The organism is Roseburia sp. CLA-AA-H209, from assembly GCF_020687575.1.
In the GTDB taxonomy this organism is placed as follows: Bacteria; Bacillota; Clostridia; order Lachnospirales; family Lachnospiraceae; genus Roseburia_C; species Roseburia_C amylophila.
On the sequence record NZ_JAJEQU010000006.1, the window covers coordinates 1 to 115,343 of the forward strand.

Consider the following 115,343-nt stretch of genomic DNA (forward strand, 5'->3'; position numbering starts at 1 on the left):
CCAAAATCATCATCTACCTGATAATCCATTGCACCGTGCTTTGCAGAACGAACCCAGCGAGGCGCATCTGAACATGGATGTGAATTTGCGCCGGTTGCCAGAACGAACGAAATGTAAATCGAAATTCCCAGTGCCCCTTGCAGGCTTTATGTTACATCCGCATCCGGCGGACAGTGCAGTACTTCCGTCAAAGCAGGCGGAAAGACAGTTTACAATCAAGAAAAACATGCACTAAGAACTGCTGGCATTTCATATCAAAGAAAAAGAATTCCCTTCGGATAATCAAAATTCACCTGCAGACTTATGTCTCCTTTTTGCAATCACTTAAAATATAATTAGTTGAAAGGATTGTTGTTATGCCAGGATTTACCACCCACTATTTATTTGGACTGAATTCTTTTCGTGAATTAGAGGAACCGGATCTTGTTTCCTGCATCCGTAAATTTCCGCATGCATTCTGTATGGGCTTACAGGGACCGGATATTTTCTTTTATTACCTACCGTCCTACCTTCGCTCTTCCGGAAATATCGGGCAGTTGGCACACCACAAAAATACCGGTGTTTTTCTTATCCAGCTTTTAAAAAGTAAGGACATGTTCTTGGAAGAGACGGAGCAGCAGATTGCCATTTCCTATATCTGCGGCTTTCTTGGACATTATGTCTTAGATACTACCTGTCATCCATATATCTTTGCCAAGTCACACTATGGCACTTATGATAAGGGTTATTTTGGTCATCATGTATATCTGGAAACAGATATTGATGCAGAGCTTCTTACCTATTATAAGAACTGTGCGCCATCTGAATTCAACCAGAGTGCCACCCTGCACATCAGCCGGAAGGAACGGCACATCATTGCTTCTTTATTATTAAAGACTTACAGCTCCACATATAAAGAGTACCGCTTTACTTACCGCTCCATGCAGGCTGCCTTAGAAGCTGTGCAGCTTAATACCGCATGGATTCGTGACCCGCAGGGCAAGAAAAAAGTCCTTGCCCGTAAAATCGAGGCAAAGACTTTAGGTTATGCATGTATTTCTCCGTTGATTCCAAGTGACTACTTTACTTTTACGGTAGACCCGCTGAATCTTCGTCATTTCCGTTGGCGGAATCCATGGAACAAAGAAGATGTCTCCCATGAGTCCTTCTTTGACCTTTTGGATACTGCAGGAACCCGGTATCAGTCCATCTTAAATAAAACTGCAAGACTGTTTACGCTTCCAATCGGAACGCCGGTTTACCGGGAACAGTTAGATGCACTTTCCTTAGAGCTAGGAAACAACTCTTATGATTCCGGACTTCCATTATAGAAAAATTCCTGAATCTGACCACAGATAATCTCCATGAGGCGGGTGCGGGCTTCCACACTCGCCCATGCAATATGCGGCGTAATCAGTAATTTCTCACTGTCTTTGATTCTGCGCAGCGGATTTTCCGGACTCATCGGTTCTACCCGGAGGACATCCAGTCCTGCTGCCGCAATCTCGCCCTGTTCCAAGGCTTCTGCCAAATCCTCTTCTACCACAATCGGTCCTCTTCCAAGGTTTAAGAAAATAGCCGTTTTCTTCATCTGATGAAAAGCTTCTTTATTCATCAAATCCAACGTGTTTTCATCCAACGGTGCATGAACGGATACAATATCCGATTCCTTTAACAGTTCTTCGAAGCTGACACGCTCATAGCCCGGCTGGCTGTTTCGTCCGGAAGTGGAATAGTAAATGACACGACAGCCAAAGGCTTTTGCAATATCTGCAACTCTTCTTCCGATATTTCCAAGTCCGATAATGCCCCAGGTCATTTTTGCCAGCTCTCCGAAATGTTTATCAAAGTGGGTAAACATTTTATCTCCGATATATTTTTCATCTTTTACATAGCGGTCATAATAAGGCAGTTTTTCCAGTAAATAAAACAGCATGGCAAAGGTATGCTGTGCCACCGATTCCGTGGAATATCCCGCTACGTTGCGCCATGCAATACCACGTTTTTCAAGGTATGCCTTATCGAGATTATTCGTTCCGGTTGCCGTCACACACACAAGCTTTAAGTGGCTTGCATTTCTAATGGTCTTTTCGTTAACTTCTACTTTATTTAGTACCAGCACATCTGCATCCACGCTTCGTACTGCCGCTTCCTCTGCTGTCGAGAAATCATATTTTATAACTTCTCCCAATGCATCATATGCGGATAAATCAATATCCTCTCCAATTGATTTTGCATCTAAAAAAACGATTTTCATTCTATCTCTTCCTCCTGCAATGCTGCCGCAATTTCATTCATTTTCTTCTTGTCCAGCCGGTAAAATTTCAACGCAATCAAAGAACTCACCCAGCCGATAATCGGTGTTCCGCAAAATAGGAATATGGTTGTATAACGCAATACCGGTGTCAAGACATCACCAATCTGCGGAAATGTTTTATTATATCCAATCAGTAACATTACCAGTCCTACAAATGCCGTTCCCAGTGCTGCAAAAATTTTATCTACAAAGGAAAACAGTGCTCCCATCAGTCCCGGTACAAATTTACCGCTGCGGTACTGCTCATAATCGGAGCAGTCTGCAATCATCGGCACCACCATATTATTTGTAATGGACTTACAGCCATTTAACAATACAAAGAATAACATAAACCAGAAGGAAATGGCATTAAAATGTTTGAGATTAAAAGTAACCGTATTGATATTATCCTGCATCAATACCACAATCAATAGTAACTGGAAGAAAATGCCAAGTCCCGTAAATAATACCAGTGCCTTCTTCTGTCCCATCCGTTGTGCTGCCCGGATGCCAACGGTCACTACCAAAAGCGTTGGCAATGCTGCCACCACACCAATCCATCCGGCGATTCCATAATTTTCCATCATGATGCCATAAAGCATAACGCCTACTGTTGTATGGCTGTATACCGTTGCCGCAAACCGGTTGGTGCAGGCTGCCATAATCAGCATACGGATTGGCTTGTTCTGTTTTAAAATCAAGAAAAAATCCCACACCTTAATCTTCTGTGTCTGCTGATGTTCATAGCGTCCCGGCTGGTCTTTCTTCCAGATTCCGATTACCGCCAAAAGTGTTGCCAGTGCCGACAATACCACAACCCAGAATACATACTCCACATACAGCTCTTCGTTGGTAAATCCACCGTATTTCGGCACCAGATAATTGGCTACAAACAAGGCACTGCCGCCGTATGCCGCCATGATGAAAATGGAATCGAAATAAGTGGACAGCGGGCGTTTCTTCGGATTATTGGTAATAATCGTCTGCCCCGATTTGGCAACCACAGTCTGAAAGGTATATCCGATAATAAAAATTGCATAGATAATAATAAAATACGGAATCCGTACCCACTTTGGAATCAGATGTGTTGTCGCAAACAGGAGAACAGCACTGACTGCCATCAGTATATTTCCAGCCACCATAAAAGGACGGAATTTTCCAAACCGTCCTTTACTCTTATCCAACAGAAAACCAACCACAGGGTCAGTTACACCATCAAAAATATTCATTGCTGTTACCAGTGAAGAAATCAACACAACAGAAAAGCCAGCCATGGAATTGGCATAGTATGAGATATAGCCCATCAAAGCCAGATACAGATTTGCTGCTGTATTATTCATGGAAAAAAATGCAATCTGCCAGATCTTTGCATCATTATAATGAATTGTCTTTTCCTGCTCTATCTGTTCACTCATCATTCCTGCTTCTTACTTCTTCAAATAATTCTTTAATGCTACCATCTGTTCTTTTCCCTCAAGATAACCTTCTTCGTATAATTCTTCTAACCGCTTCGGGTCACTTTCGGTTCTGCCTACCCCATGGGTCGTATCCGGTGCAATTACAAAAACGCGTCCTTCTTTTTCCAACCGGAATAATTTTTGCATGGACTCATTATATTTTGCCGGACGCTCCTTCAAATCCTTTACGATATTTGGATAACGCCGATATAATGCAGAAGAAATCTTCGTTCCTCCATCCGTATGCTTCTCATAGCCACGCTCTCTTGTCAGTACGACAATTACCTTATCGCAGCCCTGCTCTAATGCCCTCTCAAATGGAACGGAATCTGCCACGCCGCCATCCAGATAATAGCGTCTGCCTACCTGCACCGGCTTGAAAAATACCGGAAGTGCACAGCTTGCTTCGATAACTGACATGCTGGAGCTGTCTCTTGGCACTTCAAGATACTCTGCTTTACCGGAATGAATGTTGGTCACTGCTGCTTCCACCTGTCCCGGAAATGCTGCAAATGCATCATAATCAAAGGGCAGTAATTTATTTGGCACTTCATCAAAGACGTAATCCAGATTATAAAAGGTCTTGCGGTTCTTATCAAATAAGAACTTAAATCCCTGATAATTGCCATCTGACATATATTTTCTTGCAAGCTCTAAGTTTCTGCCGTGCTGCTTTGACAAATAGGATAAGCCAAAGGCTATTCCTGCCGATACGCCGATAAAATAATCAGGCATTATATTTTCTTCAAGAAATGCGTCTGCCACTCCACAGGAAAAAATTGTCCTGCTGGCTCCGCCTTCAAATACCATTCCAAGTTTCATATGCAATCGCCTGCCTTATCTTTTCTTACTCTACTGTGGTTTTACAATCAGTTTGACACCACTTATTGCCACAACTTCTGCAGTAGTATCTGCTTCTATGGTAACTGCATCGTCATTGCTTCTTGCCGTCCATTCCTGTCCGTTTAATACAGCTGTTCCTGTCTCTTCGATATTGTCAATCTTCATTGTTACACGTACGGTCTTTCCGATGGCATCCTCGTAATTCGTCCGGGTCTTATGCGGGTTTAAATATTTTACTGCCCATGGTCTTGTAAAGAATAACAATACAAAAGATACCACAAGGAATAAAATTACCTGCAGCCAGACTGGACCTCCTACTGCTGCCACAATCAGGGCTGCCATGCTTCCGCCTGCAAACCAGATGGTTGTCAGTCCTACCGTAATAATCTCTATAATCAGTAATATTACAAAAAGTGCTAACCAGAAAATAATCATCTCCTGCTCCTCCCTTTTCTTCGTTTGCATCTATTATAGCAAAAAGTCATATATATAGGAAGTAGAACCTTCTCTTTTCCTTATGTCTTTTCCTAAGCTTTACAGATTCTTCTCAAGATTATGGCGCACCCGCTTTAAAAGAGAGGATAGCTCATCTGCTTCCTCTTTTGTCATTCCATCCACCAGGAGCTTCTCCACTCCAGAAAAGAAGTTCATCATTTTCAAATGCTGCTGTTCCCCTTTTTTCGTCAGAAGAATCTGCTTTAATCGTGCGTCCTCTTTTAGTTCTTTTCTGGTAATCAGCTCCTTTTTCTCCATGGACTGTAACATTTTGCTTGCCGTTGCCCTGGAAATTAAGAATTCCTGCTCGATGTCCTTCTGGCAAATGACCTTATCTTTATTACAATATAAAAAGCCCAGTGTCCGCCCCTGCATCGGTGCCACACCATCTCGGTGATCCGCACCATACCGGTCGCAGTACATCCCTATCATATTGTGTATGACCCGGATATCGTTTCCAAGTTTTCTCTCTTTGCCCATTTCATAATCCTTCTTTTCTTTCCCGAAAAATTCATTGACATATAAAAAATATTGTTATATAACAATATCTGTTAGTATGCTAACATTTATGTTATAGCATACAATTTAGAAAAAAGGAAGTGAAATTTATGTTAAAGACTTTAGCTGCCCAGATTAAAGAATTTAAACGTGATTCCATCTTAACTCCTATCTTTATGATTCTTGAGGTTCTGATGGAAACTTTAATTCCTTTTCTGATGGCTTCCATCATTGATAATGGTGTCAACAAGGGTGACATCCATCACATCTATGTAGTCGGTGCCTGGATGGTCGTTGCTGCATGCTTCTCCCTGTTTGCCGGAATTATGGGTGGAAAATATGGTGCCCGGGCATCCACCGGATTTGCCCGTAACTTAAGGAAATCCATGTTTGAAAATATTCAGACCTTTTCCTTTGCTAACATTGATAAATACAGCACTGCAGGTCTTGTTACCCGTATGACTACCGACGTTACCAACCTGCAGAATGCTTACCAGATGATCCTCCGCATGTGTACGAGAGCACCGGCCAGTCTGATTTGTGCCATGGCAATGTCCTTCTTTATCAGTCCGAAGCTTGCCAGCGTTTATCTGATTGCCATTATCCTCTTAGGTGGTGTGCTTGCTATCATCATCCGGTTTGCTACCAAATATTTTAATGAAGCTTTTCCAAAATATGATGACTTAAACGCAAGAGTCCAGGAAAATGTTTCCGCTATCCGTGTCGTAAAAGCTTATGTCCGTGAAGACCATGAAGCTTCTACTTTTAAGAAAGCCAGCGGAAATATTTACAAGCTCCTGGTAAAGGCTGAAAATGTTGTTGTTTTCAACGCTCCTGCCATGCAGTTTACGGTATATACCTGTATTCTTTTAATCAGCTGGCTTGGTGCAAAGATGATTGTAAACAGCAGCCTCACTACCGGTGAGCTGATGAGTCTCTTAACCTACTGTATGAATATTCTGATGAGCCTGATGATGCTCTCCATGGTATTTGTCATGATTACCATGAGTGTTGCCAGTGCCCGCCGGGTTTCTGAAGTATTAAACGAAAAGAGTAACTTAAATAACCCAAAGCATCCGGTTATGGAAGTAAAAGACGGAAGTATTACCTTCGACCATGTTACCTTCAGCTATAAAGAAGATGCGGCTGAGCCGGTTCTTTCCGATATCAATCTGTCTATTCATTCCGGTGAAACCATCGGTATCTTAGGCGGAACCGGAAGTTCCAAGTCCAGTCTGGTGAACTTAATCAGCCGTCTGTATGATGTAAATGAAGGCTCTGTCTCCGTTGGCGGCATTGATGTAAGAAAGTATGACCTTGATACCCTGCGTAACCAGGTTGCCGTTGTACTGCAGAAAAACGTACTTTTCTCCGGTACAATTCTTGATAACCTGCGCTGGGGCGATAAAAATGCTACGGAAGAAGAATGTATCCGTGCCTGCAAATTAGCATGTGCCGATGATTTTATCAACACTTTTCCGGATAAATACAATACATACATCGAACAGGGGGGAACCAACGTATCCGGTGGTCAGAAGCAGCGTCTTTGTATTGCCCGTGCCCTCTTAAAGAAACCGAAGATTCTGATTCTGGATGACAGCACCAGTGCCGTAGATACCGCAACCGATGCAAAAATCCGCAAAGCCTTTGCCGAAGAGATTCCGGGTACAACCAAGCTGATTATTGCCCAGCGAATCTCCAGTGTCCAGAGTGCTGACCGCATTATTGTCTTAGATGAAGGTAAGATTAACGGCTTTGGAACCCATGAAGAATTATTAGCAAATAATGCCATCTACCGTGATGTCTATGAATCCCAGACCGGCGGCGGTGGTGACTTTGATGAGAATGGAGGTGCTCAGTAATGGCTGAAAAAAGGAAAGTAAAGAATCCGGGCAAATTATTCTGCCGTCTGATGGCTTACATTTTCCGGAAATACGGAATTGCCTGCTTCCTGGTACTTGTCTTTATTGTATTAAGTGTTCTTGCCAACACCCAGGGAACCATGTTTATGAAAACCCTGATTGACAGCTATATTATCCCGATTCTGAATTCACCGGATAAGGACTTTGCACCGCTGGCTGCTGCCATCCTTCGTGTTGCATGCTTTTACGGTGTGGGAGTTTTAAGTACCTTTGCTTATTCTAAGATTATGATTTATATTACGCAGGGTACTTTAAATGATTTGCGAATCGATTTGTTTACCCATATGGAAACACTGCCCATTAAATACTTTGACACGCATGCCCACGGCGATATCATGTCTGTATACACCAATGACATTGATACCCTTCGTCAGATGATCAGCCAGAGTATTCCGCAGTTAATCAACAGTGTCATTACCATTGTCAGTGTACTGATTTACATGATTATCCTGAATATCCCACTGACTGTTCTTACTCTTGTAATGGTTGGTGTCATGCTCCTTGTCACGAAAAATCTTGCCGGAAAAAGTGGTAAATACTTTATCGCTCAGCAGCGTGACCTTGGTGCAACCAATGGTTTTATCGAAGAAATGATGGATGGTCAGAAGGTAATTAAAGTCTTCTGCCACGAAGAAGAAAGTATCGAAGCTTTTAACAAATTAAATGACCAGCTTTTCCACAGTGCTGACAATGCCAACAAATTTGCCAATATCTTAATGCCGGCAAATGCCCAGATTGGTAACATCAGTTATGTACTCTGTGCCATGGTTGGTGGTGTCCTCGCCTTAAATGGCATCGGCGGATTTACACTGGGCGGACTGGCAAGTTTCTTAACCTTTAACAAAAGCTTTAATATGCCAATCAACCAGGTCAGCCAGCAGTTAAACAGTATTGTTATGGCTATGGCAGGTTCCGAGCGAATCTTCACCCTTTTGGATGAAACACCGGAAACAGATGAAGGTTATGTTACTCTTGTCAATGTAGAAAAAGACGGAGAAAAGCTTGTAGAGACCTCCAATACCCGAAGCGGACGCTGGGCCTGGAAACACCAGCATCAGGCAGACGGCTCCATTGACTATGTAGAGTTAAAGGGAGATGTGGTCTTCGATGATGTAGACTTTGGATATAATGATGATAAGATTGTCTTACACAATGTAAAATTATTTGCTACTCCCGGTCAGAAAATTGCTTTTGTCGGTTCTACCGGTGCTGGTAAGACCACCATTACGAACCTGATTAACCGTTTCTATGATATCCAGGATGGTAAAATCCGTTATGACGGTATCAATATCAACAAGATTAAGAAAGCTGACTTAAGACACTCTCTTGGCATCGTATTACAGGATACCCACCTCTTTACCGCCAGCGTAATGGAAAATATCCGCTACGGTAAACTGGATGCTACCGACGATGAAGTTATCGCTGCTGCAAAGCTTGCCAATGCTGATTCCTTTATCCGCCATCTTCCGGATGGTTACAATACCATGCTGACCGGTGATGGTGCCAACTTAAGCCAGGGACAGCGTCAGTTACTTGCCATCGCCCGTGCAGCTGTTGCCAATCCTCCGGTACTGATTCTTGACGAAGCAACCAGCTCCATCGATACCAGAACCGAGCGTATCGTTCAGGATGGTATGGATAAACTGATGGCAGGCAGAACAACCTTTGTCATTGCCCACCGTCTCTCCACTGTTAAGAACAGTGACTGTATCATGGTATTAGAGCAGGGTCGCATTATTGAACGGGGCAGCCACGACGAACTAATTGCCCAGAAGGGTAAATATTATCAGTTGTATACCGGACTGCACGGATAAACTTTCTACATGCAGGTTCTGTCATAGACAGTGCTTTATAGCTTTATAGCTTCTTAGCAACGTAAAAGACACGAAGTATGTTTCAACCAACTGTTGTTTGTCTGAACATACCTCGTGTCTTCTTTCGTATTCTATGCAATGTCTGCTATGCAAATGGTTTTGCTACAAATTTTCCTTTACAATATCTGGCAAGAATATTCCGGTCATTGCCATCATAGATATACTGCTTATTTTCGAATGAATTTATCATCCTGCGTGGTTTCATCGTCCGATACGTAACGTTCTACTCTCATATGAAGATCATATTTATCCCGCAATGCCGCAATGGTCTGCATCATCGGAGACGCATGGTGCACATCTAATGCCTGTTGGTTCTCCCAACTGTCTATTAAAAGCACCGTTTTCTCATCCTGCATCGGTATAAAATATTCATACCTTAAATTGCCCTCTTCCCGGCGGATTGCATCTGCCGTTCCGCTGCTTTCCATCTCCCGGGCAAACTTTAATGCATTTCCATTTTCACCGGTGTAATAAAGATTTACTGTTATACTCATATGCGTCTCCCTCCTGATAATATTTTTATTTTATAAATGTAATATTGCAGTTATCAAAATTCTAGTTATAAAGTCTCTAAGAAATGAATCATCAGTTTCTTTAATCCCTGTTGCTCTGTTGCAAGTATTACATTCATCAGATTTGCTTCTAACATTCGTTTCATTTTCTTCTTTAATTTCATATGCGTCACTCCTTTTTTAACGGAGCCCGGAATTTATTTTCCGGGCTCCAACATGCTATAAATGCAAGGGACATATGGCGATGTCTTCCTTACAGTTCAAGGATAACATGTTTTCTGTTCTCTGCAACAAGTGTGACGGATTTTGAATGATCGTTTCAAAAGAATCGGCTCTTATGAATAAAATCTTGAAATTTTGTTTCATTTTATTGCTATGATTTTTCTGTATCACACAGGTTCTTTACACCAATCTCATAATATTGCTTGCTCAGTTTTATATTTTCATCATAACCGGCAGAAAATTCCATTGCAAACATAACATCCAGAAGGTATTTTGTTGCTGCGGAAAATGCCACTGTCCACAGTCCTTCCATCCGGATACTTCCACACTCTGTCAGTGTTCTTGGTGTCAGCAGAACCTCATCCACATATGTTTTCATCCTGCTTTTGCCCTGGGATGTAATCAGAATGGTTTTTGCTTTTGCCCGATGTAAATCCCTTACCAGTTCCACCAGCTTCTTATTATTTCCGGTATGACTAATCATGATGGACAGATGATTTTCATTATTCTGCAATGCCATCATCCTTTGTATATTATCTTCCGCATAAGTATTTGCCACCTTATCGCAATGGAAAAACTGACTGCAGCCGTAGCGTGCCAGATGTATATTCATATCAAAGGCATAGAAATCAATGTACTTGGCCTCATGCACCATTTTTCCCACCCGCGCCAGCTGATCAATCGTAAGAAGACGCTTTGTCTTTTCAACGGCAAGGGTGTCAATGTCCGCAATCTTATTCATAATGGTCATGGCATTTTCCTGCTGCTGTATTACAAAATGCTCTGTGGTCGTCTCCTGTCCACCCTCCGTACTCTGCAATTCACTTAGGAAACGCAGCCGGAATTCTCCATAATCCTGACAGCCGATTTTCCGGCAAAAGCGGCTTACAGCAGCAGTACTGCTATAAGAAACTTCCCCTAACTGCTTTGCTGTCATGGAAATGACAGCCTCCGGATGTTCCATCAGATAATCACGAATATTTCTTTCCCGTTCCGTCAAGTCCTTCCGCTCCTGCATCTGTCGGATAATTTCCATTTGCCATTCTCCTTTTTACGCATTGAATTCATCTAAAATTGCATACAATTCTTCAGCACTAGCTGCCAGATGTGTTGCTCCATGCTCCTTTAAAAATGGAACATCCCGGAATCCCCAGGTCACACTGATACATGGCATACCGGAATTTGCTGCTGTTGCAATGTCCACATCAGAATCGCCTACATAGACCGCTTCTTCCCTGCTGCTTCCAAGCTCCTTTAACGCCTGCATAACAGTGTCAGGTGCGGGTTTCTTACGAATGCCATCTTTTTCTCCAATGGCAACTTCAATCTTTCCTTTAAAATAAATCTGCTGTAATTCCTTTACTGCAAAATCCGCTTTATTTGAAACAATTGCAAGGCGATAGCCCTGTCCCTTTAAGGAAGTAATTATTTCTTCCACGCCCGGATAAAGACAGGTGGTATCATTACAATGCTCACCATAATATTCTTTAAAAGCTGCAAATACATGCTCAAATTCCGGATTTTCCTCTCCGCCCTCTAACGCACGCTCAATCAGCTTGCGGATGCCATTTCCGACAAATTTCCGGACATCCTCTATACTGTGCTGTGGCTGTCCATATTTTTCCAATGCATAATTGGTTGCATCAGTCAAATCCTTTAATGTGTTTAATAAGGTTCCATCCAAGTCAAAGATAACAGTGTTATATTTTTTCATCCTTCTTCTACCTTTCTGTCACTTCCCCCGCCCCATAATTAGCAGACAGCAAATGTAAATCATGCGCTGACATTGCTCATGAGAAGCTGTCTTCTTGTAGCCATATAATTTCTGCTGCATTTTCTTTTTCAGAAGCAGTGCACACGCAGATGTGGTAATCCGGTATCCCATCATACTCTGCGAAGCTTACCGGCTGCTGGATGCCTTCCCGGTAAAATGCGATGCCATCTTTCTTCGGATAAGATGCGATGCCATTCTCCCTCCGGTGAACTGCAATGCTCTTTAAGGGAAAGGTAATTCCTTCGCCACTCCATTTTACATAGCTTTCCTTGGCTGTCCAGAGGCGTACAAATGCCATTTCTTTATCCGGCTGGCTTTGTATCCATGCCTGCTCGTCCTTTGTGAAGCACTTGTCCAAAAGCGTCTGCTTTAATGCTCTCCGGTGTTCGATATCAATTCCAACCGGTGCATCAGAAAATACCGCCACTGCATAGTTTCCTGTGTGAGACAGATTAAAATGCAGTCCCTCACAGCCTGCCACCTGCGGCTTGCCATGGGTTCCCATTATAAGCTGACAGGCATCTAAATCTATGCCATTTTCCCGTAACCCATAGGAAAGCAGGATGCCTGCAGCAATACTCCGCAGTCTGTCCTCTTCTTTTTTTATTTTATTTACCTTCTCCCAACGTGTGGGAAGCAATTTTATTTGTTCTTTATATTCCGGATGCTCTTTTAACAGCCGGATATCCATTCCATATATGCTCCACATATCCACATCATAGCACAAATACAAAAAGTTCTCCACATTCTGTTATAAAAAAGAATGTGCCTTGGCACATTCTCGCGCCTGCGGCGGTCGCTTGCGACATCTACCTTATACGCCGCAGTGCGCATCCTCGCGGAGCATTTTTTACTTTACAGGAAAGCAATTTCCTGTAAAGTAAAAAATCCCCGGGCAAAATACTTCTCTTCCCATAAGAAGCATTTTGCCCGGGATTCCACTTTTAAACTATGTAATTAGTCCTGATTGATAGTCTCATTTAAGATTCCAGTAATCTCTTTCATGGACTTTTCAAACTCTTCATCATTGTTGTTATTGAAAATCAGTAAATCATCTTTTACATTCGGATCATGCAGATCTTCCGGAATCTCAAAGTTACAGGATGCAATATATTCATCCCAGTGCTCTAACTTCCAATCATCACGGTCAGATGCTCTGGTAATCATTCTCTCATGAACGATTTCCGGATCTGTCTGTACCCAGATTGTTACTAATGTAGCATCTTTCTTTGCCAGCTGGGCTTTCAGACCTTTGATATATTCCATATCACGGATTTCTCTTGTAAATGGTGCATTGATAAGAACCAGATCTTCATACTCCAATGCCTCCAGTGCCAGATTTACGACACATTCATATTCATAATCACGAATGTTCTTCTCAAAGAAATCACTGCTTCTATTATATGGCTGTCCAGCCACTACAAAAATCTGTTTGGATAATGTAATTAAAGTATCCTTATCCAGATATACAATATGATTTAATCTCTTTGCCAGTTCTTTTGAAATATATGTTTTCCCGCAAGCCGGCGGTGATGTTACGATAATCAGTTTCTTGCTCATTTCTACTTCTTCCTCCGTATTGCCTGTTCATTTTTCTCTCTATTATAAAACAGGTTTTCCGATAGAACAAGTGGTTTTTTTTACTTTTTTTCCTATTTTTTCATAAATATGCAATATTTTTTAAGATAATAACAGCCGTTTATCTTAGAATTGCTCCGTTACTTTCGATTACTTTTTTGTACCAGTAAAAGGATTTCTTTTTGGTTCTCTTCAAGGTGCATTATATCCGATTGGTGGTCTCCCACTGTCGGTTTTCCGCTGGCACTGATGGCATCTCCTAATACGATGGTCAGTACCTTCTTATATTTATCCTTAGAAAGTGGCAGAAGATTCTGCTCATCCTTTACCAGTGTAATTGCTTTATCGGATACCTGATATGCCATGTCAATATGCTTCTTACAACGCAAAATATCAAGGGCGGACTCATCCGGAATCAGAGTATGCGATTTCTGTTTCTCATGCAGCTTCAAAGATGCTTTTGTTGCCAAAATATAAGTAACCGCCTCATTCAGACGTTCTTCTGAAATTATGCCACTCTTAACTGCCTCTAAAACAGTCTCGTAATCCTCTTTCAGATTCTTCGTAAATAAAAGCATGTCACAGCCTGCATTGATGGATTTCGGAAGCAGCTCTTTACGTCTTCCGGCACAGCCAAAGCCTACCATATTGGTGACATCTGTAGTAATCATTCCGTTGAAACCAAGCTTTCCTCTTAACAATCCCTGTAGCAGTTCTTTCGATAATGATGCTATATGCAAAAAAATGCCCTTTTTCCACACAAATTTGATTTGCACATTTATTTTATCCGGTGTATATTTTTACTGAACTGACAAAAGAAAGAAGGTCGAAAAAATGGAACACATTGCAAGAAATGATGCTTTGGCATTACTGAAAAAATATAACAAAGACCCTTTTCATATTCAGCATGCGCTTACGGTTGAAGCTGTTATGAAATGGTATGCCAATGAATTAGGCTATGGCGAGGATGCTGAATACTGGGGTATCGTGGGACTGCTTCACGATATCGACTTCGAATTATATCCTGCCGAGCATTGTCTTAAGGCTCCGGAATTGTTAAAGGATGGCGGCGTTTCGGATGACATTATTCATGCGGTCTGTTCCCACGGCTACGGCATTACCGTAGAATGTGGCACAACCATTGATGTGGAACCGCTTCACGAAATGGAAAAGGTCTTATTTGCTGCAGACGAATTAACCGGTCTTATCTGGGCAGCCGCACTGATGCGTCCGTCCAAAAGCACGAAAGATATGGAATTAAAATCCCTAAAGAAGAAATATAAAAGCAAAGGCTTTGCTGCCGGATGTTCCCGCGAGGTCATCGAGCGCGGTGCCGCTCAGCTTGGCTGGGATTTAGAGAAACTGCTTACCATGACTTTACAGGCAATGGCGGCAACCGAAGATGAAATTAAGGCGGAAATGGACGCGGAATAATTTTTCTATCTTGCTCCTGCCCTCTTCCTATGTTAAAATGTGAAAAAGCATATATTATACAATCTATATGGCACTTTCTATAGTTCAAATCCGGTTCTGCATAGAACCCAGCATTTCTGTATCTATCTATGCTTTTGATTCACTATTTAACTAAAAAGCAGGAGCGATACAGTATGGAAATAACTACCATTATTCGATAGCAGGTAATCTTTTGCCACTGGATATGATATTTATTTTCTATTGCTGCTTATCCTCCTGCCACACACAAGGAGGACTTGCTTATGACAGGAAAAGCACATGAAGCAAATGAAACAACGAAACGCACACCGGTGGCGAACCGCAAATTTAAGGACACTGTTTTCCGGATGCTGTTTTCGGATAAGGAAGCACTATTATCCCTTTACAATGCAATTAATAACAGTCATTACACGGATTCCGGTGCCCTCGAAATTGTAACCCTGGAAAATGCCATTTACATGGGAATGAAGAACGATCTGGCTTTTATTCTGGACATGAATCTTTATCTATACGAGCATCAGTCCACAATGAATCCAAATATTCCGCTTCGGGATTTATTCTACATCGCAGCGGAATACCAGAAGCTTGTGGATAAGAAATCCCTGTATTCTTCTGCACTACAAAAAATTCCAAATCCCCATTTTATTGTATTTTATAATGGAAGCACACCGATAGATGACTGCTATACCAGCCGTTTGTCAGATGCTTTTTATCATGTAACTGACAATCCATCGTTAGAACTTATTGTTACTACATTCAATGTAAACGCAGGACACAACACCGAGTTAATGTCCCATTGCCAGATATTAAAGGAATATTCCATTTATGTTGCAAAGGTTCGTTCCTTTACAGAACAGATGCCTTTGGATGATGCCGTGCAAAAGGCTGTCACCGAATGCATTCAGGAAAATATTCTGGCAGATTTTCTTAGGAAGAATCAGGCGGAGGTAATTGCTATGAGTATTTTTGAATACGATAAAGTTGAAGAAGAGAAAAAACTGAGAAAAGCCGAATTTGACGCCGGTGTTGAACAGGGATTAAAACAAGGCGTTGAACAGGGTGTTACCCTTGGGCAGAAACAGGCTTCTACCGATACTGCCCTTCGCCTTTTAAAAACAGGAAAATTTGATACGAAAGAAATAGCTGAACTTTGTAATCTTCCTTTGGAGGATGTTACTGCACTCATGAAATAACTTTGTTTCAATTTTTCACTAACATCCTATTGCCAGATATTCCATTTATGTCGCAAAGGTTCGTTCTTTTACCGAACAGATGCCTTGGGATGATGCCGTACAAAAAGGCTGTCACCGAATGCATTCAGGAAAATATTCTGGCAGATTTTCTTAGGAAGAATCAGGCGGAGGTAATTGCTATGAGTATTTTTGAATACGATAAAGTTGAAGAAGAGAAAAAACTGAGAAAAACCGAATTTGACGCCGGTGTTGAGCAGGGATTAAAACAAGGCATTAAGCAGGGACAGAAACAGGCTTCTACCGATACTGCCCTTCGTCTATTGAATACCGGAAAATTTGATGCAACGGAAATAGCAGAACTTTGTAATCTTCCTTTGGAGGATGTTACTGCACTCATGAAATAACCTTTATATTACATAAATATTTGATACCTATAGAACCTGCCACTGGCAGTTTCTTACGGATACTTGATAACTGAAATCGCCAGATAACTATACATCTGTTATCTGGCGGTATTTATATCTAAATCAGCAATATTTATTTCTTTTATTCTATCACTTGTACTACCTTATCCCATGCATACATTTTAGTTCCATCTTCTAATTTCACAACATAGAAAGTCTTATTTTCATCCTCATTTACTCGCACCCCATAAACGTCAAATTCTGTTCCATTATCCACCCATAGTAATTTTCCACATTCTTTTGCACTTGGCAGAGCAGCTAAATTTATTCCATCGCCATCCCCATAAGAAATCCGAATCCGAAACAGCACCGGCTCCTCTGTCTCTGTTGCCACTTCTGTTTCTGCTACTGCTGCTTCTTTTTCCGTTGGCATCGTGTATTCTGTTTCAGTTGCAGCTATAGCTGCAGTTTCCGTTTCGGCATCCGCCGCGCTCTTTTCTCCACATCCGCCTAAAGCAAAACTTACTGCCAAGACCAAGCCTGTTATGATGACTGATTTTATACATTTTCTCTTTGGATATTCCATTCTAAATTCCTCCCTTATTCTTTTGTGAGATACTATAAATATATTTCACTTTTGTTTTAATACTTATAGTATATGTTTTCTATTGTATTGTGTCAATAGTCTGTGGAATACGTCACTTATTGCTTATAGTATAGATTAAAAAGGATGGATGATTACTATGAGCGAAATTGCAAAATCAGTTGGACAAAGAATTCGAAATTACAGACTTTCTCTTCATTTAAGCCAGGAAAAGCTTGCAGAATTATCAGGTTGTCATCCTACCTACATTGGTCAGTTGGAACGTGGCGAAAAAAATGCCACTTTAGAAAGTATCGAAAAGATTGCAGGAGCTTTAAATGTTCCTATTTCAAAATTAGTGGAACAGATTGGAAAATCCTCTGATGCCGCCACTGATATTCCATTAGAATGCTATCATTTTCTCTGTAAGAAAACCTACAAAGAACAGGAGGCACTATACCAGTTGCTGCTTAATGCGGATGCCTATAAATCCTTATAATACCGGCAAATTTACAGACGCCGGCAAACCTACAGACATCCAGCAACACTACAGACATCCGGCAACACTACTGGCACTCGTCAAACCTATATAGAACCTGCCACCGGCAGCTCAAGAAACCCGCAGACCACCTGTTTTCAAACAGATAATCTGCGGGTTTCCTGCTATAATCTTATTTCTAGTTCTAATTCTATTTCCGGTTCTATCTATATTATATCTTCATTTATAACACTATCACAGCATACCACAACTTTCCTGTTGCTTACTGGTACTTGCTGGTTGCCTTCAGCCGAGTCAGGGCACGGGATAAGGATGCTCTGGAATGATAGTATTCCTGGATGCTCTGCTTCTGCCGCATCTGCTCCTCGGCACGTTCTTTTGCTTCTCTGGCACGGGCAACGTCAATCTCTTCCGGATGCTCTGCAGTTTCTACCAGAAGCGTCACACGGTTGTTGACGATTTCCACAAAACCCATGCCAACTACTGCATATTCCCAATTTGCAGTACCTTCCGGCTGAAAACGCATTTCACCCTCATCAATGGCAATGACCATATCTTCATGGTGTGCTAAAATCTCTTTCTGTCCGTCATATTCCGGAACAATCAGAGAACGGCATCTGCCGGCATAGAATACCCGGTTTGCTGCAATTATTTTTAAATAAAATGTATTTCCTGCCATACCTGTACCTCTATTCTAAAGATGATAGCTTCTATGCATTCTGGTGTTCCATCTCTTCTGCTTTACGAATGACATCTTCTACTGTTCCTACGTTGAAGAATGCATTTTCCGGATACTGATCCATATCACCATCAATGATTGCCTTGAATCCACGAATGGTTTCAGCTAATGGAACGTAAACACCCTTTACACCGGTAAAGTTCTCAGCTACATGGAACGGCTGTGATAAGAACTTCTGAATCTTTCTTGCTCGATATACCAGTAACTTATCCTCGTCTGCCAGCTCTTCCATACCAAGAATTGCGATGATATCCTGTAACTCTTTGTATTTCTGCAGAATCTCCTGTACTTTCCGGGCAACCTGATAATGTTCTTCTCCAACAATGTCTGCCTCTAAGATACGGGATGTAGATTCCAGCGGGTCTACTGCCGGATAAATACCCTGCTCTACAATCTTTCTGGAAAGTACGGTGGTCGCATCCAGATGTGCGAAAGTAGTAGCCGGTGCCGGGTCAGTTAAATCGTCTGCCGGTACATAGACTGCCTGAACGGATGTAACAGAACCGTTCTTTGTAGATGCAATACGCTCCTGCAATTCACCCATTTCAGTTGCCAGTGTCGGCTGATATCCTACTGCGGAAGGCATACGTCCTAACAATGCAGATACCTCAGAACCTGCCTGGGTGAAACGGAAAATATTGTCGATGAAAAGAAGCACATTCTGGTGTTTCTCATCACGGAAATATTCTGCCATGGTAAGTCCGGTCTCAGCCACACGCATACGTGCTCCAGGCGGCTCGTTCATCTGACCGAACACTAAGGCCGTCTTCTCTAATACACCGGATTCCTTCATTTCTGTCCAGAGGTCATTACCCTCACGGGAACGTTCTCCAACACCGGTGAAAATAGAATATCCACCATGCTCTGTTGCAATATTACTGATTAACTCCTGAATCAATACGGTTTTACCTACTCCGGCTCCACCGAACAATCCAATCTTACCACCTTTTGCATATGGTGCCAAAAGGTCGATAACTTTAATACCGGTCTCTAAGATTTCTTCTGCCGGATTCTGGTCTTCAAATGCCGGTGGTTCACGATGAATGACCCATTCCGGTGCATCCTTCAATGGTTCGCCACCATCGATTGCTTCTCCTAATACGTTGAACAGTCTTCCCAGTGTCTGCTCACCGACCGGAGTTTTAATTCCGCTTCCTGTAGCGGTTACTTCCATATCACGGCAAAGTCCCTCACTGGAAGCTAACATAATACAACGTACCGTATGATTTCCGATATGCTGTGCCACTTCCATGATGCACTTCTTATCGCCGTTTTTCACTTCAAGGGCGTCTTTGATTGCCGGCAATTCTTCGTCTTCAAATGAGACATCCACTACCGGGCCTAACACCTGTATGATTTTTCCTGTCTTCATGAAAAAGCCTCCTTATCACTGCCTCTTTTTCCGTTTCTGAGCTTTCGCTCCTGCAATGACCTCGGTTATTTCCTGGGTAATTGCTGCCTGTCTTGCACGATTATATAAGATATCCAGCTCATGGAGCATGTCTTTGGCACTTTTGGTTGCTGCCTCCATTGCCATCATTCTTGCGTTCTGCTCGCAGGAATAAGACTCAACTAACGCTCCATAGATGAAACCAACTACATAATCCGGTACAATTCGATCCATCACCGCCTCCGGAGATGGTTTCAATGCCAGTTCCTCCATCGGAATATCTGCAGGCAGTTTCACGTTAAAACTTGCTTTCTTCAGTGGGAGCAGCTGTCTGATCTGTGTCTCCTCCTGAATCGCATTGACCATGCTGGTATAGATGATATAGACTTCGTCTAACTCTTCTTTCCGGTACAGTTCCAGAAGTTCCTCTGCAATATTTCTTGCACGGTTCAGTGTCGGATTCTGTACGGTATAGTGGAACTGCTTATCAATCTCAATTCCACGCTGTTCAAAATAGTGACGGCCTAACTCACCTAATACAAACAGTTTGTTATTTTTATGTGCTTTCAAATGCTCCTCTGCAAGCTTTAATACATTATGGTTATAGGAGCCTGCCAGACCCTTATCTGCCGTAATAACAATATAGCCTACCATCCGTTCTTCCGGCTTTTTCTCTTCGTTGGTCTTAAAATAAATGTCCTCAATATCCGGAAGATGTCTTAAGATTCTGCTCATTTCCGACTGCAGGGTAAAGAAATAAGGTTCCGTGTCAGAAAGCATTTTCTTTGATTTCTTCAGCTTCGAAGAAGAAATCATATACATTGCATTGGTAATCTTCAATGTATCATTGATACTCTTCATCCGATCCTGAATTTCCTTTGCATTTGCCATAACAACACCTGCTCATTCCTATTGATTTCTACTGTCTTCGAATTCTTTTGCAGCCGCAACAATCTTATCGGTCAGTTCATCGGAAAGCACTTTGGTTTCTTCGATTTCCCTGCCGATTTCCGGATGCTTCAAATCCATATATTCAAGAATCTCATTCTGATACTGTTTTACATTCTTTGTTTCTACTTTATCAAATACACCATGGTTTGCCATACACAGTGTCTCTACCTGCTCATGCAGGGAAAGCGGATGGCAGAGTGGCTGTTTTAAAAGCTCCATCAATGCTTTTCCATGCTGTAACTGTGCCTTGGTCATATCATCAAGGTCCGATGCAAACTGGGTAAATACTTCCATCTCACGATACTGTGCCAGGTCGATACGGATACTTCCGGATGCCTTCTTCATTGCCTTGGTCTGTGCAGCACCACCGACACGGGATACGGACAAACCAACGTTGACTGCCGGACGCATACCTGAGAAGAAAAGGTTACTCTCTAAGAAAATCTGTCCGTCTGTAATGGAAATGACGTTGGTCGGAATATATGCGGATACGTCTCCTGCCTGTGTCTCAATGATTGGCAGTGCGGTAATGGAGCCTCCGCCCAATTCATCACTTAAACGGCTGGAACGCTCTAACAATCTGGAATGTAAGTAGAATACGTCACCAGGATAAGCTTCACGTCCCGGAGAACGCTCTAACAGCAGAGAGATTGCACGATATGCTACCGCATGTTTGGATAAATCATCATATACGATTAACACATCTTTTCCCTGATGCATAAAGTACTCTGCCATTGCAGTTCCTGCATATGGTGCGATGTACTGCATGGATGCAGGATCACTTGCAGTTGAGGAAACCACAATGGAATAATCCATTGCATCATGCTTGGTCAGTGTAGATACGATTTTTGCTACACTGGACGCCTTCTGTCCAATGGCAACATAGATACAGATTACTCCTTTGCCTTTCTGGTTAATGATGGTATCTGTTGCAATGGAGGTCTTTCCGGTCTGACGGTCTCCGATAATTAACTCTCGCTGTCCTCTACCAATTGGGAACATGGAGTCAATGGACAAGATTCCTGTTTCCATTGGTGTATTTACTGATTTACGTTCTACAATGCCCGGTGCTTCCTCTTCGATTGGACGATAATCATCTTCCTTAATCTCGCCCTTTCCATCAATCGGCTCACCTAATGCATTGATAATTCTTCCAACAAAGCCTTCCCCTACCGGGATTCCGGCTTTTTTCCTGGTACGAACCACTTTGGTTCCTTCTTTGATTCCGGTATCACGGCCGAATAAAATAACACCGATTTCATTCTGTCTGATATCCTGTACCATTCCTTTGACACCGTTATCAAATACAACAATTTCACCATACATTGCATGGTCAATTCCGTAAATGGTTGCAATTCCATCACCAACCCAGATTACGGAACCGGTCTCACGACTGGATTCATCCCAGTCAAATTCTTCTATCTCGCTCTGGATAATCGAGATTATGTCTGCAGCACTAATTGCGCCCACAGCCTTCACCTCCCTGTTAATTTTCTTTCCAACTGACGTAAGCGGCCTTCATAGCTTCTGTCATATTCTTTATGATGAACCTTAATGATGTATCCGCCTAAGAGATTCTCATCTTCCTTTTCTGTCAGAACAATCTCACAGTCGGGATATTTCTCTGCAAGAATCTTTCTTGCCTCTGCTTCTTCTTCCGGCTGTGGTGTGCCTGCACAGGTCAGTTCTGCACGCAGGATATGATTCTGTCTGTCCCAATAGAGATAAAATGCATCCAGGATATCCTCTATTTCTCCGATATAACCCAGTCTGCACATCATCTTGGTATAGTTCACAAGCACCTTGGATAATCCGGCATCCTGATAAATTTTCTCTATCACGGCATCCTTCTTATGTATGGAAATCACCGGACTTGTGAGAACCTTAAGCAGTTCCGGTGTAAGCTCATAAAGCTCCCGGAGTTCATCTGCCTCCTGTCTTGTGGCACCCAGCCGATACAATACCTTTGCGTTATTTACTGCTTCCTGTGTCATGAGCATCACCTGTTTTCATAATTTTCCGTGCAGCGATAACTGCCAGTTTGGCAATCTCAGCCTGAGCTGCCTGCTGTGCCTTTTCCTGCTCGTTTGCAATATCTTCCTTGGCTTTTTCTAACATATGCTCAGTCTCTTCCCGGGTCTTCTCTACCGAGCGTGCATGCTCTTCTTCTGCTCTTGCTCTGGCATCAATAATAATCTGGTCTGCCTCCGTTCTTGCATCCGATAAGCGTTCTTCATAATCTGCCTTTAATTTTCTGGCATCTTCTTCGCTTTTCTTTGCATCGTCGAACTGCTTCTTTACCATTTCTTCTCTTGCCTCAATCACATTCATGACTCTCTGATAAAGAAATTTACGAAAGACTACATATAATACCAGCAGATTTACAACGGTCCATAAAATATTCCAAAAATTAATGCTAAGCATTTCCCGTACCTGCCTTTCTATAATCTTTCTTTATTATTTTAAGAAGAGGATGATTAACAATGCGATAACGAATCCGTAAATAGCAGTTGCCTCTGCCAATGCACATCCAAGAAGAAGTGATTTGCTGATTTTGCTCTCTGCTTCCGGCTGTCTTGCAATTGCATCTACTGCGGATGATGTTGCTTTTCCAATTCCAAGTCCTGCTCCAATACCTGTTAATACTGCGATACCTGCTCCGATTGCTACTAATAATGTTGATGACATAATATGCACTCCTTTTCTTTTCTACTTTTTTGTTTCTCTTTTTGTTTTTTCTTCCCTATTCGGTTGCTTCTTTGACGAACAATGCGGTCAGAAATACGAATACATATGCCTGAATCAATCCGTCAAAAATGTCAAAATAACAGCTAAATACTGCTGGCAGAATTGCCGGTACTACCATTTTCAGCAATTCCATAATGACAAATGAACCTAATACATTTCCAAAAAGTCGCATACACAGCGACAATGGTTTGATAAAGACCTCCAGAATATTGATTGGAAGTACTACCGGCATCGGCTCTGCAAAACTCTTAAGCCAGCCCTTCGTTCCTTTCCTGCGGATACCCGCCATCTCAATCAATATGATACTCATCAGGGACAATGCTGCAGTAACATTCATATCCTTGGTCGGTGGTTTAAATCCCAGCAGACCGATTAAGTTGGCAATTCCAATATAGATTGCCACCGTCATAAGATAAGGAATATACTGCTTTCCATTTTCGCCTATGGTATCCCGGAAGAAGTTATTCAACCCGTTTACAGCCGTTTCCAGAATAATCTGTCTGCGTCCCGGATGTTCCACACTTAAGTTCCTGGTCAGGAGTATGCACAGCACAATAACTACTGCCATGATAATCCAGGTTACTACTACGGATTCATAAATGGGAACGCCTCCGAAAATCGGAATTGTAAATACCGTTTCACAGTTCAATTCTTCCATCAGGCTATTTACCAGAGCATCCATCTGTCTCACTTCCTTCTGCTGCTCTAAGGCATTTTTAAATCGTTAAAATTCTAACAAGAAAAAAATGCAAACGCAACCGTTTTCTTTCTGCAAAAATAGGTCTGACCATTTGCTGTTTTTTCGTGTAAATATTCCATATTCTTCTGCAATTTTTGCCAGTTTTTTGGTTGTTTTTTTATGCAATTTGTACACTTGCGTCAATTTGTATATTTTGGTATTAAAAAAATGCAGAAATTTCCTGTTTTTTCACAAACATTTTCTGCATTTTTCTTATTCTTTATAGACTTTATACAATTTTAATCATTAAGCTTACTTCACCAGAATTCCGTGGTGTTCCTCCATATAACCGCCGAAAATGGCATTCTTATAGCCTAATTTCTTAAATGCTTTTACCGCCTTTTCGGACCGGTAGCTGTAACTTCCTATAATATAAAAAGATTTTTCCTTATCCGGGAATCTCCGCAAAATACGGTCTTCCGTTATCTTGTCCAGCGGAATATTCTTTGTTCCTGCCACATGTCCTTTCTGGTAATCTTCCTTTGCCCGGCAGTCAATTATAATTGCATTTTCCGAAGTATGCGCTGCATTGATTGCTTCATTTACAGTCAGACGTTTCTTAAAAATACCCATTCTTCTGTTCCCTTCTTCTTTTGTTATGCTTTTGCCTGCATATAAATCCGGATGTTTTCTTCCAATAAATCCAGATCCACTGGTTTGGCAATGTGTGCATCCATCCCTGCTTCCATACAGGTCCGGATATCTTCCGCAAAGGCATTGGCAGTCATGGCAAAAATCGGTATTTTCGCTGCTTCCTTCTTCTTAAGTCTCCGGATCTCTTTCGTTGCATCATAGCCATTCATAACAGGCATCTTAATGTCCATTAAAATAATATTATATCGTCCTTCCTCCGCTCTTGCAAACATTTCTACTGCTTCCTTGCCATTTACTGCCCGGTCACAGTCTGCACCTTCCATTTTTAACAGTTCTTCCAATATTTCTGCATTTAAATCATTATCATCTGCTATCAGAAAACGCATTCCTTTTAATGTCATTTTTTCTTTTTCTGTTGCTTGTCCTTTTCCCTGCAATTGCTGCTCTTTTCTTGCCTGTTCGATGCACCGTTTAAAATTTGTCACAAAAAACGGCTTGCTTAAAATACTTTGAATTCCAGCATAACCCGCTGCTTCTTCTATCTCCTTACAATCATAGGCAAAAAGCAGTAATACTGTTTTCTCTCCCAGAATCCGATGCAATTTTTCTGCTGTAGTAACACCATCCATTCCCGGCATCTTCCAGTCTATAATTACAACATCCCAACTCTTTGTTTTTCCAGTTTCTACCATCTGTTCTGCCATATGAACCGCCATTTCGCCGGAATCTGCTGTCTGCACATCAATCCCAAACGGATGCAGCGTATCCATAATATATCTTCCTGATTCACTCTCATCATCAACCACCAGTACCTGGCTTATCTTCTGCAGTTTCCACCAGTTAACCTTCTCCTGGTACTTTATTTTCCGGAAATTCAAAATCACCTCAAAAATAGTTCCTTTTCCAAGCTTACTCTTCACATGAATGCTTCCACCCATTAACTCCACCAGGCTCTTGGCAATTGGCATTCCAAGACCCGTTCCGGAAACCGGATTAACAGTGCTTTGCACTTCCCGGCTGAATGGATCAAAAAGATTCTTAAGATACTCTTCACCCATCCCCTGTCCATTATCACTGATCCGGAACTGATACTGTGCAAAGCTTCCCTTTTTCTTTGGTACTTCTGTAATATCAAATACTATCTTACCGCCCTTTGGGGTATATTTTACTGCATTGGATAAAATGTTCAGCAGTATCTGCTTCAGACGTAATTTATCTGCTTCCACTTCTTCTGTTTCTATCCGATGTACATGAATCATGAATTCCTGCCTCTTCTCTCTGGTCTGTGAACGGATGATCATATCCAGTTCTTCCACCAGTTCAGCAATATTCGTGTTCGTAATATTAAGGACCGTTTTACCGGCCTCAATCTTCGACATATCAAGGACATCATTAATGAGTCCAAGCAGATGTTCCCCTGAATAAGTCAGTTTTCTTGCATATTCCCGGACACAATCCGAATTTTCAGCATCTCTTGAAATCAGTGTAGCCAGTCCCATAACCGCATTTAAAGGAGTCCGCATATCATGGCTCATATTGGATAAAAATACACTTTTCGCTTCATTGGCACGCTCTGCCTCTGCTTTTGCCGTATTTGCAAACTGCACCGTCTCTTCCAATGCAGTATTGACTTCTTCCAGCTTCTCTGCTGCTTCTGCCTGCTGCATTGCATTTCGTCTCGCGTAAGCTACCTTATTCTTTTCATTATAAATCCATAGAATACTGATACCCAGTGCTGCTAACATTGCAATGATAATGCAGGTCACTGTCAGCCAGATATGCAGCATCATAATCTGATAATCTGCCAGTACATTCTGCACAATCGTACTGTCCACTTCACAGGCTATCATATACTGTGTTCCTTTTAATGCACGATACGAAAAATAGTCGGACTCATTTTTACGTTCCAGAGTTATACACCCGGAGCTGCGTTCTGCATAGTCCGACTTCACTTTTTCATAATCTTTCTTATTCATAATCTTTTGTTCATGGTAACTATCAAACAGATTATAATTTATGGTTACTTCACCCGGCTCATTATTAATGCTTGCGTATGCCACTTCTCCGTTTTCATCCATGACATAGATATTAGCCTGTCCGTTATAAGCAGACGTTACAAAAAGATCGTTAATAATCTGTGGTCGGAAGAGAAATGCAATTGCTTCATATTCTTCCCCATTGACCAAAAAGGAATCTACTGATTTTGCAATTATAAAGATTTCCTCTCCATCCTTCCAGGTACAGTACTGGGCAATTCCTTTATTCTCACCAAATAATTCCGACAATCCATCCTGCATCTGTATTCTGCCATTCAGTCCACGCATGCACAGATATTCACCTTCATCATTGACAAAGACAATATCCCGCACCATATTACTTTCCATAGAGTCAAAATAGTTCTGGTAATCTTTCAGTTCTGCTTCCCTTTCCCCATCGCCGAACATATATTTTTCAATAGAATCTATCTGTTCATAAGTAATCTCCAGACGGTTCCGGTAAGCACGCTCCATCTGTTCCATCAGTTCAGATAAACTCTGTTTGCTGTTCTTATCAATGTATTGGTTTGAACCCCCAAGGTCTTTTGACATCCATCCAAATATCAAAGCCATAACCACAATACATACAATTAATACCGTAAAAACCTTTTTTTCCTGCTTTTCCTTTTTCATCCCGCATAATACCTTCCAATCTGTTTCAGCTTATCAGACTGGTTCCTGCAAATTTTGTCGAAAAAACAAGATGTCTCTGCCTAATTAAATCTTTCCTGAAGTCCGTTTTTCCCTTAAGTCCTCTACCAGCGCATAAACCTCCGGTCTCCGTTCCTTCAGATGTTCGTCTAACGCATGCCGGCGTTCTTTAAAGCGCTCTGCCAGTTCCGGATGTTCCTTTGCAATACGCTCATGTACTTCCCGTCGATGTTCCTCTAACCGCATAGCCAGCGTTCTTTCATCTTTACCGGAAATATTAACAATCTCTTTCAAATGTTCCTCTAAATGCTCCAGCCACTCATCTTCGTCCAGTTCTTCCATATGGGACCAGCTTCCATGTAACAGCTTTTCCACATCTCCTGTCTTTTTCAGCTGTTCTATCTGTGCCACAATCTGCCGCTCTATAGCATCTTCAGTTTCCGAACCAAATGCCCAGACAAATTCCTGCACCCGGTTATCCGCCCGCTTTCTTGAGGCACTACGCTGTCTATTGTCTACACCGCCCTCCAGCGGATAAGGACGTTCATAACCCATATCCTTTAAAGCAATATGTATTGTTCTTCTTGCGCTGCCCTCTTCTAAGATGTGTCCCAGACCAAGCTTTCGCATCTGTTCATTCAAATCTGCAATATGTTCTGTAATATAAAAACAGATACCACGTTTCTTAAGACCCTGATACAGCATTTCCAACTGATCCGCCGCTGTAATGTCCATGGAGCCGATAGCACTGGCATCTAAAATGACTGCCTTCGTATCCTCTTTTATATTGTCTTCAATGTCCCGCTTTAACATCTGCACATTAGCAAAAAAGAGATTACTGCTGAACCGGTATATCAGAACGCCTTCTATCGCATGTATCTGATGACTTTCTTTTAAATCCCGGAAATGGCGATGTCCCGGCTGGATTCCAAGAAAACATCTTGATGGCTTGGCAGTACGGATAATCATCTCAGTAAAGGAAAGTATAATGCCAATCAAAACGCCATTGATGGTTCCAAGCATCAGCACGCCAAAGAATGCTCCTAAGAAAATGAAGAATTCTGTACGGCTGACCTTCAACAATCTTGCAGCAAGCTCAAATTCCGTTGCCCCAAGTAATGCAGAAATTACAATTGCCGTCAGCATCGGAATCGGAAGATAGCCGATAAATCCGGTTCCGCAAAGCAGCAATACCAGCATGGATAAACCGGCTATGATTCCGGTCAGCTGTGTCTTACTCTGATACTGTTCTCCCATTGCAGTTCTTGAAACAGAGCCATTAATAGGACAGCAGCCTGTAAATGCTGCCAGGAAATTTCCCATGGAGAATGCAAAAATTTCCTGATTATCATTCATTCGATATCCATTCTTCTGTGCGAAATTATTTTCTGCCAGAAGCGTTTCTGCCATAATGACCACTGCCACCGAAAGGCTGATAGTTACTACCTCTTTCATCGGAAGCATGCGGATATCCGGAATCACAAACTGTGGAAGTCCCGGTTCTACTGCAGACAGCGTCTGGATTCCCCATTCCCTCACCGGAAAAAATTTTGTCATTACTGCTCCTGCTGCCATTAAAAGCACTGCCATTGGAAATTTCGGCATTACTTTCTTTGATACAAGAAGTATCAGAAGGGAAATACCGCCTAAAATCAGTGATGGCAGATTCACCTTCGTCTGCCCGATATGCTCCACCAGCTCAATGAGTTCTCCAACGCCGGCGGTACCGCCCATTAACTTTGGTACCTGCATCAGAATAATCGTGGTGCAGATTCCGGTAATAAATCCACCCATAACCGGTGCCGAAATATAGTTCACCAGTTTTCCTGCTTTCATAAAATAAAACGCCAATAACCAGACTGCCACAAAGAAAGTAAGTACCGGCACTGCTGCAATTGCTTCACTGCTTCCACTCTCAATACCAAGTCCCACCAGTGCCGAACCGATTAAGGCTGCCGGTGCCGCATCTACGCCAAAAATAAACTGTGGTGAAGTCGAACACAGTGCAAATATCAGAATTGGGAAAATGGAACCATACAGACCATAGACTGCCGGAAGTCCTGCAATCTGTGCATAGCCCATAGCTATCGGAATGGAAACTGCCATAATAATAATACCGGCCAGAATATCCTTTGGAAGATTTTTCTTATCATATTTACGAATGGTAGCTGCAAGTTGTATGCGCATATTATCGCTTCTTTCTACTATATTATTTTTTATTATACGGCAAATAAGATGATTGTACAATTCTTTTGACAGCCGGCTTTCTGCGGGTGAGCTATAAATTCCCGGCATTATAAAAGGACAGGCTCTGATACAATGCCTGTCCTTTCTGTTCTAATTATTCTGTTCTGTTTATTCCATTCTGATTATTCTTTTTTATTTCTGATTATTCATTTTCAGTTGCTTTCTTTCTTCTGAAAACAAACATTCCTCCACAACCTGCTGCAATCAATGTCATACAAACTGCAATTGCAGAATTATCACCTGTCTTTGGTTTACCGGATGCCTTTACGGTTGGCTGGCTATTTGCTGTTGTTGATGCATTTGCTGCTGTTCCAGCCGCACCACCGGAAGCTGTACTGTCACTTCCGGAAGTTGTACCGCCATTTCCGGATGTTGTACCACCATTTCCTGTGGCAGCCGTATCTGCCAGCTTTTCTGTGGTAATAAGATAAGTAGAGCAATGATTCTGTTTTACGGTCAGATATCCTTCTGAATCTACTACTCCCGCATCAATATTTAAAATTGTTCCATTGTCAAATAACCGGCTGTAATATAATGTCTTTCCGGCATACCGGGTTTCCACAAAAATACGAATCTGTGCTTCTGCCGGAAGCTGACCGGAATAATTATATTTAATCTGTTCAATGAAAATATTCTTATTTACTGCACTTGGAAGTGTGCCCAGCTCACTGTAATCTTTTACAATCTTTACTCCAAAATCATAGCTGGAAACATGATCAACGGCTGACATGGTTCCTTTTCCAAAGGTAAAGGAAAGCTCATCATTGGATTTGATAACAATGTCCTTTGTCTGATTCTCTGCCAATATCTGCCGGAATCCATTGTCGGAAATAGCGGTATCTCCATCTGTTACATCCACTACGCCATTCACTACAACCTGCTTCGGTGTAAAGGAAATCACATCCGCCCCGGAATATACATTGTAAACATTCTCTACTTCTTTTCCTTCAAATTCATAACCAGCCGGTAAGGTATCTTCCGCAAGCGCCATGTTTTCTACAAGCTCTTTCATAACCGGATGTGCTGCGTCCATAAGATATCTGGTTTCCTGTGTATTATAATCCGTATAACTCATAAGAATCGGACAAAGAATCCGGTAAGAATTACCAGCCTCATAATAGGTTCTTCTATAAATAAAGGTGTCTCCCGTATCCTGTTTCTTTACCAGACAGGCATCACTTCCTCCACTTGCCATCGTAGTGGAATAATAAGCTGCTATCTCTCCATTTGCTGTATATGCCGAAATATCCGTAAGCTTATCTTCTACAGTTATTGCTACCTCTGCACCCAGCGTAGTGCATTCCTGCAATTTTTCAATCCGGTAGGTCTTATTTCCGGACATATCGGTTACTTCTGTTATAACAAACCGGCCTTCTTCTCCGGTTTTTGTATACACATCACTCTGGACCGGACTGATATCAGTTCCAAAATAACCACCATATACCTGAATCATTTCAAAAGGATGCTCTGCCTGAATCTTCATGTCATTAACCTGTCCCTTTGCCACAATCGGTGATGACGTATAATTCCAGGATGAACCAAACGGACATCCGTCAGTTCCACGATATACCGTTACTGTACTGTCCCCGGAAACCGTCAGCAGCGACTTGCCACCTTCTGCAAATAATTCAATACCATCCGGGTTCTTTCTGTTTTCATTGACGGTAAGGCTTCCGGAACCGCAGATTGTCAGGGAGCCTCCCCAGCCACCATGCCAGATTCCAAGATTCTGCAGCTTATTACTGCCTACCAGATTCAATTTAAAATCGTCTCCCATCATGTTGGTATAAAGTGCAACATCCGGATGGTCATAATTGGTTAAGGTCAGCGTATTGCTTGTCTGGTCATAAGACGCTCCGTCCACTGTATTTTTCTCATTGGTGGAAAATACAACCGTATCATTCAATTGAATATTGGCAAATGCAAACTCTCCTTCCATGCATGGTCCATTTGATGCCTGCACCGGAATCATGGACGGAACCATCATCAGGGATGCTGCCAGTGCCACTGCACCAATACATTTTAAAGCACGTTTCATTTTCATAAATCTATCCTTCCTTTCTTCGTATTATAAAAACACTATAAGGAAAACGATAGATTCTGTGCAGTCTACATCCGTTTCAAAATATGAGAAATTTATCTCACCCAGCTTTTTTGCAGCATTTCAAGCTACTAATCCTGCTTGCCTAATGAAGTCTTTCTTAATGCTGCCGCAATAATAAATGCATACACTCCACCAATCAGTGCGGTAACCACCTGGGTAAATGAGAACTGAAGCTGCAATACCTTTAACATTGGTGCCATTTTCTCCGGTAGCATGTTCGGTAAGATAATAAGAGAAATTACAACTCCCATAAATAATCCTTTTAAGATAGAACCGATTACAATAGAAACCGGGAATCCTGCTTTACTACCAAGCTTACCCTTAAACAACGCTACACAAAGCACCAGAATGGCATTTCCTGCCATAATGCATGGAAACATTGCCGGAATGGCTGCCATTACCGGGCTTCCGGTAATAAAGAATGCAGTAACCGGTGTAATAATACTTAAAATAATTCCGCATGCCAGTCCCGCATACAATACAGTTAAGATTAATGCTGCATTGATAACTGGTCCTGTTATGTATACACTTAAATTTTTAAAGAACTGACTTGCAATACAGATTGCAAGCATAATTGCACTAACTGTAATTTGTCTGGTTTTCATTTTCATGATGTCTTTCTCCTCCTGTGCATCTATATTCGTAGGAACTGACCTGTTCCATACCAACGCAATCATACTCCAATGAAAGCTAGAATGCAACCGGATGATTTCTCATCTGCGATTCTGTAAACCATTTTTATAATTGTTCCAACGTGCTCTTTACACTCTTTGCAGCTATTGTCCGATAGAAGTCCGCAGCTATTTCATCAGAAAATGCTCCCGCTCAGGGTATTGCTGCCGGAATGCTTCCAACGCAGCTTTCTGCAAAACTGCAAATTCCCTGTCCATCTGAAATTTATGTGGCATTGTAAATGCAATTGCACTTATCTGCTCTGCAATTTTTTTAGCAATTCCTTCCTCCGACAGCTGTCCCATTCCAAATACTAAAGAGGTGAACCCTCTCCCCTTTTTACTCACATCCATAAATGTAAGAAACGTATTCTTTAATTCTGCCTGAAGTATCTCCTGTTCCACCCGGCTTCGATTCTCTACATCCAGAAGATATAACCCATTTATGATTTCAACTGCCTGTTTCTTCCGCTGTCCCGAAAAATCTACTCCGGTACTTTCCGAAAGATATTTCATCTGCATCAGATAACCAATAAAGGTATCCTCTTTCTTTTTCTTCTTTCCATATCGTGCATATAAAAGCTGCTCCCGGAAAGTGTCTCCTTCTGTCTGTTCCGTGCACCCATGCTTCTGCCATAGTTCCATTCTTTTTCCAGCATTAACTTCCTGATAAAAATCATTCAGCCACTTTGAATCTTCCTGCATAATATTTCCTCTTCGTCACTATTTTATAAAATCTTCAACATTACTGATGTCAACTTTACGATACTGGGATACATAATATTTTTCTTCCTGCAGGCTTTGTACTTCCTGATTTTTTCCATCGTAAATGTCCACTGCAAGCCTTGCCATTTCTTCAGCCTGGTCTTCCTTGTCATTATATACGGTTCCCTGCATGGTTCCATTCTGTATTGCCTCTAATGCATCTTCCAATCCGTCAATGCCAAATATAATCGGCCACTCCTGCCGATTATAACCGGCATCTTTATAAGCTTCAATTGCCCCTAATGCCATTTCATCATTGTTGGAAATAACCATCTCCACTTCGGTCCCATACTGACTAATAATCTGATTCATTCTATTTTCCGCCTGTCCCCTGTTCCAGTCTGCAAACAGGTAGCTCAGTTTTTCCAGATTGATTCCCTGTTCTATCAGTGTCTTTACCGAACTGTCTGTACGACTGATGGCATCCTGATGTCCAGCCTCTCCCTCCAGTAAAATATACTGAATTCTCCCATCCTGATTCCTGTCAACCTCAGGATGATTCTTTATATAATCTGCTGCAATTTCTCCCTGCATCTCGCCGGACTGTTTTGCCTCACATCCCACATAGTATAGTTGATTCCACTGCGACAAATCCTCCGGAACCGGTTCTCTATTAAAGAAAATGACAGGAATATCATGCTGTCTTGCCAGTCTGATAACGGTTGTCGGATCCGTTCGGTCAACCAGATTTACACATAAAATATCACACCCGGCATCTATCATTTCTTCGACAATTTCATTCTGGGCTTTCTGATCATTATCTGCACTTCTGACAGATGTTATAATCTTCCGTTCTTCTGTTTCCCGCTTCTTTAACTCTTCCTTCAGTTCATCCACCGTGGCGTTGATAAACGGGTCATCATGCGTATAGGTAACTACACTCACCCTCAGTGTATTTTCTATCCGCTTTGTCTTCTGATTGCATCCGGGCAGCACCAGTATCAGTATTATCAGTATTATCAGTGTTACCGTAACCGCCATTGTCCTTCTTCTTGTTCTACTCATATGAATACAAAAACCTTTCCAGATCTTTTGAATACAAATCTTCTTTATTGATTATTCTGACTTCTGTTTCACAACTGTTCATTTTGTAAAAGGAATGTCTTAGCTTTTTTGCAATCTCATTCATACTCTTATACCCCGTCTCATAATCATCCGGTACGACAAGACATTCTATATTCTGATTATCTAATAACACAATTGCTTTTTCACTGCTTCCAACTCCATAAATCTTTGCACCGTGATACTTATTTTCTTCTGCAGCCTCACCCACTTCTTCTAATGCCCAATTGTCCAGAATTACCAGATAATCCACCTGTTTCTTAGATGCAATAATCTCACTGGTGTTCTGGTTTCCCCTGGCATAATTGTACTCCCAGAAAATTTCACAACCACTTCCCTCCAGTCCATCTTTTAACCCTGCAATTCTGTCCACACTTTCCTCTGTCTCTGCCTTTCCAAGAATGACACCGATTTTTTTATTCTCCAGTTGTTCTTCATCATCCTGTATTAACCGCTCCGCAAGCATCTGACCAATCTTATAATTATCCGGTTTTACCGATGCATAACCAGATGGCTCTTCTGCGTAGGTATCCTCATTAATCAGTATAAACGGTCTCTCTCCCTGCAGCCAGTTTAGCATAGTCTTTGTTTCTTTTCCCGGAGCCGGACAGATTACAAATGCATCTACATTATTCTGCAGTTGTTCATTAATCAGTTCTTCTTCATCCTCTATGCTTTCAATTAAATCTGTATTACAAATGATCAGATGCAGATTATTATTTTCCGCAGACTGTTTTAACCCATTCAGCAATGCATCCCATCTCTTATCTCCGGAATCTTCCACAATAACCGCAACTCTTTTCATAGACTCATTATCTGAAAAAATCCTGATTATAAAAAATGCAGCCAGTACAATAAGCATCAGTTCTGTGAGGATAAAGGTAATCTTATTTTTTTTCATCTTCTACCCTCTCTCTTTTTCTGTTCTGATTTTCAAGTTCTCCACGTTTTTCCTCTGAATAAGGAATTGCCGGGATATGTATTACAACCTTTGTTCCTTCATCCGGCTCACTGTAAATTTTTAATCCATATTCTTTGCCAAACATCAGTTGTATTCTGGTATGCACATTGATAAGCCCAACTCCCGAACCATGCTTTGGAACTTTTTCACTATTTGTCAGAAGATTATCAACCACTTCCTGGCTCATGCCCATTCCATTGTCCTCTACTGACAGGAAAATATCATTCCCTTTCTGCTCACCGCGGACAATAATTTTGCCGCCCTCATCTTCATCCATATTTCCTACTCCATAATAAATCGCATTTTCAAGCAATGGCTGTACTACCAGTTTTACAGTACAGCATTCCTCTACGTTTTTATCAATCAGAAATTCCACCTGAAAACGGTCTTTATAACGAATCTGCTGTATGTTCATATAACTTTTGCTATGTTGTAATTCTTCCGAAATCCTTATCACTGTTTTTCCTTTTGAAAGACTGATGCGAAGCAGTTTTGCCAGTTCCGAAATCATAAAAACAGCTTCTTCATTCTTATTTGCCTCTACCATCCAGGTGATGGATTCCAGTGTATTATAAAGAAAATGTGGATTAATCTGGCTTTGCAGTGCATCCATTTCACTTTTTCTCCGCTTATTCTGCTGCCGGATAATTTCTTCCATCAATTGTTCTATCTGCTTATATGAATTCTGGACAGAATATGCCAGATGCCTTATCTCCGAAGCCCCCCCTATATATATTTCAGTCTTTTCTCCTGTTTCATAAGACTTTACGGATTCATCCAATTTCAAAATCGGTTTTGAAATCTTTTTTGCCATAATTTTATTCACAACAAAAAGCATCATCAGAAGAATAATTGCCGTGGCAATTATATAATACCGGAACTTATTAATGCTTGCCGTCTGCACACCCTCCGGTACAACTCCTACCAGTTTCCATCCGGTATAAGATAGACTGTTCACTACTATATTACTTTTTTTCCCATTCACAGAAATCTCATATGTACCATCTGCATAACCAGCAGCTGTACTGCTATCTTCTGTAAAAAATCCCCTGTCTATTTCTGCTTTTCTTGGGTGATAAAGAATTTCTCCATCATCTGTACATAAATAATAATACGTCTCTCCCGCTGCTTCATTCAGGTTATCTAAAACCTCTTCTATCATGGAGTACTTCATATCAACCAGCAATACTCCACTGTCCGGAGTGTCACCATGATTCATATCCACCAGGCTGCTTAAAGACACCACCCAGTTATATTGATATGTCTCATTCCCAAACAAATCCTGAATATGGGGTGTTGATATATGTATATTTTCTATCTCATCTGTAGCACTTTTATACCAGTCCTGCTCTGTTACTTTCTGATTCTTTTCTCTGGTAGCCACTGGTTCTGCTGCAATAATTTTCCCATCACTGTCATAAAGGGCCATACTCTGCAGCTTATCATTATTTACTTCATACAACAGACTGAACTGCCTGCTGAATTCCTGATCAGAAATATCATATTCCTGCACGATATTATAATTAACAGCATTACAAATCTGTCTCATATTCCGCAGTTCATTATTTACCTGATCCACTGTACTCTCTATCCGGCTTTCTGCATTGGAAATTGCGGTTTCTTTTACTGACATTTTAAAACGGCTATAAATCAGTAATCCCATAACTATTGTTGTAACAATGGTCAGGGCAGAAAGAACTGTCATAAGCAGTGACTGTATATCCATCCAGGCTGAAATATTCTGCATCATATTTTGAATTATATTCCTTTTTTCGTGCTTTTTCTTTCTGTTTTTTTTCTGATTCATACCTATCCATATTCCTATTCTGGTGATTTTCTGTATTTTGACGGAGATACTCCAAATTTCTTTTTAAACACATAACTGAAGTAATTTGCGTCCAGATACCCTACTTTTTCTCCAATTTCATAACTTTTATCATTGGTTTCTACAATAAGCCTGACTGCGACATCCATCCGGTAATCCGTCAGATATGTAATAAAGGATTTCCCGGTTTCTTTTTTAAATATCGTTGAAAAATACGAATTGGATACACCAAGCACTGAGCATACCGTATCCAGGGAAAAATCAGGTTCCATATAACGCTCTGCCACAACATTCTTTGCATCTGTAATCAGCCGCCTTGAAGTATTATTTCTTGCACTTTTCAACTTTTCACTAATTGCCACTGCTGCTTTTTTCATCCACTTCATCAGAGTTGCTTTATCCAGTTCCGGCACCTTTTCATAGAGATTTTCTTTTTCTTCAAAGAAATCATTAAAGTCCATAAAATTATTGGCGCAGAACCGGTAAAAAGCACCTACCATCTCCATAACTGATAAATGATACTGATTTACTGTGGCAGCACTTTTATGAAGTTTTTCCACTTCCCTCTCTACTGCTGACTCAATGTCTTTTACATTTCCAAGATAAATCGTTTTAAACAACTCATGCATTTTTGTATCTTCTGACTGTACGGCTACCGTCTGCTCCCGTGGAACTACTTCCGCAATATTTATAGCCCTTGCAGTTCCATAAAGAACCCGGTAGGATACTGCTTTTCTTGCACCTTCATAAGAATTACTGATATTCAAAAGACTATCGCAATATCTTCCAACACCAGCCGTTACAACTGCACCAATCACACGGTTCGCCCATCTGCAGAATCTATCGCAAAAATCTGTCAGTTCTGTTGCCTTATCTTCTGAATCAAGCGATACTATCAAAACTGTATTCCCAAGATACATAAATTCCTGACAGTTGAGTTCTGATGCAATCCTTTCCTTTATTTCATGCTCGACAGACATGGATAACAACAATGGATTCATTCCTTCCGGCACATGGTGCTCTGAAGTATGAAATACCACGCTGCAATAATAGGGTCCCTCCAGTGGAATCTGATAAGCAGATAAAAATTTCTCATATTCTGTCTCATTTACCCTGCCTTCAATTAACGAAACAAAAAAATTCGTCCTTAGCACCGGAAGTGCATCCTGGAAATAATTTTGCAGTTTTTTAACATTTAATTTTTCTTCTCTTTCCCGGTTTAAAGTCTCTTTCAGTCTTTCCATGCAGTCAGATAATTCAACTGCATTTACCGGCTTTAACATATATTCTTCAATTTCCAGATGTACTGCCTCTTTGGCATATTCAAATTCATCAAATCCTGTAAAAATAATAATATGTATATTTGGATAATCATTATTTAACTTCTGCGCCAGTTCCAGGCCATTCATATAAGGCATTTTTATATCGGTTATCACAACATCCGGCTGTATATTTTCTACCAGTTCCAGGGCTTTCACTCCATTGGTTGCACTGCCTGACACCTCAAAGCCCAGTCCATCCCAGTCCATCTTATGTTCCATTGCCTGGATTGCTTCTATTTCATCATCAACTAAAATCACTTTATACTTTTCCATATGACGTTCCTCTTTCAGCATGTTCAGCTCTTTCTTCTCCTGCTCTTATTATATCAGACAAATGTCTTTTTCTGAATACCTGATATTGTTTAGGCCGTCCATTCATCTCTGACGATGAGCGGGCGGCCTATGGTGATTATATGTGAATGATTCTGATTACGAATTACTTATTTTTTCTGTACATATTTCAGACAGTCAAGTGTTACTGCTGCCAAAATGATGATTCCTTCGAAAATAAACTGAAGATTTGTATCAATACCCAGAATAGTAAGGGAATATGTAAGGGATGTAAAGATAAGTACACCAGTTACAACTCCGGAAATCTTACCAATACCACCGGTAAAGGATACACCACCAACTACGCAGGCTGCAATAGCATCCATATCCCATCCTTGTCCATATGCTGCACTACCGGAACCAACCATTCTGTTACATTCCAGCCAGGAACCAAATCCATACAGGATACCTGCCAGAATAAATGCTCCTAATGTTACTTTAAATACAGATATACCGGAAACTGCTGCTGCTTCAGGATTTCCACCAACCGCATACAGATTCTTACCAAATGTTGTTTTATTCCAGATGAACCATACTACGATAATTGCAACAACAGCCCAAAGGATAATTGTCGGGAATTTTCCAATCTGCGGAATAAACATAGCCGGGATTGCAGAATCAATAGCTCCGAAGGAAACACCTTTTGTTGCATATGTTACAAGTCCGAAAATAATCAGCATGTTTGCCATGGTTGAAATAAACGGATGCATCTTGAACTTCGCCATAAAGAAGCCTGCCAGCATAGAAAATGCTGTTGTAAGTACAATACAGACTGCCAATGCAAGAATTGCTCTTGCAGCAACCGGGATACCGGTAAAGTCAAAGATATGGCCAAATACACCACCTGTATTAATTCCATTATGCATGATGATGGTTGCTGTTACCATACCCATACCAACCATACGTCCAACAGAAAGGTCAGTACCTGTTAAAAGAATCAGTCCTGCAACACCTAATGCCAAGAACATTCTTGGTGAAGCCTGCTGCAGAATATTTAAGATGTTTGTCGTTGTCAGTAACTGTGTATTCTTTACAACCGGTGTAATAATACATAAAGCAATGAAGATTAAAATAATGACAATATACAATCCATTTTTATAAAGGAACTGTGTGGTATTAAAGGTATATTTGTAATTTTCAAATTTCTGTGCTCTCTTCTGTGCAAATGTATATCTTGACATACGGAGTAAGTCAATCAGATGATACTTATGTGCATATGCATCATGCCTTCTGTCCTTAATCTCCTGAAGTCTGGACTCATGTGCCATCTGGGCATCAAATAATTTATTCTTATAAACATACTTCTCGTCTTTTTTCTCATCTGCATCGCTGAGTCTGCTCATATTCTGCTCATGCTCTGCTTTGATGGAAGCACATATATTTTTGTATTCTGCATTTTCAGCTTCTTTCTCAGCTTTGCAGCTATCAGCAACTTTCTGATAGTAATCATTTTTATAATGTTTTGCAAGATAACCTTCTGCATCTGCGATAAGCTTTGATACTTTGTCTTTATTCGAAGACTCCACCGCTTTTGCCTTTTCTAAGGCTTCCTTGTCCTTTGCAATCATTCTGCTCTTTTCTTCTTTTGTTAAATTCTTATTTTCCTTTACGATTGCAATGTGATTTTTTAAGCTGCGCACCTTATCTGAACCATCCTTACGAAGTTCATCAATCTGTGCCTGTATTTTTCCTACATATTCATCAATCGGCTTCAAAAGCTCTGCCTCTGCAGCGGATGAAAGAATAATACTACTGTCTGCCATATCCAATGCTCCTTCCTGATTATAAATATTTCGCACTGAGTCTTAATAACTCTTCCTGATTTGTTTCCTTAGTATTAACAATTCCGGCAAGATGTCCATTTGACATAACACCAATCCGGTTTGTGATTCCAAGGATTTCCGGCATCTCAGAGGATACAACAATGATTGTTTTTCCCTGTTTTGCCATATTGATAATTAATTCATATATTTCGTATTTGGCACCTACATCAATTCCTCTTGTAGGATCGTCCATCATAAATATATTTGGTGAGCGCTCCAGCCATTTACCAAATATTGCCTTCTGCTGATTTCCTCCGGACAAACTGGAAATCATATCATCTGGTCCCATACATTTTGTATGCATGACTTTAATTTCTTCTGCCGTCGCACGAATCATATCATCATTGGAAAGTGCGAATCCATTTTTATAATGATTCATATTGGCGATTGTAGTATTAAATGTAATATCTGCTTTCAGGAAAAGTCCATTTGCTTTTCGTTCTTCTGTAATTAAAGCAAATCCATGATCCATTGCATCTTTCGGGGATGTAAAATTCATTACTTTTCCATTATAAATTACATTTCCTGCCGCTCTGGTACGCATACCAAAAATAGTTTCCAATAGTTCCGTACGACCGGCTCCAACCAGACCATACAGTCCAAAAATTTCTCCTTCTTTAATATCAAAAGAAATATTCTGTAATTTTGGTGCATACTTAGTTGAAAGATTCTGTATAGAAAGAACCGTTTCACCAGGCTGGTTATCTACCGGTGGAAAACGGTTATCCAAAGAACGGCCAACCATTGCAGAAATCAGTTCATTCATATTGGTATCTTTACTTGCCTTTGTCATAACAAGGCTGCCATCCCGAAGAACTGATATTTCATCACAAATTTCAAAAATTTCATCCATTTTATGTGAAATATAAATCAATGAAATTCCCTGTTCTTTTAACTGCCGCATCATCTTGAAAAGTTTTGCAACCTCTGGTGCTGTCAGTGATGAAGTCGGCTCGTCTAATACAATTACTTTGGAATGATAAGAAATTGCTTTTGCAATTTCACACATCTGGCGCTGTGATACAGACATTTTTTTCATTGGCTGTGTCAGATTAACAGTAATACCAAGTTTACGGAATAAATCGGAAGTTTCCTTTCTCATTCTTCCTTCGTCAATCATTCCCAATGAATTCTTCGGATAGCGTCCTAAGAACATATTGTCAATGACACTGCGCTCCAGACACTGGTTTAATTCCTGATGAACCATTGCGACACCATTTTCAAGTGCATCCTTTGGGCCAGAAAAATTAACTTCTTTTCCATCTAATATTATTGTTCCTTCGTCCTTTTGATAAGTTCCGAAGAGACATTTCATCATTGTCGATTTACCGGCACCATTTTCACCCATAAGTCCCATGATTGTTCCAGGTCTGACATTCAGATTGATATGATTCAGAACCTTATTTCTTCCGAACGATTTGCTCATGCCGTTAATCGATAAGACATATTTATTCTTATCCTCTGCCATAATTCTACTTCCTTTTCTTTGAAAAGAAGGACACCATTTTTATCTGATGCCCTTCTGTATCTATGCTGTTTTCTTCCGGGCAATAACCTTATTTTGAAAGAAGTGATGTATAAGATGATGCATTGTCTGTTTTAACCATGTTGATTGCAAATGCATCATACTCACCCGGGTTGCCGAGACGGTTTGTAATGTTAGACTCTGTCTGTCCATCACCACCGATATAATCTACTTCAAGGTTCAAAAGTTTGTCATAGTTCTGAAGAAGTGGCTGATAAGTTGAGCTAAGGAAGTTATCGGAAGCATTGTAAATATCAAGCCATACCTTCTTGCTTGGACTCTTGCCTGCGTCCAGCTGGTTGGATACTTTGCTATAAACCTTGGTTGAGTCTGTGAAATCCTGATAATTATCAGCTGTAACAGCTATATTTAATGCATAGTAAGATCTTTCTTCTTCACTATATCTGTAATCTTCTCCTTCTGTTAAGCAGTTTCCTGCATCATCCGGAGTACCGATACCGGTATCAATGTCTACTCCATCTAAAGCATTACGAAGCACTCTTAATGTCAGGTAAGCCTGAACATCTGCATGCTGTGAAATTGTTCCGCCATATCCTTCTGCGATAGCTGCAACAGCATCACTATTTGCATCGTATCCGAAGGTTGGTACTTTGTTATCTTTTGCCCATGCATTAAACATTGACATTCCCATACCATCATTATTAGAAACAACTACGTCAATCTGGTCACCAAAAGATGCGGTCCATGTTCCGATTGCATTTCCTGCTGTAGCTGCATCCCATGTTGCACCAGCAGAGTTCTTCATCTCCTGTGAAGCAAGTTCACGAATTGTATAAGTCTTTCCATCTACATCCAGTGTTGCATCCTGAACAACTTTTGCAGAACCGTCTACGTTTGTACCAGCCGGTGTTGAATCAATTGCTCCATTTGCATCTACTCCGGTTCCAAGTGCAGAACGGACACCACGGGTACGTGCAATAGAGTCGTTATGTCCGATGTCTCCGATTGCAAGTACATAACCAATTACTCCGTCTCCGTTACGGTCAATGGTCGCTGCATTTTCTTTGATATAATCAAGAACCATCTGTCCCTGCAGTTCAGCACCCTGATTTGCATCAAAGCCTACATAATAGGTATCTTTGTTGTAATTTAATGCATCCATGTCAAGTTCTCCTGTGGAACTGTTGGATGGCTGACGGTTAAACCAGCAAAGTGGTTTATCCTTGTTTGCTACGCTGCTGGTGCTTCCTGAGTCACCAGAGCCGCTTCCTCCGGAAGAGCCACATCCAACCATGGATAATGCAAGTGTTGCTGCTACCAATACAGTTAATAATTTTTTCCTTCTCATTCTTTTTTCCTCCTGGTTTGCAATTTGTTGATTTTGGTTTCTCCGAACCTGTCTCATCGACTAAATTCATTATAATCACAAGCCAATCTGGAAAGAATAGAATTTTTTTGGATGAAATATCAAAATATTTTGATAATCTGTAATTTTTATATGTATTTTGACGAACAACTATGCAGCTGCACCATCATTCTGTTGGCATGTATGCAGGAATGCCTCTGCCAGCTGCTGGTTCTGCTGTGCCTGTTTTCTGATATGATTAACCACGAAAAAAGGCAGGAAAAATAAGGAAAGGAAACCTAAACACAATGCGATGGCACCGACTAATAAATCAATCGGAAAATACGGGACTACAAACCAGCCAAATTTTGCAATGTTCCAAGCCCATTTTGCCGCTATTCCAAAGCCACCCACTTTGCTGTAACAAACACAGCCCATAACAAATCCTATCATAATAAAAATCGGATGGAATGCCAGCACCATTCCGATACCTCCACAGACCGTTCCGGCAATTGCCAGTCCCCAGATTTTCTGAATCTCATATAACTGTGTCTCCGCTTCCCGTTTTACCTGCATTGCATAACCATAATCGTTACCAAATTCTACTTCTTCATAAAGATTTCTTTTTTCTTTTGCCATAATATTTTCCTCTTTTCTCCGATGTTCCACCGGTTTTTATTATTGTTTTCACTTATATGACGGAATAATATTATGGCAGGTTTTATTTTTTTAAAAATTTTTTGACAAGTCCTTATTGCTTTCTTCCGATTACCTGCTTCCCACACTTCCTTTCCAATACATTCACTCCCCTCTACTGTGGTAAAATTAAAGTTGGATTTTTCAACAGCGTTGCAATCACCGGAGTATATTTAGATACTCCATAGTCTTCAACAATACTGGTTATTCTAGCCCCTGCATCCTTTGACGAAGCACCACATAAGAAAACCCTTTCATCAGCAGTTCCATAATCCAACACTATAAATCGATCATGAAATATACCGCCTGTCTTTTTCATTGATATTTTTACGGATGGATATTCTTTGCAAAAATCCGTAAATTCTATATTATGAAGTTTATTATTCCCAACATTATCGCTGAATAAAGTAATATTTACTCCTGCAGGAGAATTTTTAAGATGTACCAGCGTTCTTAATCCAATATAATTGTCAACGACATATATTGACGACTTTGCCTGCTTATAAATGGACTCATACACCTCATCTGCACTACTAAATTTTGCATTAAACATGAGCCACTTTTCATCATCATCTGAAACAAAGCTGTTCATCATATCAGCCAACTCAGATTTTGTCACAACATCCCTCAGTCCTTCTGCAACATCTGAAATCTGCTTTTCAAGAGATATCATATCTGAGTTGATTTTGCTAATTTCTATTCTGTTGTTAGCAGTTTCCATGCTTAACTGAAGAATTTCCCGCTGACCTATAAGATCTCGATTTTCTAAAATGTAATCTTTCATTTTCTTGAAAGTCTTCACAAGTGCACGGCTTTGTTTAATTGCAAGCTCGCCGTGCAAAACTGTCATAAGCATATATACTCCCTGCTCTGTAAACACATAAGGTTTGTATTTTATATTTGAACCTCTTCCCATATTCAAGGTGAAATTTTTGCACCTTGAAAGATTTTCCACTTCTTCATCATTCAATTCAAACATAAAATCATCGCCTTCAAATTTGGCAATGTTATTCTTAACCTGCCTTTTAAAATTTTTGGTTTCATACCCATAAATTTCTGCCAAGTCTGAATCAAGCATAACTTTTTCCCCTCTGAATTCATAAAGTCGATCCTTCATGTATTCTTCTGTAATTTCAATTACTGCAATTTCTTCTTTCTTCTCTTCTGTCATAAATTTCCTTCCTGATTTTGCGGTCACAAACTGTGACCACAAATATTTTCTGTTTCATGTTTGCGGTACAAAAAATCCACCGCAAAATTCATTCAACCATTTTCATAGCACCTCAAAAATGGTCTACTCATTATTCTTTTCTTCCCTCATTTTGTCATAATACGCTTTATACCTATAGATCGTCCTCTCACTGACATTGTTCCGCTTCGCAATTTCTACCATTGTCATGCCGCTCTCATACCCAACAACAAAATCATTATAAATTGCCATCCACTTGGCGTTATGTTTCTGCCGTCCGCTTAATTTACGATTTCTGTAATACTCCAATTCCTCTCGAAGTTCTGCATTCTCTTTTTCCAACTCCTCAATTCTTCTTAATGCCTCTTCAAGTGTTACCGATTTCTCCATTACTCTGTCCTCCATTCATGTCATTCTCGTTTTGTCTATATTATAAATAGCTGTGTCTCTTTCGTCAATCCGATTATGTCATGTTGCGTCTTTTTTTACAATAGCTTTCATATAATCGAAATACCGCTGATATCGTTTATAGGCTAAACTTCTCCAAAAGCAGTCAGCTTGTATATTCTTTATCCACTCACGCAAAATCCATTTTCTTTTTATTGCCGGTCCATATTTTAAGATCAGCACTGTCACAACATCCACACATCTCTCAAATGCTGCATTCTCTTTTGCATCATCATAATATTTCTTTCTCATTTGTCCGACCCTTTCTGCGCTTAAATTGCTTTGGCAGCCAATTATCGTTATCTGCTTTCAACAAATCACACACATATATCTTATTCGGCTTTCCCAATCCCTGATGGCTTCGATAAATCAGATTATGTGCCTCCAGTTCCTTCAGCATCTTGTTAATCTTCTTATTTCCCAGATGCAACAGCTTCATCATTTCTTTGATTGTAAAAATGATAAATGTAGCTCCATATTCATCTCGCCACGCATCACCATTACACGCTGATAAGCAGCGCCGATCCAACAAAATCATATAAAGCGCCTTTGCCTCATTCGGCATACTTCCAAATTGTGCCTCTTTAAATAATCGTTTCGGTAATCTGTAAAACTTATCATCATATTTTGTATTTTCCATTTTTCCTGATTCTCCATATACTTTGAATTTCTTTCGTCATTAACAGCCTTTTGTGCACAATTCTTGCATAAGATTCAACTCTCGCAACATAAATATCGCTAATTGGCAAGCAGTGCATTTGTACGTACAAAATGCCTTTTTAGCTTGTTGGGGAAATTCCCCAATCCCCTCAAACCATGAAAATATTTTTTCATGGAACTACGCCTTTCGGCTTTTTTCATATTGATACATTTGCAACATTCCATAATTTTTGTACTCCCTTCAGATTCATTGTATGAAATTATTTTCTCAAAATTTTTATACGAATCCGGTATATCCAAGATGCTGGAAAAATATCCTCTTTATGATTTTTTCCAATATTCTGGATAAGACATGAATTAGAATTCACTTTATTCTTTACCAATATCATGGTAATCTATCTATATCTTTGAAACGAGGAATGTACTATGCACACAAGGCTTACCATACCGGAACGACTGAAAGATTTGAGAGTCGCAGAAAAAAGAATGTCATTGCAGGAATTGTCTGATGCTACTGGCATCCCGAGTTCCACACTTGGCAACTATGAAAAAGATGAAAATGTAGATATGTCACTTGGCAATCTACTGACGCTTGCAGACTTTTATCAAGTAAGCACCGATTATCTTCTTTGCCGAACCGAACTACGTGAACATACAAATCAGTCAGTATTTGAACTGCATCTCAATGATGATGCAGTTCAAATACTGACTGATGAAAAATATAATCCACGGTTATTATCAGAATTACTCTCTCATGAAAGCTTCCACAAATTCATGACCGACCTGGAAATCTATATTGAAGGTTTTAATGATAAAGGCATTCAGATAGCAAACGCTTTTCTTGATGTGATATAAACTGAACGAACTCGGTGCCGACTTCACCGATGCTTTTACAAAAATATTTGATACTTCTCACATTGAGATAAAACAGTATTACATAAACATCCTGTTGGAAGATTTAAAGCCAATCGTCTCTGACCTGAGAAATACCCATATGAAAGACAGCAACACTGCCAGCGATATTGACTATCAAAGCATAGTCAAAAATATCATTGATGATTTTACTTCTCCAACTCAGTTTGCTACAGAGGATACTCCCGAAGCCTCTAACGATGCTTATATTAACGGACTACTCCTTTTATTCTGCAAAAATTTGGAAATGAAAATCACCCAGCTTTCTGTCGAAGAGAAACAGACCTTAAAAGAAATATTTTCACGTTCCAAGCCGGCAAAGGAACATCGGAAACTGAGAAGACGAAATCCGAAGTTATAAGATTTAAATTATCCATTTTCAAAGCAAGCCACAAAGGACTATTTCCTTTGTGGCTTGTTGTAACTGACTATTTCCCGTATAATATTTAGGAATTCTGTTCCTTAAATAACATAATATTGACCACGTTTTTTTTGTTGCTTATCTTGCTTTATGAACCTATTTCGACTTGATTACTCTCTATTTTATTTTCCTCAACCACATTTAATAACCAATCCAAATAACGATAGGCCACTCCTCTCGAAAGAACATCATGAAAAAACTGATTTCCATAGTTTCTCAAGCACCCATAGCATGAAGTTTCCTCTGTGCATCCGCAATTACCGTTAACCTTTTCCTTTGCCTTGGCAATTACCATTTCAAGGTTTTCGTAGACATGTTTTACAAATCCAGATCCCCCTGGAGTATCATCATATAATACAATCTGACATTTTCCAGTAACGCATCCGCTTATATCACTTCTATTAATATCTAAAGCCGCACTGGCACCTTCAAGTAATGCATATAAAACAGATAAATATTGATCCTTGTTTTCCAATGAACCTGACATCGGCTGTTCGATCAAATGGTCTGGTAAATTGATTTTCAAAATATCTGTTGAAAACTGATGTCCCAATGATACTCTCTGTAACATTTTATTCGGACAATTTCTGCCATATTTATTGTTATGCCCTTTCTTTGGGATCTTATCGACCTCAGTCGTGAATCCACACTCAGGGCAAACATATAATCCTGCTCCATTGGTTCCCTGATTTAGCACAAATAACTTTCCACCTGGAGAATACTTTGCAGAAACTTCTTTTCCATAAAAATTCAATATCCTGCTTTTAACCTCGCGCTGCTGACTTTCCGTAAGATCCGTATCACTCCAAAACTGTGTCTGTGTAGCATAATAAGCTTTTGGTCTCGTTTCCCCCACTTGCTTAGGAGATTCTTTATAAGAAGTGGAAAATCCAAATAGCGGAATAATAAACTTACGTGCTTTCATTTTAGCCTGACAAGTTGGACAAAGTTCAATATCGTCACTAATATCAATAGTAACTTCTGTCATTTTTGTCTTTGGAGGATAAATACGCTTACAATTCTGGCATTCATAATACACATATGTTGGCCAACTTTTATCAGGTATAGTATTAACAGCATAACTCTTCCACTGTTTTCCATTAGCCACAATCTGTGCCGGTGGAGCAAATTCACTGATTGCCATTCTTAAATCTCTGGATAGATCAAGCTTTTCGGCTTCTCTGTTTTTATTGTTAATAATATTCAGTGAAACAGTATCAATAGGAAATCCATACTTTGGTAATACCCCCTTTGCACTCAGAAAATTGATAGAACCTTCGTCATTTAACGTCGATATTAGTTTTGTTACTGTTCTAGCTTTTCCAAGTTCGTAATCTGTGCTATTAGCATTTATGCCTTTCTTCATTTCAAGCAAACCCGCTATATCATTTTCTCTTTCTTTTATTGCTATATTCAGTTTACTATCTTCTCCAATTAATTCATCGACAAATCCCCAATTGTCTACATTAAGCTGTTTCAAAATCTGAGGAGTAAAAACCTTATATATGGTATCCAACAATGATTGCGGTTTAGATTCTAAATACTTTTTCAGTTCTACACTCATATTATCCTTTTTATCAAAATCAACAATTCTTTTTGCTTTTCCTGTAAAGAATTCTGGATATTCTTTAAAGAACCCTGCTACCACAATGGAATTCAAATGACGTAATGCAATTTTTTCGTTGTTTACCTCCAGAACTGGCGCATTTATCTTTCCTGCTATTATTTCTGGTGGATCTTGATAAAATGTCATATCATGACTATTCCTGCGCGCAAAAGTTACAGAAAATGCGGCTGATGATGTTCGTCGCCCTGCGCGACCCGCTCGCTGAATATAATTAGATGTTTCTGGTGGCACATTTCTCTGGAATGTAGCCTCAAGTTCACCTACATCAACCCCCATTTCAAATGTTGTCGAACAACTAAGAACATTAATTGCTCCCTGTTCAAATTTTTCTTGATACTGCCGAGCTGTTTCCGAAGATAATTGTGCAGTGTGTTCCCTGGCTACCATCGGTATAAATTGCTTTCCAGTATACAGACTTTCATAATAACTTCCTGAACGAATTTTTCCCGCTTCAATTTGCTCTAACTCTCCATCACATTTCAATTCTGGACAGATATCATACAAAGAATATGCAAATATCTTTCCGCATTTTTTACATCTATACAACCTTTCTTCTGATTTTATATACTTAAATATCCACTTTTTATAATTCAATACATATATTTGACCACTAGCATTTTCCGGTCCGATGCTGATATAACCCCGCTTTTTCATTTGCAGAATTAAATCATCATAGCACTGCTGTAAATTTGCAATAGCTTTGGCTTCATTGGTTTCATCTTGTCGAAAATGATTTAATATTTTCAACAACATTGCAGAACGTTTATTTTTGTGTCCTTCACTTGGCATAAAACCATAGACATAACCTTTTTTGTGAATTCTTTCATTTCCTGTATTTCTAAAGAAGCCTGCATGATTTCTTGGAGAAAAAAAGTCGTCTTCCGGACTCACCATTTCTGGAAATGTTATTGTGCCTTTCTGACGCAACGTGTCAAACACAAATCTGTACACATTCCAAATATTTTCTCCGCCTTCAACACCATATCGACTTACGCCATCTTGGAATTGTATCTTTTCTGGCATGATCTGGATGTATCCAAGCCCCTCCAACCCTGTTCCAATGTCTGGCGACATAAATTCTTGCATGATATAATGCGCTGCCATTTCGATCTTTTGCTCATTGCTCATTATATTGACTTCAAGTTCATTATTACGTTCAACTAAATCAAGAGTATAAAGACCTTCCTTTTCAGCCATCTGTTTTGATTTCGAAATAAGATCATCAACAGATAATCCAACTTCGCCAGCTTCTATCAAACAATTCAGAATAACCTTTCTCCACATCGCCTGTTTATAACGCTTTTCAAAATACCCAGCATAAAAAGCAGCCTCTTGGCGATTATCTGAAAACACCAATAGTTTTCGTCCGCTTTCATCAATTACATGATCATCAATCTCTGTCGCTGTATCATCCAAACTTCCAAACAAATCATCTGAAAACAGGTCATCTGATGTGTCAGGATTTTCTTGGTGTCTTATAGGTCTAGGCGGAATTGCATCATACAGACTTTTTCCAACTGCAAATGTTGCTGGCTGATTTGCTGTTAAAAATCTTTTTATCAGTCCCTCTCTTGTAGCACCACATGCTGGACAACAGTTTGATTCTTTTCCCTTTCCCGCATATTTTAAATTATAAACAGTTACAATCTTCTTATTATCATTTGCTTTGCAACAGGTATAATCTGTTTTCTCTGAAAACTCAGAAATTCGACCACACGCTAAACATAGTTTGAATTTACCAAGCGAAGAAAAATTAGACTGTTCATCAAGATCATCATCTTCATCAAAGTCTTCATCTATGTCGTTATCAGACAAAAAATAGAATTCTGGCTTTTCCAAACCGCTTGTCTGTACCAAATATTTTTTATTATCTTTTGTTATTGTTTTTCCAAGAATATACTCCTGTCCACATTTTTGACAATTAGCCATCTCAAATACAGAATACTCTCCAGATCCATCTTTGAATTTTTCTTTACGATCAAAAAAAACTCTCTTTATTGGATAATATTCAACAAACATGCCTTCCAAGGATTTGACAAACAAGTGATACCTGGCAGGCAGAAGTGCAGACTCATATTCACTCTTCTTCGCAGCAGCTGCTAATTCAATCAAATCAATTAAAGATTGTTCTCTCAACGTATTATCCGCAATATCAGAAAAAACAAAGTTTGCGACTTCATTAATATTCTTTGGTTTTTCCGCCAAAATATCATATAACTTAAACAAACGACCATCATTAACTAGTTTATCGTACAGAAACTGTCCTCTCTCACTTTCCTTTAATTTCAAGGACTCTTCTTTTATTCGTTTGTAATCTTGATATGAAAAATCCCTTACACTATCATCCGGAATTCGTCTCTGTCTTTCAGTTGTAATAATGTCCGTTTCATCAAATGGTTCACCAAACAACTGCTCGGCAAATTTTGCTAATGATGCTTTTCCACTTTCACTTCCTAAAGTTGCACTTGTTGCAATGCATCTAAAAGGTTCACTTCTATGATGCTGAATCCGTTCTTTCAACCTACGAAGAAGAAAAGCAATTTCGGTACCGACAGCCCCCTTGTATGTATGCGCCTCATCAATTACAATAAATTTCCAATTTTTAGCCTTCGCCGTATCAAAAAAAGGAGCCGTATCTGGCCTTAGCAGCATATATTCGAGCATAGCATAGTTTGTTAAAAGAATATGCGGCGGCTTTTTCGCCATATATTCTCTGCACATAAACTCATTAAGTATTGATTTTTTTGAATCAGTATCATAATCACCTTGATGTTGAATATCATATTCCTGATGCAGCCTTTTTTCTGCATCCTCTGGTTTCTCGTTTGCTTTCGCGTGTTTAGTCTCACCAGTATATCTTCCAAATGTAATATCCGGATAATCTGCAAGTAATTTTCTCAATTTCTTCTGTTGATCATTAGCCAACGCATTCATAGGAAAAATCAATAATGCTCTTACACCATCATCTAGTGTTCCAGATTCTTTTTCACGCATGATTTCGTTAAAAATCGGGTATAAATAACACTCAGTTTTACCAGAACCTGTCCCCGTCGAAACAACCATATTTCGGTCATTTTTTATGATATGCTTCAAAGCATTTTCCTGATGAATTCGAAGTTTCCAATCATTATAATGAACATTTTTTCCCATTTTAGAAAACTCATTACTGATGATTCCTTCATCCGCAAGTTGCTTGAGCGTTTTTCCATCTTTAAACGGAAGCGTTGTTTCTAAAAAAGGTCCTTTCACAAAATTAGTTTTCTCCACTTCTTCTTTTGCAAGTCGACTTATTTCTCTATCTCTAACCGTCAAAATAGATGCCACATAACTTCTGTAATCTGCTTTGATTTTTTCCGTCGTACTCCTCGGATTCATTGACATAATTATCGTCTCTCCTTCCTTCTCAAGTATATATAGGACATAGCCATCAATACATCGCGTTCTGACATAAAAGGTGCCACTTGAAAAGATCCTACCATAAACTTAACAGCCTCCTTTTTCATCTCTGGGAATTCATTAAATTCATCTAATTGTGCAATAAGTGCAGCTATCCCTTCGAAATAGAAATAAGCAGGGAATGTAAAATGTACTGACGTCATATTTGATATATCACTTTTATTCGCAACACGTTCCATAAGAACACTATTAAACTCTTTAAAAAAACTGTCTGCTTTGCTATTTCTAACTGATGAAATTTTATTCCACACCTTACTTTCAAATGATTCAAACTGTAGTTGCATTCTCTTTCTCAAATCTGAATCATTATTTGTATCCCCCATGTGATTTCTAATGTACCAGTTAACAAATAAATCGATGTATCTTGTTCCTGCAAAGTATGTACCGATTTCTGGAATCTTATTTTTATCCAGATATACTCTTCCTGTTCGGAGTTTCTTCTCATCTGCCATCTCAAAAAAATTATTGATTCCGGAAATATTACTATTTAGAGCTATATGAACACAACTCACACCGTCTTCCAAAAGAAAATGTTTTCTATCTTCTGTCTTTTTTCCCTCTCTCTCATTTGTAGTCATCATTTCTATAATAGCATCCTGACCTATTACATCCCTGTATGCTGCAATGCCAAATGTTTCTCTAATGGGAACATTACCCTTTAACAGTACCTGCAATGCAAGTATTACTGAAACTTGCTTTAATGCAGATGCTAATTCTTTTATATAACTACCCGTTACAGTATCCGGAATTTCTAAAAGCACCAGACAGTAATTTTCTTTGCACAAATTAAATACTATATCACTAGCCTTCATTTCCACCAATCTTTCAATAATTCTAAACCTATCTTCATTCGTAAGAATTAATTCAGATACCATCGCCATAGTTTCTGTAACAATGGTCTTATGTGCTTTTGTAATTTTGCACTCGAGAATATTGCCAAGTAAAACAAGATTTATTATATCATTATCAGATAGCCCAAATTTTGCAAACTGCCCCATGCTATTCCTGCACCTATAGCTTTCTGACATCCGCAATTCATCAATCTTCTTTATCCCCCTGAATCTAATCAGATCGTATAAGAACTGCTCCAACCACTCACCAAATGAATTGATGGGATCTTTGGGATTACGCAATGTCACAAAGAATTGATCTGACTGCAATGTAACTTCAAAATCATCATCAACCGAAAATAACTCATCCACATTATTTTCTCGTATGATTCGATAATATCCTGAAGTAAGTGTGACATTCTCTGGTATTGAAAATATTCTAGCTCCTTTATCATTTACTTGTGATTCTCCATAAATCAAGGGTAGCTTAAAATTATCGCCATACTTCTCTAATGTAGCATTTTTGTTTATATCTTCATCCTTCACAGCAATGCCTTTTTTGCATCTAACATACTTCGGTCTATATCTAAACTTAATAACCTCATCAATCAAAATTACATCAAAAGATGCTTCTCTATCTACATTTACAACTCGGATTTTTGCAGGAAGCGGAACTGCCTGCAGAGTGTCTCTAAAAACATTCAAATCGAAATTAGCAGATCCATTACTGGTTAACTTTATTTCTTCCCTCTGCTCTATCCCATTTGCTGAAACCAATTCAACTACATAGGTATTCTTTTTGTAATCACCATAAAAAGATACAGAAAGCCACTGATTCCCTTGCAAAAAATCTGCCATGTCACATTTTTCGCTGATTTTATTATTTGAAATCAACTCATACCTATAGGCACAAATTGGCAATTCAAATTCAACAGCCAAACGCAGATTATCCTGTTGTGAAATGATGGTTCCATTTAATGTGCCTTCTCGATAAGGAGCACGTACTTCATATTTTTCTAGTGAATCCTGAACGTTTGCATTTGCAAAGTCTATCTGCCAACCATCAACTTTTCTGACAGTCAGCTTCGCTGATTCTGACTTCAAATTAGCTTTATCTTCTAACCACTTCAAATTATCAAAGTAATCCGATTTAAATTCCGGTAACAGGCAAAATCTCACCTGCTTAATAAATCGGTTAAACTGATATATTCTAACTGAATGAATACCATATGATTTTTCATCAAAACACTCATTAATATCTACGATATTTTCTTCATCCATAGCCAAATCACTTGCTATGATTGACGTTCGTCCTACTCTTAGTTCTACACCTTCCACAGAATTAAAACCTTCAAAATTTATATGCACTCTCGGAATCTCAAGAAAAAGTGGTATTTCTGAATCAACAAATTCTGTATCAAACAATTTTCTTCCACTTAAAGAAGTCATAATCTGTGGTTTCATTTGCAAGGTTATCTCTTCTTTATTGGTATAAATTATAAATTGAGCATCTGTTGTCAGTGGAGTTATTTGTTCTATACAGTAGTCATCACTAGACAATGGATATGCTTGAACATCTCGCTCAATACCATTACATGTAATGTTATCAATCGTGGAATATATAACAATTCCATATGGTGACCGTAAATACCTTTGGTTGATCCTTCTGCCATTTGAATCAAAATAGAAACAACCATCCATTTCTATTCCTTTTATCTCATATTGTGTCAAATGATTCTCAAACCCATCATTATATTCAAAGTTGAGAATATATGATTTGCATGGTCTAACTGAAATCACCATCTGATCTATGAAACGTTTTCCTTCCACTCCCTGAACACAACATTCTTTTTCAATGCGGAATCCATTATCTCCAGCGATCGTCCATTTTCCACTGTCCACCCATTCCTCTGTCATATTTTGGCGTGGCAAAACAATGCATAACCCCCTTTTTCCATTTTCAAAGAAAAAATATGGTTTTACTTCTACATGTTCTTCAGCAGATTTTCCATGATAAGCAGATTTAACCTTATCCTGTTCTAACCACTCTGAAAGGGTTTCTGAATACTTACTTGAAAAATCCCCCGTTTGAGTAGCTGCTAAATATGTATCCTGAACATCTAACACAAAATTAATGGCACGTTCTTCAGGTGCATCAGCAAAAAAATGTAATAACGGCTTATGTACACCATACTCTTTAGATGTAATTTCATCTATAAGGAACTGCGGATCAACATTACTCATTAATCCATATTTAAAGATATAGAATAAATCACCAAAATTACTCTCAGGCGGAATTCCCACTTCGTATAAAATAGAATCAACATATTTCCTGTTAGACTCTTTCGTAACACTATAATCTAATTCGCATAAATCAAATATTTTCAATATCATCTTGCCAATCTGAGTCTGATCTGGTGCATTGGGTTTATCAATTCCTATTTCCTCGCTAATCATCCCCCAAAAATCGCCCTTATACTTATACCTTGTCAAAAACACTACATACGAAACCATCGCATATGGATATTGTTCAAAAAGACTTTTAAATACCATACCTCTTTCCAACAGTATAATTATTCTATTCTTTAATATATCCAAAGAAACCCTTGATAGATTCAAATCTCCCCAAAACTTTAGATCTTTCATATTTTCTTTAACAGCTGTATCCATATTTTTCAACGACTCATCACTTGTAAAATTCAATAACATATAGTCCTCCACCACTATTAACAATAATTTTCATCCAGCAACTACCATTATTTATAGTCCATCATATTTACAATTATCGCGTATTAGGTGTCCTATAATCCGAACTCACTCATTGCTTCATCTTCATGTTCCAAGTTTTTCTAATTATCCGATATCATTTTTATCTATCTCAAAATTCCTTACTATAATCTGAAATTATGCCACACATATATAATTAAATTCTAACACTTAAATCATTGTTTGACTATTACTATATTGAAATCATCGACATTCATCCGCAGATCAGATAAGATAGATATCATTCATATCAGTCTTAATACTTCAGTATCATTACCTTGTCCCTTGAACACTTCCATATCTGCAAAAAGGACATCCCCTGACCTGTAAAATCTACAGTTCTGGAATGTCCTTTTTCCCATACTTCACTATATTTTTAACACATGATGCAGTTTATCCACAATCTATATGATTCCAAAATGTCTAAACGCCTGCATAATTGCATCTTCCTTCTCTGGTGTACACTGTGGCTGTCTCGCATTCTCTGATTTAGCCGGATTGAAGTTCTCACCGACATCTAATCCACACTTCTTCTTAATCTGTGCGATATACAGTGATGAAACCTTAAGTCCTGTCTGTTCAAGTACATATGCCTTTATCTACTCATATGTCGCTTTTCCTTTGAATTCAGATAAATCCATATCCTCCAGAGAGAAGTCCACCTTCACTTTTCTGCTGTCGACCATTCTCCGTTCCACTTCGGTTCGTGCTGAGCAAAGATCCACCGGACCTTTAGCGCCCTTGGAAAGTAAGACAACCGTTTCATTTTGTGTATCATTGTCCAAACTTAGTGTAAACTCTTTTTCTATAATCGGCAACTTAAATTCTATAGATTTCAGCCACTGACCATTCTCTTTGCGTTCTTCGTAAATCTGCACATTATCCACTAACTGCGACAGGAACTCCCGTTTCTCTGCTTCGTTCATTTGAGCATACAATTTATCAAAGAACACGAGTGCCTTGTAAATGTTATCCCCTGTAATCTTATCTGCCAGCAGAGAACGTTTCTTAGCCTTTGCAGATACCAGCAGTTCCTCTGCATCATCTATTTTATCATAAGTCTTGTACAAATGGTTCTCTAAATCTGTTTTTCTTCGCTGATAATGCTTATCCTCATAATCAAGAGAATCCATATCTGATAAAATGGTATCTTTATTATGATATAGCTTTCTTAATTGTATTTTATAATTTTCTATTTCCTGATTTAATGCACTAGTATCTACTTCCATATTTATTTTGTTGCGGATTAAATCCGAAAATTTAGGATTACTAACCAGTTTACTAATCACCTCTGCAACAGAAGCATCCAACATTTCTTCATGCACCTGTTTTTTGTAATCACACTTATGACCTCTGGTCATATTTCTGTGTTTGCAGCCATAATAATAAAAATCCTTATAGTTACTTCCATCCTTGCGTTTCTTAATAGACTTGTTGCCATACATTCCTGCACCGCAGACAGGACATTTCAAAATTCCTGATAATAGATGAATCTTTTCTCTCTTGTCACGATTGACCTTTTCATACTTTTTAGCCTGTGCCGCCACCTTGACCTGCGCCAGCTCCCAAACTTCTTCTGATACAAGAGCTTCGTGCAGACCATCTACTAACAGATAATCGTCTTTCTTAACCTGCCTATACTCATTTCTTGTACCACGAACCTTTTCTGTCCGTCTCCTGCCATAAGAAATTTTGCCACTATAAACTGGATTCTGTATAATCCTTCTGATAAGAGCCGCATCAAATAACGGATTTTTACCATTCTGTCTGGCTATCTTATGGATTCCATGATTTTCAAGATACTTTGCAATTCCATTTGCACCCAAATCAGTATTTACATATTGGTCAAATATCATTCTGATAGCCACTGCCTCTTCTTCATTTACTTCCAATTTTCCATCAATGAGAGAATATCCATATGGTGCAAAACCACCATTCCATTTACCTTCCCTGGCTTTCTGCATCCTTCCTTCCATTGTCTGAACACGAATGTTCTCACGTTCAATCTCTGCCACTGCTGACAGAACAGATATCATAAGATACTCCATCTTTTCCTGACTTAATATCCTCCACCATCTGATTAAATGAAACTCTTCCCTCTATTGATTTGCCGGATTTTCCTGCATCCTCATACTCACCGGCAATTTCATATTCATTATAGTTGCAGAACGCTTTCATTTTTGTTTTCTGTGCATCCAGAGAATAGCCATCTATCTGTATGGTTGTCGAGACACGGGTGTATAAATATACTTTGATTTTCTCTTTCTTCAATTTACATATCACCTCTAGGAAGTACCGAAACTGCCGACAGATTGATACTGACTAATGTATCCATCTGCCTGATTGCCAAATTTCTAAGCAATATAAGTCTTTCTGATTGAGATTTCCCCGGCTCAATTAAAATAGCATTATAACTTTCCATTGCTTTGCAGTCTGACCAAATAAAGCAACATTTAAAATATCTGCTTCACTGGCATATGTATAAGCAATCTGTTCTGGTGTTAGCTCTGGTGGAATCAAATTTTCCTTCACCGCATCCGTGTGAATACGGCAGTTCACCTTTGATAAAGCCCTGTTCAAGTTCCAGTCCAATGAAAATCGACTATTTTCATCTTGTTTTAACCTGCGGTAATCTTTCATAATATACAGTTGAAATTCCGGAGAAATCCATGTAGCAAATGCCATTGCAATATCGCTATGTGCATAAGTTCCTCCACCATATCTGCCTGCTTTTGACACTATTCCAATAGCATTGGTCTGTTCAATCCATTTGGTTGGCGTCATAACAAACCTGTTTAATCCTGCCTCACTTCTAACCGCCTCGAATTGCACACGGTTAAAATCTGGATTATGAAGTTCTTCCCAAACAGCCAAAAACTCAACTGTATTTCTATTTCGCATCCAGTTCTGAATGACATTAGAAAAAGCCCAAACTACAAGGATTTGAGCTTCATTTGCACATTCACGTTTTCTGTTTTTGGGTATAGAATCTCCACTGCTAAATATAGAGTATTGGTTTGATTTTATCAAGTCTTAGTTCTTATCTATATTCTTCCGTTAAATAAAAAAGTAAATTTCACATTGGACTTAAGTAGTTATTTCAGTTTTTCATATATCTCATCAGTTACTGTTTCACACCATTCTGATGATGTTTCTTCTCCCGGTACTTCAATTGCCAGATGTGAAAACCATTCATCTGGTGCTGCTCCATGCCAGTGTTTTACTTCTGCCGGAATATTGACACAATCTCCGGGTTTCATTTCTACTGCTTCTTTTCCTTCTTCCTGATAGTATCCACGTCCTGCAATGCAGATAAGAATCTGTCCGCCTCCGCTTTTTGCATGATGAATATGCCAGTTATTTCTGCAACCAGGTTCAAAAGTCACATTGAAAATTCCAACCTGTGACGTAGACACAGGAGCCAAAAAACTTTTCCCTGTAAAATATTGTGCAAATTTATCATTTGGCTCTCCAATCGGGAATATCATCTTTTTAGCATGAGCTCTCATTGCTTCATCTTCATATGAAAGATCACCTTCGTCTATACTCCAGACATCTTTTGCAAGATTGAATGCCGCCCATCCTTTTGGCCACCCTGCATAAAATGCTATATGGGTAATCACGGCTGCAATTTCTTTCTGAGTCACTCCATGAGCTTTTGCATTTTCAAAATGATGTACTAAAGATGTATTAATCATTCCTGAAGCGATAAGTGCTGTGACTGTTATAATACATCTTGTCTTTACATCAATTTCCTGATTATTCCAGTTTTCTCCAAACAAAACATCATCATTAAAATGTGCAAACTGTGGTGCAAATTCATTCAGTGCGTTTCTTCCTGCTGTCTGTACAATTTTTTTCACTTTAATCACCTGTCCTTATTTTAACTTTGCTCCATCCTTAAAAGCATTTCCCACACGTTCTCCAAGTCTATAATATCCGTGATGTACCGGGTCATATGTAATCGGTGTAAACTTACTAAGATCAATTTCTCCGTCATCACCGAGATATTTCTCATCTGCACTTACATTTTTAATTTCTGCAAGATATTTACTGCCATCAATGACTTTTACAAGCTCACATTCAAGAGTCAGTGGAAGTTCGTTGATAATTGGTGCATTTACAAATTCACTCTTTGTTGTTGTAAAACCTGCTTTTTTCACTTTGTTCGGTTCTTTATTTGCAGAAACAATTCCCACATAATCGCAGGCAACCAGATGTTCAAGATCTGCCACACCTACTGTAAAGGCTTTATTTATTATAATATTATCGGTTGTCTTATGGGCAGACAAGTCTACAATAATCTCATTTGCACCTACAATTCCGCCCCATGCGGCGTTCATTGCATTTGCCTTTCCATTTTCATCATAGGTTCCCAGAATCATAACCGGTTGTGGATAAAAAAATGGTTTTGCTCCAAAATTCTTTCTCATTGTTTTATCTCTCCTTATGGTTATTTGTTTATATCAGTATTTATCTGCCCAATCCATTCTGTAATCACCTCTTCTGAAGTTTCCAGATGATCTTTTCCTTTGGAATCAAACTGAATCTGTATTTCATGTGCAAAGGCAGCTCCTTTGCAATTTTCCTTCATATCTTTTATAACATGCCCCGGCCATCCACCATTTGTCATAAATGGAATCACTGTCTTTCCTGTAAAATCATTTGTTGTCAAAAATGTAAGCACTGCAGGTGCCATCGTATACCACCACGTTGGAGTTCCGATAGCAATCACATCATAATCAGCAAGATTTACAGATATCGGATTGATCTGAGGCATAAAGCCTGCCTCTACCTCTCTTTTTCCCTGTTCAACCACATCTTCATGACTGCCGCTGTATGGCTCTGTTGTTTCGATTCTCGCAATATCTGCACCTGTCCCATTAGTCAGCTGCTCTGCAATTCTTTTCGTGTTTCCATTTGACCAGGAATAATATACAACTAACATTTTCTTCATTATCTCTATTCTCCTTTACTTATTTTAGCCCCTGTAAACAGATAGATATAACCCACCATGACTACCGCTAAGAAAGCCACTATTCCCCCGATGGTTATCTTTTTCCTTGTTTTCATTACTCACCTCTTTTATTTCTTCTGTATTTTTGAGCCTCCAAACACCTGCGACATCGGCATATGGGCAAGCATCTCATCAATAGATTTTACTTCATCCTGAGTCAGCTTTATATCTGCTGATTCCATATTTTCTTCCAGTCTATTTACTTTTCTTGTTCCCGGAATTGGTACGATATATGGTTTCTTTGCAAGCATCCAGGCAAGAGAAATCTGTGCAGGCGTGGCATTTTTTTCTTCTGCAATCACTTTTATCCAGGACATAAATTCATTATTTTCCTTTAATCCTTCTTCTGTAAACTGTGGCATTGCGCTTCGATAATCTCCCGGCTTTTCAAATTCCCCATGGGAATGATATGCTGCTGTCAGTAATCCATTTGCAAGCGGCGAAAATGCAACAAATCCTATTTTCAATTCTTCAAGCACCGGGAATAATTTTTCATAATCCCTGTACATCATGGAATATCTGTTCTGAATCACTGTAACCGGGCATACTTTATGTGCACGTCGAATAATCTCTTCACTGGCTTCTGATAACCCCCAGTGTGTGATTTTTCCCTGCTCCATTAACTCCTTCATAGCTCCTGCCGTCTCTTCAATCGGTACAGTCATGTCAATACGATGAATATAATATAAATCAAGATGGTCTGTGTTAAGTCTCATTAAAGATCCCTCAATCGATGCTTTAATCGTCTCCGGTCGTCCATCAGGAATCAAAGGTTTATTTACAGTTGTTGCAGTTTCATCAAAACGTATCCCACACTTTGATGCAAGGACAATTTTGTTTCTATATGGCCTTAACACTTTCCCAAGCAGTTTTTCATTGTGATGAGGGTCTTCTGTTGTTCCGTATATCTCTGCCGTATCAAAAAATGTGCAGCCTTCATTGATCGCTTTTTCAATCAATTCTTCTGCTTCTTTCTGTGTTGAAACAGTTCCATATGCATGACTCATTCCCATACATACAAATCCGATTTCTGATACTTCTAAGTCTCTTCCTAAAATTCTTATCTCCATCTTTATCTTCCTTTTCTATATTTCAAACTTTACTGTAAGTATAAGAAAAAGAGACCCCAGACAGAAGTCTCTCTTTGTTACGATTCCTCCAAATATTTTTATATTCTTTTATAATCCAAGACTGTCTATCCATGAACTGATATCTGATTCAGACGCTCCACCATGGAATCGTTCCCCTTCTTTCCAGTCACCTGTTCCTGTCATCTCTTCCAGAAGATTACCGCTGTCACCGATTCCCGAGGTCGCTGCTGTACAGAATGGGATGACTGTTTTTCCTGTAAAGTCATTCTCTTTTACAAAGTTATCTACTGGTCATGCTGCAATTCCCCACCAGATAGGATAGCCAATGTATACCGTATCATATGATTCCCAGTTATCAACTGTTGTAGACACCAGTTCCACATCTCTTAAGCTCTCATCATCATGTTCTCTTGACACCCGGCTGTCATCATCTGTCCAGTCAAGGTCATCATCTGTATATGGCTCCACAGGCTCTATTTCAAACAGATCTGCCTCTGTAATTTTTGCTATCTTTTCAGCAACATCTTTTGTATTTCCTGAAGCTGAATAATATACAACCAATGTTTTTCCATTTCCTGTTGATGTATTTTCTGTTGTATCTGTAGTGTTTTCGGAATTTGTATCCGCTTCTTCATTTTCAGACTGGTTTGTACTTGTAGACTGGCTGTCATTATTAGAAGCAGACTTGTTTGTATTGCTTGCTCCACATCCTGCCATCAAACCGATTGCCACGATGCATGTTAAGAGTACTGCTGCTATTTTCTTTGTTTTCATTCTAAGATCACCTCCTGTCGTATAAAATGTTTGTCACGCTAATTTCTATCGGATGAAATTGGTAAATACAAAATCCGGTGCCTTGGGCATTTCAATTCCCATTTTTGTCGCAACATTTTTACAGTTAATGAAATATGCCATATTGTTTCCAAGGATCTGCATAACCTGCATTCCTTCGAGATCCTGTTTTACTTCATCCGGATTCGTCCCATGTACCATATTCCAATATCTCGATGTAATGATCGGCATCTGCATCAGACCAAAATATTTATTTACCTGGTCCCATGTGGCCGTTGTTCCGGCCCTTCTTGCTGAAATTACCACAGCGGCAGGTTTCAGGCGGAATCTGTCGCCGCCACCGTTTAAATCGGCATAAAAGACTCTGTCCATAAAGGATGTGATTGCACCGCCTGCACCACCCCAGTGTACCGGAGTTCCAAATACGAATCCGTCATAATCCCCTGCTATTTCCAGAAATTCATTCACGATATCATCCAGGATGCATTTATTTTTTTCCTGACATTTTCTGCAGGCAATACATCCTGAAATCGGCTTATTTCCAATCCAGAAAATATCTGTACTTATACCATTTTCATTTAATGCACTGGATACTTCACAAAGAGCTGTATAAGTACAGCCATTTTTGTGTGGACTGCCATTGACAAGTAATACTTTCATTGATTTTTCCTCTTATGCTTACCAGTTCTTTTTTTCTTTTGAACTGTCATTATTCTTTTTTCTTTCCTCAACCATCTTCACGAACCATTCCACCATATTCGGATCCTGATGCGAGAAGAAGGAGCTTGTCTTCTTGTCCAGTTCTGCAATAGTCTTCATATCTTCATCAGAAAGTGTGAAGTCAAAAACATTAAAGTTTTCTTCCATTCTCTCAATGTGTGTTGATTTCGGAATAACCACTACCCCTCTCTGAATATGCCAGCGAAGCATAACCTGTGCCGGAGTCTTCTGATATTTTTCTGCAATCTCTGCGATGACAGGATTCTCAAATGTGCCTCCTCTGCCCTCACCGAATGGTGCCCATGCTTCTAGCCGGATATCATATTTGTCTGCCCATTCCTTCATCTCTTTCTGCTGATTGAAGATGTGGGTTTCCACCTGATTTACCATAGGTTTAATGCGGTTGAAGGATGCAAAATCAACCATTCTGTCTACATAAAAGTTGGAAATTCCGATTGCTCTGATTTTTCCCTCATCGTACAGATCTTCCAATGCACGGTAAGCACCGTAAGCATCTGAAAATGGCTGGTGAAGCAATACCAGATCCAGATAATCTGTCTTTAACTTTTTCATGGATTCAAGAACTGATTTCTTTGCTTCTTCATATCCATAATGTTCAACCCATACCTTTGTTGTAAGGAAGATTTCTTCTCTTGGAATGCCTGACTTTTGGATTGCATTCCCAACCTCTTCCTCATTAAAATAACTCTGTGCTGTATCAATCGCCCGGTATCCAACTTTTAAAGCATCAAGCACACATCTTTCACATTCCTCTTTTGTTACCTGATATACGCCATATCCCAGTATTGGCATTTTTACACCATTATTTAATGAAATATATTCCATTGTCGTATCCTCCTTGTTTTCTTTCATTCATCTTATATTCATACTATAATACTGATAGATTCCTTTGAGAAGTTTCGATAAGTTTTTCAGTCTTAACCTTTCGGTTTATTCTGGTTCTTACTGATTGAACAACCATCCCATAATTTCTTTGTCACGACAAAACAGATAGCCACCGCCATGCTGATAAGTGACCGGTGTTCCTTCAAAGTAATCTTTATCTTTTACATCCAGTACCACCAGTTTATCAATCTCTGATTCCGATAATCCCTGATATCCAGGTAATGTTACATATAGTGCATATTCCTTTGTCCCGTCATATGCATCCGGAATATATACATTGTAATGAATGTCCCCTTCATTTGGAGAATGAAGAACATTATCCAGGAGGAAGCCCCGGTATTCTTCGCTTCCCGGTGTAACATTTTCCAATTCATCTCCGGATGTATTTTTTTCTGTATTTTCTTTTTTCTCATCTATCTTCTGCTGTACGGTCTGTACCTGGTTTATTGTTTGTTGATTCTTCTTTTCATCCCTGCCAGGTTTTGAAAAGTAGATATATACCATGATTACCATTGCTAAAATAACAACTCCAATAATTGTAAGTACTAATTTCCGCTTTTCCATAAATACACCACCTTCTTTCAGTATGAACCTTTTCGTTTTCTCTTACCTGTTTTCTTTAGAAACACTCCACTATAATATCCAATAAATGCTATCAATATCATTACTGCCAGATAATCCAGCAGAAAAGGAAAGATCCCCTTTTCATAATCATAAAATACAAAATGCATCCTCATAATCAGATAATCTCCTATCTGTCTCCTGTAAAATGCATATAAACCATAACCTGCAATTGTGGTTGCGACAGATCTTGCTGCCCATGTTCTGATGACGGATGGATGTTCCCATAATCGTCCTGCCATTGCTACCGCTATATTCCAATGAAATCCGAGATGTAATGACATCACCACCAGTCCCCAGTATGCGCAAAACATATGTATCTGTCTGGCTGTCATATATGTTCCGGAAATCTTTATCCATTTAAATATGTGATTTGACAATAATATTCCACTTATCATGGAACCCATTATAAGAATAAGCATGATGATAACCAGTACTGTCTGTATCACTCTGAACACATTATATTTTCCTTTCCTTACAGAGGTCACCCATTTATGATTCAGTATGTGATGTGAAATAAAAAGCACAAGCATCGCTATACCAATCCACTCATGTGCAGTCTCGCTGAGCAGACTATATGGCATAAGAAGAAGCAAACATATCGTCATTCCTATATCTATCAATATTTTTGCTGTAAATCGTTTATTTTTCATATCCTACCTCTTATCTAAAGCATTCATATTGTCTTCCCAGAAAGATATTGCACGATCAATCCATCCTTCTGCTACAGTCCCCTCTCCCAATCCAAATCCATGAGAAAGGCCTTTAAATACTTCTATTTTTGTATTTGAGCCATTTTGTTGTATCTGGGAAATATAATTTTCCATACTTCTGTATGATGCAATTCCGTCATTTGTTCCGACACAGGCATAGGTTAGCGGCTCCATTCCTGTCACCTGTGAAAGTCCTGTATACTGCATAATCACCGCAGCCGGTGCAGGATATTCTTTTTCTCCAAAGTAAGCCGTTCCATAAGAACCAAGCCAGACCGCCATCCTTGCTCCTGCTGAGCCACCCCAGAGAGAATAATCCGTCATATCAATCTGTAGTTTCTCTGCATTTTCATGTAAAAACGCAATTGCTCTGGCAAGATCCTCACAGGCAGTCTGTGCTCCCGGACGATAAATAAGAGCAAATGCATTATAGCCTTTATTAGACAATTCTAAGGCATGAGGAAAGCTATCATGTATTCCGGCTACATATACAAAGCCTCCTCCTGCATTGATAATCGTTGTTTTTGCTCCTACATTTCCCCGAAAGAAAAATAAACCTGTATCCTTTTTATCTGCATCTGCCTGCATTTCTTCTTCACTGTATATTGGATAAAAAATCTGCTCACCATTCATTGCCTGATTTTTCATATAATTTACGATCTCTACTGTTTTATCGGTGTTGACTTCGCTATACCACGGCAAAATAGAGCTGACGTCTTTTAATTTCAGATTGTCCTCTATTTCCATATCTACCGGAAATATGAGTCTGCCATAATTATCGAAAGCTGAATCATGGATAACATCATTTATATTACTCTCTGCATTAAAACTTTCTTTTTCATTCATATTGATATCCTTCTCTGTCACGCTCTCTTGCTCTGTTTTTCCTGTTTCCAGCGTTTTTTCTTCCCCGATTGCCAGGTTCTGGACTGTTGTGCTACACCCACTGAACATGATAACAGTCATGATGATTCCTCCAAGAGCTATCCTCTTTATCTGCATATAGTATCCTCCATTTTCACTTCAGCTAAAGTATAACAAAACGAGACTCCATTAGAAGTCTCGTTTTGTTATTTAGTATTAACCTTTAGGTTTCTACTCGCATGTATTCAATTTTTATTTTACCTTGTTAATAGCATTTATCAGCCGCTTAACCTTAATGGACGGTTTTTTCGAATGAAGAATTCCAAACGGCATAGTATAATCCCACTCTACTGGAATGATTCTGATCAGTGGATGAACACTTTCCCAGCTCTTGAATGCCAGTAATACCTCATTATTGTTTTCGCATCGGTTAAATGCTTCTACATTGTACAGATTAAAGTCTACAATATTGATTTCAGGATGATTTTTCATCATATCATCCCTTAGCATATCGCCATAATAACTCCATCCTCTTTTCATGAGCATAAGATTTTCTCCAGCCAGATCATCAAGTGTAATTTTTTCTTTTTTTGCCAGCCTGTGATGAATTGATACCGCCACACAAAATGGTTCTCTTGAAATCTCAGTACCATCACAACCTCTGAGTTCAAGCATTGTTTCATCAAAGATTCCAGCTATCACATCAATATTCTTTCCCATATTAGCCAGTATCTCTCTTGCATTCTCTGGTGTATTTTCAAATGTAATCAATTTAAACTTCATCTCCGGATATATTTTCTGTATCTTAGGCCAAAGTTCCACAAAAACTTCCGGTGGCGTCATCGGAGATATTCCAACACGAATGATTTCTTCATTATGATTCATTGATTCCTGCGCCCGTATCAACGATTCTTTTGAATATTGAATCAGATATTTTGCATCCTGATAGAGCGATTTACCAGCTTCCGTAATAATAAGACCTCTGTGTGTTCTTTCAAATAGTTGCAAATTTAAGCTGTTTTCCAAAGAATTTATCTGTTTAATAACCGCAGGTGCACTTATATATAATTCTTCTGCCGCTTTACTAAAACTTCCAGCTTCTACAACGCAGATAAATGTATCAAGTTGTGGATTATACATCATGTAATTCACTCCTCTTTGTGATTTTTCTTTATCTCCTCATAAGTAGCCTGTCTACGCTCCGCTTCGGTCCGCGCTGGGCAAAGGTCCCCTGGACCTTTAGCGTCTCTCAGCCGCCGTTAAATCCAGCTCGTCCAGGTCTAAGTCGATCTCTATCGTGTCATCCGGCTTCTGTTGGGACAAAAGAACAACCGTCTCCACATGTACCGTATGGCCGAACTGGTCTACCGGCTGCACCTCCACGAGGTCATATCCATGGCTGCAAAGATATTTCAAATCCCGGGCCAGGGTTGCGGAATCACAGCTTACATAGACGATACGCTGTGGTGCCATCTCACACATCATGGCAAGGAGGGATTCCTCGCAGCCTTTGCGTGGCGGGTCCACTACGATAACTTCTGCACGGGCTTCTTCGCCATGGGCGGCACAGTATGCCGGATAGACTTCCTCTGCTTTCCCAACAAAAAATTCTGCATTGGAGATGTGGTTTCGAAGAGCATTCTCTTTGGCATCTGCGATTGCCTGCGGTACAATTTCCACACCGTAAACCTTCTTCGCTTTCTGTGCCAGAAATAAGGAAATGGTTCCGATACCGCAATATAAATCCCAGACCGTCTCTTCGCCGGTGAGATTGGCATATTCCAAAGCTTTGTTATAAAGCACCTCTGTCTGCGCCGGATTTACCTGATAGAAAGACTGTGGAGAAATCTGAAAAGAAATCGTTCCGATATAATCTGTAATGTAACCCTTTCCATAGAGGGTATAAGTTTCTTCTCCTAAAATCACGTTGCCCCGGGATTCATTGATATTTACAGTAATACTTGTCATTCCCGGCAAATCTTTTAATACTTCAATAAAACTTTCTGCATGCGGCAGCTTCTTTCCGTTGATGATAAAGCAGACCATCCACTCTCCGGTTTTCTCGCCGTAACGGATTAAGATGTGGCGAACGCAGCCTTTTCCGGTTTTCTCATCATAGGCACTGACGCCATAGGATTTCATGGTGTCTAAAATAAGGGACAGGATTCTTCCGTTGCCTTCCTTTCCCAAAAGGCAGTCCTGCACCGGAATAATGTTGTGGGTTCTGGACGCAAAAAAGCCTGCCACCAGGTTGCCTTCTTTATCATAACCCACCGGAAACTGTGCTTTGTTCCGGTAGCGGTAAGGCTCCTGCATGCCAAGTGTTGGTAAGACCTTTGGATTTTCAAATCCGCCGATATGTTTTAAGTTGTTACGTACTTTATTTTCCTTAAACTTAAGCTGGCTCCCATAAGAAAGTGCCTGGATCTGGCAGCCACCACACCGCTTATGCTCCGGGCATGGCGGGGTTGTCCGCATGGTGGATTCCTTAAGAATTTCCATCAGGCGGGCATAGCCATAAGTTTTTTTCATCTTCATGATTTTGGCACGAACCATGTCTCCCGGCAGAGCATCCTTGATAAAAAGTGTGATGCCTTCCGTTCTTCCGATACCTTCGCCGTTAGTTCCGATATCGTCAATGGTCAGTGTAACAATGTCATCTTTTTTCATATTTTTTATATACTCGATCTGCGGATGTTCGATTCAAACAGACGGTTGAATCCCTGCCACTGAGTATCTCCTTCCGGTACGTTTGCCAAAAGCTCACGCATGGTCTCCATCTTTGCATCAATATTATCTGCATAGCTTAATGCTACAGCTTCCGGTAATGCCGGTTTCTTCGGAGAACCATACTCTAACTCTCCATGATGTGCCAGAATACAGTGTTCCATCTCATGTGCCAGTTTCTCCGGGAAACCATCGATGGTCTTGATGCGCTCTGCAATTTCCATGGCTCCAATCATGATATGTCCTAAAAGCTGTCCCTCGTCGGTGTAATCATTTTCCGGGAAAGTAGAAAGCTCTTCTAACTTTCCGATATCGTGAAACATGGCGGCACAAACCAGTAAATCTTTATTGAGAATCTTATAGTTGTCAGCAAAATAAGCAGAAAGCTTCGTTACGCTTAAAGTATGCTCTAAAAGTCCGCCCACAAAACCGTGATGTACGCTTTTTGCTGCAGAATGGAATTTAAAACGTTTTGCAAAATCTGCATCCTCGATAAAGAAACTGCCTGCCAGTTTCTTAAGATATGGATTCTCCATCTGCTTAATATATCCAAGTAACTGCTCATACATTTCATCTACATTATATTCGCTGACCGGAAGATATTCCTTTGGTTCATACTCTCCCTCGGTTGCTTTCCGGACCCTCTTTACATTTAACTGTAATGCGCCCTGAAAACTTGTGATATCTCCCACTACATTGATGTAATCAAATCGGTCAAAATCATCAATTCCCACAGAGCCAGGCTCCCAGATTTTTGCATCCAGTGTGCCTGTTTTATCCTGTAAAATCAATGCTTCATAAGGCTTACCTGCCTTCGTCAGCGCTGACTGCTTATTTTTACAAAGATAGATTTCATTTACTCTTTCGCCTTCGCGTAATGTTTCAATATAATGCATAATTTTCCTCTTTCTATTTTAGTATACCAACGGTTGCAGAACATTCGATTTCTACATAGCCTGCTGCCCCCTGGCGTTTTATGGTAATCTTTACAACATCTCCCGGAGTCTGCCCGGATAACACATTCTTATATGCCTGCGCTGTCTCTACATTTTCTCCGGCAATCTTTACGATGACATCACCGCTTTGCAAGCCTGCCGCCATCGCCGGGGAATCAATTCCCACTGATTTAATATATACGCCCTTTGGTATGTCATATTCCTTTTCAATGTCAGATGTTACAGAAGTCAGTTTCAGTCCAAGATACGGAATATCCTGTCCATTGGAAAGCTTCTCGATAATGTCTTTCAACTGGGAAACGGAAATTGCGGTCAGCGTATTCTCATCGCCGCTGCTGTAATCCTGCATAACAATTCCAACCACTTCACCAGAGAGATTGACCAGTACACCACTTCCCTGACTACTGCCCACAATATCTGTTGTCAGTACATTGTAGTTTGCATCAAAGGTGGAAATGCTGTTAGAAGTCGATGTAATATTTCCTGTCAATATGGAGAAATTCGTTCCCAGCGGACTGCCCAGTGCCAGCACAACGCTGCCCCGTGTGGTCTGAAGTGAATTTCCAAGCACTGCCACTTTAATTCTGCCCAGAGTGCTTTCTTCGATGTCGGAACGTTTTACATTTAAAATCGCAATTCCGGTATTTCCGTCATAGTTTTTAAGCTCCGCTTCTACAGTGCTGTTATCAAGGAAGGTCACATGAATGGATTTTGCTCCGCTTATGACCTTGCGCTCTGTCATAATCAGAAGTTCCTGACCGGTATCCGCAATAATGACTCCACTTGCCTGTCCCTGTCTCTCATAAGGCGTGTTAAACCAGTCCACATCACTGGTCACACCTGTCACCGTAACAATGGACTTATTTGCTTCGCTTCCAATCGCATAAAGCTTACTCTGTAATTTCTGATATTCCTCCGGTGTAAGCTCTTTTAAGCCTTCTTCTACATCCGGCTCGTCTACACCTGTCTCCATGGAATTTGTCTCTTCTTCCGTATCCGGCTGTACCTCTTCATCTTTCGGGATGCTCACCCTGGTATCCTCCGGCTTATTCAGCCACTCTTCCATCACCGGGCGCATCCATGTGAATACAAAACAGGATACAAGTCCAAAGACAACCGCAAGCACAACCGTAAATGCCGTTTTTAAAATAATACGTCTCTTATTTAACGGCTTGTTCTTGATTTTCTCTTTGATAAATGCAAATTCCTCTTTTTCATTTTCTGACATAGGGAATCCTCTTTTCTACTGTAAATACAACCATTTTTAATTATACTTTCTATCTGCCTATGTTGCAACATTTTTTAAAAAAGATGCCGGAATGTAAAAAACGTGCCAATTTCGTCATTTATCCGGAAACTTATTTTCAACCGCCCTTTTCACCACAATCGGTTTGGGGTATAATAGAAGCAGTGATTTTTAGTACATTTTATGGAGAATATTTATGAATCAAAAGGTTTTAAGAACATTAGAATATAATAAAATTGTAGAGCGGCTCGCGGAGTATGCTTTCGGTGCGGATACCAAGGAACGCTGTCTTTCCCTGCTTCCTTCCACCAGCCTCTCAGAGATTACCAATGCACAGCAGCAGACTAAGGATGCCATGAACCGCAGCCTGAAAAAGGGACGGCTTGACTGCTCCGGTATCAAACCGCTTTCTTCCGCCATCCGGCGTGTGGAAATCGGTGGAACCATGAATATCGAAGAGCTTCTCGGCCTCTGTAAATTATTAGAGACTGCCCGCCGGGTCAAAGCCTATGGCAGAAAGGAACGGGAAGATATTCCGTCTGATTCCCTGAGCGAACTTTTTGATGGTTTAGAACCTCTTAGTCCTCTTTGTGATGAGATCCGCCGCTGCATCATTTCTGTGGATGAAATCAGTGATGATGCCAGCAGTAATTTAAAATCCATCCGCCGTTCTATCCGCTCAACCGGCGACCGCATCCATGCGCAGTTAAACCAGATGTTAAATAACCAGAATGTCAGAAACTGCCTGCAGGATTTTGTCATTACCATGCGTAACGGCCGCTACTGCCTTCCGGTAAAAGCCGAAGCCAAATCCCAGATTACCGGTATGGTGCATGACCAGTCCTCCAGCGGTTCTACTCTTTTCATTGAGCCAATGGCTGTGGTAAATCTGAACAACGAATTAAAAGAATTATCCATCAAAGAGCAGGACGAAATTGCCGTTATTCTTGCCACTTTATCGGCAAAAGCAGGGGAATATATTCCTGCCATTGAAACCGATTATCAGATTTTAACAGAGCTTGATTTTATATTTGCAAAAGCCGCTTATGCCTTGGAATACAATGGAATTACACCGCATTTTAATACGGAACGGAAAATTCGTATTTTAAAGGGCAGACACCCTCTGCTGGACGCAAAAAAAGTAGTTCCTATCGACATTTCCTTAGGCAGCGATTTTGACCAGCTTGTCATTACCGGACCGAATACCGGTGGTAAAACCGTTTCCTTAAAAACTGTGGGACTTCTCACTCTGATGGGACAGGCGGGACTTCCGATTCCTTCCGGAGACCGCAGTGAGCTTGCTGTTTTTGACGATATTTTTGCAGATATTGGAGATGAACAGAGCATTGAGCAGAACTTAAGCACATTTTCTTCCCATATGACCAACATTATCCACATTTTAAAAGAAGCCAATGAACATTCCCTGGTTCTCTTTGATGAGTTATGTGCCGGAACTGACCCTACGGAGGGCGCTGCCCTGGCGGTTTCTATCTTATCTTATTTTCACAGTCGAGGCATCCGCACCATGGCGACCACCCACTACAGTGAGATTAAGATTTATGCCTTAACTACCAGTGGAATTGAAAATGCCTGCTGCGAATTTGATGTAGAGACCTTAAGTCCGACTTACCGTCTTCTCATCGGTATTCCGGGAAAAAGTAATGCCTTTGCAATTTCCAAAAAACTCGGTCTTTCCGATACTTTAATTGAGGATGCCAGAACCCGTATCAGCAGTAATGAACAGAATTTTGAAGATTTACTTTCTGACCTGGAAGCAAGCCGCATCACCATAGAGAAAGAACAGGCCGAAATCAACCGTTACAAATCAGAAATTGCTGCATTAAAACAGCAGTTAAAGAACAAGCAGGAAAAATTAGATGAAAGCCGGGATGCCATTCTTCGTAAAGCAAAAGAAGAAGCAAACCAGATTCTGCAGGAAGCCAAAGATACTGCAGATGAGGCAATCCGTAATTTCAATAAATATGGCACTACCAGACCTTCCATTCAGGAAATGGAAAAACAGCGTACCAATATCCGGGAGAAAATGGCTGCCAATGAGAAAAAGAGCTCAAAGGAAAAAGATACTGCCATCTACAATCCAAAGGTTCCAAAGAAGCTTCGTATCGGTGACAGCGTAAAAGTATTAAGTATGAATTTAACCGGAACGGTACACTCCCTGCCGAATGCAAAGGGTGACCTCTTTGTGCAGATGGGAATTCTCCGCTCCCAGGTAAACATCAAGGATTTAGTACTAATTGAAGATGCTGCTCCGGGCAGCAAGAAATATGCCAAGACCGGTGCCGGAAAGCTTAAGATGAGTAAATCCGCTTCTGTTTCCACAGAAATCAATCTGATTGGAAAAACAGTGGATGAAGCTATTGCTCTTTTGGATAAATACTTGGATGATGCTTATCTTGCACATCTTCCTTCCGTGCGCATCGTACACGGAAAAGGAACCGGTGCCCTGCGCAGTGCCGTACAGAGTCATTTGAAACGACAGTCTTATATCAAGTCCTTCCACTTAGGAGAATTTGGTGAAGGAGATGCCGGTGTTACCATTGCAGAATTTAAATAAATCAAGTATATGAACTACGTAAAACAGAAAGGAAGTTTCCTATGGCTGCAAAACAGAAAATTTTAATTGTAGATGATGATGTTAATATCGCAGAACTGATTTCCCTGTATCTCACGAAGGAATGCTTTGATACAAAGATGGTTCATGATGGGGAATCTGCTTTGAAAGAATTTGAAATCTATGCACCAAATCTGATTCTTCTTGATTTGATGCTTCCGGGCATTGATGGTTATCAGGTATGCCGTGAAATCCGGGCAAAAGCAAATGTTCCGATTATCATGTTATCTGCCAAAGGTGAAATCTTTGACAAGGTTCTCGGACTGGAGCTGGGGGCAGATGACTATATCATGAAGCCTTTTGATTCCAAAGAACTGGTTGCCAGAGTCAAGGCGGTGCTCCGCCGCTACCAGCCGGTGAAGCAGGAGCCTGTACAGCCGGATTTAAAATGTGTTACTTATCCGGATCTGGTGGTCAATCTTTCCAACTATTCCGTAGAATATTACGGCAAAACAATTGATATGCCGCCAAAGGAGTTAGAGCTTCTTTATTTTCTTGCATCCTCACCGAATCAGGTATTTACCAGAGAACAGCTTTTAGACCATATCTGGGGCTATGAATACGCAGGCGATACCAGAACCGTTGACGTTCATGTAAAAAGACTTCGTGAGAAAATTAACGATCATACCGCCTGGAGCATTTCTACGGTCTGGGGCATCGGATACAAATTCGAGGTTAAAGAATGAAGAAACGACTTTATCTGAAGCTGCTGATTGGATATGTGATTTTTGGCATTCTCGGCTTTATTCTCGTATCCACCTTCAGCTCCCACTATACTTATGAATATATTGAAGATACCGAAGTTGACCGGCTTTACAAGGAAGCCAATATGATTGCATCTACCTATGCTTCAAACTATTTCAATGAAGATATTACGGTTGATGACTTGCATGACAGTCTTGCCACCCTTAGCACTTATCTTTCTTCAGAAATATGGGTCATGAATACAGATGGTGATATTCTGATTAACTCCAATGCATCTGTGGACATGGACCACCTGACACACATTGACGGATTTAATGTGGCAGATTTTGGCAGCAAATATTACACCACCGGTTCTTTTTATAATTATTATGACGATACGCATCTTACGGTATTTTCGCCGATTACGATTAATTACAAGGTGCGTGGATATGTGCTGATTCACCAGCCGCTTTCCGTAATCACGCACCATCATGCACATTTACTGAATATTATGTACCTGACTCTGCTTCTGATTTTTATCTGTGCAACCCTGTTACTGATTATCATTGGCTTCGAGGTCTACATCCCAATCCGCAAAATGATTAAGGGTGCTGATGCTTTTGCCGAGGGCAATTTCAGTTATAAAATTCCGGTACATAAAAATGATGAAATCGGCTATCTTGCCGCTTCTCTAAATTATATGGCAAATGAGCTGAATACCCTGGAGGATGACCAGCGTAAATTTATTTCCAATGTCTCCCATGATTTTCGTTCTCCGCTTACTTCCATCAAAGGTTATGTGGAAGCCATGTTAGACGGAACGATTCCACCGGAGATGCAGGAAAAATATTTAAATATCATTGTTTTCGAGACAGACCGTTTGTCCAAGCTCACCCAGAGCCTCTTAGAGTTAAATAAATACGGCAGCCACGGCACAATGTTAGACGTCAGCGAATTTGACATTAACCAGTTAATTAAAATGACCTGTCTTACCTTTGAGGGAACCTGCAAAGCCAAACGGATTTCCTTCCACCTGATTCTTGCCGGTAAGACACTTTATGTAAAAGCGGATATGAGCAAGATTCAGCAGGTGGTTTATAATCTGATTGACAATGCCATCAAGTTCAGCCACCATGATTCTGAAATCACCATTGAGACCACCAAGAAAAGCGAAAAAGTATTTGTTTCTGTCAAGGATACCGGCATCGGAATTCCAAAAGACAGCCAGAACAAAATTTTTGAGCGTTTCTACAAAACCGACCTGTCCCGTGGAAAGGACAAAAAAGGTTCCGGTCTTGGACTCTCTATCGTAAAAGAAATTATTCAGGCACATGATGAAAATATCAACGTCATCAGTACCGAAGGAGTCGGCACAGAATTTATCTTCACCCTGCCGGCAGCCCAGCGGGAAGAGTTGTAAGGCAGTTTTATAAACCATCTATATAGGCTTTCCTGCTGCTTATTTGAATTATTTTACAAAGCTTTTAATCTTTGCATAAATGTTGTCTGCATCCAGCCCATATTTTTTAAGCAGTTCCACTGCCGGTCCGGACTCGCCGAACGTATCGTTGATTCCGATTTTTAAAACCTGAGTCGGAGCCTTCACCGCAAGTGCATCACATACCGCGCTTCCAAGTCCGCCAATCACGGAATGCTCCTCTACCGTGACAATTTTGCCGGTCTCTTTTGCTGCTTTAACAATCAGGCCCTCATCGAGTGGCTTGATTGTATGAATGTTAATCACCTTTGCCTCGATACCGTCTTCTTTCAGTTTTTTGGCAGCCTCAAGGCTGTTGCTCACCATTGCACCGGTTGCAACAATTGTCAGATCCTTTCCCTCGCGAAGAATTTCGCCTTTTCCAATCTCAAATGTATAATCTGACTCATTGTGGATGACTGGAAGTGCCAGTCTGCCAAATCGTAAGTAAACCGGTCCTTCATACTTATAGGCCGCCTTCACGGCTACACGTGCTTCCACATCGTCCGCCGGGCTAATCACAACCATACCTGGAATCGTCCGCATCAAAGCAATATCCTCGTTGCACTGATGTGTTGCTCCGTCCTCGCCGACGGTAATTCCTGCATGCGTCGCACCAATCTTCACATTCAGATGCGGATATCCGATAGAATTGCGTATCTGCTCAAATGCTCTTCCTGCTACAAACATCGCAAAAGAACTGATAAATGGAACCTTTCCACATGTAGAAAGTCCTGCTGCAACACCAGTCATATTTGCTTCTGCAATCCCACAGTCGATAAAACGTTCCGGATATGCTTTTTTAAATACAACAGTCTTGGTGGCAGCTGCCAGGTCTGCATCTAAAACAACAAGATTTTCATGCTCCCTACCCAATTCGACCAATGCATTGCCGTAACTGTCACGTGTCGCAATCTTCTTTACTTCTGACATAATGCTTCACCTGCTTTCTCTAATTCTTCCATTGCTGTCTCATATTCCTCTTTGTTCGGTGCCTTGCCATGCCAGCCTACTTGGTTCTCCATGAAGGAAACACCTTTTCCTTTGATCGTCCTGGCAATAATCGCAGTAGGCTGTCCCTTGTGCTCACGGGCTTTCTTGAAAGCTGCTGCAATCTCGTCAAAGTCGTTTCCGTTGATGCTGATCACATGGAATTTGAATGCTTTAAATTTCTCGTCGATTGGATATGGGGAATTGACCTCTTCTACCGTTCCGTCAATCTGTAAGTTATTGTTGTCCACAATTACAACCAGATTGTCAAGCTTGTGGTTGGCAGCCAGCATGGAAGCCTCCCAAGCCTGACCTTCCTGAATCTCTCCGTCACCGAGCAATGTGTACACACGGTAATCCGCATGATCCATCTTACCCGCCAGAGCCATACCTACGGCTGCGGAAATGCCCTGTCCAAGTGAACCGGATGACATATCCACGCCCGGTATATGCTTCATATCCGGATGTCCCTGCAGGAAACAGCCTACATGACGAAGGCCTTTTAATTCTTCTTTATCAATATAGCCACGCTCCGCAAGGGCAGAATATAATCCCGGCGCTGCGTGTCCCTTGGATAATACAAAACGATCTCGATCCGCTTTCCGAGGATCCTTCGGTTCAACATTCATCTCCTCAAAATAGAGATAAGTCAATATATCCGCTGCGGATAATGATCCACCTGGATGACCGGAATGTGCATGATACACAGCGGTCACAATATTTTTACGCACCTCATTTGCTGTCTTTTTTAATTCGAGTTCTGTCATGCTGACTCCTTTCTACCTTCTACTTTTCACCCGTTGCCAGACAATCTGCAATCAGTCCGGCAAAACGCTTTGCATCCCATGCAACCCTTCCTACATATAAGCCATCTATATCCGGCTGTACAAAAAGCCTAGTCGCATTCTCAAGATTCACACTTCCGCCATACAGTGCCGGAACAACATCTGCGGCTTCGCCGTACAGTTCTCTTAATGTCTCTCGGATCACATGATGCTTTTCCTGTGCATACTCCACTGGTGCTGGTATACCATTGACACCAATCGCCCATACCGGCTCATATGCGATCCATACTTTATCCAGATCCTCTGCCGCAATTCCATGCAGACCAACCTTGATCTGTGTACGCAGTACCTCATCTGCGATACCGTACCCTTTCTCTTCTTTCGTCTCGCCGATGCATAGAAGACCGGTAAAGCCGTGCTTCATCGCGGCGAGCATCTTCTTGTTTTCCTCAATGTTGCTCTCTCCAAAGACATGTCGGCGCTCGGAATGACCTACCATTACAAGGTGAAGGTCAAGTTCCTCTAACATAACCGGAGAAATCTCACCGGTAAACTGACCTTCATCCTCCCAGCACATATTCTGTGCACCAAGATGGATTTCGGACTGATCCGTACTTTTTGACGCTGTTTCCAAAGACGTGTAAGACGGCAGAATGAACAATTCCATATCCGGATTCTGCATGCAAAGCTCTCTCGTTCTGTCTGCCAGCTCCTTCAGATAGCTTTCCGTCTGTGCGACATTCTTATACATTTTTAAATTACTGCCAAAATATTTCTTTCGTTTCATATGCTTTACCTGCTTATCTATTCTGATCGTACTCCACAAACGCATCAACTTTCGGCTGTGAAGCACATCCCTTTACAAATTCGTTCTCGAAAAATGCCTCAACTAACAGTTCTCTTACTTTGCTTCCAGTTGTAAAAGCTCCCATGCAGATGATGTTTGCATCATTACTCAAACGCGCTCTTTGTGCGGAATAAACATCCGAAACCAGTGCTGCGTATGCACCTTTTACTTTATTTGCGGAGATGGACATTCCGATTCCGGTTCCGCAGATTAAAATTCCTCTGTCGTACCCACCGGAAGCGACTGCTTCGCTGACCTTAATGGCCACGTTTGCATAGATTGAATCTTCACTTCCGAAATCCTCTACAGTTCCGTATCCCTTCTTCTCAATAAATGCTATAACCTCTTCTTTTTCCTTCTGTGCGTTTGGGTCGCATCCGATTGCTATCTTCATATTACTTATTCTCCTTTCACAAATTCTCTCATGCTCTGGAAGATCAACCATGTTGAGGTTGCACCTGCATCCTGGAATCCCAATGCTCTCTCGCCGAGTGATTTTGCTCTGCCAAATCTGGCGATACAATCCTTCGTATTTTCCACTCCGCGCAATGCGCCTGCCTCTGCCTCTTCGAGCATTTTCTCCAAACCTTCGGTGTAATGCTGCTGCATTGCTTCTACCGCTGGTGCCAGCGCATCAACCATTGTTTTGTCTCCGACGCTTGCCTTGCCACGCTCCTGGATGGCTTTCAGACTCTTCTCTTCCATTGCCTTTAAGTCCTCAGCAGTAAGGTAGTCTTTGCTCTCCGTACCAAGAGCACCTTCCAGATAAAGGCTTCCGAAGATAACACCGGAAGCACCGCCCATGCTAAGAAGCATTGCTTTACCGGCTTCCTCAAAGATACTGTATACATTTTTCTCGCCTTCCATATCAAGAAGCACTTCCTTCACATTTTTCATGCCAGTCGCCATACCGATTCCATGATCGCCATCTCCAATTGCACTGTCCACCTCGGTCAGATACGGCTCATTCGCCAGAATCTTATCCGCGATATACAAAAGCATCTGTCTGCAGTCCTCTGCATTTAACTTCTCGTAATGCTTTCCTCTCACATAAGTGCTTTCTATCCGCTGCTTCTTTTCTTTCTTCTCTTTCTTTGGTGCTGTATCTTCAATCTCATCCGCCACTTCTCCAACAGGCTCAACCGCTCCCTTTGCGTAGAATGGACAATAGCATGGCATATCGTAATATTTCCTGAGTTCATCGTCCAGTTTCATCAATGTGATAGAAAATCCACCCATTTCCTGACTGGTACAGTAGTTATTTAAATCCGTGTCATAAATCCCGATTCCATCTTCTTTTAACAGTTCGTTTAACTTACGGAACACGATTGATAGTTCTAAAATTGTTGTGGAACCTAAGCCGTTGACCAAAACACATACTTTGTCACCACGTTTCAAGTCTGAATCTTCCATAATCTGACGGTACATTTTCTCTACCAGAACATCTGCCGGTTCCCATTTGGTTCTCTCTACACCTTTTTCACCGTGAAGTCCCATTCCGTATTCAATCTCGTCCTCACCTAATTCAAAGATGGGCTTGTCCGCTCCCGGAAGCTGAGCCGGTGCTGTGGCTACTCCGATTGTACGGGTATTGTCTCTTGCCTTCTCCGTAATTCTTGTTACTTCTTCAAGTTCTAATCCTGCATCACATGCGGCTCCGGCAATCTTAATCACAAAGACATCACCTGCGATGCCTCTTCGGTCTCCCCTTCGCTCCTTTGGTGCACTCGCCACATCGTCCTGTACACGCACATGTGCGGTCTTGATTCCTTTAGCATTCAGGAACTCTTCACCCATATCAAAATTCAGATTATCGCCTGCATAACAGCCATATACAAACAAAATTCCTTTGCCTTCATCAATGCTTTTTCCAGTTTCGTAAATATTCTTCGGATCCGGTGAAGCAAAAATGTTTCCACAGCATGCAGCATCGGCAAGTCCTGCTCCTACAAAACCGGAAAACATCGGTTCATGTCCACTTCCACCGCCGATAATCAACGACACTTTGTTTTTTCTTCTGCATCGGCTGATCACACTGTTTACTTCAGGATGTTTGTAATACATATGATGATACGCCGCAATAAAGCCTTCCATCATCTCCTCTACAATGTTATCAGGATCGTTTATAATCTTTCTCATTTCTACCTCCATACCAGATTTTAATAGCTGGGGGAGTATCCCGGATACTCCCCCAGTTTTTTAGAACCACCAGTTTGTACAGTGCAATGTCATTGTGTTTGCGCAACCAATCACTGTAAACAGGATTGTATTCATGAGTGCTCCAATATAAACCTTTCCAGTCTTCTTATAGAATCTTCTGGAAATGATGGTGCACACAGTCAGGTTAATGAATAATGGCCATGTAAGCATTACGCGTGCACTATCGAGTCTTACAACTCCTTTTGAGATCAGTCCTGAGTACTGGTAGACCCAGATGCATACAAGACCAATAATGTTTGCAAGGCACATCAGTAATGTATTTAACCACTCTTTTCTTCCTGCCACCATATTGCAAAGGTTCTGACACAGTGCATTTGCAAAGTAGAATACTGCAACTAATGGGATAAATCTTAATGCAATCAGGAGCGATCCACTTGAAGGCCACTTGATCACATAGCTGATAAAACGGAAATCTACTCCGAAGAAGTACTTCGCAAAGCCTGCAACACCATATCCAAATCCAATTGATGCAAGTACGATTAAAATAGTCTTACCTACATTGGACCTGCTCATCTTTAAGTTCCAGTCAGCAGGTTTTACACCATTCTTCTTACTAACCAGGAAATAACCGATTGCGAAGAATGCTAATCCAAGGAGTCCTGCCGCACCTGTCCACATACCCTGTTCTAATGTTAATCCCTGTGGCCAGATCTTCGTTCCGAAGAGTGATCGTGTCGCGAAATCTGCTCCCTTGTGGGCACCAATCCACTGCTCTAATGGAATCATGAATGTTGCCGGAAGTAATCCGCCTAATGCTAAGAATACCCAGTAAATTACATTTCCTTTGACACCCTTTGGTGCTGTCGGAACGTAGATGTCGCTTTCCTTCTTGGCAAGTAATGTACCAAAGAAACCGGTTGTTAATAAAATACTTGCAAATGCATATACCGAGAGGAAGAATCCGATTACACCAATGGTATTAAAGAACCACTTGTACTGAATTGTAAGGCTTCCTGCATCAATGTAATTCGGTGCTTCAAAAGCATTCTGGAAGAAGTCAACCAGATTTGATGTTGTTGCCAATGAGTAATGGTTTAAAATATGTGTCTCATAAGGCTGATATAAAGCACGGATATATTTCTCCTCAGAACCCTGTACGGTTCCTTCGTAGATCTTACCAACTTCAACATCATCGCCTTCCTGCAAATCATAATTATCAAGCTCGTTAATGAGAACTCTTGCATTGGCTGACTTATAGAAGTTTTGCGGTCCACCGGCTTCTGTCTGATAGTTGTTCTCATCTAACTGTCCGGCATCAATACCATAATCGACATCGTAGTATAACGGAATCTCGTCGCCGCTGTCCGGTGTGTCATCCGGATCATAATTTAAATGATCCTGCCATACACCATCAATGTTTAGCTGCTGATTTCCCATAAGGAATACTGCTGCTATCTGATTTACACCACCGTTTGCTTCCTGAATCTTGTTGTAAGCAAGGCAGGCATTCGCCATCTTACCGCCAAGAGAATGTCCTGTGATACCGATCTGATCCTTATCTACAAATGAAAGGCTGTTGTAAGCGTAATTTACAACATCACACATTCCTGATCCAGGAGATGTAGAAATATCCTCAAATGCAGAACCCGGGTTCGCGGTTACTGTAAAGAAAGCATCCATTGGGTTGTCTTTGTAGTTATCGGAATCTCCATGTCCGTCACAGTCCATGGACAATACAACAAATCCTCTCTTTGCAAGTTCCAGACAGGTGTAATCCTGTGTCTCTTTTGCATCGAAACTACCATGTAATGTTACAACACACGGTGCAGGCGTCTCAGCCGTTGCATTTTCCGGTTTGTACATTACGAGTGCTATCTTGTGTCCGTTTGCATCCTCAATACTAAAGTTCTGTACTTTGATGTGTCCAAAGTTCGTATTGACGAGACTTGCGCCGATCATACTGATCAAACAGATGATAAGTGCTACGACAAGCAGTCTCACATACTTTTTTCTGCTTAAATTTACCATATCGTTCTCCTTTACTTTTGTATATTGTAGTGCACTTCATACGTTGTAATTATTTTTTACCACGAATTTTTATGTACATCAAATCCAAATTTGTTAATTTTTGAACAATTTCTAACATTTTTATATTTTTTGTTACTTCGCACATTTTCTCAATATTTCTTTATTTTCCAATATTTTCTTAATATTTTCATTTTATCAGTATAACTATTTTCCACAATCCAAATATTGTTTTTTTGTATATTTTTCATGAATCAAACATTTTTGAACATTTTCTAACATTTTCAAGTTGTATTATGTTATACTTTATACAAATAACTTGTGATTTTTTTAATGAGAGGTGAACATATTGAAGAAAAAGGAGCAACGAATCAATGAAATCTATTCCTTTTTGCAGGAATCACCTTCCCTATCGGTCAAAGATCTCTCGGAAATGTTAAATGTATCCGAGATGACGATACGGCGGGATCTGAAATATTTAAAAGAGAATAACCTGTTTGTGCGCAGTCACGGAATCCAGTTGCCGGTCAACGACAAGTCTATGATTACAAATATTGAAAGCGAATACACGCTTCACTCGGAACAGACGAAGTTTGCGAAGGAAAAGCAGATGATAGGACAGTTTGCCGCGTCACTGATTCAACCGAACGACACCATCATCCTCGATTCCGGTACAACGATTGCAGCTATGGCATATTTTATTCCGGAACATATTAATCTGAATATTACATGTTATAACTACTATACATTAACGCAGCTTTTCCCAAAGGAAGGCATCCAGCTCACGTTAGCAGGCGGTCTGCTGCACAAGGCAGATCAGATGTTTGAATCTTCCTATGCCAATGAACTGATCAGAAGCCGCCGCGCCAGCAAGTTCTTCCTTGCTGCATCCGGTATTCACGAAGCACTCGGCATCACCTGTGCGCACAACTATGAAGTTCTGACGAAAAAGGCGGCAATGAGCTCTTCTCTTTCCACAATTCTCGTAGCAGACTCCAGCAAGTTTGGACTGGTACGTTCTGCTTTTGTTGCACCGCTCAATTCCGTCGATGCAATTGTCACAGACAGCGGCATTACGGATGAATGGAAAAACATTATTCAGGATATGGGTATCAAACTTTATATCGTATAGGAGGAGGATTTTTACCATGACACAGCATATAAATTTACCTAATTGCATCGTTGCGCAATCCGGCGGTCCGACCGTTGCAATCAATGCCAGTCTTGTGGGCGTCATCTGCGCATCTATTGGACATTATGGAACAGTCTACGGTTCGATCAATGGTATTCTCGGTATTCTGAACCAGCATTACTTAAATCTTACGGAGCTGGCGGCTTCCGGCAAAGATACATTACAGCGGCTTGCAACTACACCGGCCATGTATCTGGGCTCGTGCCGCTACAAATTAAAGGATTACCATGAAGATGCATCTGATTATGAGAAGATTTTTGCACAATTTAAGGATTTAAACATTAAGGCATTTTTCTATATCGGTGGAAATGATTCAATGGATACCGTGTTAAAACTTTCCTCTTATGCTGACTCAATCGGCAGCAATATTCAGATTATAGGCATCCCAAAGACCATCGACAACGATCTTATGATTACCGATCACACTCCGGGCTTTGGCTCTGCTGCAAAATACATCGCATCTACACTCCTTGAGATTGCGCATGACACGATTATTTATCCAGTTAAAAGCGTTACGATTATCGAGATTATGGGACGCGACGCCGGCTGGCTGACGGCTGCATCCGCACTCGCTCGCAATTCATATTGCAGCGCGCCGCACCTGATCTATCTTCCGGAGAGTGATTTTAACACCGAAAGTTTTGTTGAAGATGTGCGTGATCTTCTCACCGTGCAAAACAATGTGATTGTCGCCGTCTCAGAGGGAATTCATGACAGTAACGGCAACTACATCAGCGCTGGAGAAAACTCTTCCGACACATTCGGTCACAGCCAGTTGAGTGGCGCCGGAAAAGCTTTGGAACTTCTGATCAGGGCAAGCCTTCCTGTCAAGGTCCGCTCCGTTGAAATTAACATCCTGCAGCGCTGCGCAGTGCATCTCTCCTCTGCCACCGATTTAAAGGAAGCATTCTTATCCGGAGAGAAAGCCGTATCGTTGGCTCTGCAGGGTGTCACCGCTTCGATGGTCATTATGAAACGAACCTCTGATGCACCCTATACCATTACATACGACTACGCAGAGATCAAAAATATAGCAAACGAAGCGAAATCCGTTCCGCGCGAATGGATTAATGCCAGAGGCAACAATGTCACGTATGAGATGCTTACTTATCTCACCCCGCTGATACAGGGCGAAGTTCCGATTGCATATCACAACGGACTTCCAAACTATATGGATGTATCACATCTTTCGTCTCAAGCATAAATTTCCCAGTAAACGATTGGATGCGCTCACCCTTATTTTTGATTTAGATATAGAAAATGCTCCCTCCTAAGTAGTAAGTGATTTTATTATTTCACTTATCTACCCAGAAGGGAGCATATCTATCTACTGTTAATTTAAATTCATCTCTTATTTTCCGCTCGGAAGATATGGGCGCAGACATCCTGCCATCTGTGAGATTGGCATGGACTGTAAAAATACACGACCCGGTCCGGTTACTACGGTATTGAATACTCCCTCTCCACCAAACATGATATTCTTAAGGCCAGGTACGGTCTGTATGTCGATAGAACAGGAAGAATCCATTGCTGCAAGATATCCTGTGTCTACGATAATTGACTGGCCAGGCTGAAGCATATACTCTTTGATATAGCCGTCAAATTCAACAAATGCCATTCCCTGTCCAGAAAGTCGCTGCATAATAAATCCTTCTCCGCCAAAGAAACCGGCTCCTACTCTCTTCTGGAAAAATACGGACAATTCAACTCCTGAAGTAGATGCTAAAAATGCTGACTTCTGACATACAATATCTGAACCTGGCTGAATCTCAAATGCCCGGATACATCCCGGAAAACTGGATGCAAATGCAATGGTTCCCTGACCATTCATTGCAGTGTATGTATTTACAAACATGCTCTCTCCACTAACCATTCTTCCAAATATTTTTCCAATTCCGCCGCCCACCGTATTCATCTGCATATTCGGAGACATCCAGGACATTGCTCCCTTTTCGGTAATCATCATTTCGCCTGACTCTAATTCACAGACTACAACCGGCATTGGTTCGCCTTCAATATTAAATCTCATTTCTAAACCCTCCTGCTGATTTGCATAACATTTTCATGAACCTTTTTCATTATAACAATATAGGAGTGGTCTGCCAATATATTCTTTCAATCTTTTATCCGTTTTCTGCATCCAAAATAAATAGCTCCTATGCCGCTGCACAGTGCCAGCAAAAACCAGACGCCAACCGGAGTCATGTCTCCTGTTTTCACGGTTGCGGTCTGTGATGTGTTTCCTGCGGTGGTATTTCCTGTTGTACTACTTCCTGCAGTACCGCTTCCTGCTGTGCCGTTGCCATTTCCTGCTGTTCCGCTTCCCGGCGTTGTTGTACCTGATGAAGTTCCGGCTTCAAATACCAGTGCATATGCCGAAAATTTATCAGTTGCAAAGGTTATGGTTCCACTTGCTGCATCATACGTTGCAGGAAGTTTTTCATAGGCACCATCATGCTCTCGAATCACATAATAAGTTCCCTGCTGGTTCTTCATCTCATCTTTTACCTGAAGGGTTACATTTAATTTCGCATTTAAATCGGTCAACTGGGTTTCCCATGCATCGTTGGAATTTCCTTTGTTTACGACCTGGAATAAATCCATGGAAAGATAGCTTTGAATCTCTCCATTTCCTGCCTGTGCCTGCATGCCACCCTGTATCTGATTCAGTTCTGTTCCACTGATATCTGCAATATTTAACTGAAGATTTCCGGAACCAATAATGTTTTCTGCATTTCCAAGGGTTGCACCGTCTACTTTTGTACTTGCCGTATTTACTTTATCCTCTGACTTTGTAAATAATGCACTCAGATGTAAATCTGTTGCAGGCATATCCAATACAAAGGTACTTACCTGTGAATCTACTGCTGTCAGCTTTCCACCATTTAAAGATGCGCTTAATAACTGATAACCATAATCCGGTGTAAACTTAATGGTTACTTTGGTGCCTGCTTTAAATTCGGCATAGCCAAAGTCTCCATCCAGTCTTGTGGATGCATCTGCTATATTTCCACCTGCCAGTTCTGCTGCATTTACCACAGTTCCATCCTCTAACTGTGCACTGATTATTTCCACGCTTCCATGTTCAATAACGCAGTCATTTCCAAATCCATGCTGTTCTGCTACTGTAAGGGATGGTGCCCATACGATATTATAATTACGGCTGCTGTTCGTAGTCAGTGCCACTTCAATCTGATAAGAATCTGCCGGAGCCACTTCAAATTCCAGATTGTCTGTCGTTCCACCTAATGGAATTGCTGTTCCATTTACCATAATGGATGCAAATGCATAACCAAAATCTGCTGCAATTGCCACTCTGTGTTGCTGCGTCTTATCTCCAGCAAAGCTGCCTGATATATTCGTTCCCATTCCGGAACCAATCCTCATGCCATCTATCTGTAAGTCTCCAATTGCTCCTCCCACTGCAGTTGCTGTAACTGCAATTGTTTCTCCGGATGCCGGACCCGTTGTGGAACCACCGCCTCCGGATGCTGCAGTACGAAATTCCAGTATCAGTTCCACCTGCTCTGAGGTGCTTACAGAAAATGCCTGTCCACCTTCTGATATAAGCATATTCTTGTCAAGGCTTGCATCCTGTGCACCATTTTTATTCACCTGACAGTGATTGATTATTGTATCCGTTCCACATACTACTTTAAAATGTACCGTATGATCAAGACTGTCATCCGGTCTGTTTATTTCTATTGGTGTATCATTATATGCAGTCTGGTTTACTTCTGTCCATTCAGCTGCCGTATCCCATTTATAATACACGGTTCCGGTCGCTGTGCTGTCCTGTCTTGCAATTCTGACCACTGCTTTCTGTCCATCAGCTTTTACAATCATGCCGGCACTTCCCATAAATAATGAAAATACCATAAAAAAGCTTAACAACCAGGAAATTTTCTTTCGCATCTTCATATTTTTTCTCCTTTACTTTCTTCTATAAACTGCCACTTCCACCGCACACGTTGCAGGCTCCGCAGCCTCCCAGTACCACCAGCATAAGCAGACAAAGCAATCCTCTAATGGATTTTTTTCTCACGTTTTTCCTCCTTCCTTTTCTGTCCTTTTACTATATGAATATACGCTTTTCCCACCTGTTTTGATAAGTTTACATTTGTCTCATGTTAGGGATTTTCCACAATTTATGGCTGTTTCCAGCTATAATAGAACTGAAGAAGCCCAATTCTCGACTTCGTCTCTGTCTTTTCATTTAAAGATGCCATATAACGGTACAATGCTGCTCTTGAAATATATAGCTGCTCTGCTATTACCTGCACACTTTCATCAGAAGAAAGCAATAACCTTAACACATCCTGCTCCCTGTTTGTAAGTGCATAATTCTTTACAAACGCCTGAAATTTATCCTCCCCAAATTTTTCACGTTCTTTTTCCAACATTTTCTCCATATTTTCTTCCTGTATATCCATACGAAACTGTACCATATACAAATATACCAGCATACTGATAACTGCAAATAAAATCAATGCTATGATGCTGATGTGCATACCATCCCCGGTCTCTATCAGCATCAGGGAAATAGTTCCTGTAATCCCGGCACAGATATTATTTGTTGCCCTTCCAAGTCCAGCCCATAACTCCGGTACTTTCATATAATAGGAAAGGTCCATAAAACTGGTGGTAAAATATACCACAAAGAAGCCTGCGGACAAATAGAACACAATAAGACCTGCCATAAATGGTCCGCCCCAGACTATTATCACTACACACATTGTTGAAAGCAGTGTCACACAGTACATCATAATCTGCATAAATCTATGCTCTTTTATATCAAAAAGCACTCCTGCCAACAGTCCGCTTACCGCAAGCAATAATCTCGGCCACTGACCAATATCTACACTTCCACCTGCATGTACTAAAGTTACTGCATTGTCCAGACTGGAAAAAATGCATGTCATCAGAACCACTATTGAAATCAAAAGCAGTGCCGCAAGCATCGGATGTCTGAGGCTTCGCCTGTTATTCTTCCGGATATCAGTATCTGAATCTGTCCCTGAAGCCTCTGCTCCTACTACCCCCCGGCTACATTCCAGACTCAGTCTGCGAACCAGCAATACCATCGCTGCCAGAAAAACGGAAAGTGCAACAGACTCTACAGTGCTGTTATGTATCAGATTATTGCTGATAAACTGAAGCAATAATCCAAAGGCATATCCAAATCCAACGGTTTGTGCAAGTCCCTTTTCTGTCGAAAGGCTTACCACAGCATAATAATGTACAGCACTTCCAATCATGCCATATAAAATATAAAGCAGGAATCCGGATAAAAGCATACTTCGATAGGACAAATGCTCCTGAATTACGAAAATGCAGATGATTCCTGCTATCGGCAATAAATATAAACCTATCTCCCGCATCTTCTGGTTAAAATAACGGTTAATGCATGGGAATAGCAGGAATCCTATTACGCTGATTCCCAGCACATAGTTCTGCGCCCTTACTACTCCTGCGGAATCTGTTGCATAGCGTATCATATTGTCAAACAGATACTCCGAGCCTAAAAATATATAATTGAAAATAGCCAGCACTGCTATGATTCGAATTCTTTCTGGTTTCATAAATTGTCTCATCGTCTGTTCCCTGCTCCATTCTTTTGTCTTAATTTCATTATATACAATTGTCTCTTTCCATCAAGTTGACAAATGTCTCATTTCCTGTAAACAAGAAAAAAAAAGCCAGGACACGAATGTCCTGACTCTTTTTTGATTCATATAAAACGATGTTAATTATACTAACTCGATAAGAACTTCTAAAGCTCCGTCACCTTTACGCTGACCAATCTTTACGATTCTTGTGTAACCACCGTTACGGTCTGCGTACTTAGGTGCGATTTCGTCAAATAATTTTGCAACTAAATCAACTTTCTTTGTATTTTTCTTCTTTCCTGCTGCTTCTGTAGGAACTTCAGTTACAGGATAAAGAACTTTTAACATCTCTCTTCTTGCATGAAGACGGGAAGGATTATCCTTCTTGATTGTTTTTTCCACTTCGTCATATACAGTAACTTTCTTACCATCTACAACTTCTTTTACTCTCTTGCCGTCTTTGTCTTTTCTTGCAACTTTAGCTTTTACAGTAACTTCTTCGAAGTTATCTTTCTCGCGAACTGCCATTGCAATAAGGCCTTCTGCAATTTTACGGATTTCTTTTGCTTTTGCTTCTGTGGTAACAATTTTACCATTGTTTAATAATGCTGTTACCTGATTTCTCAGTAATGCTTTTCTCTGGGAAGATGTTCTTCCTAATTTTCTATACTTTGCCATTTTTATTCCTCCATTTGTGGTACATCCGGCCATGCTCATCGGACTTACTTACCGAATGCTTGTTTTGTGCCACTCATGAACCAACATCACCACGCTCGTCGGACTTACTGGTGCTGCTGCACTGAGTTATCTTAAACCTCGTCGCCCTGATTGAGCTGAAGGCCTAATTCTTTTAATTTTGCTAATACTTCTTCCAAAGACTTACGTCCAAGGTTACGAACTTTCATCATATCTTCCGGTGTACGGTTTGTAAGTTCTTCAACAGTATTGATACCTGCTCTCTTCAAGCAGTTGTAAGAACGTACGGATAACTCCAGTTCGTCAATGTTCATCTCAAGAACTTTTTCCTTCGCATTGTCTTCTTTCTCAATCATGACTTCTGCTGTCTTAGCATTCTCGGAAAGGTCAATGAAAAGACTTAAGTGCTCGCTTAATACCTTTGCAGCTAAGCTGACTGCTTCATCTGGAGCAAGTGTTCCATTGGTATATACGTCAAGTGTCAGTTTATCGTAATCGGTAATCTGACCCACACGGGTATTCTGAATGGATAAGTTCACACGCTCTACCGGTGTATAGATAGAATCTACTGCGATTACACCAATTGGTAAATCTGCATCTTTGTTCTTATCTGCGCTGACATAACCTCTACCTTTGGTAATGGTTAATTCCATGTATAATTTGGAATCAGCACCGCCGTTTAAGTGTGCAATTACTAAATCCGGATTCATGATCTGAATATCCTGATCTACCTGAATATCTGCTGCTGTAACAACGCCTTCACCACTGAACTCAATGTAAGCTACCTTAGGCTCATCATCAGCGCTGTTATTACGGATTGCAAGCTCTTTGATGTTCATAATGATTTCAGTAACATCTTCCTTTACGCCAGGAATAGAACTGAACTCATGAAGTACACCATCGATTTTAACCTGACTTACTGCTGCACCTGGCAGGGATGACAACATGATTCTTCTTAAAGAATTACCAAGTGTTGTACCATATCCTCTTTCCAAAGGTTCGCATACGAATCTTCCATATCTTTTGTCTTCAGAAATTTCAGCAATTTCAATTGTTGGTTTTTGAAAATCGAACACTACAAAGCCCCTCCTTCTTTCGGGTAATTTGTTTCTTCTTTCAGCCCGCTAGTTTATGATTATTTAGAATACAACTCGACGATAAGCATCTCGTCTACTGGTACATCAATCATTTCTCTGGAAGGTAACTCTTTTACGGTTCCCTGCATTTTCTCTGCATCAACATCAAGCCATTCCGGAACTAATCTGCCGCCAGCTACTTCTACGACATCTTTCATTCTCTGGGAATTTTTACGGCTCTCTTTGATTTCGATTACATCGCCAGCTTTTACCAGGTAAGAAGGAATGTTAACTAACTTTCCGTTAACTGTAACGAATTTGTGGTCAACAATCTGTCTTGCTTCTCTTCTGGTTCTTGCAAATCCAAGACGGAAGATAACATTATCAAGACGGCTCTCTAAGATAGTCATCAGGTTTGTACCTGTCATACCTTTCATCTGGTCTGCTTTATCATAATAGTTACGGAATGGTTTCTCTAATACTCCGTAAATGAATTTTGCTTTCTGTTTTTCGCGAAGCTGAAGGCCATACTCAGATACCTTCTTGTTCGCTCTCTTTAATTCTCTGTTAGATTTTTTATCATATCCCAAATAACTTGGCTCTAAACCAAGAGATCTGCATCTTTTCAGAACAGGAACTTTATTTACTGCCATTTTAGATATCCCTCCTAATTATACTCTACGACGTTTTGGTGGACGACATCCATTATGAGGAACTGGAGTTACGTCACGAATAGAAAGAACTTCAAGTCCGGCTGCCTGAAGGGCACGGATTGCTGCTTCTCTTCCTGATCCTGGTCCTTTAACCATAACATCAACTGTTTTTAATCCATGTATAAGAGCTGCTTTTGTAGCAGTTTCTGCTGCCATCTGTGCAGCATATGGAGTAGATTTCTTTGAACCTCTAAATCCAAGACCACCGGCACTTGCCCATGATAATGCATTACCTTCAGCATCTGTTAATGTAACGATGGTGTTATTGAAGGATGCCTGAATATGTGCCTGTCCATGTTCAACGTTTTTTCTTACACGCTTTTTTGTCACTTTTTTTGTAACTTTAGCCATATCTAAACTAACCTACTTTCTTAAATTTAAAATTATAAAGTTGCCAAGAATTATTTCTTCTTGTTTGCAACAGTTCTCTTAGGACCTTTTCTTGTTCTTGCATTGGTCTTTGTTTTCTGACCACGAACCGGAAGTCCTTTTCTATGACGGATTCCACGATAGCATCCGATTTCCTGTAATCTCTTGATATCAAGAGCTGTCTGACGTCTTAAGTCACCTTCTACAACCTGAGTCTCATCGATTACTGCACTAATTCTTTTTACCTCGTCGTCAGTTAAGTCTCTGCAACGGGTATCAGGATTAACGTTTGCCTCAGCAAGGATACGGTCAGCACTAACTCTGCCGATTCCATAGATATAAGTCAAACCAATCTCAACACGTTTTTCTCTTGGTAAATCTACACCTGCAATACGAGCCATGTGTGTTTACACCTCCATATAGATTTCTTTGTTAATAGTAAGGAATTCCAAAGACCCATGCAGCTGCGGTTTCCCGCCCTGAAATGTGTGCATACACCTTTTTCTTCCTATAGTAATGATTGCTTAGCAATCCCAGCCACAATCTGCTGCATCCTCTCGGTATGTAAGGACTGCGCAACAGACCACGCGCGTTCGCGTTATATTATGAACAGCACATTCTCATGCGCTGCAGCCGCACATAATTTTTCAAACAAAGTGGAAATTAACCCTGTCTCTGTTTGTGCTTAGGGTTTTCACAGATGATTCTGATGCTTCCCTTTCTTTTGATAACTTTGCACTTCTCGCAAATAGGTTTAACTGATGATCTTACCTTCACAGCATAATCCTCCTTTCTACTTGCCTGCGCCCCGGAAAACCTGTTTCCATGGGTATTTCTCTTTTCTTTCTGCTAAACAGCATAATATGCCCTTGTTTTCACAAAAGCGTCCATTTAGCATTTTAGCATAGAGAATCCGAAAAATCAACTACTTTTCTCGAATTTTCTCCTTATTTATCTCTCCAGATAATTCTGCCCTTTGTCAGATCATATGGAGACATCTCAATCGTAACCTTATCACCTGGTAAGATACGAATGAAATTCATTCTTAATTTGCCGCTGATATGCGCCAGTACCTGATGGCCATTCTCAAGCTGCACCTGAAACATTGCGTTTGGAAGCTTTTCCAAAATTGTTCCTTCTACTTCAATTACATCTGCCTTTGACATTTTCTTTCCTCCTGCTAAATCAATCTTTTCTGGTTAATATATATTGCTCATAAGCCTTAATCAGCTTTGCTGCTTTTGCATTTTCTGTAAGCCCCGGTTTATTTACTGCTTCTAAGACTTCCTGCGGAAGCTTTTTTACAAGCTGTACATGTTTGTAGCTTTTCTTTCTCGGCCGGTCACAGGTTCTTGTGGTTCCATTTACAAGATAGACGAATTTTTCATCCTGTGACTGCACTACATAGTACTGATTCCGGTCGTGACCTGCCTTTACTCTTGCCAGATACATTCTCTTTCCTCCTCTGTCAATGTAAGGATTTCCGGTCTTCCTTCTGTAATCAGAATGGTGTTTTCATAATGTGCAGATAAGGAACCATCGTAGGTTACTACTGTCCATTCATCATCCATCCATTCCACATCCGGGCTTCCGGCATTTATCATCGGCTCAACTGCCAATGTCATTCCTGCCTTCAGCTTCAGACCTCTTCTCCACTGACGGAAATTCGGAATCTCCGGTTCCTCATGAAGATGGGTTCCAATGCCATGCCCTACCAGATCATATACAACTCCGTAGCCGTAGCTTTCTGCATAATCTCCGATTGCTCCTGAGATTTCATAAAGCCTTCTTCCGGCTCTTGCATACTGCATTCCCTGGAAAAAGCTTTCCCGGGTTCTTTCTATTAAAAGAGCAGCCTCTTTACTGATTTCACCAACTCCATGGGTTCTTGCCGCATCGGAATGATATCCCTTATAGATAAGACCGGTATCAAGGCTTACGATATCGCCTTCCTTAATAATATGGTCTTTTCTTGGAATTCCATGAACAACTTCGTCGTTGACCGATACACAGACGGATGCCGGATAGCCCTGATAATTCAGGAAATTCGGTTCGCAGCCAAGGCTGCGGATGGTCTCTTCTCCGATTTTATCAATCTCCCATGTGCTGATTCCAGGTTTGATTGCACGTTCCAGTTCCTGATGTACTTTAGCAAGATACTTTCCTGCCTGACGCATCAGCTCTATTTCTTCTGCTGATTTAATCGTAACCGACATTATTTACGCTCCTAAGATTGTAACGATGGCTTTGAATACTTCATCCATCGGCTGTGTTCCGTCTACAGATTTTAAAATGCCCTGATTCTTATAATAATCAATCAATGGCTGTGTCTGCTCATGATATACTTTTAATCTCTTCTGAACTGTCTCTGGCTTATCATCTTCACGCAATACGATTTCGCTGCCACAACGGTCACAGATTCCTTCTACCTTTGGTGGAATGGAAATAAGATGATAGGTTGCTCCACAATTTAAGCAGGCTCTTCTGCCGCTCATACGATTTACGATATTTTCGTCTGGAACATCTACATCAATTGCATAGTCCATCTTCTCGTTTATTTTACCAAGTGCTGCATCCAATGCTTCTGCCTGAGGAATGGTTCTTGGAAAACCGTCCAGTACGAAGCCGTTCTTGCAGTCATCCTGCTGTATTCTGTCCATTACCAGATCACAGGTTAATTCATCCGGAACTAAAGCTCCCTGGTCCATATACTGTTTTGCTTTCTTGCCTAATTCTGTTCCGTTTTTGATATTTGCACGGAAAATATCTCCTGTTGAGATGTGTGGAATAGAATATTTATCTGCAATCTGTTTTGCCTGTGTACCTTTACCAGCACCCGGCGCTCCTAACATAATAATTTTCATATAAAGAAAACCTCCTGTTTACCTTCTTCTTTGCAAGCTAATCTGCTTTTTCTTCTATAAACAACTTTAGTGCACCACAGGAGACGCTGCATTTGCAGCACCCCCTTCTGGTACACATTAGTCATTCAAAAATCCTTTATAGTAACGAACTAACATCTGGGATTCGATCTGTTTAATTGTCTCGATAACAACACCTACGATAATGATGATAGATGTTCCACCGAAAGATACGTTTGCTTTAAATACTCCATTGAAGAAGATTGGAATAACTGCAACAATGGATAAGCCTGCCGCACCGATAAAGACAATGTAATTTAAAATCCGATTCAGATAATCGCTGGTTGGTTTTCCAGGTCTGATACCCGGGATAAATCCACCCTGTCTCTTCATGTTGTTCGCAATCTCCAGCGGATTGAATGTAATGGATGTATAGAAGTATGCAAATGCAATAATCAATACAAGATATACAGCCAAACCAATGCTGTAGATTGGCTCCTGTGGGTTACACCAGTTAGACTGGGATAATCCCTTTAAAATCTTACTGCCAATTCCTGTTCCATTGCCCTTTCCTAAGAGAGAAGCAATAACAACCGGGAACTGCATTAAAGACTGTGCGAAGATAACCGGGATAACTCCACCGGTATTTACTTTCAGAGGAATATGTGTAGACTGACCGCCTACCTGCTTTCTTCCCTGAATTTTCTTCGAATACTGTACCGGAATCTTTCTCTGAGCTGCCTGAAGGACAACGACAAAGACAACGGTTACTAAAATGATTGCTGCGATAATTACTACTGCAAGAACTGCTTTTGCAGGAATCTTTCCTTTTACAAACTGCTCATACAGTGTTCCAAAATCGCTAGGAATTCGTGAAATAATGTTGATTACAAGTACGATAGAAATACCGTTTCCAACACCCTTTTCCGTAATTCTCTCACCAATCCACATAAGTACTGCAGAACCTGCTGTTAAGGTTACAATTACCTGAAGAACCGTAAGCCATCCTTTATCGGTCAGATAACCGCTTCTGGAGAATCCGATTGCCATTGCAATTGCTTCGATTAAAGCCAGAGCAACAGTCACATAACGTGTAATCTCTGCAATTTTCTTTCTTCCTTCTTCGCCGTCACGCTGCATCTCTTCCAGTTTTGGAATTGCAATCGTCAACAGCTGCATGATGATGGAAGATGTGATATATGGTGTGATATTCAATGCAAAGACGGACATCTGTAAGAATGAACCGCCTGTTACTGCATCGAAAAAGTTAAACGCATCACTACTCTGATTAGCAAACCAGTCTGCAAACACATTCCGGTCAACACCCGGAATCGGTAACTGTGAACCGATTCGGATGATAATCAGCATAAAAAAGGTAAATAAAATTCTATTTCTAATATCTTTTACTTTAAATGCGTTACGAACTGTATCAAACATTAGATCACCTCAGCTTTTCCACCAAGAGCCTCGATTTTTTCTTTTGCGCTTGCGCTGAATGCATTAGCCTGAACTGTGAGCTTCTTAGTAAGTTCGCCGTTTCCAAGAATCTTAACTCCATCTCTTGGATTCTTTACGATACCTTTTTCCAGTAAAGTTTCAACAGATACTACTGCATCGTTGTCGAATACTTCAAGAGCAGATACATTGATTCCAACGATAGTCTTGGAATTAATACACTTGAAACCTCTCTTCGGTAATCTTCTGTATAAAGGCATCTGGCCACCTTCAAAGCCTGGTCTTGGAGCTCCGGAACGAGCTTTCTGTCCCTTGTGTCCTTTACCAGCGGTCTTACCGTTTCCTGAACCGTGACCACGGCCTCTTCTGAAATTATCACTATGCTTAGAACCTAATGCCGGCTGTAAATTGGATAAATCCATTTCTGGCACCTCCTTATCTCTATAATTAGATTTCTTCTACTTTCACTAAATGTCTTACCTGCTGAATCATTCCTCTAACAGCTTTGTTATCCGGACGTTCAACTGATGCGCCAATTTTCTTAAGACCTAATGCTTCTACTGTCTTTTTATTCTTTGGCACTGCACCGATAGTAGATTTTACGAGTGTAATTTTTAAATTTGCCATTTCTTATTCCTCCTTAACCTACTACTTCTTCTACAGATAATCCACGAAGTTTTGCAACTTCTTCCGGGGATTTCAGTTTGCTTAAAGCATCGATAGTAGCAAGTACTACGTTCTGCTTATTGTTAGAACCAAGAGATTTTGTACGAATATTCTCGATTCCTGCCAGCTCACATACGTTACGAGCCGGACCGCCTGCGATAACACCGGTACCTTCTGGAGCTCTCTTTAATAAAACAGATGCACCAGTATGTTTTCCGCTGATATCATGAGTAATACTATTGTTCTCATCTAATTTTACAGTGATAAGTTTTTTCATAGCATCTTCTTTTCCTTTGCGGATTGCTTCAGGAATTTCAGTTGCTTTTCCAAGTCCTGCGCCCACATGACCATTGCCGTCACCAACAACAACAAGAGCTGTGAAACGCATGTTACGTCCACCTTTTACAACTTTCGTAACGCGCTTGATTGATACCACTTTTTCTGTTAATTCTAATTGACTAGCATCAATAATTGTACGTTTCATGTACTGTTTTCCTCCTTATTAGAATTCTAATCCAGCTTCTCTTGCTGCGTCAGCTAATGCTTTTACTTTTCCGGAATATATGAAACCGCCTCTATCAAAGACAACTGTTGTAATACCTTTTTCTAATGCTTTCTTTGCAATTGCAGTACCAACCTGCGCTGCTGCATCAACGTTATTAGTCTTCTCGCAAGCTGCTTTTACATCTTTATCCATTGTAGATGCTGCTACGAGGGTATTGCCAACTGTATCGTCAATAATCTGAGCGTACATATGATTATTACTTCTAAACACAGCTAAACGTGGTCTCTCTGCTGTTCCAACCAGGCGATTACGCAGTCTTCTATGTTTATTTTCACGAGCTGCTGTTCTTGATTCTTTATTAACCATCTCTCGTCACTCCTTTAATTATTTCTTACCAGTTTTACCAACTTTACGTCTAATAACTTCATCAGCATATTTGATACCTTTTCCTTTATAAGGTTCAGGTCTTCTCTTATCTCTGATTTCAGCTGCGTACTGGCCAACTTTTTCTTTATCGATACCTTTGATGATAATCTTGTTACCATCTACTGTAGACTCTAATCCTTCTGGATCTTCCATCTCTACCGGATGAGAATATCCAAGGTTTAATGTAAGTTTCTTTCCTGCTTTAGATGCTCTGTAACCTACACCATTTACTTCAAGTTCTTTGGTAAATCCATCTGTTACACCAACAACCATGTTGTGAATCAGTGTTCTTGTTAATCCGTGTAAGGATTTCATTTTCTTCAAATCATTTGGTCTTGTAACGGTTACTTCAGAACCTTCTACTTTGATTTCCATCTCGGATGGTAATACTCTGCTTAATGTTCCTTTTGGACCCTTTACAGTCACCTGATTATTTTCTGCTAATTCCACAGTAACACCTGCTGGAATTGCGATTGGCATTCTTCCAATTCGTGACATGCCCGTACCTCCTGTATAATTTGTGGTTTATTGTTACCTGCGCTATGCCTTAAGAATATACTCTTAAGGTAGTTCTGCTCGCTAACTTCGCGCTGCACCCCAAAGGGCTTGCGCTCAGTAATCTCACAGAACGGCTTTCACACTAGCCTCAATCTTCACCTGCGGCTCGATTTCATCAAGTGTTCAATGCCTACCAAACAAATGCTAATACTTCGCCACCAACCTGAAGCTTTCTAGCCTCTTTGTCAGTGATGATTCCCTGGTTTGTGGAAAGAATTGCGACTCCAAGTCCACCAAGTACCTTAGGAAGATTATCTTTACCAGCGTATACACGAAGTCCTGGTTTAGAAATTCTCTTCAGTCCGGTAATAATCTTTTCATTCTTATCTGCACCATATTTTAAGGTTACACGAATGGTCTTAAAGATTCCATCTTCAATGATGTCATATTTTGCAATGTATCCTTCTCTTACTAAAATGTCTGCGATTGCCACTTTGATTTTAGAAGCCGGGATATCAACTGTATCATGTTTTGCAGTGTTTGCATTACGGATTCTTGTAAGCATATCTGCAATTGGATCACTTGTCATTGTCATGATGTGTCTGCCTCCTATTATTCTTCTCTTTCTTTATTGTAGATGTTCTCTGTCAAGTTCGACCTACGCCACAAGGGCTTCGGTCTCACTCAATCTAAGAGAATGGCTTTACAGCCTACCAGCTTGCTTTCTTTACGCCCGGAATCTGACCTTTGTAAGCCAGTTCACGGAAGCAAACTCTACAGATTCCATATTTTCTTAAATATGCATGTGGACGACCACAGATTCTGCAACGATTGTATTCTCTAGAAGAGAATTTCTGTTTACGCTGCTGTTTTACTTTCATAGAAGTCTTTGCCATTTAAATTCCCTCCTGTCTTATTTAGCGAATGGCATATTGAATAATGTCAATAATTCGCGTGCTTCTTCGTCTGTCTTTGCAGTTGTTACGAAAATAATATCCATTCCTCTTACTTTATCAACCTTATCGAATTCAATTTCAGGGAAAATGATCTGCTCTTTGATACCAAGAGCGTAGTTACCTCTACCGTCGAAAGCGTTCGGATTAACTCCTCTAAAGTCACGTACTCGTGGTAAAGCTAAGTTTACCAGACGGTCTACGAACTCATACATCTTCTCGCCTCTTAAAGTAACTTTACATCCGATCGGCATTCCTTCTCTTAACTTGAAGTTAGCGATGGAATTCTTTGCCTTTGTAGTAACTGGTTTCTGACCGGAAATTGTTTCCATATCTTTCATAGCTGACTCTAAGATTTTAGCGTTTTCTTTTGCTTCACCAACACCCATGTTGATAACAATCTTAGAAAGCTTTGGTACTTCCATAATGTTTTTATAGCCGAACTTTTTGGTCATTGCATCAATGATCTCGTTCTGGTACTGATCTTTAAGTCTACTCAACTTGCTGCTCCTCCTCTCTTACGATTAATCGATTACATCACCTGTAGATTTTGCATAACGTACTTTCTTATCTCCATCCATTTTGAAACCTACACGGGTAGCTTTTCCTTTGTGAAGATACATTACGTTAGAAGCATCAATAGGTCCTTCCTGATGGATGATTCCACCCTGCTGGTTAGCCATGCTTGGTTTTGCATGTTTTGTTACCATATTGATACCTTCAACAAGTAAAGTATTGTTTTTCTTATTTACAGCAATTACTTTGCCTTCTTTGTCTTTGTCTTTTCCAGCGATTACCTTTACAGTATCACCTTTTTTAATTTTCAAGCTTGCCATTTTCGGGTACCTCCTACAATACTTCCGGAGCCAGAGAAACAATTTTCATAAACTGTTTTTCACGAAGCTCTCTTGCTACTGGTCCAAAAATACGAGTTCCTCTTGGAGTTTTATCATCTTTGATAATAACTGCAGCGTTTTCATCGAATTTGATATAAGAGCCATCTTTACGACGAGCACCTTTTACTGTACGAACAACGACTGCCTTTACAACGTCACCTTTTTTAACAACGCCGCCTGGTGTTGCATCTTTAACAGTAGCTGTAATTACATCACCAATATTTGCATATCTTCTGGTTGAACCGCCCATAACACGGATGCACAGCAATTCTTTTGCTCCAGTGTTATCAGCAACCTTAAGTCTGGTTTCCTGTTGTACCATGCCGGTAGCCTCCTTCTATTATTTTGCTCTTTCCATAATCTCTACAAGTCTCCATCTCTTATCTTTAGAGAGTGGTCTTGTTTCCATTACTCTGACGGTATCACCGATTTTACACTCGTTGTTCTCATCATGAGCTTTTAATTTGTATGTCTTCTTTACGATCTTGTTATATAATGCATGTCTTACGTTATCTTTAACAGCAACAACAATGGTCTTATCCATTTTATCACTTACAACAACGCCTACACGTGTTTTTCTAAGATTTCTTTCTTCCACGACGAATCTCCTTTCATTTATGATTGCCTGTTTGCCTGCTTAAGCAGGTATGATTCTTTTGAAATTATTCAGCAACTTTTTCTTTCTGAGTAATAACGGTCTGGATTCTGGCAATATTCTTTCTAACTTCTTTGATTCTGCTCGTGTTATCCAGCTGATTTGTTGCGTTCTGGAATCTCAAATTGAAAAGTTCTTTTTTAGCTTCAACCAACTGCATTTTTAAATCAGCAGCGGACTGTGTGTTTAATTCTTCTAAATATTTACTAGTTTTCATTTGATTCACCGCCTTCTAAGTCTGCACGAGAAACCACTTTGCATTTACAAGGTAATTTGTGTGTAGCAAGACGTAATGCCTCTTTTGCAACCTCATCAGATACATCAGAGATTTCAAATAATACACGTCCTGGTTTTACTACAGCTACCCAGTACTCTAAAGTTCCTTTTCCGGAACCCATACGGGTTTCTGCTGGTTTTGCAGTTACTGGTTTGTCTGGGAAAATTTTAATCCAGACACGGCCACCACGCTTGATATATCTTGTCATAGCAATACGGGCTGCCTCAATCTGATTGGAACGAATCCAGCATGGTTCAAGTGCTACGATACCGTAGGAACCATTTGTAATTTTATTTCCTCTCATCGCTTTTCCGGCCATAGAACCACGGAACTGTTTACGATGTTTTACTCTCTTAGGCATTAACATTACTGAACTCCTCCTTCCTTATTTCCTTTTGTAGGAAGTACTTCTCCTTTATAAATCCAAACTTTAACACCAACTTTACCGTATGTGGTGTCTGCTTCAGCAAATCCATAATCGATATCTGCTCTTAATGTCTGAAGTGGAATAGTTCCTTCTGAATAGAACTCGGTACGAGCCATATCAGCTCCGCCAAGACGTCCGGATACGGATGCCTTAATACCCTTTGCTCCAGCTTTCATACATCTTCCCATGCAGGATTTCATTGCTCTACGGAAGGAAACACGATTCTCTAACTGAAGTGCAATGTTCTCAGCTACTAACTGAGCATCTCTGTCCGGTCTCTTTACTTCTTTGATATCTACAACAAGTTTCTTGTCTGTAAATTTCTGTAATTCAGCTTTTACTTTCTCGATTTCAGCTCCGCCTTTACCGATTACAACGCCTGGCTTAGCTGTGTAAAGGATAACCTTTACTCTGTCGGATGCTCTTTCGATTTCAATCTTAGAAACACCTGCAGCATATAATTTCTTTTTCAGAAATCTTCTGATGTTATAGTCTTCTACTAAGAAATCAGCAAAATCAGATTCTGCGTACCATTTGGAATCCCAGTCTTTGATAACGCCGACTCTTAAGCCATGAGGATTAACCTTCTGTCCCATGTTTGCCCTCCTATCTTTCATTCAGCACAATTGTTAAGTGGCTTGTTCTCTTCTCGATTCTGTAAGCTCTACCCTGTGCTCTTGGTCTGATTCTCTTCATTGTTGGTCCTTTGTTTGCGTAGCACTCCTCAACATAAAGGTTTTCTGTGCTCATTCCGTTATTGTTCTCTGCATTTGCAATAGCAGATTTTAATAACTTCTCTATTACGCTTGATGCGTATCTTGGATTGTAAGTTACAATCGCAAGTGCCGTCTCAACATCTTTACCGCGGATAGCATCTAATACGAAACAAGCTTTCTGAACTGACATTCTTGCATAAGACAACTTTGCGGAAGGTCTAGTATCTTTTACTGCATTTCTTTCTCTCTTAATCTGACTTCTATGTCCTTTTGCCATGAGTGAAACCTCCTTTCAAAATTCTATTTATCTAACGCCTGATTTCTTCTCGTCTTTTCCATGGCCTCTGTAAGTTCTTGTTGCTACGAACTCACCGAGTTTGTGTCCAACCATATCCTCTGTGACATATACAGGAACATGTTTTCTTCCGTCATGAACAGCAATTGTATGTCCAACGAAGGATGGGAAAATTGTGGAACGACGTGACCATGTCTTGATAACTGATTTATCATTTGCTGCGTTCATAGCATCTACTTTTTTCAGTAAGCTTTCGTCTGCAAATGGTCCTTTTTTAAGTGATCTTGCCATTTTATTTCCTCCTATCTACTATTTAATAGCTCTGCCGTCTCTTCTTCTTACGATTAACTTGTTAGAAGCTTTTTTCTTCTTACGTGTCTTAAGTCCAAGAGCAGGTTTGCCCCAAGGTGTACATGGACCTGGACGTCCAACTGGTGCCTTACCTTCTCCACCACCGTGTGGATGGTCATTCGGGTTCATAACAGAACCGCGGACTGTCGGGCGGATACCCATGTGACGTTTACGTCCTGCTTTACCGATATTTACAAGGTTGTGGTCACCGTTACCGATTACACCAATGGATGCACGGCAGTTCAGAGGAACCATTCTCATTTCTCCTGAAGGGAGACGAAGTGTTGCGTATTTTCCTTCTTTAGCCATCAACTGTGCGCTGTTACCTGCAGAACGTACTAACTGTCCGCCCTTGCCAGCGTATAACTCAATGTTGTGTACCTGGGTACCTACCGGGATATTCTCCAGTGGTAAGCAGTTTCCAACTCTTACTTCTGCTTCTGCTCCGTTCATAACAGTCATTCCGTCTGTTAATCCTTCTGGAGCAAGGATATATGCTTTCTCGCCATCTGCATAACTGATTAAAGCGATGTTAGCTGTTCTGTTTGGATCGTACTCGATTCCGATTACAGTTGCCGGGATACCATCTTTTCTTCTCTTGAAGTCGATGATTCTGTATTTTCTTCTGTTTCCACCACCCTGGTGTCTTACTGTAATTTTACCCTGATTGTTACGACCGGAGTTCTTCTTTAAAGAAGTTGTAAGGGATTTCTCAGGAGTCTTCTTTGTGATTTCAGAGAAATCAGATCCAGTCATATTTCTTCTGGAAGGTGTATATGGGTTGTATGTCTTAATTCCCATTGTTTTTCTCCTTTCAATAAATAAGTTTATTATCGCACTTTTCTGTGCCTAGCTGAGTTTCCCGGATTTTACAGTCCGGAGAAAATCTCGATATCTGCACTATCTTCTGTTAACTGAACGATAGCTTTCTTTGTTTTCGCAGTTTTTCCAACTACAGCACCACGTCTTTTGTTCTTGCCTTCCTGGTTCATTGTGTTAACCTTGGCAACCTTAGCGCCTTCGAACATTTTCTCAACTGCTTCTTTGATCATGGTTTTGTTAGCTTCCGGATGTACTAAGAAAGTATATTTCTTTTCTCCCATAGCAGCCATACTCTTCTCAGTTACTACTGGTTTGAGGATTACATCATAATACTGTACGTTTGCCATTATGCATACACCTCCTCGATTTTTTCAACAGCAGCCTTTGTTGCTACTACTGTGTCATATTTCAATACATCAAATACGTTCATTTCGCTGGTCTGTGTTGTCTTAACAGTTGCAATGTTTGCAGCGGATTTGATTACGTTTGTATCCATATCGCCTAAAATAACTAATGCTTTGTCTGCTTTCAGATTGTTCATAACCTCTGCGAATTTCTTTGTTTTGATTTCGTCTAATTTCAACTCATCAACAACGATGAATTTATTTTCCTGAACTTTAGATGTTAAAACAGATTTTAAAGCTGCTCTCTTTTCTTTCTTGTTTAATTTGAAAGAATAGTCTCTTGGTACTGGAGCGAATACTGTACCACCGCCAGTCCACTGTGGAGATCTTGTTGAACCCTGTCTTGCATGACCAGTTCCTTTCTGTCTCCAAGGTTTTCTTCCGCCACCGGATACTTCAGAACGTGTCTTAGCTTTCTGAGTTCCCTGACGATTGTTAGCTAACTGCTGAACTACTGCCATGTGTACCAGATGTTCGTTAATTTCTACACCGAATACAGCATCGTTTAAGTCCATATTGCCAACTTCTTTGCCTTCCATATTATAAACAGATACTTTAGCCATCTGTGTGTTCCTCCTTTCTTAAATGCACTATTTTGCTGCTTTTACTGATTCTTTGATTGTTACTAAAGCTTTCTTAGGTCCTGGAACAGCACCTTTGATTAAAAGCAGGTTGTTCTCTGCGTCTACTCTTACAACTTCAAGGTTCTGAGTTGTAATCTTAACGCTTCCCATATGTCCCGGCATTCCTTTGCCCTTGAATACACGGCTAGGTGTAGAACAGGAACCATTGGAACCCTGATGACGATGGAATTTAGAACCGTGAGCCATAGGTCCTCTATGCTGACCAAGTCTCTTAATAGCGCCCTGGAATCCTTTACCTTTAGAAATTGCAGTTGCGTCTACATGATCGCCTTCTGCAAAGATATCTGCTTTGATTTCATCTGCAAGATTATAATCAGCTGCATTTTCAAGCTTGAACTCTCTTACAAATCTCTTTCCAGACACACCAGCTTTTTTGAAATGTCCCATTTCAGCTTTGTTTACGCCATGTCTGTTTCTGATTTCTTTCTTACCGTTGGCATCTTTGTTTACAACTTTTTCTTTCTTGTCAACAAAACCAACCTGTACTGCACTGTATCCGTCGTTTTCAACAGTTTTAATCTGTGTTACTACACAAGGACCAGCCTGTAATACAGTTACCGGCACTAATACGCCGTCTGCATTGAAGATTTGAGTCATTCCGACTTTTGTTGCTAAAATTGCTTTCTTCATTATCTTTCCTCCTGTTTTTTCTACAGCGGAACGGTTTCCCGTTCATCCTAGAAAGCCTTGCGGCCCCTCAGGATTTACTACTTGTTTTGACTTTATTTCATTTTGATATCGATGTAGACACCAGCCGGCATTTCTAATCTTGATAATGCATCAACTGTTTTCTGTGTCGGAGCAATGATATCAATCAGTCTCTTATGAGTTCTCTGCTCGAACTGTTCTCTGGAATCTTTGTACTTGTGTACTGCTCTAAGAATAGTAACTACCTCTTTCTTAGTTGGCAGCGGCACCGGTCCGCTCACCTGTGATCCGTTTTTCTTTACAGTCTCGATGATTTTTTTTGCTGATGAATCTACTAATTTGTGATCATAAGCTTTCAATGTGATTCTCATTACTTGACTTGCCATAAAAAAAGTCGCCTCCTTTTCGCACTTTAATTCAGTACGACAAGCGGTGACTGTACACTTCTCCGTGTGTGTCATAAGCTTTACACACGTTGTTTCTACCTCTGTAGACCATATTCGTGATACAGTGACTTGTCGCCAGTTTCCTAACTTGACATTCGCTCCACGGAAAACCTGCCACAGCGGGCAGCAACCTCACGCTTCTACGCTATCAATGTCACAGCAAGGATTAGTATACACGACAGGTTTCGCTTTTGCAATACTTTTTTCGGAAAAATTGTATTTTTTCGCGTACAATCCATTTTCTATCTTTTTTGCGGTATTTTCACTTCTGCCTTGTTTTTTCATTATAAAAAGCTGTTTACTTGCCGGCACCCTTTTGTCCATTGCAAATAAACAGCTTTTCTTTTCTATTATAATTCTATGTTCTTGTCAGCAACGTCTGCAAATTCTTTCTGCATTTCTTCGTTTGGAGCTTTGGTACAAAGACTCACAATTACGATACAGATTAAACTTAAGAAGAATCCTACCAGAAGGGAATAGATTCCGGTTCCGGTTCCAAGTGTTACCATGGCACCGTCTGCGTTTTTCATCAAAGGAATATAATCCCAGATGATAACTGCCACACCACCCGATACAATTCCTGCAATTGCTCCCGGTTTGTTCGTACGCTTCCAGAATAGTGACAATACTACCAGTGGTCCAAATGCAGCGCCAAAGCCTGCCCATGCATTGGATACCAGTCCCATAATGGAGTTGTTCGGATTCAGTGCAATGATATAAGCAATAATCGCAACTACCACTACGGTAATACGACTGACCATAAGAACCTTTTTATCACTTGCTTCTTTATTTACTACACCTTTGTATATATCTTCTGATACGGAAGATGCAGTTACTAAAAGCTGTGAATCTGCAGTAGACATAATTGCTGCAAGGATTCCGCACAGGAAGATTCCTGCAACAAACGGCAATGCATACTGCTTCGTAAACAAATGTGTAATCATATTAATGAATACATTTTCCGCAGAATCTGCCCCGGCGCTTCCAAGCACTTCCGGATACAGGTACGCTCTTCCAACCACACCGATGATGCAGGCAAAGGTTAAGGATAATGCTACCCAGACAATTGCAATACCTTTGGATTTATTTAATTCTTTCTGGCTCTTTACCGCCATAAATCTGGTCAGGATATGAGGCATTCCGCAATATCCCAATCCCCATGCGAGCTGTGAAATAATATCGATGGCACGATATGGCTCTCCGCCATTCTGCCAGAGGCTCATATAGGAATCGCTTCCTCCTGCTACTCCGCTGGCATCTAAAAGTTCTCTTAATCCGCCATTGCCACTTACCACCGCATATGCCATCAGAGGCACTGCAAGAAGTGCAACCAGCATCAGCATTCCCTGGATAAAGTCTGTTACACATACTGCCATAAAACCTCCCATGAAGGTATACAGTAAAATAACAACTGCACCGATGGTTAAAGCTACGGTATAATCAACACCGGTTACTGCATGGAACAATTTTCCGCCTGCTGCAAATGCAGATGCAGTATATACCAGGAAGAATACGACTATTACTATAGAAGAAATACACAGCAACACATTCTTCTTATCATGGAAACGATTCTGGAAATACTCCGGTAAAGTCAGGGAGTTATTGGCACGGATGGTATATCTGCGCAGTCTTCCGGAAATAAATATCCAGTTGCAGACCGTTCCAATAAACAGTCCAATAGCAATCCATGCCTGACCGGTTCCAAATGCATATACCGCACCCGGAAGTCCCATCAGAAGCCATCCGCTCATATCAGATGCCTGTGCGCTTAATGCTGCCACCCAGCCGCTTAAGCCTCTTCCTCCAAGAAAATAATCTTCTGAATTCTTTGTACTTTTCATATATTTCGCACCTATGGCAATCATCACACCCATATATACCACAAATGCCGCAAGAATCCACAGCACGTTACTGTTAAACATAAAATGTCCTCCTCTTAAATTACTTAATATTTAGAATAGCAATTGTTTGTTTTGTTGTAAAGTCTTATTTTATTTTGCCGATATTATTTATATAGTAGATTCTCATAAACGGCATATGTGAAAATGGATTTTCACAGAACTTTTCAAGGAGGAAAAGATATGAATCTCAAACTCGAAAACTCACTTGTGGTTCTTTCCCAACGCAAGAAGGAACAGGGGCTCCCGCAGCGTCCCACCAAAAAAGAACGGAACCAGGAGCTGACCCAGGAGGAACGCCTGTTACAGCATTATCAGGAACAGATTTCCCAGATGCATGAAAGTAATTTCCAGCAGGAGCTTCAGGCAAAATTAGATTCCGGTCAGGAATTAACTCCGGAGGAAGAACAGTATTTAGAAAAAGTCAATCCGGATGCCCTAAAAGAACATGAAAAGTTGAAGGAAGAAGTGGCAGCTTACCGTAAACAGCTTCAAAACTGCCGTACCAAAAAGGACGTTGAGAAGCTAAAACTCTATAAAATGGGACAGTTTATGTCTGAGGTTAAGACGGTTTCCAATGACCCACACATTCCAAAAGCCAAGAAAAAGGCTATGTTAGAGCAGATTTTAAAGCGTACCTATGCCATTGAAAAAGAACACAATGATTATACCAAGACGCCGGAATATCAGACAAAACCGGACAAAGAGCCTTACGAAGATGTAAGTCCAGCCGATAAGGATAAAAGTTCTGCCGATTCAACCGATGCAACGACATCCGATTCTACCGATAATGCAGAAATCTCTTCCGGTTCAGATTCTGCCGAAGAGTCTGTGGGTGCAGCGGATGATGGCTCAGATAAGCACACTGCCGATTTGGTCAAAGCAGAGCATGACGATAAGTCTGGTGAAGAACCTGTCACTGCTCAGTCTGTACGACGCGAAATTAATATCCATCTTTCCGGGCTCCGCAAAAAAGCAGCTCATATTGATGCCAGCGTGTAAGGCAGATGGGGATTTCTTCTTATTTTATTGTTTACAGATATCAGGAAAACAGATAGAATAATATGATATAGGTGATTCGATGATATTTTTAAGGTTTTTGAGAGAAAGATGATTTCATTCTGTCAACGACCTGAATACAATACATCTGCATTACCTTATATAATATAATATAATGAATACAAAAGGGGGAGACATTTTATGCAATGTCAATCATGCGGAACACAATATCCGGATAACTTTCGAACCTGCCCGAACTGCGGTGCACCGGCTCCAATGCCAAACCAGCGTCCATACAACGGACAGCCAAATCCTTATAATGGACAGCCCCAATTTAATAACGCTCAGCAGAACCCTTATAATGGACAGCCTCAGTTTAACAATGCTCAGCAGAACCCTTATAATGGACAGCCTCAGTTTAACAATGCTCAGCAATATCCTTATGGCAATCCATACGCTGCACCGAATCAGGTTCCACAGGGAATGAGTAAACACGATTTCTATCATTCTCCACTCTGCAAGAAATACAGAGGAAATATTATTGCTTCTTCTGTTATCATTTATATATGTGTAGGAATTAATCTGCTTCTTATTGCTTTTTTACATACTTATACCTCACTGATTGATGTTGCAATTATGCTCGGACTCGGACTTGCTATTCATCTTGCGCAGAGCCGTGTATGCTCTATTTTACTTTGTGTCTATGGCGTCATTAATACCATTTACGTATTCCTTTCGTCAGGAACGTTTGGCGGATGGCTGATTCTTGTGGCAGCAATTTATGCTATTGTGGCAACTTTCCAGTATCAGAGTGTTTGGAATAAATATAGCAAGAGCGGTCAGATTCCTTATTAAAATATATCAATATAAGTGATTAAATTTAATCATACACAAACGCACTTTTTTGTGTTAGTATTACCAAAGACATTTGAAAAAGGCTATGAAAAGGAATAGTAACTGTCAGGAATTCTCTCAGAAAGCCGCCGGTTGATGCAAGACGGCAGAAGGAATACAGTGAACTCGCCTTGAAGCTGCCGGCTGAACCCTATAGTAGGTCGCGACGGACTCCCACCGTTACCCGGGAATGGCATGATAGTGCCAATGAGTGCATGTAACAACATGAAATAGAGTGGTACCGCGAAAGTTTTCTTTCGTCTCTATGATTCATCTTCGAATGATAGAGACGGAAGATTTTTTTTACGCGAGTAACACTGCAACATAATCAGAATATTTTTTTGGAGGTTCAATATGAAAGGATATGAAAAATATCAGCGTGCATATTTTATGCCGCCTGAATGTACTTATGACTGGGTAAAGAAGGATTATATCGACAAGCCGCCTATCTGGTGCTCCGTTGATTTACGTGATGGCAACCAGGCTCTGATTGAGCCGATGAGCTTAGAGGAAAAGCTGCAGTTCTTTGAAATGCTGGTTAAAATCGGTTTCAAAGAAATTGAAGTTGGTTTCCCTGCTGCTTCCGAGACAGAATACAACTTTATGCGCGCCTTAATCGACCGCAATATGATTCCGGACGATGTTACCGTCCAGGTTCTGACCCAGGCAAGAGAGCATATCATCAAGAAAACCTTTGAAGCGGTAAAAGGTGCTCCGCACGCAGTCATTCATCTTTACAATTCTACCTCTGTTGCACAGCGTGAGCAGGTATTTAAAAAGAGTAAAGAGGAAGTAAAACAGATCGCCATTGACGGGGCAAAGCTTTTGAATAAACTGGCTTCTGAGACTGAAGGTAACTTCTCCTTCGAATACAGCCCGGAAAGCTTTCCGGGAACTGAAGTGGACTATGCCGTGGAAGTCTGCAACGCAGTACTTGATGTATGGCAGCCAAAGGCTTCTAATAAAGCAATCATTAATATTCCAACCACTGTCGAAAATGCAATGCCGCATGTATTTGCCACTCAGGTAGAATACATTCACAAACATTTGAAATATCGTGATGCCGTAACACTTTCCCTGCATCCACACAATGACCGTGGCTGCGGTGTCTGTGACGCAGAGCTTGGTATTCTTGCCGGAGCCGACCGTATCGAAGGAACTCTTTTCGGTAATGGTGAGCGTACCGGTAATGTAGATATCATCACACTTGCCATGAATATGTTCTCACACGGCGTTGATCCGAAACTTAACTTCTCTAACCTGCCTGCAATCCGTGAGAAATATGAAAGTTTTACCAGAATGCACGTTTACGAACGTCAGCCATATGCCGGTGATCTGGTATTTACCGCTTTCTCCGGTTCCCATCAGGATGCCATTGCCAAAGGTATGGCATGGCGTGAAGAGAAAAAACTCAACGAGTGGTCTGTCCCTTATCTTCCGGTTGACCCAATGGATGTGGGCAGAACTTACGATTCTGACGTTATCCGTATCAACAGCCAGTCCGGTAAAGGTGGCGTAAACTACATTTTGAAACAGAACTTTGGCATTTCTCTGCCAGAGAAAATGCGTGAGGAAGTCGGTTATCTGGTAAAACATGTTTCCGATGAAGAGCACAAAGAGCTGTCTCCACAGTGGGTATATGAAATCTTTGAAGATAAGTATGTAAAACGCCAGCCTTACTTCCAGATTGAAGAATGCCACTTCAAACAGGTGGATGGTATTATGGCAGAAGCTACTATTGTTCATGGTGGACAGAACCACCTGGTAAGTGCCAACGGAAATGGCCGTCTGGATGCTGTCAGCAACATTATCAAACAGTACTTCGGCATCAGCTATGAGCTGTCCGTATACGAAGAGCACGCTTTGAGCCATGGTTCTTCTTCCAAAGCTATGTCCTATGTAGGAATCACCTGCTATGGTCAGATGTACTGGGGTGTTGGCATCGACGACGATATCATCAGATCCTCTATCAGCGCACTGGTTGTTGCAGTAAACCAGGTTCCTTCCATAAAATCCAGTGTTGAGATTCAGGATAAGCGCTTAATGGAAATGAAGAATTACATTCAGACAAACTACCAGACCGTTACCTTAGAGGATATGGCAAAACAGTTCCATCTCTCTGAGCCGTACATTTCCAAATATATTAAGGAAAAATCCGGTCAAACATTCGTTGAACTGGTTCAGGGTGTCCGCATGAAAAAAGCAAGAACTCTTTTAAAGAACGGAAATATGACTGTTGAAAACATTGCATACTCCGTGGGTTATCAGAATGTAGAACATTTCAACCGCCTCTTTAAAAAGAAATACGAGATGACACCGGTACAGTACCGCAATTCCTGTAGTAAATAAATCTTGATTTAAGAATTCAATCAAAGGAATACTACTTGCAAGTTTCCCGCAAAAAAAGGTATACCGGCAGCAGCCGATATACCTTTCTTATTTATAATAACTTATACCATACAATACCAGAAATTGCAGCGGATATGCCGCATAAAACAGCCATTTAAGGCTTTTGCCCCTCTTTCCGTTGCAGGATAGCATAATTGGCAATGCGCCTATCATCATCCATTGATAGAACTCCGTAAGTAAGGATAAATCCGATGTTCCAAGAGGAATACCCACAAACGAACTGCCAAAATATATGACATCCGCTAATTTATGATAGCCCCAAAAAGAAAACCTGCTCATAATCCGATACAGAATATCTCCCTGACACATAAACATATATGCCCCACAGAACAGGATATAACGCAGTGCAAGCTTCCACTTGTTCTCTACTGCACAATACAGCCATACTCCCAGCACAATAAAGAACACGCCGCCTTCCGCATCCCAGATTCCACCCAGTAGCGGGAAAATATAATTTGTCCGTAAGACTGTTTGCAACAGCGCATTACCGCGCCATACGTAATCAAACGCCTCTGCCAGAATTGCAAGTCCCATCACCATAGCCTGCCAGAAGATATATATCCCAATGTATGTAAAAAACTTTTTCTTCTCTTTCCGGTTTTCCCATATACAGATAAGCACGCCGGCGCAAAACAGGGTTGTAAATATATTATGATTTTTCGGTTGATACGCCACATAGTCCAGTTTTCTCTGCAGCATACACATAATCTGATTAAAAAATACCATTCCGACATTTGCCAGATATAGGCGCAACAGATATTTCTTTCGATTTCTTGTATGTTGGAACCCCACCGCCAGTGCATAGAAAAACAGCGGTGCCGCTATTCTTCCCAGCCACCGAAACCATATAGGCGAGTCCGGAAAGAACTCGCCTATATGGTCAATCAGCATCAGAATTAATGCTATGATTTTGATTGTGAATATGTTCATTTTTCATCCTCTGATATACCGATTTTACCGTCGATATAAATATTGCTCATGCCTCTCGTGCTTTTTTCCCGTATTTTTTGCTCATTCTTATATCTCGAAATAACTTTCTCCCTTTACTGCTAATAGGTGACTGTACTGCTATATGTTGTTATTGTTTCACCATTCACAGTATAAACTGCACGTACACGATAATTTCCTCTCGTGCCAGCAACGTAATTCTTAGACAAAATCAAATTATAGCCTGTTGTAGAATCAAACCAGCTTGTTACATCTGACCATCTTGTACCGGACTGTCTCTGTAGTGTCATAGTAGTTGATATGGATGCTTTTACTTTTGCATTAACCTCTGCACGTGCCGCAAATGTAGAACCATTCAGCCTTAGCCCTGTACTATAGGCTGCAATATTGGCATATCTTGCTTCTACTATTCTGTCCACACAACTATCAACACCTGCACCATACACTACTGCAGTGCCATTTGTCATACATATACAAAGACATAACGTGCAAAAAATACCCAGGATTTTCTTTTTTAATGTTTTTCTTTCCATTACAAAACCTCCTTTCCACCTGCTCTACTTATGTAACAAACGAAAACGAGGTTTTATGACAATTTTTTCCAATTTTTTAATATTATTTTATTTCACTTACTATTTTATTGTTTCTGCCATCCTGATTAATTCTTCTTTTGTTAAATCTCCTGTAATCATATAGAGATACTTTCCATCTTCCCAAACGAAATTCCCTCTTCCTTCATCCAATGTATCATCCGGAATAAAATATCCTTTAAGATTCTCAATCATAACTTCCTGCTGTTCACTTCCATTAGAACTGATTCCCAAATTGTTTACTGCATCATTGTTCATCTGCCGATACAGCATACCTTGTTCCTTATCGTTTGTATAACATTGTTCATATATTCCCCATTCTTCTTCATGAACCTCTTTCTCCAGTGTATACCCTTCCGGCACCCACTGCGGTTTCTT

Annotated in this window: 116 protein-coding genes, 3 pseudogenes and 1 other annotated feature (1 of these 120 running past the window's edge); of the genes and pseudogenes, 18 read left to right on the plus strand and 101 right to left on the minus strand. The window is 40.5% G+C overall.

Features of this window, described 5'->3' with window-relative positions:
- Both LKD41_RS06970 and LKD41_RS06975 read left to right on the plus strand, forming a co-directional pair.
- Positions 1-235 (plus strand): hypothetical protein (locus LKD41_RS06970; RefSeq protein ID WP_227700782.1); only part of this gene is annotated, 235 nt, incomplete at its 5' end.
- A gap of 121 nt (positions 236-356) precedes the next feature.
- The gene (locus LKD41_RS06975; protein ID WP_227700783.1) at positions 357-1,310 is read left to right on the plus strand and encodes a zinc dependent phospholipase C family protein; all 954 of its coding nucleotides are present in this window, start codon (positions 357-359) and stop codon (positions 1,308-1,310) included.
- Here LKD41_RS06975 and LKD41_RS06980 read toward each other — a convergent pair.
- From LKD41_RS06980 to LKD41_RS07000, 5 genes are all read right to left on the minus strand, one after another.
- Positions 1,286-2,236: a D-2-hydroxyacid dehydrogenase gene (locus LKD41_RS06980; protein WP_227700784.1), complete on the minus strand. Its 951-nt coding sequence runs from the start codon at positions 2,234-2,236 to the stop codon at positions 1,286-1,288. The genes LKD41_RS06975 and LKD41_RS06980 overlap by 25 nt on opposite strands.
- Positions 2,233-3,690, minus strand: a complete 1,458-nt coding sequence (locus LKD41_RS06985) for an MFS transporter (RefSeq protein WP_227700785.1) — start codon at positions 3,688-3,690, stop codon at positions 2,233-2,235. Before LKD41_RS06985 ends, LKD41_RS06980 begins: the two co-directional genes overlap by 4 nt.
- A 12-nt stretch (positions 3,691-3,702) precedes the next feature.
- Positions 3,703-4,554, minus strand: coding sequence for a patatin-like phospholipase family protein (locus tag LKD41_RS06990; protein ID WP_117947180.1), 852 nt, complete (start codon positions 4,552-4,554; stop codon positions 3,703-3,705).
- 30 nt (positions 4,555-4,584) lie between these two features.
- On the minus strand, positions 4,585-5,010 hold the full coding sequence (locus LKD41_RS06995) for an NfeD family protein (RefSeq protein ID WP_022243497.1): 426 nt from the start codon (positions 5,008-5,010) through the stop codon (positions 4,585-4,587).
- 99 nt (positions 5,011-5,109) lie between these two features.
- Complete coding sequence (locus LKD41_RS07000) at positions 5,110-5,550, minus strand: MarR family winged helix-turn-helix transcriptional regulator (protein ID WP_227700786.1); 441 nt, start codon at positions 5,548-5,550, stop codon at positions 5,110-5,112.
- Positions 5,551-5,678: 128 nt separating this feature from the next.
- On the opposite strand from LKD41_RS07000, the gene LKD41_RS07005 reads away from it, so the two are divergent.
- Both LKD41_RS07005 and LKD41_RS07010 read left to right on the plus strand, forming a co-directional pair.
- Positions 5,679-7,430, plus strand: coding sequence for an ABC transporter ATP-binding protein (locus LKD41_RS07005; protein WP_227700787.1), 1,752 nt, complete (start codon positions 5,679-5,681; stop codon positions 7,428-7,430).
- Positions 7,430-9,304, plus strand: coding sequence for an ABC transporter ATP-binding protein (locus LKD41_RS07010; protein WP_227700788.1), 1,875 nt, complete (start codon positions 7,430-7,432; stop codon positions 9,302-9,304). The genes LKD41_RS07005 and LKD41_RS07010 overlap by 1 nt, the downstream gene beginning before the upstream one ends.
- A gap of 227 nt (positions 9,305-9,531) precedes the next feature.
- Here the strand turns inward: LKD41_RS07010 and LKD41_RS07015 are convergent, their stop codons facing one another.
- The 6 genes from LKD41_RS07015 to LKD41_RS07040 form a co-directional block, all read right to left on the minus strand.
- Positions 9,532-9,858 carry a putative quinol monooxygenase gene (locus LKD41_RS07015; protein ID WP_022243501.1) on the minus strand — a complete coding sequence of 109 codons (327 nt, stop codon included), beginning with the start codon at positions 9,856-9,858 and terminating at the stop codon, positions 9,532-9,534.
- Between the two features lie 391 nt (positions 9,859-10,249).
- Positions 10,250-11,134: a MurR/RpiR family transcriptional regulator gene (locus LKD41_RS07020; protein WP_227700789.1), complete on the minus strand. Its 885-nt coding sequence runs from the start codon at positions 11,132-11,134 to the stop codon at positions 10,250-10,252.
- A gap of 15 nt (positions 11,135-11,149) precedes the next feature.
- A complete protein-coding gene (locus tag LKD41_RS07025) occupies positions 11,150-11,812 on the minus strand; it encodes an HAD family hydrolase (RefSeq protein ID WP_022243504.1) in 663 nt (220 codons plus the stop codon).
- Positions 11,813-11,888: 76 nt separating this feature from the next.
- Positions 11,889-12,605, minus strand: coding sequence for a 4'-phosphopantetheinyl transferase family protein (locus tag LKD41_RS07030; RefSeq protein ID WP_227700790.1), 717 nt, complete (start codon positions 12,603-12,605; stop codon positions 11,889-11,891).
- 224 nt (positions 12,606-12,829) lie between these two features.
- A complete protein-coding gene (locus LKD41_RS07035; RefSeq protein ID WP_117697827.1) occupies positions 12,830-13,432 on the minus strand; it encodes an AAA family ATPase in 603 nt (200 codons plus the stop codon).
- 158 nt (positions 13,433-13,590) lie between these two features.
- Positions 13,591-14,190 carry a glycoside hydrolase family 3 N-terminal domain-containing protein gene (locus LKD41_RS07040; RefSeq protein ID WP_227700791.1) on the minus strand — a complete coding sequence of 200 codons (600 nt, stop codon included), beginning with the start codon at positions 14,188-14,190 and terminating at the stop codon, positions 13,591-13,593.
- A 94-nt stretch (positions 14,191-14,284) separates the two neighbouring features.
- Here LKD41_RS07040 and LKD41_RS07045 point away from each other — a divergent pair, with 94 nt between their 5' ends.
- The 3 genes from LKD41_RS07045 (at position 14,285) to LKD41_RS07055 (ending at position 16,499) form a co-directional block, all read left to right on the plus strand.
- Positions 14,285-14,884 (plus strand): HD domain-containing protein, encoded by a 600-nt coding sequence (locus LKD41_RS07045; protein ID WP_227700792.1) that lies wholly within the window; start codon positions 14,285-14,287, stop codon positions 14,882-14,884.
- 281 nt (positions 14,885-15,165) lie between these two features.
- Complete coding sequence (locus tag LKD41_RS07050; protein WP_227700793.1) at positions 15,166-16,095, plus strand: hypothetical protein; 930 nt, start codon at positions 15,166-15,168, stop codon at positions 16,093-16,095.
- Positions 16,096-16,274: 179 nt separating this feature from the next.
- Positions 16,275-16,499: a hypothetical protein gene (locus LKD41_RS07055; RefSeq protein ID WP_227700794.1), complete on the plus strand. Its 225-nt coding sequence runs from the start codon at positions 16,275-16,277 to the stop codon at positions 16,497-16,499.
- Positions 16,500-16,641: 142 nt separating this feature from the next.
- Here the strand turns inward: LKD41_RS07055 and LKD41_RS07060 are convergent, their stop codons facing one another.
- The gene (locus LKD41_RS07060; protein WP_227700795.1) at positions 16,642-17,085 is read right to left on the minus strand and encodes a hypothetical protein; all 444 of its coding nucleotides are present in this window, start codon (positions 17,083-17,085) and stop codon (positions 16,642-16,644) included.
- A gap of 157 nt (positions 17,086-17,242) precedes the next feature.
- Here LKD41_RS07060 and LKD41_RS07065 point away from each other — a divergent pair, with 157 nt between their 5' ends.
- The gene (locus LKD41_RS07065) at positions 17,243-17,581 is read left to right on the plus strand and encodes a helix-turn-helix domain-containing protein (protein WP_227700796.1); all 339 of its coding nucleotides are present in this window, start codon (positions 17,243-17,245) and stop codon (positions 17,579-17,581) included.
- A 262-nt stretch (positions 17,582-17,843) separates the two neighbouring features.
- Here the strand turns inward: LKD41_RS07065 and atpC are convergent, their stop codons facing one another.
- The 26 genes from atpC to LKD41_RS07195 all read right to left on the minus strand — a co-directional run bounded on the left by atpC (position 17,844) and on the right by LKD41_RS07195 (position 46,342).
- Positions 17,844-18,260 carry an ATP synthase F1 subunit epsilon gene (gene atpC / locus LKD41_RS07070; RefSeq protein ID WP_227700797.1) on the minus strand — a complete coding sequence of 139 codons (417 nt, stop codon included), beginning with the start codon at positions 18,258-18,260 and terminating at the stop codon, positions 17,844-17,846.
- Between the two features lie 31 nt (positions 18,261-18,291).
- Complete coding sequence (atpD, locus tag LKD41_RS07075; RefSeq protein ID WP_227700798.1) at positions 18,292-19,692, minus strand: F0F1 ATP synthase subunit beta; 1,401 nt, start codon at positions 19,690-19,692, stop codon at positions 18,292-18,294.
- 15 nt (positions 19,693-19,707) lie between these two features.
- A complete protein-coding gene (atpG, locus tag LKD41_RS07080; protein ID WP_022243512.1) occupies positions 19,708-20,601 on the minus strand; it encodes an ATP synthase F1 subunit gamma in 894 nt (297 codons plus the stop codon).
- An 18-nt stretch (positions 20,602-20,619) separates the two neighbouring features.
- Positions 20,620-22,140: a F0F1 ATP synthase subunit alpha gene (atpA, locus tag LKD41_RS07085; RefSeq protein ID WP_431978793.1), complete on the minus strand. Its 1,521-nt coding sequence runs from the start codon at positions 22,138-22,140 to the stop codon at positions 20,620-20,622.
- Entirely contained in the window at positions 22,137-22,655 is a 519-nt protein-coding gene (gene atpH / locus LKD41_RS07090; protein ID WP_118087878.1) for an ATP synthase F1 subunit delta, read from the minus strand. Before atpH ends, atpA begins: the two co-directional genes overlap by 4 nt.
- The gene (atpF, locus tag LKD41_RS07095; protein WP_117841553.1) at positions 22,633-23,085 is read right to left on the minus strand and encodes a F0F1 ATP synthase subunit B; all 453 of its coding nucleotides are present in this window, start codon (positions 23,083-23,085) and stop codon (positions 22,633-22,635) included. The genes atpH and atpF overlap by 23 nt, the downstream gene beginning before the upstream one ends.
- Positions 23,086-23,118: 33 nt before the next feature.
- Complete coding sequence (atpE, locus tag LKD41_RS07100; RefSeq protein WP_012743658.1) at positions 23,119-23,349, minus strand: ATP synthase F0 subunit C; 231 nt, start codon at positions 23,347-23,349, stop codon at positions 23,119-23,121.
- 55 nt (positions 23,350-23,404) lie between these two features.
- Positions 23,405-24,091 (minus strand): F0F1 ATP synthase subunit A, encoded by a 687-nt coding sequence (locus LKD41_RS07105; RefSeq protein ID WP_227700878.1) that lies wholly within the window; start codon positions 24,089-24,091, stop codon positions 23,405-23,407.
- 309 nt (positions 24,092-24,400) lie between these two features.
- Positions 24,401-24,721: a rhodanese-like domain-containing protein gene (locus LKD41_RS07110; RefSeq protein WP_022243517.1), complete on the minus strand. Its 321-nt coding sequence runs from the start codon at positions 24,719-24,721 to the stop codon at positions 24,401-24,403.
- Between the two features lie 23 nt (positions 24,722-24,744).
- Entirely contained in the window at positions 24,745-27,411 is a 2,667-nt protein-coding gene (locus LKD41_RS07115; RefSeq protein WP_227700799.1) for a hybrid sensor histidine kinase/response regulator, read from the minus strand.
- Positions 27,412-27,495: 84 nt separating this feature from the next.
- The gene (locus tag LKD41_RS07120; protein WP_227700800.1) at positions 27,496-29,616 is read right to left on the minus strand and encodes a SulP family inorganic anion transporter; all 2,121 of its coding nucleotides are present in this window, start codon (positions 29,614-29,616) and stop codon (positions 27,496-27,498) included.
- A 202-nt stretch (positions 29,617-29,818) separates the two neighbouring features.
- Complete coding sequence (locus tag LKD41_RS07125) at positions 29,819-31,720, minus strand: NPXTG-anchored protein (RefSeq protein ID WP_227700801.1); 1,902 nt, start codon at positions 31,718-31,720, stop codon at positions 29,819-29,821.
- Positions 31,721-31,848: 128 nt separating this feature from the next.
- Positions 31,849-32,391: an ECF transporter S component gene (locus tag LKD41_RS07130; protein WP_227700802.1), complete on the minus strand. Its 543-nt coding sequence runs from the start codon at positions 32,389-32,391 to the stop codon at positions 31,849-31,851.
- A gap of 189 nt (positions 32,392-32,580) precedes the next feature.
- Complete coding sequence (locus tag LKD41_RS07135; protein WP_022243522.1) at positions 32,581-33,156, minus strand: DUF6553 family protein; 576 nt, start codon at positions 33,154-33,156, stop codon at positions 32,581-32,583.
- Between the two features lie 18 nt (positions 33,157-33,174).
- On the minus strand, positions 33,175-34,197 hold the full coding sequence (locus LKD41_RS07140) for a galactose ABC transporter substrate-binding protein (protein ID WP_304621909.1): 1,023 nt from the start codon (positions 34,195-34,197) through the stop codon (positions 33,175-33,177).
- A 16-nt stretch (positions 34,198-34,213) separates the two neighbouring features.
- Positions 34,214-35,179, minus strand: coding sequence for a sugar ABC transporter substrate-binding protein (locus LKD41_RS07145; protein ID WP_227700804.1), 966 nt, complete (start codon positions 35,177-35,179; stop codon positions 34,214-34,216).
- Entirely contained in the window at positions 35,166-36,989 is a 1,824-nt protein-coding gene (locus LKD41_RS07150) for a cache domain-containing sensor histidine kinase (protein WP_227700805.1), read from the minus strand. The genes LKD41_RS07145 and LKD41_RS07150 overlap by 14 nt, the downstream gene beginning before the upstream one ends.
- A 71-nt stretch (positions 36,990-37,060) precedes the next feature.
- Positions 37,061-38,659, minus strand: coding sequence for a response regulator (locus LKD41_RS07155; protein WP_117841665.1), 1,599 nt, complete (start codon positions 38,657-38,659; stop codon positions 37,061-37,063).
- Between the two features lie 167 nt (positions 38,660-38,826).
- Positions 38,827-40,479 (minus strand): galactose/methyl galactoside ABC transporter permease MglC, encoded by a 1,653-nt coding sequence (locus LKD41_RS07160; RefSeq protein ID WP_022243527.1) that lies wholly within the window; start codon positions 40,477-40,479, stop codon positions 38,827-38,829.
- Positions 40,480-40,498: 19 nt separating this feature from the next.
- Positions 40,499-42,007, minus strand: a complete 1,509-nt coding sequence (locus LKD41_RS07165) for a sugar ABC transporter ATP-binding protein (protein WP_022243528.1) — start codon at positions 42,005-42,007, stop codon at positions 40,499-40,501.
- An 88-nt stretch (positions 42,008-42,095) separates the two neighbouring features.
- On the minus strand, positions 42,096-43,373 hold the full coding sequence (locus LKD41_RS07170; protein ID WP_022243529.1) for a substrate-binding domain-containing protein: 1,278 nt from the start codon (positions 43,371-43,373) through the stop codon (positions 42,096-42,098).
- 168 nt (positions 43,374-43,541) lie between these two features.
- Positions 43,542-44,009, minus strand: coding sequence for a hypothetical protein (locus LKD41_RS07175; RefSeq protein ID WP_118057006.1), 468 nt, complete (start codon positions 44,007-44,009; stop codon positions 43,542-43,544).
- A 172-nt stretch (positions 44,010-44,181) separates the two neighbouring features.
- Positions 44,182-45,237, minus strand: a complete 1,056-nt coding sequence (locus tag LKD41_RS07180; RefSeq protein ID WP_227700806.1) for an ORF6N domain-containing protein — start codon at positions 45,235-45,237, stop codon at positions 44,182-44,184.
- A gap of 123 nt (positions 45,238-45,360) precedes the next feature.
- Positions 45,361-45,645: a helix-turn-helix domain-containing protein gene (locus tag LKD41_RS07185; protein WP_227700807.1), complete on the minus strand. Its 285-nt coding sequence runs from the start codon at positions 45,643-45,645 to the stop codon at positions 45,361-45,363.
- 78 nt (positions 45,646-45,723) lie between these two features.
- The gene (locus tag LKD41_RS07190) at positions 45,724-45,954 is read right to left on the minus strand and encodes a hypothetical protein (protein ID WP_227700808.1); all 231 of its coding nucleotides are present in this window, start codon (positions 45,952-45,954) and stop codon (positions 45,724-45,726) included.
- Complete coding sequence (locus LKD41_RS07195; protein ID WP_227700809.1) at positions 45,935-46,342, minus strand: replication initiator protein A; 408 nt, start codon at positions 46,340-46,342, stop codon at positions 45,935-45,937. The genes LKD41_RS07190 and LKD41_RS07195 overlap by 20 nt, the downstream gene beginning before the upstream one ends.
- A gap of 446 nt (positions 46,343-46,788) precedes the next feature.
- Between LKD41_RS07195 and LKD41_RS07200 the strand changes: the two genes are divergently transcribed.
- Together LKD41_RS07200 and LKD41_RS07205 are read left to right on the plus strand one after the other, a co-directional pair.
- A complete protein-coding gene (locus LKD41_RS07200; protein ID WP_227700810.1) occupies positions 46,789-47,217 on the plus strand; it encodes a helix-turn-helix domain-containing protein in 429 nt (142 codons plus the stop codon).
- Between the two features lie 139 nt (positions 47,218-47,356).
- Positions 47,357-47,635, plus strand: coding sequence for a hypothetical protein (locus LKD41_RS07205; RefSeq protein WP_227700811.1), 279 nt, complete (start codon positions 47,357-47,359; stop codon positions 47,633-47,635).
- Positions 47,636-47,783: 148 nt separating this feature from the next.
- On the opposite strand, the gene LKD41_RS07210 is transcribed toward LKD41_RS07205, so the two are convergent.
- From LKD41_RS07210 to LKD41_RS07295, 18 genes and pseudogenes are all read right to left on the minus strand, one after another.
- A complete protein-coding gene (locus LKD41_RS07210) occupies positions 47,784-52,703 on the minus strand; it encodes a DEAD/DEAH box helicase (RefSeq protein WP_227700812.1) in 4,920 nt (1,639 codons plus the stop codon).
- 2 nt (positions 52,704-52,705) lie between these two features.
- Entirely contained in the window at positions 52,706-56,317 is a 3,612-nt protein-coding gene (locus LKD41_RS07215; protein WP_227700813.1) for a hypothetical protein, read from the minus strand.
- Between the two features lie 656 nt (positions 56,318-56,973).
- A pseudogene (locus LKD41_RS07220) lies at positions 56,974-58,645 on the minus strand (recombinase family protein).
- A 1-nt stretch (position 58,646) separates the two neighbouring features.
- Positions 58,647-59,290, minus strand: a pseudogene (locus tag LKD41_RS07225) (KilA-N domain-containing protein); the annotation flags it as partial.
- Positions 59,291-59,469: 179 nt separating this feature from the next.
- Complete coding sequence (locus LKD41_RS07230) at positions 59,470-60,237, minus strand: carboxymuconolactone decarboxylase family protein (protein WP_227700814.1); 768 nt, start codon at positions 60,235-60,237, stop codon at positions 59,470-59,472.
- Positions 60,238-60,252: 15 nt separating this feature from the next.
- On the minus strand, positions 60,253-60,807 hold the full coding sequence (locus tag LKD41_RS07235) for a flavin reductase family protein (RefSeq protein WP_227700815.1): 555 nt from the start codon (positions 60,805-60,807) through the stop codon (positions 60,253-60,255).
- Positions 60,808-60,827: 20 nt separating this feature from the next.
- Positions 60,828-61,331, minus strand: coding sequence for a flavodoxin (locus LKD41_RS07240; protein ID WP_227700816.1), 504 nt, complete (start codon positions 61,329-61,331; stop codon positions 60,828-60,830).
- Between the two features lie 128 nt (positions 61,332-61,459).
- Complete coding sequence (locus LKD41_RS07245; RefSeq protein ID WP_227700817.1) at positions 61,460-62,461, minus strand: aldo/keto reductase; 1,002 nt, start codon at positions 62,459-62,461, stop codon at positions 61,460-61,462.
- A 108-nt stretch (positions 62,462-62,569) separates the two neighbouring features.
- A pseudogene (locus LKD41_RS07250) lies at positions 62,570-63,256 on the minus strand (flavodoxin).
- A 45-nt stretch (positions 63,257-63,301) separates the two neighbouring features.
- Positions 63,302-63,934 carry a flavodoxin family protein gene (locus LKD41_RS07255; protein ID WP_006427000.1) on the minus strand — a complete coding sequence of 211 codons (633 nt, stop codon included), beginning with the start codon at positions 63,932-63,934 and terminating at the stop codon, positions 63,302-63,304.
- 18 nt (positions 63,935-63,952) lie between these two features.
- On the minus strand, positions 63,953-64,840 hold the full coding sequence (locus tag LKD41_RS07260) for an aldo/keto reductase (protein ID WP_173851728.1): 888 nt from the start codon (positions 64,838-64,840) through the stop codon (positions 63,953-63,955).
- Positions 64,841-64,957: 117 nt separating this feature from the next.
- Positions 64,958-65,464 carry a hypothetical protein gene (locus LKD41_RS07265; RefSeq protein WP_227700818.1) on the minus strand — a complete coding sequence of 169 codons (507 nt, stop codon included), beginning with the start codon at positions 65,462-65,464 and terminating at the stop codon, positions 64,958-64,960.
- A 17-nt stretch (positions 65,465-65,481) separates the two neighbouring features.
- On the minus strand, positions 65,482-66,174 hold the full coding sequence (locus tag LKD41_RS07270) for a DUF4405 domain-containing protein (RefSeq protein WP_227700819.1): 693 nt from the start codon (positions 66,172-66,174) through the stop codon (positions 65,482-65,484).
- A gap of 3 nt (positions 66,175-66,177) precedes the next feature.
- Complete coding sequence (locus tag LKD41_RS07275) at positions 66,178-67,236, minus strand: alpha/beta hydrolase (protein WP_227700820.1); 1,059 nt, start codon at positions 67,234-67,236, stop codon at positions 66,178-66,180.
- A 114-nt stretch (positions 67,237-67,350) separates the two neighbouring features.
- Complete coding sequence (locus tag LKD41_RS07280; RefSeq protein ID WP_227700821.1) at positions 67,351-68,241, minus strand: LysR family transcriptional regulator; 891 nt, start codon at positions 68,239-68,241, stop codon at positions 67,351-67,353.
- Positions 68,242-68,337: 96 nt separating this feature from the next.
- Positions 68,338-69,768, minus strand: a complete 1,431-nt coding sequence (gene rlmD, locus LKD41_RS07285; protein WP_227700822.1) for a 23S rRNA (uracil(1939)-C(5))-methyltransferase RlmD — start codon at positions 69,766-69,768, stop codon at positions 68,338-68,340.
- A gap of 5 nt (positions 69,769-69,773) precedes the next feature.
- Positions 69,774-70,721, minus strand: a complete 948-nt coding sequence (locus LKD41_RS07290; RefSeq protein ID WP_227700823.1) for a 3'-5' exoribonuclease YhaM family protein — start codon at positions 70,719-70,721, stop codon at positions 69,774-69,776.
- Between the two features lie 13 nt (positions 70,722-70,734).
- Positions 70,735-72,009, minus strand: a complete 1,275-nt coding sequence (locus tag LKD41_RS07295; protein WP_227700824.1) for a S1C family serine protease — start codon at positions 72,007-72,009, stop codon at positions 70,735-70,737.
- 214 nt (positions 72,010-72,223) lie between these two features.
- Between LKD41_RS07295 and LKD41_RS07300 the strand changes: the two genes are divergently transcribed.
- From LKD41_RS07300 to LKD41_RS07310, 3 genes are read left to right on the plus strand one after another with little or no spacing between them, the layout of a single operon-like run.
- Positions 72,224-74,602 carry an endonuclease MutS2 gene (locus LKD41_RS07300; RefSeq protein WP_227700825.1) on the plus strand — a complete coding sequence of 793 codons (2,379 nt, stop codon included), beginning with the start codon at positions 72,224-72,226 and terminating at the stop codon, positions 74,600-74,602.
- 41 nt (positions 74,603-74,643) lie between these two features.
- Positions 74,644-75,345, plus strand: a complete 702-nt coding sequence (locus LKD41_RS07305) for a response regulator transcription factor (RefSeq protein ID WP_227700826.1) — start codon at positions 74,644-74,646, stop codon at positions 75,343-75,345.
- A complete protein-coding gene (locus LKD41_RS07310; protein WP_117698357.1) occupies positions 75,342-76,763 on the plus strand; it encodes a HAMP domain-containing sensor histidine kinase in 1,422 nt (473 codons plus the stop codon). Before LKD41_RS07305 ends, LKD41_RS07310 begins: the two co-directional genes overlap by 4 nt.
- Before the next feature lie 48 nt (positions 76,764-76,811).
- Here the strand turns inward: LKD41_RS07310 and LKD41_RS07315 are convergent, their stop codons facing one another.
- Genes LKD41_RS07315 through LKD41_RS07340 form a run of 6 tightly spaced genes read right to left on the minus strand, consistent with a single transcriptional unit; the run spans position 76,812 to position 83,630 of the window.
- Positions 76,812-77,753: a transketolase family protein gene (locus tag LKD41_RS07315; RefSeq protein WP_022242751.1), complete on the minus strand. Its 942-nt coding sequence runs from the start codon at positions 77,751-77,753 to the stop codon at positions 76,812-76,814.
- Entirely contained in the window at positions 77,741-78,577 is an 837-nt protein-coding gene (locus tag LKD41_RS07320) for a transketolase (protein WP_227700827.1), read from the minus strand. Before LKD41_RS07320 ends, LKD41_RS07315 begins: the two co-directional genes overlap by 13 nt.
- A gap of 19 nt (positions 78,578-78,596) precedes the next feature.
- On the minus strand, positions 78,597-79,382 hold the full coding sequence (gene tpiA, locus LKD41_RS07325) for a triose-phosphate isomerase (RefSeq protein ID WP_022242753.1): 786 nt from the start codon (positions 79,380-79,382) through the stop codon (positions 78,597-78,599).
- A gap of 13 nt (positions 79,383-79,395) precedes the next feature.
- Positions 79,396-79,836, minus strand: a complete 441-nt coding sequence (locus LKD41_RS07330; RefSeq protein ID WP_022242754.1) for an RpiB/LacA/LacB family sugar-phosphate isomerase — start codon at positions 79,834-79,836, stop codon at positions 79,396-79,398.
- A 5-nt stretch (positions 79,837-79,841) separates the two neighbouring features.
- Positions 79,842-81,581, minus strand: coding sequence for a dihydroxyacetone kinase subunit DhaL (gene dhaL, locus LKD41_RS07335; protein WP_227700828.1), 1,740 nt, complete (start codon positions 81,579-81,581; stop codon positions 79,842-79,844).
- Between the two features lie 60 nt (positions 81,582-81,641).
- Positions 81,642-83,630, minus strand: a complete 1,989-nt coding sequence (locus LKD41_RS07340; RefSeq protein ID WP_022242756.1) for an alpha/beta hydrolase family protein — start codon at positions 83,628-83,630, stop codon at positions 81,642-81,644.
- Positions 83,631-83,976: 346 nt separating this feature from the next.
- On the opposite strand from LKD41_RS07340, the gene LKD41_RS07345 reads away from it, so the two are divergent.
- Both LKD41_RS07345 and LKD41_RS07350 read left to right on the plus strand, forming a co-directional pair.
- Positions 83,977-84,759: a DeoR/GlpR family DNA-binding transcription regulator gene (locus LKD41_RS07345; RefSeq protein WP_022242757.1), complete on the plus strand. Its 783-nt coding sequence runs from the start codon at positions 83,977-83,979 to the stop codon at positions 84,757-84,759.
- Between the two features lie 28 nt (positions 84,760-84,787).
- Positions 84,788-86,023: a 6-phosphofructokinase gene (locus tag LKD41_RS07350; RefSeq protein WP_227700879.1), complete on the plus strand. Its 1,236-nt coding sequence runs from the start codon at positions 84,788-84,790 to the stop codon at positions 86,021-86,023.
- Positions 86,024-86,170: 147 nt separating this feature from the next.
- On the opposite strand, the gene LKD41_RS07355 is transcribed toward LKD41_RS07350, so the two are convergent.
- From LKD41_RS07355 to putP, 36 genes are all read right to left on the minus strand, one after another.
- Positions 86,171-86,848, minus strand: coding sequence for a TIGR00266 family protein (locus tag LKD41_RS07355; protein WP_022242759.1), 678 nt, complete (start codon positions 86,846-86,848; stop codon positions 86,171-86,173).
- An 86-nt stretch (positions 86,849-86,934) separates the two neighbouring features.
- Entirely contained in the window at positions 86,935-88,740 is a 1,806-nt protein-coding gene (locus tag LKD41_RS07360; protein WP_227700829.1) for a hypothetical protein, read from the minus strand.
- Between the two features lie 227 nt (positions 88,741-88,967).
- Complete coding sequence (locus LKD41_RS07365) at positions 88,968-90,401, minus strand: LuxR C-terminal-related transcriptional regulator (protein ID WP_227700830.1); 1,434 nt, start codon at positions 90,399-90,401, stop codon at positions 88,968-88,970.
- A 168-nt stretch (positions 90,402-90,569) separates the two neighbouring features.
- A complete protein-coding gene (locus tag LKD41_RS07370; RefSeq protein ID WP_022242762.1) occupies positions 90,570-91,106 on the minus strand; it encodes a bL17 family ribosomal protein in 537 nt (178 codons plus the stop codon).
- Positions 91,107-91,237: 131 nt separating this feature from the next.
- Positions 91,238-92,200, minus strand: coding sequence for a DNA-directed RNA polymerase subunit alpha (locus LKD41_RS07375; RefSeq protein ID WP_022242763.1), 963 nt, complete (start codon positions 92,198-92,200; stop codon positions 91,238-91,240).
- 59 nt (positions 92,201-92,259) lie between these two features.
- Positions 92,260-92,853, minus strand: a complete 594-nt coding sequence (gene rpsD, locus LKD41_RS07380; protein ID WP_022242764.1) for a 30S ribosomal protein S4 — start codon at positions 92,851-92,853, stop codon at positions 92,260-92,262.
- An 18-nt stretch (positions 92,854-92,871) separates the two neighbouring features.
- Positions 92,872-93,264: a 30S ribosomal protein S11 gene (gene rpsK / locus LKD41_RS07385; protein WP_022242765.1), complete on the minus strand. Its 393-nt coding sequence runs from the start codon at positions 93,262-93,264 to the stop codon at positions 92,872-92,874.
- A 50-nt stretch (positions 93,265-93,314) separates the two neighbouring features.
- The gene (rpsM, locus tag LKD41_RS07390; protein WP_022242766.1) at positions 93,315-93,683 is read right to left on the minus strand and encodes a 30S ribosomal protein S13; all 369 of its coding nucleotides are present in this window, start codon (positions 93,681-93,683) and stop codon (positions 93,315-93,317) included.
- A gap of 262 nt (positions 93,684-93,945) precedes the next feature.
- On the minus strand, positions 93,946-94,059 hold the full coding sequence (gene rpmJ, locus LKD41_RS07395) for a 50S ribosomal protein L36 (protein WP_003022746.1): 114 nt from the start codon (positions 94,057-94,059) through the stop codon (positions 93,946-93,948).
- A 170-nt stretch (positions 94,060-94,229) separates the two neighbouring features.
- Positions 94,230-94,448: a translation initiation factor IF-1 gene (gene infA / locus LKD41_RS07400; RefSeq protein WP_022242767.1), complete on the minus strand. Its 219-nt coding sequence runs from the start codon at positions 94,446-94,448 to the stop codon at positions 94,230-94,232.
- Between the two features lie 19 nt (positions 94,449-94,467).
- Complete coding sequence (locus tag LKD41_RS07405; RefSeq protein WP_022242768.1) at positions 94,468-94,734, minus strand: KOW domain-containing RNA-binding protein; 267 nt, start codon at positions 94,732-94,734, stop codon at positions 94,468-94,470.
- Positions 94,716-95,498 carry a type I methionyl aminopeptidase gene (gene map / locus LKD41_RS07410; protein ID WP_022242769.1) on the minus strand — a complete coding sequence of 261 codons (783 nt, stop codon included), beginning with the start codon at positions 95,496-95,498 and terminating at the stop codon, positions 94,716-94,718. The genes LKD41_RS07405 and map overlap by 19 nt, the downstream gene beginning before the upstream one ends.
- A 3-nt stretch (positions 95,499-95,501) precedes the next feature.
- The gene (locus tag LKD41_RS07415) at positions 95,502-96,146 is read right to left on the minus strand and encodes an adenylate kinase (protein WP_022242770.1); all 645 of its coding nucleotides are present in this window, start codon (positions 96,144-96,146) and stop codon (positions 95,502-95,504) included.
- Positions 96,147-96,263: 117 nt separating this feature from the next.
- Positions 96,264-97,580: a preprotein translocase subunit SecY gene (secY, locus tag LKD41_RS07420; protein ID WP_117698352.1), complete on the minus strand. Its 1,317-nt coding sequence runs from the start codon at positions 97,578-97,580 to the stop codon at positions 96,264-96,266.
- Complete coding sequence (gene rplO, locus LKD41_RS07425) at positions 97,580-98,020, minus strand: 50S ribosomal protein L15 (protein WP_022242772.1); 441 nt, start codon at positions 98,018-98,020, stop codon at positions 97,580-97,582. Before rplO ends, secY begins: the two co-directional genes overlap by 1 nt.
- 25 nt (positions 98,021-98,045) lie before the next feature.
- A complete protein-coding gene (gene rpmD / locus LKD41_RS07430) occupies positions 98,046-98,225 on the minus strand; it encodes a 50S ribosomal protein L30 (RefSeq protein WP_022242773.1) in 180 nt (59 codons plus the stop codon).
- Positions 98,226-98,238: 13 nt separating this feature from the next.
- Entirely contained in the window at positions 98,239-98,748 is a 510-nt protein-coding gene (gene rpsE, locus LKD41_RS07435; protein WP_022242774.1) for a 30S ribosomal protein S5, read from the minus strand.
- A gap of 18 nt (positions 98,749-98,766) precedes the next feature.
- The gene (gene rplR / locus LKD41_RS07440) at positions 98,767-99,135 is read right to left on the minus strand and encodes a 50S ribosomal protein L18 (RefSeq protein ID WP_022242775.1); all 369 of its coding nucleotides are present in this window, start codon (positions 99,133-99,135) and stop codon (positions 98,767-98,769) included.
- Between the two features lie 18 nt (positions 99,136-99,153).
- Positions 99,154-99,693 carry a 50S ribosomal protein L6 gene (gene rplF / locus LKD41_RS07445; RefSeq protein ID WP_022242776.1) on the minus strand — a complete coding sequence of 180 codons (540 nt, stop codon included), beginning with the start codon at positions 99,691-99,693 and terminating at the stop codon, positions 99,154-99,156.
- A 190-nt stretch (positions 99,694-99,883) separates the two neighbouring features.
- Positions 99,884-100,288: a 30S ribosomal protein S8 gene (gene rpsH / locus LKD41_RS07450; protein ID WP_022242777.1), complete on the minus strand. Its 405-nt coding sequence runs from the start codon at positions 100,286-100,288 to the stop codon at positions 99,884-99,886.
- Positions 100,289-100,403: 115 nt separating this feature from the next.
- Positions 100,404-100,589 carry a type Z 30S ribosomal protein S14 gene (locus tag LKD41_RS07455; RefSeq protein ID WP_022242778.1) on the minus strand — a complete coding sequence of 62 codons (186 nt, stop codon included), beginning with the start codon at positions 100,587-100,589 and terminating at the stop codon, positions 100,404-100,406.
- A gap of 17 nt (positions 100,590-100,606) precedes the next feature.
- Complete coding sequence (rplE, locus tag LKD41_RS07460) at positions 100,607-101,146, minus strand: 50S ribosomal protein L5 (RefSeq protein WP_022242779.1); 540 nt, start codon at positions 101,144-101,146, stop codon at positions 100,607-100,609.
- A gap of 24 nt (positions 101,147-101,170) precedes the next feature.
- Positions 101,171-101,482 (minus strand): 50S ribosomal protein L24, encoded by a 312-nt coding sequence (rplX, locus tag LKD41_RS07465; RefSeq protein WP_022242780.1) that lies wholly within the window; start codon positions 101,480-101,482, stop codon positions 101,171-101,173.
- A gap of 13 nt (positions 101,483-101,495) precedes the next feature.
- Positions 101,496-101,864 (minus strand): 50S ribosomal protein L14, encoded by a 369-nt coding sequence (rplN, locus tag LKD41_RS07470; protein ID WP_022242781.1) that lies wholly within the window; start codon positions 101,862-101,864, stop codon positions 101,496-101,498.
- Between the two features lie 18 nt (positions 101,865-101,882).
- Complete coding sequence (gene rpsQ, locus LKD41_RS07475; protein ID WP_022242782.1) at positions 101,883-102,140, minus strand: 30S ribosomal protein S17; 258 nt, start codon at positions 102,138-102,140, stop codon at positions 101,883-101,885.
- A gap of 64 nt (positions 102,141-102,204) precedes the next feature.
- Positions 102,205-102,414 (minus strand): 50S ribosomal protein L29, encoded by a 210-nt coding sequence (rpmC, locus tag LKD41_RS07480; RefSeq protein ID WP_022242783.1) that lies wholly within the window; start codon positions 102,412-102,414, stop codon positions 102,205-102,207.
- A complete protein-coding gene (gene rplP / locus LKD41_RS07485) occupies positions 102,404-102,841 on the minus strand; it encodes a 50S ribosomal protein L16 (RefSeq protein ID WP_022242784.1) in 438 nt (145 codons plus the stop codon). The genes rpmC and rplP overlap by 11 nt, the downstream gene beginning before the upstream one ends.
- Positions 102,841-103,497 (minus strand): 30S ribosomal protein S3, encoded by a 657-nt coding sequence (rpsC, locus tag LKD41_RS07490; protein ID WP_022242785.1) that lies wholly within the window; start codon positions 103,495-103,497, stop codon positions 102,841-102,843. Before rpsC ends, rplP begins: the two co-directional genes overlap by 1 nt.
- A 10-nt stretch (positions 103,498-103,507) precedes the next feature.
- Complete coding sequence (gene rplV, locus LKD41_RS07495) at positions 103,508-103,894, minus strand: 50S ribosomal protein L22 (protein WP_022242786.1); 387 nt, start codon at positions 103,892-103,894, stop codon at positions 103,508-103,510.
- A gap of 27 nt (positions 103,895-103,921) precedes the next feature.
- Entirely contained in the window at positions 103,922-104,203 is a 282-nt protein-coding gene (gene rpsS, locus LKD41_RS07500; protein ID WP_022242787.1) for a 30S ribosomal protein S19, read from the minus strand.
- Between the two features lie 18 nt (positions 104,204-104,221).
- Positions 104,222-105,064 carry a 50S ribosomal protein L2 gene (rplB, locus tag LKD41_RS07505; protein WP_022242788.1) on the minus strand — a complete coding sequence of 281 codons (843 nt, stop codon included), beginning with the start codon at positions 105,062-105,064 and terminating at the stop codon, positions 104,222-104,224.
- Positions 105,065-105,132: 68 nt separating this feature from the next.
- Positions 105,133-105,432, minus strand: coding sequence for a 50S ribosomal protein L23 (gene rplW / locus LKD41_RS07510; protein WP_022242789.1), 300 nt, complete (start codon positions 105,430-105,432; stop codon positions 105,133-105,135).
- Positions 105,432-106,052 carry a 50S ribosomal protein L4 gene (rplD, locus tag LKD41_RS07515; RefSeq protein ID WP_022242790.1) on the minus strand — a complete coding sequence of 207 codons (621 nt, stop codon included), beginning with the start codon at positions 106,050-106,052 and terminating at the stop codon, positions 105,432-105,434. Before rplD ends, rplW begins: the two co-directional genes overlap by 1 nt.
- Before the next feature lie 27 nt (positions 106,053-106,079).
- Positions 106,080-106,763 (minus strand): 50S ribosomal protein L3, encoded by a 684-nt coding sequence (gene rplC / locus LKD41_RS07520; protein ID WP_022242791.1) that lies wholly within the window; start codon positions 106,761-106,763, stop codon positions 106,080-106,082.
- A 92-nt stretch (positions 106,764-106,855) separates the two neighbouring features.
- Positions 106,856-107,167, minus strand: coding sequence for a 30S ribosomal protein S10 (gene rpsJ / locus LKD41_RS07525; RefSeq protein WP_022242792.1), 312 nt, complete (start codon positions 107,165-107,167; stop codon positions 106,856-106,858).
- A 410-nt stretch (positions 107,168-107,577) separates the two neighbouring features.
- A complete protein-coding gene (gene putP / locus LKD41_RS07530) occupies positions 107,578-109,149 on the minus strand; it encodes a sodium/proline symporter PutP (protein ID WP_227700831.1) in 1,572 nt (523 codons plus the stop codon).
- A 159-nt stretch (positions 109,150-109,308) separates the two neighbouring features.
- Here putP and LKD41_RS07535 point away from each other — a divergent pair, with 159 nt between their 5' ends.
- From LKD41_RS07535 to LKD41_RS07545, 3 genes are all read left to right on the plus strand, one after another.
- Positions 109,309-110,127, plus strand: a complete 819-nt coding sequence (locus LKD41_RS07535) for a hypothetical protein (protein ID WP_022242794.1) — start codon at positions 109,309-109,311, stop codon at positions 110,125-110,127.
- A gap of 198 nt (positions 110,128-110,325) precedes the next feature.
- Complete coding sequence (locus LKD41_RS07540; RefSeq protein WP_227700832.1) at positions 110,326-110,979, plus strand: zinc ribbon domain-containing protein; 654 nt, start codon at positions 110,326-110,328, stop codon at positions 110,977-110,979.
- A gap of 76 nt (positions 110,980-111,055) precedes the next feature.
- Positions 111,056-111,286 (plus strand) — a binding site (T-box leader).
- Positions 111,287-111,372: 86 nt separating this feature from the next.
- Positions 111,373-113,367, plus strand: coding sequence for a 2-isopropylmalate synthase (locus LKD41_RS07545; protein WP_227700833.1), 1,995 nt, complete (start codon positions 111,373-111,375; stop codon positions 113,365-113,367).
- A gap of 87 nt (positions 113,368-113,454) precedes the next feature.
- On the opposite strand, the gene LKD41_RS07550 is transcribed toward LKD41_RS07545, so the two are convergent.
- The 3 genes from LKD41_RS07550 to LKD41_RS07560 all read right to left on the minus strand — a co-directional run.
- The gene (locus tag LKD41_RS07550; protein ID WP_227700834.1) at positions 113,455-114,357 is read right to left on the minus strand and encodes a TraX family protein; all 903 of its coding nucleotides are present in this window, start codon (positions 114,355-114,357) and stop codon (positions 113,455-113,457) included.
- Between the two features lie 119 nt (positions 114,358-114,476).
- Positions 114,477-114,908, minus strand: a complete 432-nt coding sequence (locus LKD41_RS07555) for a hypothetical protein (protein ID WP_022242798.1) — start codon at positions 114,906-114,908, stop codon at positions 114,477-114,479.
- A 99-nt stretch (positions 114,909-115,007) separates the two neighbouring features.
- Positions 115,008-115,343, minus strand: partial view of a DUF4367 domain-containing protein gene (locus LKD41_RS07560; protein WP_227700835.1) — the 3' portion only. It continues 414 nt past the right edge of the window; the window shows 336 of its 750 coding nt (coding positions 415-750); its start codon lies off the right edge, out of view; it ends in the stop codon at positions 115,008-115,010.

What these genes read in the sequence shown, in the direction of transcription:
- LKD41_RS07295 (WP_227700824.1), bottom strand. Translation starts at nt 72,009, where the DNA reads ATGTCAGAAAATGAAAAAGAGGAATTTGCATTTATCAAAGAGAAAATC.
- LKD41_RS07455 (WP_022242778.1), bottom strand. Translation starts at nt 100,589, where the DNA reads ATGGCAAAGACTTCTATGAAAGTAAAACAGCAGCGTAAACAGAAATTC.
- LKD41_RS07120 (WP_227700800.1), bottom strand. Translation starts at nt 29,616, where the DNA reads ATGCGCATACAACTTGCAGCTACCATTCGTAAATATGATAAGAAAAAT.
- LKD41_RS07245 (WP_227700817.1), bottom strand. Translation starts at nt 62,461, where the DNA reads ATGGAGATAAGAATTTTAGGAAGAGACTTAGAAGTATCAGAAATCGGA.
- LKD41_RS07190 (WP_227700808.1), bottom strand. Translation starts at nt 45,954, where the DNA reads ATGAGAAAGAAATATTATGATGATGCAAAAGAGAATGCAGCATTTGAG.
- LKD41_RS07020 (WP_227700789.1), bottom strand. Translation starts at nt 11,134, where the DNA reads ATGGAAATTATCCGACAGATGCAGGAGCGGAAGGACTTGACGGAACGG.
- LKD41_RS07130 (WP_227700802.1), bottom strand. Translation starts at nt 32,391, where the DNA reads ATGAAAATGAAAACCAGACAAATTACAGTTAGTGCAATTATGCTTGCA.
- LKD41_RS07145 (WP_227700804.1), bottom strand. Translation starts at nt 35,179, where the DNA reads ATGAAAAAAAATAAGATTACCTTTATCCTCACAGAACTGATGCTTATT.
- rplR (WP_022242775.1), bottom strand. Translation starts at nt 99,135, where the DNA reads ATGGTTAATAAAGAATCAAGAACAGCAGCTCGTGAAAATAAACATAGA.
- LKD41_RS07105 (WP_227700878.1), bottom strand. Translation starts at nt 24,091, where the DNA reads ATGGATGCTCTGGTAAATAGCCTGATGGAAGAATTGAACTGTGAAACG.
- LKD41_RS07215 (WP_227700813.1), bottom strand. Translation starts at nt 56,317, where the DNA reads ATGTTATTGAATTTTACAAGTGATGAGTCGTTGAAAAATATGGATACA.
- rlmD (WP_227700822.1), bottom strand. Translation starts at nt 69,768, where the DNA reads ATGAAAAAAGATGACATTGTTACACTGACCATTGACGATATCGGAACT.
- LKD41_RS07540 (WP_227700832.1), top strand. Translation starts at nt 110,326, where the DNA reads ATGCAATGTCAATCATGCGGAACACAATATCCGGATAACTTTCGAACC.
- LKD41_RS07045 (WP_227700792.1), top strand. Translation starts at nt 14,285, where the DNA reads ATGGAACACATTGCAAGAAATGATGCTTTGGCATTACTGAAAAAATAT.
- LKD41_RS07330 (WP_022242754.1), bottom strand. Translation starts at nt 79,836, where the DNA reads ATGAAGATAGCAATCGGATGCGACCCAAACGCACAGAAGGAAAAAGAA.
- rpsK (WP_022242765.1), bottom strand. Translation starts at nt 93,264, where the DNA reads ATGGCTAAAGTTACAAAAAAAGTGACAAAAAAGCGTGTAAGAAAAAAC.
- atpC (WP_227700797.1), bottom strand. Translation starts at nt 18,260, where the DNA reads ATGGCAGGAAATACATTTTATTTAAAAATAATTGCAGCAAACCGGGTA.
- LKD41_RS07060 (WP_227700795.1), bottom strand. Translation starts at nt 17,085, where the DNA reads ATGGAATATCCAAAGAGAAAATGTATAAAATCAGTCATCATAACAGGC.
- LKD41_RS07240 (WP_227700816.1), bottom strand. Translation starts at nt 61,331, where the DNA reads ATGAAGAAAATGTTAGTTGTATATTATTCCTGGTCAAATGGAAACACG.
- rplD (WP_022242790.1), bottom strand. Translation starts at nt 106,052, where the DNA reads ATGGCTAAAGTATCTGTTTATAATATGGAAGGCAAAGAAGTTGGCAAT.
- rpsS (WP_022242787.1), bottom strand. Translation starts at nt 104,203, where the DNA reads ATGGCAAGATCACTTAAAAAAGGACCATTTGCAGACGAAAGCTTACTG.
- LKD41_RS07005 (WP_227700787.1), top strand. Translation starts at nt 5,679, where the DNA reads ATGTTAAAGACTTTAGCTGCCCAGATTAAAGAATTTAAACGTGATTCC.
- LKD41_RS07110 (WP_022243517.1), bottom strand. Translation starts at nt 24,721, where the DNA reads ATGGGTATTTTTAAGAAACGTCTGACTGTAAATGAAGCAATCAATGCA.
- LKD41_RS07550 (WP_227700834.1), bottom strand. Translation starts at nt 114,357, where the DNA reads ATGAACATATTCACAATCAAAATCATAGCATTAATTCTGATGCTGATT.
- LKD41_RS07355 (WP_022242759.1), bottom strand. Translation starts at nt 86,848, where the DNA reads ATGAGATTTAATATTGAAGGCGAACCAATGCCGGTTGTAGTCTGTGAA.
- LKD41_RS07545 (WP_227700833.1), top strand. Translation starts at nt 111,373, where the DNA reads ATGAAAGGATATGAAAAATATCAGCGTGCATATTTTATGCCGCCTGAA.
- tpiA (WP_022242753.1), bottom strand. Translation starts at nt 79,382, where the DNA reads ATGAAACGAAAGAAATATTTTGGCAGTAATTTAAAAATGTATAAGAAT.
- rpsH (WP_022242777.1), bottom strand. Translation starts at nt 100,288, where the DNA reads ATGACAATGACAAGTGATCCAATTGCAGATATGCTTACAAGAATCCGT.
- LKD41_RS07270 (WP_227700819.1), bottom strand. Translation starts at nt 66,174, where the DNA reads ATGAAAAATAAACGATTTACAGCAAAAATATTGATAGATATAGGAATG.
- LKD41_RS06990 (WP_117947180.1), bottom strand. Translation starts at nt 4,554, where the DNA reads ATGAAACTTGGAATGGTATTTGAAGGCGGAGCCAGCAGGACAATTTTT.
- rplX (WP_022242780.1), bottom strand. Translation starts at nt 101,482, where the DNA reads ATGGCAAGCTTGAAAATTAAAAAAGGTGATACTGTAAAGGTAATCGCT.
- LKD41_RS07280 (WP_227700821.1), bottom strand. Translation starts at nt 68,241, where the DNA reads ATGATGTATAATCCACAACTTGATACATTTATCTGCGTTGTAGAAGCT.
- rpsD (WP_022242764.1), bottom strand. Translation starts at nt 92,853, where the DNA reads ATGGCAGTAAATAAAGTTCCTGTTCTGAAAAGATGCAGATCTCTTGGT.
- rplO (WP_022242772.1), bottom strand. Translation starts at nt 98,020, where the DNA reads ATGGATTTATCCAATTTACAGCCGGCATTAGGTTCTAAGCATAGTGAT.
- LKD41_RS07165 (WP_022243528.1), bottom strand. Translation starts at nt 42,007, where the DNA reads ATGGCAGAGGATAAGAATAAATATGTCTTATCGATTAACGGCATGAGC.
- LKD41_RS07235 (WP_227700815.1), bottom strand. Translation starts at nt 60,807, where the DNA reads ATGAGAAAGAATTTTGGAGCAAAACCATTTTTTTATCCACAACCGGTT.
- rplW (WP_022242789.1), bottom strand. Translation starts at nt 105,432, where the DNA reads ATGGCAAACGTACAGTATTATGATGTAATCCTCAAACCAGTAGTAACT.
- rplV (WP_022242786.1), bottom strand. Translation starts at nt 103,894, where the DNA reads ATGGCAAAAGGACATAGAAGTCAGATTAAGAGAGAAAGAAATGCAGTA.
- LKD41_RS07170 (WP_022243529.1), bottom strand. Translation starts at nt 43,373, where the DNA reads ATGAGAAGGAAAAAATTATTAACTGTATTGGTAGCAGCAACACTTGCA.
- LKD41_RS07050 (WP_227700793.1), top strand. Translation starts at nt 15,166, where the DNA reads ATGACAGGAAAAGCACATGAAGCAAATGAAACAACGAAACGCACACCG.
- rplP (WP_022242784.1), bottom strand. Translation starts at nt 102,841, where the DNA reads ATGTTAATGCCTAAGAGAGTAAAACATCGTAAACAGTTCCGTGGTTCT.
- LKD41_RS07200 (WP_227700810.1), top strand. Translation starts at nt 46,789, where the DNA reads ATGCACACAAGGCTTACCATACCGGAACGACTGAAAGATTTGAGAGTC.
- LKD41_RS07175 (WP_118057006.1), bottom strand. Translation starts at nt 44,009, where the DNA reads ATGGCAAAAGAAAAAAGAAATCTTTATGAAGAAGTAGAATTTGGTAAC.
- LKD41_RS07185 (WP_227700807.1), bottom strand. Translation starts at nt 45,645, where the DNA reads ATGGAGAAATCGGTAACACTTGAAGAGGCATTAAGAAGAATTGAGGAG.
- LKD41_RS06980 (WP_227700784.1), bottom strand. Translation starts at nt 2,236, where the DNA reads ATGAAAATCGTTTTTTTAGATGCAAAATCAATTGGAGAGGATATTGAT.
- LKD41_RS07535 (WP_022242794.1), top strand. Translation starts at nt 109,309, where the DNA reads ATGAATCTCAAACTCGAAAACTCACTTGTGGTTCTTTCCCAACGCAAG.
- LKD41_RS07360 (WP_227700829.1), bottom strand. Translation starts at nt 88,740, where the DNA reads ATGAAGATGCGAAAGAAAATTTCCTGGTTGTTAAGCTTTTTTATGGTA.
- LKD41_RS06985 (WP_227700785.1), bottom strand. Translation starts at nt 3,690, where the DNA reads ATGAGTGAACAGATAGAGCAGGAAAAGACAATTCATTATAATGATGCA.
- rplC (WP_022242791.1), bottom strand. Translation starts at nt 106,763, where the DNA reads ATGAAGAAAGCAATTTTAGCAACAAAAGTCGGAATGACTCAAATCTTC.
- LKD41_RS07555 (WP_022242798.1), bottom strand. Translation starts at nt 114,908, where the DNA reads ATGGAAAGAAAAACATTAAAAAAGAAAATCCTGGGTATTTTTTGCACG.
- LKD41_RS07150 (WP_227700805.1), bottom strand. Translation starts at nt 36,989, where the DNA reads ATGATGCAGAATATTTCAGCCTGGATGGATATACAGTCACTGCTTATG.
- atpH (WP_118087878.1), bottom strand. Translation starts at nt 22,655, where the DNA reads ATGACACAGGAAGCAGTAAATAACGCAAAGGTATTGTATCGGCTGGGT.
- LKD41_RS07140 (WP_304621909.1), bottom strand. Translation starts at nt 34,197, where the DNA reads ATGGCGGTTACGGTAACACTGATAATACTGATAATACTGATACTGGTG.
- LKD41_RS07260 (WP_173851728.1), bottom strand. Translation starts at nt 64,840, where the DNA reads ATGGAATATATTTCATTAAATAATGGTGTAAAAATGCCAATACTGGGA.
- rplF (WP_022242776.1), bottom strand. Translation starts at nt 99,693, where the DNA reads ATGTCACGAATTGGAAGAATGCCAATCGCAATTCCAGCAGGTGTTACT.
- LKD41_RS07405 (WP_022242768.1), bottom strand. Translation starts at nt 94,734, where the DNA reads ATGTATCTGGCAAGAGTAAAGGCAGGTCACGACCGGAATCAGTACTAT.
- map (WP_022242769.1), bottom strand. Translation starts at nt 95,498, where the DNA reads ATGTCGGTTACGATTAAATCAGCAGAAGAAATAGAGCTGATGCGTCAG.
- LKD41_RS07205 (WP_227700811.1), top strand. Translation starts at nt 47,357, where the DNA reads ATGAAAGACAGCAACACTGCCAGCGATATTGACTATCAAAGCATAGTC.
- rpmC (WP_022242783.1), bottom strand. Translation starts at nt 102,414, where the DNA reads ATGAAAACTAGTAAATATTTAGAAGAATTAAACACACAGTCCGCTGCT.
- LKD41_RS07370 (WP_022242762.1), bottom strand. Translation starts at nt 91,106, where the DNA reads ATGGCAAAGTATAGAAAATTAGGAAGAACATCTTCCCAGAGAAAAGCA.
- rpsJ (WP_022242792.1), bottom strand. Translation starts at nt 107,167, where the DNA reads ATGGCAAGTCAAGTAATGAGAATCACATTGAAAGCTTATGATCACAAA.
- LKD41_RS07210 (WP_227700812.1), bottom strand. Translation starts at nt 52,703, where the DNA reads ATGTCAATGAATCCGAGGAGTACGACGGAAAAAATCAAAGCAGATTAC.
- dhaL (WP_227700828.1), bottom strand. Translation starts at nt 81,581, where the DNA reads ATGAGAAAGATTATAAACGATCCTGATAACATTGTAGAGGAGATGATG.
- LKD41_RS07265 (WP_227700818.1), bottom strand. Translation starts at nt 65,464, where the DNA reads ATGGAAAAGCGGAAATTAGTACTTACAATTATTGGAGTTGTTATTTTA.
- LKD41_RS07305 (WP_227700826.1), top strand. Translation starts at nt 74,644, where the DNA reads ATGGCTGCAAAACAGAAAATTTTAATTGTAGATGATGATGTTAATATC.
- putP (WP_227700831.1), bottom strand. Translation starts at nt 109,149, where the DNA reads ATGTTTAACAGTAACGTGCTGTGGATTCTTGCGGCATTTGTGGTATAT.
- LKD41_RS07255 (WP_006427000.1), bottom strand. Translation starts at nt 63,934, where the DNA reads ATGAAAGTATTACTTGTCAATGGCAGTCCACACAAAAATGGCTGTACT.
- LKD41_RS07315 (WP_022242751.1), bottom strand. Translation starts at nt 77,753, where the DNA reads ATGTCAGAAGTAAAGAAGATTGCGACACGTGACAGTTACGGCAATGCA.
- LKD41_RS07065 (WP_227700796.1), top strand. Translation starts at nt 17,243, where the DNA reads ATGAGCGAAATTGCAAAATCAGTTGGACAAAGAATTCGAAATTACAGA.
- LKD41_RS07135 (WP_022243522.1), bottom strand. Translation starts at nt 33,156, where the DNA reads ATGCAGGAAGATTCAAAGTGGCTGAATGATTTTTATCAGGAAGTTAAT.
- LKD41_RS07115 (WP_227700799.1), bottom strand. Translation starts at nt 27,411, where the DNA reads ATGAAAAAGGAAAAGCAGGAAAAAAAGGTTTTTACGGTATTAATTGTA.
- infA (WP_022242767.1), bottom strand. Translation starts at nt 94,448, where the DNA reads ATGTCAAAGGCAGATGTAATTGAAGTAGAAGGAACAATTTTGGAAAAG.
- LKD41_RS07195 (WP_227700809.1), bottom strand. Translation starts at nt 46,342, where the DNA reads ATGGAAAATACAAAATATGATGATAAGTTTTACAGATTACCGAAACGA.
- rplB (WP_022242788.1), bottom strand. Translation starts at nt 105,064, where the DNA reads ATGGGAATTAAGACATACAACCCATATACACCTTCCAGAAGAAATATG.
- rpsE (WP_022242774.1), bottom strand. Translation starts at nt 98,748, where the DNA reads ATGAAACGTACAATTATTGATGCTAGTCAATTAGAATTAACAGAAAAA.
- LKD41_RS06975 (WP_227700783.1), top strand. Translation starts at nt 357, where the DNA reads ATGCCAGGATTTACCACCCACTATTTATTTGGACTGAATTCTTTTCGT.
- LKD41_RS07275 (WP_227700820.1), bottom strand. Translation starts at nt 67,236, where the DNA reads ATGCAGATAAAGAGGATAGCTCTTGGAGGAATCATCATGACTGTTATC.
- LKD41_RS07300 (WP_227700825.1), top strand. Translation starts at nt 72,224, where the DNA reads ATGAATCAAAAGGTTTTAAGAACATTAGAATATAATAAAATTGTAGAG.
- rplN (WP_022242781.1), bottom strand. Translation starts at nt 101,864, where the DNA reads ATGGTACAACAGGAAACCAGACTTAAGGTTGCTGATAACACTGGAGCA.
- LKD41_RS07015 (WP_022243501.1), bottom strand. Translation starts at nt 9,858, where the DNA reads ATGAGTATAACAGTAAATCTTTATTACACCGGTGAAAATGGAAATGCA.
- LKD41_RS07025 (WP_022243504.1), bottom strand. Translation starts at nt 11,812, where the DNA reads ATGAAAAAATATAACACTGTTATCTTTGACTTGGATGGAACCTTATTA.
- LKD41_RS07055 (WP_227700794.1), top strand. Translation starts at nt 16,275, where the DNA reads ATGAGTATTTTTGAATACGATAAAGTTGAAGAAGAGAAAAAACTGAGA.
- LKD41_RS07125 (WP_227700801.1), bottom strand. Translation starts at nt 31,720, where the DNA reads ATGAAAATGAAACGTGCTTTAAAATGTATTGGTGCAGTGGCACTGGCA.
- LKD41_RS07290 (WP_227700823.1), bottom strand. Translation starts at nt 70,721, where the DNA reads ATGCATTATATTGAAACATTACGCGAAGGCGAAAGAGTAAATGAAATC.
- LKD41_RS07160 (WP_022243527.1), bottom strand. Translation starts at nt 40,479, where the DNA reads ATGGCAGACAGTAGTATTATTCTTTCATCCGCTGCAGAGGCAGAGCTT.
- atpF (WP_117841553.1), bottom strand. Translation starts at nt 23,085, where the DNA reads ATGCTTAGCATTAATTTTTGGAATATTTTATGGACCGTTGTAAATCTG.
- LKD41_RS07180 (WP_227700806.1), bottom strand. Translation starts at nt 45,237, where the DNA reads ATGACAGAAGAGAAGAAAGAAGAAATTGCAGTAATTGAAATTACAGAA.
- LKD41_RS07010 (WP_227700788.1), top strand. Translation starts at nt 7,430, where the DNA reads ATGGCTGAAAAAAGGAAAGTAAAGAATCCGGGCAAATTATTCTGCCGT.
- rpmD (WP_022242773.1), bottom strand. Translation starts at nt 98,225, where the DNA reads ATGGCAAATTTAAAAATTACACTCGTAAAATCTACTATCGGTGCAGTG.
- LKD41_RS07415 (WP_022242770.1), bottom strand. Translation starts at nt 96,146, where the DNA reads ATGAAAATTATTATGTTAGGAGCGCCGGGTGCTGGTAAAGGTACACAG.
- LKD41_RS07155 (WP_117841665.1), bottom strand. Translation starts at nt 38,659, where the DNA reads ATGGAAAAGTATAAAGTGATTTTAGTTGATGATGAAATAGAAGCAATC.
- rpsC (WP_022242785.1), bottom strand. Translation starts at nt 103,497, where the DNA reads ATGGGACAGAAGGTTAATCCTCATGGCTTAAGAGTCGGCGTTATCAAA.
- LKD41_RS07320 (WP_227700827.1), bottom strand. Translation starts at nt 78,577, where the DNA reads ATGACAGAACTCGAATTAAAAAAGACAGCAAATGAGGTGCGTAAAAAT.
- LKD41_RS07000 (WP_227700786.1), bottom strand. Translation starts at nt 5,550, where the DNA reads ATGGGCAAAGAGAGAAAACTTGGAAACGATATCCGGGTCATACACAAT.
- secY (WP_117698352.1), bottom strand. Translation starts at nt 97,580, where the DNA reads ATGTTTGATACAGTTCGTAACGCATTTAAAGTAAAAGATATTAGAAAT.
- LKD41_RS07340 (WP_022242756.1), bottom strand. Translation starts at nt 83,630, where the DNA reads ATGGTAAATTTAAGCAGAAAAAAGTATGTGAGACTGCTTGTCGTAGCA.
- atpE (WP_012743658.1), bottom strand. Translation starts at nt 23,349, where the DNA reads ATGTCATCAACATTATTAGTAGCAATCGGAGCAGGTATCGCAGTATTA.
- atpG (WP_022243512.1), bottom strand. Translation starts at nt 20,601, where the DNA reads ATGGCAAATGCAAAGGAAATTCAGGATCGGATGAAGAGTATCAATGAT.
- LKD41_RS06995 (WP_022243497.1), bottom strand. Translation starts at nt 5,010, where the DNA reads ATGATTATTTTCTGGTTAGCACTTTTTGTAATATTACTGATTATAGAG.
- atpD (WP_227700798.1), bottom strand. Translation starts at nt 19,692, where the DNA reads ATGAAGACAGGAAAAATCATACAGGTGTTAGGCCCGGTAGTGGATGTC.
- LKD41_RS07035 (WP_117697827.1), bottom strand. Translation starts at nt 13,432, where the DNA reads ATGAGCAAGAAACTGATTATCGTAACATCACCGCCGGCTTGCGGGAAA.
- LKD41_RS07310 (WP_117698357.1), top strand. Translation starts at nt 75,342, where the DNA reads ATGAAGAAACGACTTTATCTGAAGCTGCTGATTGGATATGTGATTTTT.
- LKD41_RS07365 (WP_227700830.1), bottom strand. Translation starts at nt 90,401, where the DNA reads ATGAAACCAGAAAGAATTCGAATCATAGCAGTGCTGGCTATTTTCAAT.
- rpsM (WP_022242766.1), bottom strand. Translation starts at nt 93,683, where the DNA reads ATGGCTCGTATTGCAGGTGTAGATTTACCAAGAGAAAAACGTGTTGAG.